86 protein-coding genes and 1 pseudogene (1 of these 87 cut by a window edge) are annotated in these 83,621 nt (G+C 68.2%); 37 read left to right on the forward strand and 50 right to left on the reverse strand.

Going from position 1 to position 83,621, the window contains the following annotated elements; genetic code table 11:
• On the reverse strand, nt 1–371 hold the 5' end (the start) of the coding sequence (locus AC3RXY_RS04835; protein ID WP_491509761.1) for a COX15/CtaA family protein. 748 nt of this gene lie to the left of the window's left edge; the window shows 371 of its 1,119 coding nt (coding positions 1–371); its start codon is at nt 369–371; the stop codon falls past the left edge of the window.
• 226 nt (nt 372–597) lie between these two features.
• Here AC3RXY_RS04835 and sufB point away from each other — a divergent pair, with 226 nt between their 5' ends.
• The 6 genes from sufB (at nt 598) to AC3RXY_RS04865 (ending at nt 5,810) form a co-directional block, all read left to right on the forward strand.
• The gene (gene sufB, locus AC3RXY_RS04840) at nt 598–2,016 is read left to right on the forward strand and encodes a Fe-S cluster assembly protein SufB (RefSeq protein WP_491509762.1); all 1,419 of its coding nucleotides are present in this window, start codon (nt 598–600) and stop codon (nt 2,014–2,016) included.
• A complete protein-coding gene (gene sufD / locus AC3RXY_RS04845) occupies nt 2,016–3,197 on the forward strand; it encodes a Fe-S cluster assembly protein SufD (protein ID WP_491509763.1) in 1,182 nt (393 codons plus the stop codon). Before sufB ends, sufD begins: the two co-directional genes overlap by 1 nt.
• On the forward strand, nt 3,194–3,529 hold the full coding sequence (locus AC3RXY_RS04850) for a non-heme iron oxygenase ferredoxin subunit (protein WP_491509764.1): 336 nt from the start codon (nt 3,194–3,196) through the stop codon (nt 3,527–3,529). The genes sufD and AC3RXY_RS04850 overlap by 4 nt, the downstream gene beginning before the upstream one ends.
• A 48-nt stretch (nt 3,530–3,577) precedes the next feature.
• Nucleotides 3,578–4,348: a Fe-S cluster assembly ATPase SufC gene (sufC, locus tag AC3RXY_RS04855; protein ID WP_491509765.1), complete on the forward strand. Its 771-nt coding sequence runs from the start codon at nt 3,578–3,580 to the stop codon at nt 4,346–4,348.
• Nucleotides 4,349–4,357: 9 nt separating this feature from the next.
• Nucleotides 4,358–4,687, forward strand: a complete 330-nt coding sequence (locus tag AC3RXY_RS04860; RefSeq protein WP_491509766.1) for a metal-sulfur cluster assembly factor — start codon at nt 4,358–4,360, stop codon at nt 4,685–4,687.
• Nucleotides 4,688–4,895: 208 nt separating this feature from the next.
• On the forward strand, nt 4,896–5,810 hold the full coding sequence (locus AC3RXY_RS04865) for a restriction endonuclease (RefSeq protein WP_491509767.1): 915 nt from the start codon (nt 4,896–4,898) through the stop codon (nt 5,808–5,810).
• 378 nt (nt 5,811–6,188) lie between these two features.
• Here AC3RXY_RS04865 and AC3RXY_RS04870 read toward each other — a convergent pair whose 3' ends face one another.
• A complete protein-coding gene (locus AC3RXY_RS04870) occupies nt 6,189–6,740 on the reverse strand; it encodes a TetR family transcriptional regulator (RefSeq protein WP_491509768.1) in 552 nt (183 codons plus the stop codon).
• Nucleotides 6,741–6,815: 75 nt separating this feature from the next.
• Here AC3RXY_RS04870 and AC3RXY_RS04875 point away from each other — a divergent pair, with 75 nt between their 5' ends.
• The 5 genes from AC3RXY_RS04875 (at nt 6,816) to AC3RXY_RS04895 (ending at nt 10,623) form a co-directional block, all read left to right on the forward strand.
• Nucleotides 6,816–7,433 (forward strand): biotin transporter BioY, encoded by a 618-nt coding sequence (locus AC3RXY_RS04875; protein ID WP_491509769.1) that lies wholly within the window; start codon nt 6,816–6,818, stop codon nt 7,431–7,433.
• Nucleotides 7,423–8,160 carry an energy-coupling factor ABC transporter ATP-binding protein gene (locus AC3RXY_RS04880; RefSeq protein WP_491509770.1) on the forward strand — a complete coding sequence of 246 codons (738 nt, stop codon included), beginning with the start codon at nt 7,423–7,425 and terminating at the stop codon, nt 8,158–8,160. The genes AC3RXY_RS04875 and AC3RXY_RS04880 overlap by 11 nt, the downstream gene beginning before the upstream one ends.
• Complete coding sequence (locus AC3RXY_RS04885; protein WP_491509771.1) at nt 8,157–8,750, forward strand: energy-coupling factor transporter transmembrane component T family protein; 594 nt, start codon at nt 8,157–8,159, stop codon at nt 8,748–8,750. Before AC3RXY_RS04880 ends, AC3RXY_RS04885 begins: the two co-directional genes overlap by 4 nt.
• 52 nt (nt 8,751–8,802) lie before the next feature.
• Nucleotides 8,803–10,110, forward strand: a complete 1,308-nt coding sequence (locus AC3RXY_RS04890) for a chymotrypsin family serine protease (RefSeq protein WP_491509772.1) — start codon at nt 8,803–8,805, stop codon at nt 10,108–10,110.
• Between the two features lie 162 nt (nt 10,111–10,272).
• Nucleotides 10,273–10,623 (forward strand): CHY zinc finger protein, encoded by a 351-nt coding sequence (locus AC3RXY_RS04895; protein WP_491509773.1) that lies wholly within the window; start codon nt 10,273–10,275, stop codon nt 10,621–10,623.
• Between the two features lie 180 nt (nt 10,624–10,803).
• Here AC3RXY_RS04895 and AC3RXY_RS04900 read toward each other — a convergent pair whose 3' ends face one another.
• On the reverse strand, nt 10,804–11,979 hold the full coding sequence (locus AC3RXY_RS04900) for an ROK family protein (RefSeq protein ID WP_491509774.1): 1,176 nt from the start codon (nt 11,977–11,979) through the stop codon (nt 10,804–10,806).
• Between the two features lie 363 nt (nt 11,980–12,342).
• Between AC3RXY_RS04900 and AC3RXY_RS04905 the strand changes: the two genes are divergently transcribed.
• The 4 genes from AC3RXY_RS04905 to AC3RXY_RS04920 are packed head-to-tail and all read left to right on the forward strand — an operon-like array spanning nt 12,343 to nt 16,865.
• Nucleotides 12,343–13,650 carry a sugar ABC transporter substrate-binding protein gene (locus AC3RXY_RS04905; RefSeq protein ID WP_491509775.1) on the forward strand — a complete coding sequence of 436 codons (1,308 nt, stop codon included), beginning with the start codon at nt 12,343–12,345 and terminating at the stop codon, nt 13,648–13,650.
• A complete protein-coding gene (locus AC3RXY_RS04910; protein ID WP_491509776.1) occupies nt 13,651–14,598 on the forward strand; it encodes a carbohydrate ABC transporter permease in 948 nt (315 codons plus the stop codon).
• Complete coding sequence (locus AC3RXY_RS04915; RefSeq protein ID WP_491509777.1) at nt 14,598–15,425, forward strand: carbohydrate ABC transporter permease; 828 nt, start codon at nt 14,598–14,600, stop codon at nt 15,423–15,425. Before AC3RXY_RS04910 ends, AC3RXY_RS04915 begins: the two co-directional genes overlap by 1 nt.
• Before the next feature lie 12 nt (nt 15,426–15,437).
• Nucleotides 15,438–16,865, forward strand: a complete 1,428-nt coding sequence (locus tag AC3RXY_RS04920) for a carboxylesterase family protein (RefSeq protein WP_491509778.1) — start codon at nt 15,438–15,440, stop codon at nt 16,863–16,865.
• 8 nt (nt 16,866–16,873) lie between these two features.
• On the opposite strand, the gene AC3RXY_RS04925 is transcribed toward AC3RXY_RS04920, so the two are convergent.
• Both AC3RXY_RS04925 and AC3RXY_RS04930 read right to left on the reverse strand, forming a co-directional pair.
• Nucleotides 16,874–17,632: an enoyl-CoA hydratase/isomerase family protein gene (locus tag AC3RXY_RS04925; RefSeq protein ID WP_491509779.1), complete on the reverse strand. Its 759-nt coding sequence runs from the start codon at nt 17,630–17,632 to the stop codon at nt 16,874–16,876.
• The gene (locus AC3RXY_RS04930) at nt 17,629–18,414 is read right to left on the reverse strand and encodes an IclR family transcriptional regulator (RefSeq protein ID WP_491509780.1); all 786 of its coding nucleotides are present in this window, start codon (nt 18,412–18,414) and stop codon (nt 17,629–17,631) included. The genes AC3RXY_RS04925 and AC3RXY_RS04930 overlap by 4 nt, the downstream gene beginning before the upstream one ends.
• An 89-nt stretch (nt 18,415–18,503) precedes the next feature.
• Here AC3RXY_RS04930 and AC3RXY_RS04935 point away from each other — a divergent pair, with 89 nt between their 5' ends.
• Together AC3RXY_RS04935 and AC3RXY_RS04940 are read left to right on the forward strand one after the other, a co-directional pair.
• The gene (locus AC3RXY_RS04935) at nt 18,504–19,928 is read left to right on the forward strand and encodes an AMP-binding protein (RefSeq protein WP_491509781.1); all 1,425 of its coding nucleotides are present in this window, start codon (nt 18,504–18,506) and stop codon (nt 19,926–19,928) included.
• Between the two features lie 153 nt (nt 19,929–20,081).
• Nucleotides 20,082–21,680, forward strand: a complete 1,599-nt coding sequence (locus tag AC3RXY_RS04940) for an ABC-F family ATP-binding cassette domain-containing protein (protein ID WP_491509782.1) — start codon at nt 20,082–20,084, stop codon at nt 21,678–21,680.
• Between the two features lie 143 nt (nt 21,681–21,823).
• Here the strand turns inward: AC3RXY_RS04940 and AC3RXY_RS04945 are convergent, their stop codons facing one another.
• From AC3RXY_RS04945 to AC3RXY_RS04960, 4 genes are read right to left on the reverse strand one after another with little or no spacing between them, the layout of a single operon-like run.
• Nucleotides 21,824–22,633, reverse strand: a complete 810-nt coding sequence (locus AC3RXY_RS04945; protein WP_491509783.1) for an SURF1 family cytochrome oxidase biogenesis protein — start codon at nt 22,631–22,633, stop codon at nt 21,824–21,826.
• Nucleotides 22,630–22,863, reverse strand: a complete 234-nt coding sequence (locus AC3RXY_RS04950; RefSeq protein WP_491509784.1) for a hypothetical protein — start codon at nt 22,861–22,863, stop codon at nt 22,630–22,632. The genes AC3RXY_RS04945 and AC3RXY_RS04950 overlap by 4 nt, the downstream gene beginning before the upstream one ends.
• Entirely contained in the window at nt 22,860–23,234 is a 375-nt protein-coding gene (locus tag AC3RXY_RS04955; RefSeq protein WP_491509785.1) for a DUF3099 domain-containing protein, read from the reverse strand. Before AC3RXY_RS04955 ends, AC3RXY_RS04950 begins: the two co-directional genes overlap by 4 nt.
• 43 nt (nt 23,235–23,277) lie before the next feature.
• Nucleotides 23,278–23,760 carry a DUF4190 domain-containing protein gene (locus AC3RXY_RS04960; RefSeq protein WP_491509786.1) on the reverse strand — a complete coding sequence of 161 codons (483 nt, stop codon included), beginning with the start codon at nt 23,758–23,760 and terminating at the stop codon, nt 23,278–23,280.
• Nucleotides 23,761–23,924: 164 nt separating this feature from the next.
• Here AC3RXY_RS04960 and AC3RXY_RS04965 point away from each other — a divergent pair, with 164 nt between their 5' ends.
• Nucleotides 23,925–24,635, forward strand: coding sequence for a beta-ketoacyl-ACP reductase (locus tag AC3RXY_RS04965; RefSeq protein ID WP_491509787.1), 711 nt, complete (start codon nt 23,925–23,927; stop codon nt 24,633–24,635).
• A 17-nt stretch (nt 24,636–24,652) separates the two neighbouring features.
• On the opposite strand, the gene serB is transcribed toward AC3RXY_RS04965, so the two are convergent.
• Nucleotides 24,653–25,291, reverse strand: a complete 639-nt coding sequence (gene serB, locus AC3RXY_RS04970; protein ID WP_491509788.1) for a phosphoserine phosphatase SerB — start codon at nt 25,289–25,291, stop codon at nt 24,653–24,655.
• A 21-nt stretch (nt 25,292–25,312) separates the two neighbouring features.
• Nucleotides 25,313–26,557: a glucose-1-phosphate adenylyltransferase gene (glgC, locus tag AC3RXY_RS04975; protein ID WP_491509789.1), complete on the reverse strand. Its 1,245-nt coding sequence runs from the start codon at nt 26,555–26,557 to the stop codon at nt 25,313–25,315.
• 47 nt (nt 26,558–26,604) lie between these two features.
• On the opposite strand from glgC, the gene glgA reads away from it, so the two are divergent.
• The 4 genes from glgA (at nt 26,605) to AC3RXY_RS04995 (ending at nt 30,185) form a co-directional block, all read left to right on the forward strand.
• Nucleotides 26,605–27,792, forward strand: a complete 1,188-nt coding sequence (gene glgA, locus AC3RXY_RS04980; protein ID WP_491509790.1) for a glycogen synthase — start codon at nt 26,605–26,607, stop codon at nt 27,790–27,792.
• Between the two features lie 17 nt (nt 27,793–27,809).
• On the forward strand, nt 27,810–28,595 hold the full coding sequence (locus AC3RXY_RS04985) for an ABC transporter ATP-binding protein (RefSeq protein ID WP_491509791.1): 786 nt from the start codon (nt 27,810–27,812) through the stop codon (nt 28,593–28,595).
• Between the two features lie 119 nt (nt 28,596–28,714).
• Nucleotides 28,715–28,966, forward strand: coding sequence for a type B 50S ribosomal protein L31 (locus tag AC3RXY_RS04990; RefSeq protein ID WP_336397889.1), 252 nt, complete (start codon nt 28,715–28,717; stop codon nt 28,964–28,966).
• A gap of 184 nt (nt 28,967–29,150) precedes the next feature.
• Nucleotides 29,151–30,185, forward strand: a complete 1,035-nt coding sequence (locus tag AC3RXY_RS04995) for a DMT family transporter (RefSeq protein ID WP_491509792.1) — start codon at nt 29,151–29,153, stop codon at nt 30,183–30,185.
• Here AC3RXY_RS04995 and AC3RXY_RS05000 read toward each other — a convergent pair.
• Nucleotides 30,118–30,450 carry a hypothetical protein gene (locus tag AC3RXY_RS05000; protein WP_491509793.1) on the reverse strand — a complete coding sequence of 111 codons (333 nt, stop codon included), beginning with the start codon at nt 30,448–30,450 and terminating at the stop codon, nt 30,118–30,120. The two genes, AC3RXY_RS04995 and AC3RXY_RS05000, sit on opposite strands and share 68 nt — an antisense overlap.
• Nucleotides 30,451–30,455: 5 nt before the next feature.
• Complete coding sequence (locus tag AC3RXY_RS05005; RefSeq protein ID WP_491509794.1) at nt 30,456–31,184, reverse strand: 3'-5' exonuclease; 729 nt, start codon at nt 31,182–31,184, stop codon at nt 30,456–30,458.
• Nucleotides 31,185–31,255: 71 nt separating this feature from the next.
• Between AC3RXY_RS05005 and AC3RXY_RS05010 the strand changes: the two genes are divergently transcribed.
• A complete protein-coding gene (locus tag AC3RXY_RS05010) occupies nt 31,256–32,164 on the forward strand; it encodes an alpha/beta fold hydrolase (RefSeq protein ID WP_491509795.1) in 909 nt (302 codons plus the stop codon).
• On the opposite strand, the gene AC3RXY_RS05015 is transcribed toward AC3RXY_RS05010, so the two are convergent.
• From AC3RXY_RS05015 to AC3RXY_RS05030, 4 genes are read right to left on the reverse strand one after another with little or no spacing between them, the layout of a single operon-like run.
• Nucleotides 32,118–32,609, reverse strand: coding sequence for an Lrp/AsnC family transcriptional regulator (locus AC3RXY_RS05015; RefSeq protein ID WP_491509853.1), 492 nt, complete (start codon nt 32,607–32,609; stop codon nt 32,118–32,120). The two genes, AC3RXY_RS05010 and AC3RXY_RS05015, sit on opposite strands and share 47 nt — an antisense overlap.
• An 8-nt stretch (nt 32,610–32,617) precedes the next feature.
• Nucleotides 32,618–33,922: an MFS transporter gene (locus AC3RXY_RS05020; protein WP_491509796.1), complete on the reverse strand. Its 1,305-nt coding sequence runs from the start codon at nt 33,920–33,922 to the stop codon at nt 32,618–32,620.
• A gap of 13 nt (nt 33,923–33,935) precedes the next feature.
• The gene (locus AC3RXY_RS05025) at nt 33,936–34,535 is read right to left on the reverse strand and encodes a histidine phosphatase family protein (protein ID WP_491509797.1); all 600 of its coding nucleotides are present in this window, start codon (nt 34,533–34,535) and stop codon (nt 33,936–33,938) included.
• Nucleotide 34,536: 1 nt separating this feature from the next.
• The gene (locus AC3RXY_RS05030) at nt 34,537–35,373 is read right to left on the reverse strand and encodes an SGNH/GDSL hydrolase family protein (RefSeq protein WP_491509798.1); all 837 of its coding nucleotides are present in this window, start codon (nt 35,371–35,373) and stop codon (nt 34,537–34,539) included.
• Nucleotides 35,374–35,510: 137 nt separating this feature from the next.
• Here AC3RXY_RS05030 and AC3RXY_RS05035 point away from each other — a divergent pair, with 137 nt between their 5' ends.
• Together AC3RXY_RS05035 and AC3RXY_RS05040 are read left to right on the forward strand one after the other, a co-directional pair.
• Nucleotides 35,511–37,262: a DEAD/DEAH box helicase gene (locus AC3RXY_RS05035; RefSeq protein WP_491509799.1), complete on the forward strand. Its 1,752-nt coding sequence runs from the start codon at nt 35,511–35,513 to the stop codon at nt 37,260–37,262.
• 87 nt (nt 37,263–37,349) lie between these two features.
• Nucleotides 37,350–38,441, forward strand: coding sequence for a VIT1/CCC1 transporter family protein (locus tag AC3RXY_RS05040; protein ID WP_491509800.1), 1,092 nt, complete (start codon nt 37,350–37,352; stop codon nt 38,439–38,441).
• Here the strand turns inward: AC3RXY_RS05040 and AC3RXY_RS05045 are convergent.
• The 4 genes from AC3RXY_RS05045 to AC3RXY_RS05060 all read right to left on the reverse strand — a co-directional run bounded on the left by AC3RXY_RS05045 (nt 38,438) and on the right by AC3RXY_RS05060 (nt 43,790).
• On the reverse strand, nt 38,438–39,478 hold the full coding sequence (locus AC3RXY_RS05045) for an NAD(P)H-dependent flavin oxidoreductase (RefSeq protein WP_491509801.1): 1,041 nt from the start codon (nt 39,476–39,478) through the stop codon (nt 38,438–38,440). The genes AC3RXY_RS05040 and AC3RXY_RS05045 overlap by 4 nt on opposite strands.
• 28 nt (nt 39,479–39,506) lie before the next feature.
• Entirely contained in the window at nt 39,507–41,111 is a 1,605-nt protein-coding gene (locus tag AC3RXY_RS05050; RefSeq protein ID WP_491509802.1) for an SPFH domain-containing protein, read from the reverse strand.
• Nucleotides 41,112–41,709: 598 nt separating this feature from the next.
• Nucleotides 41,710–43,053 (reverse strand): FtsX-like permease family protein, encoded by a 1,344-nt coding sequence (locus AC3RXY_RS05055; protein WP_491509803.1) that lies wholly within the window; start codon nt 43,051–43,053, stop codon nt 41,710–41,712.
• The gene (locus AC3RXY_RS05060; protein WP_491509804.1) at nt 43,050–43,790 is read right to left on the reverse strand and encodes an ABC transporter ATP-binding protein; all 741 of its coding nucleotides are present in this window, start codon (nt 43,788–43,790) and stop codon (nt 43,050–43,052) included. Before AC3RXY_RS05060 ends, AC3RXY_RS05055 begins: the two co-directional genes overlap by 4 nt.
• 124 nt (nt 43,791–43,914) lie before the next feature.
• Between AC3RXY_RS05060 and AC3RXY_RS05065 the strand changes: the two genes are divergently transcribed.
• The 4 genes from AC3RXY_RS05065 (at nt 43,915) to AC3RXY_RS05080 (ending at nt 47,192) form a co-directional block, all read left to right on the forward strand.
• Nucleotides 43,915–45,213, forward strand: a complete 1,299-nt coding sequence (locus AC3RXY_RS05065) for a sensor histidine kinase (protein WP_491509805.1) — start codon at nt 43,915–43,917, stop codon at nt 45,211–45,213.
• Nucleotides 45,194–45,856, forward strand: coding sequence for a response regulator transcription factor (locus AC3RXY_RS05070; RefSeq protein WP_491509806.1), 663 nt, complete (start codon nt 45,194–45,196; stop codon nt 45,854–45,856). Before AC3RXY_RS05065 ends, AC3RXY_RS05070 begins: the two co-directional genes overlap by 20 nt.
• A gap of 36 nt (nt 45,857–45,892) precedes the next feature.
• A complete protein-coding gene (locus AC3RXY_RS05075; protein WP_491509807.1) occupies nt 45,893–46,645 on the forward strand; it encodes a hypothetical protein in 753 nt (250 codons plus the stop codon).
• A gap of 169 nt (nt 46,646–46,814) precedes the next feature.
• The gene (locus AC3RXY_RS05080) at nt 46,815–47,192 is read left to right on the forward strand and encodes an immunity protein Imm33 domain-containing protein (protein WP_491509808.1); all 378 of its coding nucleotides are present in this window, start codon (nt 46,815–46,817) and stop codon (nt 47,190–47,192) included.
• 117 nt (nt 47,193–47,309) lie between these two features.
• Here AC3RXY_RS05080 and AC3RXY_RS05085 read toward each other — a convergent pair whose 3' ends face one another.
• The 3 genes from AC3RXY_RS05085 to AC3RXY_RS05095 are packed head-to-tail and all read right to left on the reverse strand — an operon-like array spanning nt 47,310 to nt 49,359.
• Nucleotides 47,310–47,936: an ankyrin repeat domain-containing protein gene (locus AC3RXY_RS05085; RefSeq protein ID WP_491509809.1), complete on the reverse strand. Its 627-nt coding sequence runs from the start codon at nt 47,934–47,936 to the stop codon at nt 47,310–47,312.
• A gap of 47 nt (nt 47,937–47,983) precedes the next feature.
• On the reverse strand, nt 47,984–48,646 hold the full coding sequence (locus AC3RXY_RS05090; RefSeq protein WP_491509810.1) for an ankyrin repeat domain-containing protein: 663 nt from the start codon (nt 48,644–48,646) through the stop codon (nt 47,984–47,986).
• Complete coding sequence (locus tag AC3RXY_RS05095) at nt 48,643–49,359, reverse strand: GH-E family nuclease (RefSeq protein WP_491509811.1); 717 nt, start codon at nt 49,357–49,359, stop codon at nt 48,643–48,645. The genes AC3RXY_RS05090 and AC3RXY_RS05095 overlap by 4 nt, the downstream gene beginning before the upstream one ends.
• A gap of 18 nt (nt 49,360–49,377) precedes the next feature.
• On the opposite strand from AC3RXY_RS05095, the gene eccCb reads away from it, so the two are divergent.
• Entirely contained in the window at nt 49,378–51,765 is a 2,388-nt protein-coding gene (gene eccCb, locus AC3RXY_RS05100; protein WP_491509812.1) for a type VII secretion protein EccCb, read from the forward strand.
• A 44-nt stretch (nt 51,766–51,809) separates the two neighbouring features.
• Here the strand turns inward: eccCb and AC3RXY_RS05105 are convergent, their stop codons facing one another.
• The 16 genes from AC3RXY_RS05105 to AC3RXY_RS05180 form a co-directional block, all read right to left on the reverse strand.
• Nucleotides 51,810–52,451: a hypothetical protein gene (locus AC3RXY_RS05105; protein ID WP_491509813.1), complete on the reverse strand. Its 642-nt coding sequence runs from the start codon at nt 52,449–52,451 to the stop codon at nt 51,810–51,812.
• Nucleotides 52,448–53,743 (reverse strand): hypothetical protein, encoded by a 1,296-nt coding sequence (locus AC3RXY_RS05110; protein ID WP_491509814.1) that lies wholly within the window; start codon nt 53,741–53,743, stop codon nt 52,448–52,450. Before AC3RXY_RS05110 ends, AC3RXY_RS05105 begins: the two co-directional genes overlap by 4 nt.
• Entirely contained in the window at nt 53,743–54,519 is a 777-nt protein-coding gene (locus AC3RXY_RS05115; protein ID WP_491509815.1) for an ATP-binding cassette domain-containing protein, read from the reverse strand. The genes AC3RXY_RS05110 and AC3RXY_RS05115 overlap by 1 nt, the downstream gene beginning before the upstream one ends.
• 198 nt (nt 54,520–54,717) lie before the next feature.
• Entirely contained in the window at nt 54,718–55,614 is an 897-nt protein-coding gene (locus AC3RXY_RS05120) for an ABC transporter permease (RefSeq protein ID WP_491509816.1), read from the reverse strand.
• Nucleotides 55,611–56,573, reverse strand: a complete 963-nt coding sequence (locus tag AC3RXY_RS05125; protein WP_491509817.1) for an ABC transporter ATP-binding protein — start codon at nt 56,571–56,573, stop codon at nt 55,611–55,613. The genes AC3RXY_RS05120 and AC3RXY_RS05125 overlap by 4 nt, the downstream gene beginning before the upstream one ends.
• Nucleotides 56,573–56,794 carry a helix-turn-helix transcriptional regulator gene (locus tag AC3RXY_RS05130; RefSeq protein WP_491509818.1) on the reverse strand — a complete coding sequence of 74 codons (222 nt, stop codon included), beginning with the start codon at nt 56,792–56,794 and terminating at the stop codon, nt 56,573–56,575. The genes AC3RXY_RS05125 and AC3RXY_RS05130 overlap by 1 nt, the downstream gene beginning before the upstream one ends.
• On the reverse strand, nt 56,791–57,207 hold the full coding sequence (locus AC3RXY_RS05135) for a hypothetical protein (protein WP_491509819.1): 417 nt from the start codon (nt 57,205–57,207) through the stop codon (nt 56,791–56,793). The genes AC3RXY_RS05130 and AC3RXY_RS05135 overlap by 4 nt, the downstream gene beginning before the upstream one ends.
• A gap of 2 nt (nt 57,208–57,209) precedes the next feature.
• Nucleotides 57,210–58,022, reverse strand: a complete 813-nt coding sequence (locus AC3RXY_RS05140; RefSeq protein ID WP_491509820.1) for an ABC transporter permease — start codon at nt 58,020–58,022, stop codon at nt 57,210–57,212.
• A 211-nt stretch (nt 58,023–58,233) separates the two neighbouring features.
• A complete protein-coding gene (locus AC3RXY_RS05145; protein ID WP_491509821.1) occupies nt 58,234–58,707 on the reverse strand; it encodes a DUF3817 domain-containing protein in 474 nt (157 codons plus the stop codon).
• A 220-nt stretch (nt 58,708–58,927) separates the two neighbouring features.
• Nucleotides 58,928–59,548, reverse strand: coding sequence for a response regulator (locus AC3RXY_RS05150; protein ID WP_491509822.1), 621 nt, complete (start codon nt 59,546–59,548; stop codon nt 58,928–58,930).
• Complete coding sequence (locus tag AC3RXY_RS05155) at nt 59,545–60,816, reverse strand: sensor histidine kinase (RefSeq protein ID WP_491509823.1); 1,272 nt, start codon at nt 60,814–60,816, stop codon at nt 59,545–59,547. Before AC3RXY_RS05155 ends, AC3RXY_RS05150 begins: the two co-directional genes overlap by 4 nt.
• Nucleotides 60,782–62,881 (reverse strand): MMPL family transporter, encoded by a 2,100-nt coding sequence (locus AC3RXY_RS05160; RefSeq protein ID WP_491509824.1) that lies wholly within the window; start codon nt 62,879–62,881, stop codon nt 60,782–60,784. The genes AC3RXY_RS05155 and AC3RXY_RS05160 overlap by 35 nt, the downstream gene beginning before the upstream one ends.
• Nucleotides 62,882–62,987: 106 nt before the next feature.
• Nucleotides 62,988–63,617, reverse strand: coding sequence for a response regulator (locus tag AC3RXY_RS05165; RefSeq protein ID WP_491509825.1), 630 nt, complete (start codon nt 63,615–63,617; stop codon nt 62,988–62,990).
• Entirely contained in the window at nt 63,614–64,807 is a 1,194-nt protein-coding gene (locus AC3RXY_RS05170; RefSeq protein WP_491509826.1) for a sensor histidine kinase, read from the reverse strand. Before AC3RXY_RS05170 ends, AC3RXY_RS05165 begins: the two co-directional genes overlap by 4 nt.
• Nucleotides 64,808–64,843: 36 nt before the next feature.
• Nucleotides 64,844–65,728: an ABC transporter permease gene (locus AC3RXY_RS05175; protein WP_491509827.1), complete on the reverse strand. Its 885-nt coding sequence runs from the start codon at nt 65,726–65,728 to the stop codon at nt 64,844–64,846.
• Nucleotides 65,728–66,588: an ABC transporter ATP-binding protein gene (locus tag AC3RXY_RS05180; protein ID WP_491509828.1), complete on the reverse strand. Its 861-nt coding sequence runs from the start codon at nt 66,586–66,588 to the stop codon at nt 65,728–65,730. Before AC3RXY_RS05180 ends, AC3RXY_RS05175 begins: the two co-directional genes overlap by 1 nt.
• A 267-nt stretch (nt 66,589–66,855) precedes the next feature.
• Here AC3RXY_RS05180 and AC3RXY_RS05185 point away from each other — a divergent pair, with 267 nt between their 5' ends.
• A complete protein-coding gene (locus tag AC3RXY_RS05185; protein ID WP_491509829.1) occupies nt 66,856–67,407 on the forward strand; it encodes a hypothetical protein in 552 nt (183 codons plus the stop codon).
• 420 nt (nt 67,408–67,827) lie between these two features.
• Here AC3RXY_RS05185 and AC3RXY_RS05190 read toward each other — a convergent pair whose 3' ends face one another.
• From AC3RXY_RS05190 to AC3RXY_RS05210, 5 genes are all read right to left on the reverse strand, one after another.
• Nucleotides 67,828–68,703, reverse strand: a complete 876-nt coding sequence (locus tag AC3RXY_RS05190) for an ABC transporter ATP-binding protein (RefSeq protein WP_491509830.1) — start codon at nt 68,701–68,703, stop codon at nt 67,828–67,830.
• A gap of 46 nt (nt 68,704–68,749) precedes the next feature.
• On the reverse strand, nt 68,750–69,850 hold the full coding sequence (locus AC3RXY_RS05195) for a FecCD family ABC transporter permease (RefSeq protein ID WP_491509831.1): 1,101 nt from the start codon (nt 69,848–69,850) through the stop codon (nt 68,750–68,752).
• Nucleotides 69,847–70,932 (reverse strand): FecCD family ABC transporter permease, encoded by a 1,086-nt coding sequence (locus AC3RXY_RS05200; protein ID WP_491509832.1) that lies wholly within the window; start codon nt 70,930–70,932, stop codon nt 69,847–69,849. The genes AC3RXY_RS05195 and AC3RXY_RS05200 overlap by 4 nt, the downstream gene beginning before the upstream one ends.
• A gap of 119 nt (nt 70,933–71,051) precedes the next feature.
• Complete coding sequence (locus tag AC3RXY_RS05205) at nt 71,052–72,056, reverse strand: ABC transporter substrate-binding protein (protein ID WP_491509833.1); 1,005 nt, start codon at nt 72,054–72,056, stop codon at nt 71,052–71,054.
• 38 nt (nt 72,057–72,094) lie between these two features.
• Nucleotides 72,095–73,930 carry an SIP domain-containing protein gene (locus AC3RXY_RS05210; protein WP_491509834.1) on the reverse strand — a complete coding sequence of 612 codons (1,836 nt, stop codon included), beginning with the start codon at nt 73,928–73,930 and terminating at the stop codon, nt 72,095–72,097.
• A gap of 211 nt (nt 73,931–74,141) precedes the next feature.
• Here AC3RXY_RS05210 and AC3RXY_RS05215 point away from each other — a divergent pair, with 211 nt between their 5' ends.
• Both AC3RXY_RS05215 and AC3RXY_RS05220 read left to right on the forward strand, forming a co-directional pair.
• Entirely contained in the window at nt 74,142–75,662 is a 1,521-nt protein-coding gene (locus tag AC3RXY_RS05215) for a helix-turn-helix domain-containing protein (RefSeq protein WP_491509835.1), read from the forward strand.
• 158 nt (nt 75,663–75,820) lie between these two features.
• Nucleotides 75,821–76,858: an AAA family ATPase gene (locus tag AC3RXY_RS05220; RefSeq protein WP_491509836.1), complete on the forward strand. Its 1,038-nt coding sequence runs from the start codon at nt 75,821–75,823 to the stop codon at nt 76,856–76,858.
• On the opposite strand, the gene AC3RXY_RS05225 is transcribed toward AC3RXY_RS05220, so the two are convergent.
• The 3 genes from AC3RXY_RS05225 to AC3RXY_RS05235 form a co-directional block, all read right to left on the reverse strand.
• Complete coding sequence (locus AC3RXY_RS05225; RefSeq protein ID WP_491509837.1) at nt 76,767–77,366, reverse strand: class I SAM-dependent methyltransferase; 600 nt, start codon at nt 77,364–77,366, stop codon at nt 76,767–76,769. The two genes, AC3RXY_RS05220 and AC3RXY_RS05225, sit on opposite strands and share 92 nt — an antisense overlap.
• Before the next feature lie 13 nt (nt 77,367–77,379).
• Complete coding sequence (locus tag AC3RXY_RS05230; protein WP_491509838.1) at nt 77,380–78,690, reverse strand: Fic family protein; 1,311 nt, start codon at nt 78,688–78,690, stop codon at nt 77,380–77,382.
• A 78-nt stretch (nt 78,691–78,768) separates the two neighbouring features.
• Nucleotides 78,769–78,897 carry a hypothetical protein gene (locus tag AC3RXY_RS05235; RefSeq protein ID WP_491509839.1) on the reverse strand — a complete coding sequence of 43 codons (129 nt, stop codon included), beginning with the start codon at nt 78,895–78,897 and terminating at the stop codon, nt 78,769–78,771.
• 141 nt (nt 78,898–79,038) lie between these two features.
• Between AC3RXY_RS05235 and AC3RXY_RS05240 the strand changes: the two genes are divergently transcribed.
• Nucleotides 79,039–79,470 (forward strand): tyrosine-type recombinase/integrase, encoded by a 432-nt coding sequence (locus tag AC3RXY_RS05240; protein WP_498224448.1) that lies wholly within the window; start codon nt 79,039–79,041, stop codon nt 79,468–79,470.
• A 378-nt stretch (nt 79,471–79,848) separates the two neighbouring features.
• Here the strand turns inward: AC3RXY_RS05240 and AC3RXY_RS05245 are convergent, their stop codons facing one another.
• A complete protein-coding gene (locus AC3RXY_RS05245) occupies nt 79,849–80,172 on the reverse strand; it encodes a hypothetical protein (RefSeq protein ID WP_491509841.1) in 324 nt (107 codons plus the stop codon).
• A 207-nt stretch (nt 80,173–80,379) separates the two neighbouring features.
• Nucleotides 80,380–81,666, reverse strand: coding sequence for an MFS transporter (locus AC3RXY_RS05250; protein ID WP_498224450.1), 1,287 nt, complete (start codon nt 81,664–81,666; stop codon nt 80,380–80,382).
• Nucleotides 81,667–81,921: 255 nt separating this feature from the next.
• Here AC3RXY_RS05250 and AC3RXY_RS05255 point away from each other — a divergent pair, with 255 nt between their 5' ends.
• The 3 genes and pseudogenes from AC3RXY_RS05255 to AC3RXY_RS05265 form a co-directional block, all read left to right on the forward strand.
• A complete protein-coding gene (locus tag AC3RXY_RS05255; RefSeq protein ID WP_491509842.1) occupies nt 81,922–82,389 on the forward strand; it encodes a helix-turn-helix domain-containing protein in 468 nt (155 codons plus the stop codon).
• Nucleotides 82,390–82,560: 171 nt separating this feature from the next.
• Nucleotides 82,561–82,764, forward strand: a pseudogene (locus AC3RXY_RS05260) (integrase core domain-containing protein); the annotation flags it as partial.
• A gap of 545 nt (nt 82,765–83,309) precedes the next feature.
• Nucleotides 83,310–83,621 (forward strand): hypothetical protein (locus tag AC3RXY_RS05265; RefSeq protein WP_491509855.1); only part of this gene is annotated, 312 nt, incomplete at its 3' end.

Here is an 83,621-nt window from a genome sequence, read left to right on the forward strand (position 1 = left end):
TACCAGGCCGCTGTGATGAAGAGGCGGCGCCCGCCGACGGCGTGCAGGACGAACAGCAGCACGACGATCGCGAGAATCCCCACCAGGCCGGTCATCATGCGGTTGCCGAACTCGATGGCCCCGTGCAGCCCCTGAACCTCGAGAACCGGTGTCAGCGACTCCGGTGTGCACAGCGGCCACTCCGTGCAGCCCAGGCCGGAGCCGGTCAGACGTACGGCGCCGCCGGTGCCGATGATGATGGTCTCGGCGATGAAGGACAGCCAGGCGAACACCCGGATCCGGCGGTCGATGCCCGTCGGCAGCCAGCCCCAGAGGGGTCGTACACCGTCCTCTCGCGCGGGGGCGGCAGACGACGGGGCGGTGGAAGTCATCGATTTTCTCCGGCTCTCTGACGGGTGGGGCGCTGCGGGCTCTGCCCCGCTCGAAACCTGTAGAATCAGAGATGCGGGACGGCGCGGCGCGCACGTCCCCAGTCTAGGCGCGGACGTCCGTGCCGATGTGAAGAGGGCCCACCAGCGGCCGTACCCCGCCCACTCGAACGGGGAACCAGCGTGCCGGGGCGGCTGACACCGTCGGACCCGATGAGGAGAGTGTGAGATGTCGGATGTGCTGATCGATCGCCCAGAGCTCGACGGACTGGGGGTGTATGAATTCGGCTGGCACGACGCCGACGCAGCCGGCGCGAGCGCCAAGCGCGGCCTCAGCGAGGCGGTGGTGCGTGACATCTCCGCCCTCAAGGCGGAGCCGGAATGGATGCTGAAGACTCGCCTCAAGGGCCTGCAGCTCTTCGGGCGCAAGCCGATGCCGACCTGGGGCGCCGACCTCAGCGAGATCGACTTCGACAACATCAAGTACTTCGTGCGGTCCACCGAGAAGCAGGCCCAGAGCTGGGAAGATCTGCCGGAGGACATTCGCAACACCTACGAGCGCCTGGGTATCCCCGAGGCCGAGCGGCAGCGCCTCGTTGCGGGCGTCGCGGCCCAGTACGAGTCGGAGGTCGTGTACCACCAGATCCGCGAGGACCTGGAGAGTCAGGGCGTGATCTTCCTCGACACCGACACGGCGCTGCGCGAGCACCCGGAGTTCTTCACGGAGTACTTCGGCACCGTCATCCCGGCGGGGGACAACAAGTTCGCCGCGCTCAACACCGCCGTGTGGTCGGGCGGCTCCTTCGTGTACGTCCCCAAGGGCGTGCACGTCGAGATCCCGCTGCAGGCCTACTTCCGGATCAACACCGAGAACATGGGCCAGTTCGAGCGGACGCTGATCATCGCGGACGAGGACAGCTACGTCCACTACATCGAGGGCTGCACGGCGCCGATCTACAAGAGCGACTCGCTGCACTCCGCGGTCGTCGAGATCATCGTGAAGAAGGGCGCCCGCGTCCGCTACACGACGATTCAGAACTGGTCGAACAACGTCTACAACCTCGTCACCAAGCGGGCGATCGCCGAAGAGGGCGCCACCATGGAGTGGGTCGACGGCAACATCGGCTCGAAGGTGACGATGAAGTATCCGTCGATCTACCTCACGGGCGAGCACGCCAAGGGCGAAACCCTGTCTGTGGCCTTCGCCGGCCCTGGGCAGCATCAGGACGCCGGCGCCAAGATGATTCACATGGCGCCCTACACGCAGTCGTCGATCGTGTCGAAGTCGATCGCGCGCGGCGGCGGCCGATCCGGTTACCGCGGCGAGGTGCGCGTCGACGCGAACGCCCATCACTCCGCCAACACCGTCCGCTGCGATGCTCTGCTGGTCGACACGATCTCGCGCTCCGACACGTATCCGGCGATCGACATCCGCGTCGACGACGTGCAGCTCGGTCACGAGGCCACGGTGTCGAAGGTCAGCGAGGAGCAGCTCTTCTACCTGCAGTCTCGCGGGCTGGAAGAGGACGAGGCGATGGCCATGATCGTGCGCGGGTTCATCGAGCCGATCGCGCGCGAGCTGCCGATGGAGTATGCGATGGAACTGAACAAGCTCATTGAAATGGGCATGGAAGGATCGGTCGGCTGATGGCGGCGACCACTGAGGCCCCCGGCACCGCCGCGGAGGCCGCTGAGAAGCACGCGCACGTCGACCCGGCTGCGGCCTTCGTTCCCGTGCAGACCCGATCTGAGCGACTGTCGTCGTTCGACCCGGCTGATTTCGGCATGCCCACCGGGCGCGAGGTCAACTGGAAGCACACTCCGATCGATCGCGTCCGCGGGCTGTTCTCCGATGACGCGGTCACCGCGCCCGCGGAGATCGACACCGCCGAGGCGGCTGCTCTCCTGGTCGCCTCCGGCGAGCGTGGCGAGTTCTTCCGCCCGGAGGATCTGCCTGCGGCCCTGGCCTGGCAGCGTTCCGGAGACCCGCTGCACGTGCGCATCCCCGCCGACCACGAGGTCGCCGAACCGGTGCGCATCGACCTGACGGGAAGCGCCGACGCCGTCAGCGCATCCCATATCGTCATCGAGGCCATGCCGCATTCCTCGGCGACGGTGCTGCTGCACCACGCCGGCGACGCCCGCTACCTCCAGAACGTGGAGATCATCGTCCGCGACGGCGCCCGGCTCACGGTGGTGAGCGTGCAGCGCTGGAACGATGACGCGGTTCATCTCGCCGCCCACCAGGCGCGGGTCGACCGCGACGCGAAGCTCACCCACTTCGTGGTGACCTTCGGCGGCGGTGTCGTGCGCGTCAACCCGTCCGTCGACCTCGCGGGGTCCGGATCGGAGGGGCGCCTTTACGGGTTGTCCTTCGCGGACGCCGGTCAGCACCTGGAGAGCCAGGTGTACCTCTACCACCACGGGCCCCACACCGTCGGCGACGTGCTCTACAAGGGTGCGCTGCAGGGCGACAAGGCGCACAGCGTCTGGATCGGTGACGTGCTGATCGGTCCCGATGCCACCGGCACGGACTCCTATGAGGCGAACCGGAACCTGGTGCTCACCGAGGGAGCCCACGCCGACTCCATCCCGAACCTGGAGATCGAGACCGGTGACATCGCCGGGGCCGGCCACGCGAGCGCGACCGGCCGCTTCGATGACGAGCAGCTGTTCTACCTGCAGGCCCGCGGCATCGCCGAGGAGGAGGCGCGGCGGCTTGTCGTGATCGGCTTCCTCAGCGAGATCGTCCAGCGCATCGGCATCCCGTCCCTGGAGGAGGAGCTGCGCGACGCCATCGAGGCCGAGCTCGCCGGGGAGGCGCAGTGACCCGACAGCGCGCCTGCGCCGTCTCCGATCTCGAGCAGGACACCGCCCTGCGGGTCGAGCTCGACGGTGTCCCGATCGCGGTGGTGATGGACGCCGCCGGAGACATCTTCGCGATCGGCGACACCTGCACCCACGGCGACATCTCCCTGGCAGACGGCTTCGTCGAGGGAGATTCGCTGGAGTGCTGGGCTCATGGCTCCGCGTTCTCCCTGCACACTGGCAAGCCGCTGAACCTGCCGGCGTTCGAGCCGGTCCCCGTCTACGTCGTCGAGATCGACGACGACGACGTCTACATCGATCCCACCGTGACGAAGGACGTCTCCGGCCTCTGAGCCGGGCGCCTCACCACACGCACACGTACTGACGAAGGAAGCCCCACCATGTCTGTCCTCGAGATCCGCGACCTGCACGTGACGGTCGAGACGGATGCCGGAACCACTCCGATCCTCAACGGCATCGACCTCACGATGCGCTCCGGCGAGACCCACGCCATCATGGGCCCCAACGGCTCCGGCAAGTCCACGCTGGCCTATACGATCGCCGGCCACCCGAAGTACACCGTCACTCAGGGGTCGATCACGCTCGACGGCGAGGATGTCCTCGAAATGAGCGTGGACGAGCGCGCCCGCGCCGGTCTCTTCCTCGCGATGCAGTATCCGGTCGAGATCCCCGGCGTCACCGTGACGAACTTCCTGCGGACCGCCAAGACCGCCATCGATGGCGAGGCGCCCGCGATCCGCGACTGGACCAAGCAGGTCAAGCAGGCCATGAAGGACCTGCGCATGGATCCGAAGTTCGCGCAGCGCAACGTCAACGAGGGTTTCTCCGGTGGTGAGAAGAAGCGTCACGAGATCCTCCAGCTCGAGCTCCTCAAGCCCGCGTTCGCGGTGCTCGACGAGACCGACTCCGGTCTCGACGTCGACGCTCTCAAGATCGTTTCCGAGGGCGTGAACCGTGCCAAGGAGTCGAGCGGGATGGGCGTTCTCCTCATCACGCACTACACCCGGATCCTGCGCTACATCCACCCCGACTTCGTGCACGTCGTCGTCGCGGGCAAGATCGTCGAAGAGGGCGGGCCCGAGCTCGCGGACCGCCTCGAGGAGGAGGGCTACGACCGCTTCCTCGACCCCTCCGCCCCGCTGCAGGCGTAGGCTGTGGCCATGTCCGCGACGCTCACCGAGGAGAAGTACGACGAGGTCCTCGAAGCCCTGAAGGACGTCATGGACCCCGAGCTGGGGATCAACGTCGTCGACCTCGGCCTGATCTACGATCTGGCCTGGGACGACGAGACAGATGCGCTCGTGATCCACATGACGCTCACGAGCGCGGGGTGTCCGCTCACCGACGTCCTCGAGGAGCAGACCGCGCAGGCGCTCGAGCCGGTGGTCGAACGTTTCCGGATCAACTGGGTCTGGATGCCGCCGTGGGGTCCGGAACGCATCACCGACGACGGGCGCGACATGATGCGCGCGCTCGGCTTCGCCATCTGACGATCGGTCGCGCTCGGTCGCCCGATGAACGGCGGCTCCTGGTCGGTGTTTCCGAGCGGGTGGCCTTTGCTCTGACGGGCGAAGCGTGATCGACACTTGCGGTGCGCGGAGATCAGCATCGTCGTGTACCAGACGGCAGCGGGTGCGTCGGAGGCGAACAGGGCTTGGGGCGCTGACCTTCCCGAATGCAACAGCGATAATGATCTCCATGTCTGAAGACTCATCGCTTGTGCCGATTTGGCCAGTCTTGGTGGTCCCCACGCTCCGGGTGCTCTCGGATGGAAGGAACTACCAGCGGCGCGAGATCTTCGACGCTGTTGCCGCGCACATCGGCATCAGCGACGACGCCCGTGCTGAGACTCTGAAGTCGGGCAGCACCCGCTTCGAGCAACGAATGGGCTGGGTTCTCAGCCATCTCGGGAAGGCGCAATGGGTCGATAAGCCCGAACGTGGCCGCTACGTCATCAACGACGCAGGCCGAAAGGCCCTGGCAGACCACCCGAGCGGATTCGACTACGCACTCGCTCGCGAGGTTTTCGCGCCCTTTTGGCCTGAGAAGGCAAAGACTTCGTCGCCGAGCAGGGAAGCGGAGACCACCGATGAGATCGCCGACCCGATCGAAGTCATCGAGGACGCGGTTGCTCGTATCGAGGCCAGCGTCGGTGAGAGTCTCCTTGACAGGCTTCGGAACAGCCACCCCGACTTTTTCGAACAGGCCGTCGTGGACCTGCTCTTGAAGATGGGGTATGGGGGAGCCGCTCAGCGTGGCAAGCGCATCGGCGGAAGCAACGATGAGGGAATCGACGGCCTCATCGATCAGGACGCCCTGGGGCTTGACCAGGTTTACATTCAGGCGAAACGGTACAAAGAGGGCAACAACGTCGGTCGCGAGCCGATCCAGGCTTTCGTCGGGGCGCTCCATGGCTTCGGAGCCTCGCGAGGCGTCTTCCTGACCACGAGCGCATTCACCTCGGGCGCCATCGCCTACGCCGAAAAGGTGCAATCACGCATCATCCTGATCGACGGCGCGAAGCTTGTCGACCTGATGATTGCCTATCGTGTCGGCGTCCAGGAGAAACAGCGGTTCAGCGCCGTGGAGGTCGACGAGGACTACTTCGAGTAGGGGATTCCTGCCCGGTCGTAGTCCCTCGTGGTCGGCTCATGCGCTCGCAGTCGTCGAGAACGCTCCACTCGATGGCGTCCGCAATAACACGAGCCAACCGTGGCAGCTCTTCCAGGCCTCTTGCTCGTTACCGCCTGCTGGCTGTCTCTGTGGCGGTGAAGCTCAGGGCCGTGACGGGGGCTCAGTCTTGTCAGCGTCGCATCGGGGTGCTGGCGTCCACCGCAGTCCGCGCCTTCTCTGTCGACGTCGCTGCCTCTCCGCGTTCGTCTCGCCGCGGGACTGTATCCGGAAGAAGGCCGCATGCAGCGGGTTGGCGCGGCCGAGGCCCGGTTCTGAGGACTCGCGCCTACTGCCGTGCGCGGTGCTGCCGGATGCCGTTCACCCGGTGCCAGCGGTGAGCCCGCGCAGGATGGCAGCGACCCCCGCGTCGAACTCGGCGGCCATGCGGTCGGCGGTCGCCGCGGCGTCTTCGTCGACGACACCGAGGGCGGCGGCCTGGATGCGCTGCTGGACGATCGTGGCGTGCCCCAGCAGGTAGTGCAGGAGCACGGTCGCGCCGGGGCCCGTGCTGCCCAGAGCCGCCGACAGACGGGCGTGCGATGCGCCGGAGCCGAGCGCGAGCGCCTGCGTGCTGATCACCACCTCCGCGCCGTCACGGTGTTGCAGGAGCGCGTCGCGGAGGACGCGCGCGACGGCGTCCGCGCTGGCGTCGCCGTCGAGAGATGCAACGGCCGGGGCGATGATGGCGTCTGCGACCGCGGCGAGCAGCGCCTGCTTGCTGGGGAAGTGCCAGTACAGCGCCGATGCCTGGATGCCCAGCGTGAGGGCGAGTCGCCGCATCGTGAGGTCGGCGAGCCCGACCGCGTCGAGGAGGTCCAGTGCGGCCTCGACGATCACGGTGCGATCGAGGCGTGGTGCGGGCGGAGGCATCTCATGACTATACTGAACGCCGTTCAATTGAACACCGTTCAGGAGGCCGTGATCCTCCGGACCCGAGGAGGACCCATGACCAGATCCGCCCCCTTCGACAGCCGTGACATCGCCCGGATCGCGGTGTTCGCCGCGATCATCGTCGTGCTCGGACTGGCTCCCGCGATTCCCGTACCCGGGCTGGTGCCGATCACCGCGCAGACGCTCGGGGTGATGCTCGCCGGTGCCGTGCTGGGGTGGCGGCGGGGCGCGCTCGCTGTCCTCGTGGTGATCGCCCTCGTGGCCGTCGGACTCCCGGTGCTCTCCGGCGGACGCGGAGGAATGGGCGTCTTCGTCGGGCCAACGGTGGGATATCTTGTGGGCTGGCTGCCCGGCGCGATCCTCGTCGGCCTCATCGCCCACGCTGGCGGGCGGCCGCTTCGCGCGTGGCGTGTTCTGCTCGGATGCCTCGTCGGTGGCGTCATCGGCATCTACGCTCTCGGCATCCCGGTGCAGTCAGCGATCACCGGGCTGCCCGTGGCTGAAACCCTTGTGACCAGCCTGCTCTTCGTGCCGGGCGATATCGTCAAGGCCGTGCTGGCGACGGTGCTGACCCTTGCCCTGCAGCGCGCCTATCCGCCGGCCTTCGCGGCGGTGCGGGAGGGCACGATCGCGAGCGTGTCTGCCGAACCGGTGCGGGCGGATGCGGGCTGACCAGGCGATGCGACGTGCGGCCGCCGGCGGCGTCGGCGTTGACGACGCCGGCATCCGCCTCGATCGCGCGGGCGTCGTCATCGAGGGGCGCCGCATTCTCGAGCCGGTGAGCCTGACGCTCGATCAGCCGACCATCGCGGTGATCGGCGCCAACGGTTCCGGAAAGTCGACCTTCGCGCGGCTGCTCAACGGCTTGGTACGGCCGACGGAGGGAAGCGTCCGGGTGCACGGTGTCGACGTCGCCCGCGATCCGCGGGCAGCTCGCGCCAGGGTGGGATTCGTGTTCACCGACCCGGACGCGCAGATCCTCATGCCGACCGTCGCGGAGGATGTGGCGCTGTCTTTTCGGGGCCGCGGCCTGTCGCGGTCCGAGGTGTCGGGACGCGTCGAAGGCTTGCTCCTCCGGCATGGACTCGGCGGGCTGGCGGACCGCGCGGCGCACACGCTCTCCGGGGGGCAGAAGCAGTTGCTCGCGCTCACCGCGGTGCTCGCCGGGGCGCCATCGCTCCTGGTCGCCGACGAGCCGACGACGCTGCTCGATCTCGTCAACGCGCGGCGGATGGGCGACCTGCTGACCGGGGGAGCGGCGGCGCAGACGCTCATCGTCACGCACGATCTCGAGCTCGCCGCACGATGCGCCATCGCGCTACGCTTCGAGCGGGGCCGCCTGGAGCACATCGGCCCGCCGGCAGAGGTCATCGATCGCTATCGGCGGGAGGCGGCGTGATATCGCTCTACCGTCCCGGAGGCAGCTTCCTGCACCGCACATCAGCGGGGTGGAAGCTCGCGGGGCTCGCCACGGTGGCCCTTGCCCTGTCGCTGACCCCGTCGGGGCCGGTGGTGCTTGTCGCCGCGGTCCTCGTCGTGGCCGCCGGCTCGGTGCTCGGCGGCATGGGTATCCGCGATGCGGCGCGCCAGCTGTGGGGGATCCGCTGGCTCGTGGTGATGCTGGCCCTTCCTCAGGTGATCTTCCTCGCGCCGCAGACCGCGCTGGTGAACACCGCGCGCGTGGTCGCAGTCGTCCTGCTGGCAGGCGTGCTCACCCTCACCACCCGCACGGACGACCTGCTCGATGTCGTGCAACGCATGCTGGCCCCTCTCCGACGTCTCGGCGTCGACCCGTGGCGCGCGGGATTCACGCTGTCGCTCGCGATCGCCCTCGTGCCATCGATCGCGGATCTGGCGCGGCGGGTACGCGAGGCCCAGCAGGCCAGGGGGGTGCGCATCGGGGTTCGCGCCATCGTGCCCTTGCTGGTGATGTCGTTGCGTCGCGCCGACGATGTCTCCGACGCGATGACCGCGCGGGGGATTGGATGACGCGGGAGCGTCGTGCATCATCTCACGCTTGTCCCATTGGGCGGCGTGCTTTATGATCAAGCCAATCGTATCTGGGGGGATAATGACGAAGATCTGCAAGTTTGCGATCGGAACTGCGCTGGCGACGTTGATAGTGGGGGTTTTGTCTCCGCTCAACATCGCTTCGGCGGCGGATGGTGCTCACGATGGCGATGATATGCCGACCGTGGATGAAGTCCTCGCGCAAACGGCAAATGATGATCTTCATGCGACGCTGAAGCGGCTAGAGGAGGCCGGGATCAATGAGCTTGATCCTCGGTTCTCCGGGCAAACGGTGATCGAAGAAGTCGATGGCGGGCTTGTCGTGCACTATGACGCGAACAGTCAGACATCGAAAGAAATAGAGTCCATCGTGGATCAGGTCGCTTCGGACGCGACCTACCCAGTGAGATCGAACGCTCTGAATACAAATCCAGGGCATCAGGCGCAGATAGCCATGCGCCTCGTCGATCCGGAGGATCCACTCGCCGCCTCGTATGGGATCACTCAGATCACGAGTGTCTTCTTCAGCCCAATCGCCGGAGAGATGACAATTCATACGGAGGATGTGGGGGCGGCGAAGCGCTGGAGCGACGGTTCGCTCATCATCGAAGGCATTCCCGTCAGCGTTGAAGGTGCCCTGTACATCACGCCGAGTTCTAATCGAGTTGACGATGACCCGAACTGGTCTGGCGCGATTAATCTACGCCCGAATGCTAACCTCACGAACAATCACAACTCGAATACGTGGTTCTGCACGCAGGGGTTCACCTGGAAGAAGTGGGGCACAGGGGAGGTCCTGGGGTCAACGGCCGAGCACTGCGCTCGCAACATGAGCAACGGCTCAGTGCAATACCCCAACTGGTACAATTTTGGGACATCAGTAGGGTCGAGATACTACTACAACGTCGCGGCGGATACCTTCTTGATCCGAAGCTCGGGCGGACCGAGCCAGTTTAATCCAAACATGTACTTTGGGGGCCCATCTACAAGCACGAGACGTGACGTCGTCTCAGATATAACGTCTAACTATATCCCGCTCCTGGTGGCTCTCAACAGTAGCTCCGGGCTAAAGACCGCTCGAAATATCGTGGACAACTATGCCGCGTGGAACTGGGGGTACGGCCCGGTGGGTCCTGCCCTTATCCAGGGTGGGACCTCAGGGCCCGTTGATTGCCCTAAGGGTGACAGTGGAAGCCCCGTAGTGCGCTCCAACACCAATGGTACGATCATTGGTGTTGGGATGCTGACAGGATACATCGGGGCAGCTGGAAACTGTTTGTATATCCCTCAAGTCCAGGCCAGCGCGAATCTTTCTGCATCAATCTATAAAGCTCCCTGAGAGATCACACCGAGGTATCTGGCGTCAGGGGGCGCAGTTGGCGGAGGGCGGTACACGTGACGAATCCGCAGAATGGTCGGAGCAGATCTGGCGGTGGGCGCGCGGAGGCGGTGCCTACGGTCGTCCGCATCGGGCCGACGCGATGACCGCACGGGGGATCGGATGACGCGGGATCAGAGCGGCGGGCGCGTCGTCGTGGGCGGACATGTCGTGCACGGCCTGGGGCTCGACGCCGAGACGCGCTGCGCGCACTACGCCGGCCCCGACGACGTGCTGTCGATCCTGTTCGCGTGCTGTCGATGCTGGTATCCGTGCCACGCCTGTCACGACGCCGTCGCCGGTCACGAGGTCGTCGTCTGGCCCGTTTCCGCGCACGCCACGGGAGCGCTTCTGTGCGGTCGCTGCGGCGGCGTGTCGACCATCGACGAGTACCTCACGGCGCCAGCGTGCGCGCGCTGTTCCGGCGCGTTCAATCCGGGATGCCGATGGCACCATGACCGGTACTTCGCATGACGCGCGGCCGCCTCCGCAACCTAACTCAGGCAGAATCGCGGCCGATGGCCCCGAAGCCGGGGTTTGCGGGGTGCCGCGCCGATTCCTCCTGAGTCAGGCTTCTGGCCCGTTTCCGCGCACGCCGCAGGAGCCGTGCGATCCATGCGATCCATGCGGATCGCACGGCGGTGCCCGCCCGGCTCAGCGGTGCGCACCCTCTGCGGCGGCGAAGCGGCTGGGGGCGAGTGCGTGGTCGAGGGCGAGAGCGCTCGCGCCCCGGAGTGCCGCTTGCGGGCCGAGGGCTGACACCGCGATGGTGAGCGACTCCGTGGCCATGGGCAGTGACCGCGCATACAGCGCCTCCCGGACCCCGGCGACGACGTGGTCGCCCTTCGCGACGAGTGTCCCGCCGAGAACGATCGATGACGGGTTCAGGATGCTGACGTAGGCCGCCAGCACCTCGCCGACCATCTGACCGGCTTGGCGGAGGGCGTGAGAGGCGATGCCGGTGCCTGCCGCTGCCTGTGCGAGGACGTCATCCATGCTCGCGACGGGCAGGCCGAGCTCAGCCAGTCGCCTCACCAGCGCCATCCCGGATGCCACCGAGGACAGGCAGCCGGTCTTGCCGCAGGAGCACACCGTCTCCGGGGCATCCGTGACGCGGATATGTCCGATGTCGCCCGCGACGCCGTGAGCGCCGCGCTGCAGCTGTCCCCCCGCGATCAGGCCGGCGCCGATGCCGGAGGAGAGTTTGACGAAGACCACGTCCTGCTCGTCGGGGCGCGCGGCGTCGCGCTCGCCCAGTGCCGAGACGTTGACGTCGTTGTCGACGAGCGCTGGCGCGTCCCATCGCTCTGCCATCCAGTCCGCGACGCTGAGCCGGCTCCAGCCGGGCATGATCTGCTCGCTGAGCGGCGTTCCGGTCTCGAAGTCCACCGGACCGGGCAGGCCCATGCCAATCGCGAGGACGTCTGCCGCGGGGCGCTGCATTTCGGCGAGGAGGCCGAGCGCGGTCTCCGAGCACCAGCTCAGAATCCGGGCGGGACCAGAGGCGATCTCTGATGCCCGCGTGGCGGAGGCCAGCGGAACTCCGAAGAGATCGGTGATCGCCACGGTGGTGTGGCGTACGCCGATGTCGCACGCGAGGATCAGCCGCGAGGCAGGCAGCAGCCGCAGCTGGGTCGACGGGCGCCCTCCGGTGGACGCGGCCGTTCCGTCGCTGCCGATGAGACCCGCAGACTGCAGTTCGTCCAGGCGTGAGACGACGGTGGACCGGGGGAGCCCGGTCATCGTCACGATCTCGCCCCGGGTGTGAGCCTTGCCGTCGCGGAACAGCTGGAACACCTCGCGCGGTCCGATGCCAGACCTCAGTGGCATGGTCCTGCTCCGATTCATCGTCGCCCCTTCCCGGCTTTCGCCGGCTCAAACAATAACATGACCCACTTATAACGAAGATTGACAAAAGTCGTCGGACTGTGCTGATAATCACTGGCCGACGAAAACGTCGGGGAGAGCCGACCGAGTGCAGTGGCGCACCGGGAAGGACGGGTCATGGCACACCAGGACGACCGCATGCGGTCGAGTGTCGGGCATTCGCAGCCGACTCGGACCTGCCTCTGCGACCGCCCGTCCTCGGGCTCCCGCCCCGCGCGGCGGGCAGCGGCCCCGGCCCATGCCGGCGGGGACGTCCCCATCGCCTCGTCGTCATGCCCCCATGACCACCACTGGAAGGAAACCGCCATGACGGAAATCTCAGCGAAGGGCCGGCAGCAGCGTCGCTGGCAGGTGCCGCTCGCGCTCTCCCTGGTCCCCTTGCTGCTCGCCGGGTGCGGGCGCGGGGATGCCGGGCCGATCAGCACGTCCGAGTCGGTCGATGAGACCCCCGCCGCCGGGGTCGTCGAGTTCTGGGCGGGCGGCGGAGAGGGAGAGCGGCTGCCCGAGTTCGTCGCGCAGTTCGAGGACGCCAACCCCGATGTCGAGGTGAAGATCACGCAGATCCCGTCGGGAGAGTTCGACGCCAAGCTCACCGCGGCGATCGCTTCCGGCAAGGTGCCCGATCTCGTGTTCCTCTATAGCCAGACCCAGGCCTCGCTCTTCGACACGGGCGGATTCGCGGCGGTGCCGGACGGCCTCGTCGACCCGGACGACTTCTTCACCTCCGCGTGGGAGGGCGCGCAGGTCGATGGCGTGTCGTACGGCCTGCCCTGGTACACCTACGCCCAGGTGTTCTATTACCGGTCGGACATCGCAGAGCAGTTCGGCGCCCCGACACCGTCGACCTGGGACGACCTGCGGCAGTTCGGCCGCACCCTCCAGGCCGCGGGGGTGGAGTTCCCGATCGCTCTGGATGTCGAGTACAACGACTACACGGCGCAGCAGTTCGCCGGCTTCGCGGCGCAGAACGGCGGTTCGCTGATCAGCGCAGACGGATCGGAGTGGACGATCAACGCGCCCGAGAACGTCGTGGCTCTGGAGTTCATCGGTTCGCTTTTCGACGAGGGCCTGGTCTCTCCGGACGGCCCTGGCTTCCTCGACACGGTTCCCAACATGGTGTCAGGCAAGAGCCCGGCGATGTTCAACGGGCCGTGGTTGCCAAGCCGCGTCGACGAGGCCGGTGGCGACGACTGGTCGCACACCCACATGGCCGTCATCCAACCGCCCGCAGGGCCGCAGGGCTCCATCGCCACGATCGGCGGCGGCAGCCTCGCCGTCCCCGAGGACGCCCAGAACGCGGACGGCGCATGGAAGCTCGCACGCTGGCTGCTCGAACCGGGCGTTCAGAGCGATTGGTACGACTACTTCGGCAACCTTCCCGCCGTCCCTGCGGCGTGGGAGCAGAACCCTGCGATCGCGGACAACCCCTCCCTCGAGCCGGTGCGCGAGGCGATCGCGACCGGCATATCCACGCCGGCGGCCCCGACGTGGGCGCAGGTCGGCAAGCTCCTCGGCGAGCAGATCGAGCGCGTCGCTCGTGGCGCGGCGACGGCTCAGGAAGCACTGGATGCCGCGCAACAGGCGGCATCGTCGATCGGCACGGGAGCACGCTAAGTGATCTCCTCCCTTCCGTCCGCGGTGGAAGCGGGCGTGCCCGCCTCCACCGCGGGGCTCCCGCAGCGCCGGCGCTATCGGCTGACAGCGCCGTGGGTTCCGTGGGTCTTCCTGTCGCCGTTCCTCATCGCCTTCCTCTGCTTCCTGGCGATTCCCGTGGTGTCGGCTCTGGCGATGAGCCTCACCGACATCAGCGCCAGAGATCTCCGTGATCCCTTCGGCGTCGACGTCGTCGGACTCGACAATTTCGCCAGGGTGCTCACGGACCCGACCTTCCTGCGGGCGCTGGGCACGTCTCTGCTCATGGTCCTCATCACCGTCCCGACGTCTATGGCCGTCGGTCTGGTGCTGGCGATGATCCTCGACTCGGGGATCCGGCGCCTGCGATCGTTCTTCCGTGGACTCATCTACGTCCCCGTGGTCACGAACATCGTCGCGGCAGCGATGATCTGGCAGTACGCGTTCACCACCGATGGCCCGGTCAACGCGCTGCTGGCGACACTCGCCCTGCCCACGCCGAACTGGCTCGGCGACGCGATGTTCGCCGTGCCCACCGTGGCGGCGCTGGGGATCTGGCGTGAGATCGGCACCTGCATGGTGCTGTTCCTCGCCGGGCTGCAGTCGATACCGGCGGAACTCCGGGAAGCCGCGGCACTGGACGGAGCAAGCGCAGGACAGCAGTTCCGGGAGGTGGTCTTCCCGCTGCTGCGGCCGACGACGCTCCTGGTGAGCGTGCTCATGATGATCCAGTTCTTCAACATGTTCGACGAGCCGTATCTCGTCACCGCAGGAGGCCCGCTCGGAGCCACCAAGACACTCGCGCTCTGGGTCTTCGAGCAGTTCGGTTTCGGCAATATCGCTGTGTCGATGGCCTCCTCGTTCATCCTGCTGGCGCTCATCGGCGGCGTCAGCTTCCTCCAGTTCCGATTGTTGAGGCCGAAGCACTGATGCGTACATCTCGTCTGCGCGAAAGCATCTTCTACGTCGTCCTGATCGTGGTCGTCCTCGTCCTCATGCTGCCCTTCGTCTGGGTACTGGGCGGGGCGTTCAAGACCCAGGCGGAGTTCCTCAGCGACCCCGGCGCCTGGCTGCCGCGCAGCTTCACGTATGTCGACAACTTCGTGTCGCTGTTCGTCGACCGGGGCTTCGCGACCTATCTGCTGAACAGCATCATCGTCGCCGGATCCACCGTGATCGCCAACATCGTCTTCGGCGCGATGGCGGGGTATGCCCTGGCGAAGTTCTCCTTCCCCGGCAAGAACGCCGTCTTCGCCCTGGTGATCGGGTCGATGATGATCCCGTACGTGGCGATCTTCGTACCGCAGTTCCTCGTGATCGTGCAGCTGAATCTCACGGACACCCTCGCCGGCATCGTCGTGCCGTTCATGGCGATGCCGCTGAGCGTCTTCATCATGCGGCAGTTCTCCTACTCGATCCCGGACGAACTGCTTGAGGCCGCCCGTGTCGACGGCGCCGGCGAGCTGCGCATCTTCGTGCGCGTCTTCCTCCCGCTGGTCGGGCCGGCACTCGCGACCGTCGCGATCCTCTCCTTCCTGTTCGCCTGGAACCTGTTCCTCTGGCCGCTCGTCGTGGCCCAGTCGCAGGGCACTTACACGGCGCCGCTCGGATTGGCGATCGCATCGCAGGGCGTCAACACGACGTTCTACGGTGTCCTGCTGGCGGGCGCCGTCGTGGTGATGCTCCCTGTTCTCATTCTTTTCATCTTTCTGCAGCGCTACTTCATTCAGGGGATCGCGACTGCGGGGCTCAAATAGGAGGAGCACGTCATGGTCTCGTCGAACACCAGGGTCGTCGTGGCGCCGTCCGGCGCATGGGCCGGGTGCGTCACAGCAGCCGGCCTGCAGTTTCGCGGCATACCCTACGCCGAGGCGCCCACCGGCGTCGGCCGCTTTCGCGCCCCGGCGCGGCGAGCTCGACACGACGGGGTGTTGCCGGCGCAGACATGGGGGAGCACCCCCCAGATCATCGCGCTGTCGAGCGACACCTTTGTCCCAGAACCCTCCGTCCCCGGCGAGGACATTCTCAATCTGAACGTGTTCACGCCGGCGGAAGCAGCGGCGGGGGACGGCCGCCCCGTCGTGGTGTGGGTGCACGGCGGGGGATTTCTCGCCGGAAGCATCGCGAGCCCGTGGTATCGCGGGGAGGGCATCGTCTCGGCCGGGGCGATCATGGTCGTGCCGAGTTACCGACTGGGTTTTGACGGCTTCGGCTTCGTGGCCGACGGCGCGGACAACCGCGGCCTGCGCGACGTCGTGTGCGCCCTCGAATGGGTTCAGGAGAACATCGCGGCGTTCGGCGGTGATCCGCAGCGCGTGACGCTGGCGGGTCAGTCCGCGGGCGGGGGGATCGCGTTGTGCCTGGCGAGCTCGCCCGCGGCCCGCGGTCTGTTCCGGGCGGTGTGGTCGATGTCCGGCACGCTTCTCGCGACCGACGTCGGGCGGGCCGAGCGGAACGCGCGCGGCCTGGCCGACGATTTCGCCGTCGAGCCCACCGCCTCATCGATGGCCGACGTCTCGCGGGAGCGGATGCAGCTGGCGATCCGGAGCCGCCGTGAGGCGCAGGACGACCGGGCCAACGGTCCGGCACCGGATTCCCGGCTCATGATGCCCGTCGTCGGCACCGACACTCTCCCCGATCCCATCGTGACGGGACTGCGTCGATCCGCGATTCCCCTGGTGGTCGGTGCGACGAGCGATGAGTTCGTCGCACCCGATGAACCGACGCTCCCGACGGGGGAGTGGGAGGCGCTGTGCGGTTCGTGGGGTGCTCCGGCCGCGGCCTACGGGCGCGGGCTCGCCTCCGATCAGTGCACGGTCGGGCGTCTCCTCACCGATGTGCTGTTCCGATCAGCGGCGTTCGCGGCGGCCGCGGCGCATGGGGCTGCCGCGCCCACCTGGCGCTACGAGGTGGGCGCCGCCTCCAGCGCGCTGCACGGCGCGGGGCACTGCGCAGACATCCCGCTCTTCCTCGGCGTGGCAGATCTGCCCGTCATCGTGGATCAGCTCGGAGAGCCGCCCGCGGAACACGCGACGATGCACGCGGACTTCCTGCGCTTCATCGCATCCGGCTCCCTGGCGCTCCCGACGTTCACCCCGGATCCCGCCGCGATGATCCGGTACGGCATTCCCTCCGGGCGCGAGACGGGCCAGGAGAGCGTCGCCGTCCTGGCCCGCCTCTGGGACCCCGACGCGTGAGGCCGTCCTCAGCGATCGAAGCGCGGCGCCTCCTTCGCGGCGAAGGCGCGCAGACCTTCCGCGAGGTCCGTGTGTGCGGTCGCCTCCAGGTCGGCGGCCGCCGCGGCCATCGCCTCGGGGCCGCGCAGGATGGCGCCGATCGCTGCGGCAGCCGACCGGATCGACACGGGCGACATCGACGCGATGCGGTGCCCGAGGGCGATCGCCGTCTGCCGGGCATCCTCGGACACCTCCGAGACGATGCCGAAGCGCAGGGCGGTCTCCGCGGCGAACGTCTCGGCGGCGTAGAGCAGGCGTGTTGCGACCGGCACGCCGACCGCCGTGATGAGGCGCTCGATCGCGGAGATCGGATAGACGATGCCCAGCTTCGCGGGCGTCAGCGCGAAGCGTGCGGTGTGATCGCACACGCGGATGTCGCACGCGATCGCCAGCTGGAGCCCGCCGCCGATGCAGGTGCCGGACACCGCCGCGATCACGGGCTTCGCCGTGCGGAGGATCGACTCCTCCAATCGCACGAGGTCGCGCTCGACGATCGCGGCGTTGTCGACGCTGATCTCGGAGATGTCCATGCCTGCGCTGAAGTGACCTGCCGCGCCGGTGAGGACGATCGCGCGGACCGTCTCGTCGTTGTCCGCGGCTTCGAGGGCGTAGCGCAGCGCCGACCGCGTGTCGGCCGAGAGCGCGTTGCGCACTCGGGGTGCGGAGATCGTGATGACAGCGACAGGGCCATCGTGGTGCACCACCACGGTCTCGGACGGTCTGTTCATGAGTGTTCTGCTCCTCCGAGGGACTTCACGAGCTCCGGCGGAGCTCCGAGTGTTTCGCTGACGGTCTGGGCGGCGCGGGCGACGAGGCGCCCCAGCACGGGGTGTCGATCCGGAGTGATGCGAGTGGACGGCCCGGAGACGGAGATCGCACCCACCGGAACGCCCTGGCGTCCGATGACGGCCTGTGCCACGGCGCTGATGCCCTCGGAGAATCCTCCGATCGTGACGGCGTATCCGCGCACGCGGGCGCGATGGACGGCGCGCCGGACGGCCTTCTCGTCGGTCTCGGTGCGGGGCGTGAACGATGCCAGGGGCGGGGCGAGAAGCCGGTCGACGTCAGACAGCGGCGCATGGGCGAGATATGCGAGTCCGGTCGCGGCGGCGTGGAACGGCACCCGCTCGCCGAGCGGCAGGAATGCGCGTAGTGCGTGCGCTGTGTCGATTCTCTCGATCAGGACCAGCGCATCCGCGGCCGGTGCGCAGAGGTGGATGGTCTCCCCGGTGTCGATCTGCAGGGCGTTGAGCGCGTCCAGGGCTGCCGCTCGCAAGCTCCTCGCCTCGCTGTCTGATGCGGACATCAGCGCGGTCACGTGGTGGGATACCACCCAGCGAGCGGGGGATTCGCTCTCCTCGACGAGCCAGTTCGCGGCCCTGAGCGTCAAGAGGCAGCGCTGGACGGTCGCCTTCGGCAGACCGGTGTCGCTGGTCAGCGCGGCGAGCGTCGCCGGCTGCATTCGCGTGACCGTCTCGAAGACGCGGAGAGCGGCCAGGGTGCTTGTCATGACCATCGCGATCCCTCCACGGTCGATCGAACTCCCGCAATTTAGCACAGTATGAACTCGCAGTCCGGAATATGAACTATGGAGACGCCATGCCCCCGACCTTCCTCGCCGCCCTGCTCGATGATGGCCGCTCGCCGACCGACGTCGTGGTGGTCCTCGACGGCGAGCCGATCTCGCGCGCGGCGTTGCGCGCGTCGGCTGCAGCCTTCGCCGCATCCCTGCCGGACGACGCCGTCGTCGCCGTCGAGGCCACCCCCACCCGAGACACGGTGGTCGCCATCGTCGGCTGTCTTCTTGCCGGGGCACCCGCTGTCCCGGTCGCCGCAGACCTCGGCCACCGGGAACGCGACCACATCCTGACCGACTCCGGCGCCTCGATCTGGGTCGGCCGTGCGGGTGTCGCGCCAGCGCTTGCCAGGAGGGACGTTCCGGGCGATGTCGACGAGGCCGCTTCCGTGGCGATCGCGGAGCCGGCCTCGACGGCACTGATCCTCTACACGTCGGGGACCACCGGCGCGCCGAAGGGGGTGCCGGTCAGCCATCGGGCGCTCACCGTCGGCATCGATGCCGTTGCGGACGCCTGGGCATGGAGCAGCACCGACGTCGTCGCGCACGGTCTGCCGCTGTTCCACACGCACGGCCTGGTGCTCGGACTCCTGGGCTCTCTGCACGTCGGGTCGCGGTTCGTGCACACCGGGAAGGCCCACCCCGGCCACTACGCGGCGGTGAGCGCCACGATGTACTTCGGGGTTCCGACCATCTGGACCCGGATCGCTGCAGATGAGCGCAGCGCACGGGCGCTTCACGGTGCTCGCCTCCTCGTCTCGGGGAGCGCCGCACTGCCGCCGGAGCTCGTCGACCGGCTGGAGGGCTTGACCGGGGCGCGCGTGATCGAGCGCTACGGGATGACCGAGACGCTGATCACGCTGAGCCAGCGTGTCGGCGATGCCGTCCGGCCCGGCTGGGTCGGACAGCCGGTCGCCGGCGTGACAACCCGGCTGCGCGAGGGGCAGAACGACGTGCCGCACGACGGCGTCTCCGTGGGGCGGCTAGAGGTCCGCGGCCCCATGCTGTTTCGCGGCTATCTCGGACAGCAGGCCGCCACGGCGGAGGCCTGGACGCCCGACGGCTGGTTCCGCACCGGAGACCTCGCCGTGATCGATGAGCGCGGCGAGCACCGCATCGTGGGGCGGGAGTCTGTGGATCTGATCAAGTCCGGGGGGTACCGCATTGGCGCCGGCGAGATCGAGGCCTCCCTCCGAGCCCTCGCGGGGGTGTCCGATGTCGCGGTCGTCGGCGTGCCGGATGACGATCTCGGACAGCGGATCGTCGCGTTCGTCGTGCCAGACGGCGCGACGGAGGTCACCGAGGCGGGCGCGATCGCGCATGTGGCCTCCGACCTGTCGTGGCACAAGCGGCCGCGGCAGGTCCGGCTGGTCTCCGAGCTGCCGCGGAACGCGATGGGGAAGGTCGTCAAGGCGCAGCTGATCCGGAACGCCGCAGGGGGTGCATAAGCGTCCGCCGGTTTCCGGAGCCTGGCGTCACCCGGGGCAGGGCACCGGGCGCCGGACGCGAGGCCCTCAGCCTGACCCGAGCAGGCCCGGGCTATACTGGGAGGCTGGCCGTTCGGCCGCATCCCCTGTACCCCGAAAGAACGGACGTTCGCTGTGCTCGCCGTGCATGACCTGGAGATCCGCGTCGGCGCACGCCTGCTGATGGAGAACGTCTCGTTCCGCGTCGCCGACGGCGACAAGATCGGCCTGGTCGGCCGCAACGGGGCGGGCAAGACGACGCTCACCAAGGTGCTCGCCGGCGACGTGCTTCCCTCCGACGGCAGGGTCGAACGCAGCGGCGAACTCGGCTACCTTCCGCAGGATCCCCGCTCCGGCGACCCGGAGATGCTGGCGCGCACCCGGATCCTCGACGCCCGCGGGCTCGGGTCGATCATGCTCGGCATCCGCGAGGCCTCTGAGCTGATGGGCTCGGACGATCCGGCCGTCGCCGAGAAGGCCATGCGCCGCTTCGGCAACCTCACGGAGCGGTTCGAAGGGCTGGGCGGCTATGCCGCCGAAGCCGAGGCTGCGTCGATCGCGCACAATCTCTCGCTTCCGGACCGCATCCTCGATCAGCCGCTCAACACGCTCTCTGGCGGTCAGCGGCGTCGCATCGAGCTGGCGCGCATCCTGTTCTCGGACGCCGCCACGATGATCCTCGACGAGCCGACCAACCACCTCGACGCGGACAGCGTCGTGTGGCTGCGCGACTTCCTGAAGGGCTACCGCGGCGGGCTCATCGTGATCAGCCACGACGTCGAGCTCGTCGGCGAGACCGTCAACCGCGTCTTCTACCTCGACGCGAACCGCCAGGTCATCGACATCTACAACATGAACTGGAAGAACTACCTGCGCCAGCGGGTGGCCGATGAGGAGCGACGCAAGAAGGAGCGCGCCAACGCGGAGAAGAAGGCCACGCAGCTGCAGCTGCAGGCGGCGCGTTTCGGTGCGAAGGCCTCGAAGGCCGCGGCAGCGCACCAGATGGTGGCGCGCGCCGAGAAGCTCCTGGCCGGTCTCGACGACGTGCGCCAGGAGGACCGCGTCGCCAAGCTCCGCTTCCCGAAGCCGGCGCCGTGCGGCAAGACGCCGCTCATGGCGTCCGGCCTGTCGAAGTCCTATGGCTCGCTGGAGATCTTCACCGATGTCGATCTCGCGATCGACCGGGGCTCGAAGGTCGTCGTGCTCGGCCTCAACGGCGCCGGCAAGACGACGCTGCTGCGGATTCTCGCGGGCGTCGACGAGCCGGACACGGGCCAGCTCGAGCCGGGGCACGGTCTGAAGGTCGGCTATTACGCTCAGGAGCACGAGAACCTCGATGTGAGCCGCTCCGTGCTCGAGAACATGATGTCCGCCGCGCCCGACATCAATGCGACCGAGGCGCGCAAGGTGCTCGGCTCGTTCCTGTTCGTCGGGGACGACGTGCTCAAGCCCGCCGGCGTGCTGTCCGGGGGCGAGAAGACCCGCCTGTCGCTGGCGACCCTGGTGGTCTCCTCGGCGAACATGCTGCTGCTCGACGAGCCGACGAACAACCTCGATCCGGCCTCGCGCGAAGAGATCCTGGGGGCTCTGGCTCATTACGAGGGCGCGGTCGTCCTCGTCTCCCACGATCCGGGAGCGGTCGCTGCGCTCAACCCGGAGCGCGTGCTGATCCTCCCCGACGGCGTCGAGGACATCTGGTCGAAGGACTACCAGGACCTCATCGAGCTCGCCTGACCCTTTTCTCCCCTCGCACATGTTCGTCCCCTCGCGCATGTGCAGCTGCCTCGGGCAGACACGCACGTTCCCTGCGAGCGAAGCGCACATGTGCGAGGGGAGGAATGCGCGGGCGGAAGACGCGTGACGGGCGTGCTCCGGGATCAGGGCATGCCGGCGTCGAGCAGGGCGTCTTCTTCGGCCGAGTCCCGGTCGCGTCGTCGCGCGCGCACCGCGTCGAGCGGCTTGCCCTCGCGCCGATTGCGGATCTCGGTGCGGATCACGTAGCCGATGAACACGAAGCCCATGATCGCGAACAGGATCCACTGCACCGCATAGGAGAGGTGCGGACCCGGGTCCTCCTCAGGCGCTGACAGCGCGTGGGGCTGGCTCGCTGCGTGCGGCGTCTCGGCCGACATGATGCCGTAGACACCGGGGATCACATCGCCGCCGACCAGTTCTTGGAGGCGGTCGATGTTGATGGTCGGGACCTGGCCTTCCGGCGCCCCGCGTCCCGACTGCGGCACGGGCTCGCCCGGACGCAGTCGCACCGTGACCTCCACCGGCCCGGATGCGGGCTCGGGGACGATGTCGGGAACCGATCCCTCGCCGGGCGGAACCCAGCCCCGGTTCACGATGAGGGTGCGGCCGTCGTCCAGCCGCAGCGGCACGAGCACCTCGAACGCACTCGTGCCGCCGTGCGGGCGGTTGCGCGCGAGCAGTGTGGCATCGATGTCGTAGGTGCCGGTCGCCGTCACGCGACGCCATTCGTCATCCGGCAGGAACGTTCCGCCGGCAGGGAGCACATCGTCGAGCGGGGCAGGCGGGGCCTCGTAGTTCTGCTCGACGAGCTTGATCTGGCGGGCACGTTCGTCGTTGCGGGAGAACTGCCAGTTCGACAGGAAGGCGCACACCACCGCGAACAGCGCGGCGACCAGGATGTATGCGGTCCACCGCATAGCCGTGGACTTCACGGGACAGAGCCCTCCTGCACATCGAGGGGCTCGGCGTGCACGGGGAAGTCCCTGGTGTGCAGGTAGTCGGTCAGGAATCCGACGTGCGCATCGCACGCGAGCCAGATCTTGCGGCGGTCCTCGGCATGGATACGCGGGTTCCGCCACACCACGCGATGTGCGGCAGGCTCGGCGCATCCGGCACGGGAGCAGGTGGGAGCGGAGAGCTCGTCACCGAAGAGCAGGCTCATGCGTCGCCGTCCCGGCCGAGCGCGCGTGGGTCTGCGGCCTTCTCCTCCTGGACAAGGATGACGCCCGGGGCTTCGTCGACCGTCTCGGGCTGCGCGACGACCGGGCCCGCGATCATCCGCTCCGGGGAAACGGGGGCGGACGTCTCGCCCGCATCCGCCACGTTCGCGATCACCACCGCGATGTACGGGAGGATCGCCGCGCCGACCGCGAACAGCCAGGTGTACCAGCCATAGGGGGTGACGAGCACCATGAGGACGAGGCACAGCGTGCGCACGACCATCGTGATCACGTAGTTGCGCACGCGTGTGCGCTCGTCGTCGCGCGGTGCACGCGGCAGCGAGGTCAGCGATGGTGCGGAGGAGCTCTTCACGATGCCCCCAGCCTACGCCGAGTGCGCCGGTCGTCGCCCCGGGCTACATGCCGGCGGCGACGAACCCGAAGACGACGATCATGAGAACGATGCCAAGGGCCAGGAGCAGCAGCATGGCGTAGCCGATGACCAGCCCGGCGATGGCCAGCCCGCGGCCCTGCTCGCCGCGATCCGCGATCTGACGCAGTGCCATGTGGCCGGTGATGACGCCCACGATGCTGCCGATGACGGGGACGAACGTCCACCCGGCGATGCTGGCGATGAGCGACACGACGGCGAGCGTGTTCGTGCGCACCACGGCGGCGTATCCGTAGGAGGGAGCTGCGTAGGGCGAACCTGCGTAGGGCGAACCCGCGTAGGGGGCTGCGCTGTAGGCGCCCGTTCCGTACGGCGCGGACGCGCTGGGCGCGCCGTCGGGCGCTCCGGCCCCCGGGTATGCGCTGGGCGGCGGAGCGTACTGCGGCTGCGGCGTTCCGTAGGGGGAGGCGGAGCCGTCGGCCGGAGGAGGAGGAACGGGGCTGCTCATGCGGAGCCTTTCGTTGGGAGCTTCCAGGCTCCCAAGACACCGCCTCGCCTGTCAAACCCCGAATGCGCCGCGCACGGGGCGCACGCGGCCTCCGTTGCCGGCGGATAGTCTGGTGCCGCCGCCGGGGCACACCCTGGCGAAACGACATCGAGGGAGAGCATCCGATGAGCACTGACCACGTCGTCCTGGTGACCGGCGGCAACCGCGGCATCGGCCGGGCCATTGCAGAGCGGTTCGTTCGCGACGGATACCGCGTGGCCGTGACGGCACGGTCGGGCGAGGGGCCGGACGGCACGCTCACCGTGCGGGCCGATGTCACCGATGCTGCCGCGCTCGACGCGGCGTACACCGAGGTCGAGGAGAAGCTCGGACCAGTGACGATCGTGGTCGCGAACGCCGGCATCACCCGCGACACACTCCTGCTGCGCATGAGCGAAGACGACTTCGACACCGTGGTGGCGACGAACCTCGGCGGGGCGTTCCGCGTGGTCAAGCGCGCGGCCAAGGGGATGCTGAAGGCGCGTTTCGGCCGCGTCATCCTGATCTCCAGCGTGGTCGGGCTGTACGGCTCCGCCGGGCAGATCAACTATTCAGCGTCGAAGAGCGCACTGGTCGGTTTCGCGCGCTCGCTGACGCGTGAGCTGGGATCCCGCGGTATCACGGCGAACGTCGTCGCTCCCGGCTTCATCGAGACCGACATGACGGCGGCCCTGCCCGAGGAGAAGCAGGCCGAGTACCGGTCGAGTATTCCCGCAGGCCGCTTCGCCTCGCCGGACGAGGTCGCCGGGGTGGTGAGCTGGCTGGCATCAGACGACGCCGCCTACATCTCCGGTGCCGTCATCCCGGTGGACGGCGGCCTCGGCATGGGGCACTGACCCGGCGCCGATCGCGCTCAGGGCAGCAGGGGGATCACCGCCCGCAGGTCGCGGGGGCCGATGACAAGGCTGGCCTGGGCGCGCACGGCGGGTTTGGCGTTGAAGGCGATGCCGAGGCCTGCGGCGGCCATCATCCGCAGGTCGTTGGCGCCGTCGCCGATGGCGATCGTGCGGGTCACGGGAACGCTCTCCTCCGCCGCCCACCGGAGCAGGTGCTCCGCTTTGGCGGCGGCGTCGATGATCGGTCCGTCGACCGCGCCGGTGAGCAGACCGCCGGCCGTGGCGAGCCGGTTCGCTGCCCAGCGATCGACGCCGAGGGATGGCGCGATCACATCGAGCACCTCGTGGAACCCGCCCGAAACGACAGCGGCGACACCGCCGCGCTCGTGGACGGCTGAGATCAGCTCCGCTGCTCCCGGGGTGGGAGTGACGCGGGCGCGTACGCGATCGAAGGCCCCGACGGCGACCCCGGTGAGCTCAGACACACGGGAGCGCAGGCTGGTCGAGAAGTCGACCTCGCCGCGCATCGCGGCCTCGGTCGCTGCGGCGACCTCGGCGCGGCGACCGGCCTCGTCGGCGATGAGTTCGATGACCTCATCGTTGAGCAGGGTGGAATCGGCGTCGAAGACGACGAGGAAGCGTGCACTCACGGGCACGAGCCTAGAGGGTCAGCGCGGTCAGCGTGTGACGTGCACTCCCTTGCCGACCACGGTCAGGCCGGTCTCGGTGACGGTGAACCCCCGGGCGAGGTCGTGCTCGCGATCCACGCCCACGGTCGCGCCGTCGCCGAGGATCACGTTCTTGTCGAGCACCGCACGGTGCACCCGCGCGCCCGCGCCGACCCGGACAGAGTCGAAGAGCACGGACTCCGTGATCGTCGAGCCGCCCTCGGCGATCGTCCAGGGGCCCACCACACTTCGCTCCAGATGGGTGCCGGAGAGCACGGACCCGTGCGACACGATCGAGTCGATCGCGTTGCCGATGCGCCCGACCGAGTCGCGGACGAATTTCGCCGGCGGTGAGTTCACCGCCTGGGAGTAGATCGGCCAGTCCATGTTGTACAGGTTGAAGATCGGCAGCGTGGAGATGAGGTCCATGTGGGCATCGAAGAACGACTCGATGGTGCCGACGTCCCGCCAGTACGACCGGTCGCGCGGCGACGATCCGGGAACCTCGTTGTGGACCATGTCGTAGAAGCCTGCTTCTCCGCGGTCGACGAAGTAGGGCACGATGTCGCCACCCATGTCGTGGCCGGACGTGGCGTTCTCGCCGTCGGCCTCGACCGCGGCGATCAGCGCGTCAGCGTCGAACACGTAGTTGCCCATCGAGGCGAGCACCTCGCCGGGGGAGTCGGGGAGCCCGACCGGGTCGGAGGGCTTCTCCACGAACCGGTCGATCCGGGTCGAGCCCTCTCCGTCGACCTCGATGATGCCGAACTGCGACGCCAGAGCGATCGGCTGCCGGATGCCGGCGACGGTGGCTTTCGCGCCGGAGGCGATGTGCGCATCGATCATCTGCTGGAAGTCCATCCGGTACACGTGGTCGGCGCCGATGACGACGACGATGTCCGGCTTCTCGTCGTTGATGAGGTTCAGGCTCTGGAAGATCGCGTCCGCCGAGCCGGAGAACCAGCGCTTGCCCAGACGCTGCTGCGCCGGGACCGAGGCCACATAGGAGTTGAGCAGCGCAGACATGCGCCAGGTCTGGGAGATGTGACGGTCCAGGCTATGCGACTTGTACTGCGTCAACACCACGATCTGTCTCAACCCGGAGTTGATCAGGTTGGAGATCGCGAAGTCGATCAGACGATACTGCCCCCCGAACGGCACAGCAGGCTTGGCCCGGTCGGCGGTCAGGGGCATGAGGCGCTTGCCCTCCCCGCCGGCGAGGATGATTCCGAAAACCTTCTGAGGCACCGACATGGCTCCACCATAGATGCCGAACACGTCGCTGTACTAGCGTTCAGAACATGCGCGTGGACATGATCAGCAGGGAGTATCCGCCGGAGATCTACGGCGGCGCCGGAGTGCACGTCGCGGAGCTCGTCCGCGCCCTGCGCGGATCGTCGCTCGACGTGCGGGTGCGCGCGTTCGGGGCGGATCGGGACGAGAGCGGCACGACCTCGTATCGCGCCCCCGCCGAGCTCCGCGAAGCGAACGCGGCGATCCAGACACTCGGCACGGATCTGCTGATGGTCTCCGATGTCGCCGGCGCGGACCTGGTGCACTCCCACACCTGGTATGCGAACTTCGCCGGACACATCGCCGGTCAGCTGCACGGCATCCCGCACGTGCTCTCCGCCCACAGCCTCGAGCCCCTGCGCCCGTGGAAGGCCGAGCAGCTCGGCGGCGGCTATGCGGTCTCCAGCGGCATCGAGAAGCTGGCCTATCAGAACGCCGCCGCCGTGATCGCGGTGAGTGCCGGTATGCGCAACGACATCCTGCGCTGCTACCCCGATGTCGACCCGGATCGGGTGCGGGTCATCCACAACGGCATCGACGTCGCCCAGTGGCAGCCGGTGCAGAACCCCGACTTCCTGCGCTCGGTCGGGATCGATCCCGACCGACCCGCTGTGGTCTTCGTCGGGCGCATCACGCGCCAGAAGGGCCTGCCATATCTGCTCAGGGCGGCGGCCGCGCTGCCGCCGGAGGTGCAGCTGATCCTGTGCGCCGGTGCGCCGGATACGCCGGAGATCATGGCAGAGGTCCAGGCGGGTGTCGCCGATCTGGCGCGCACCCGCACGGGCGTCGTCTGGATCGAGCAGATGCTGCCGCGTGCCGAGCTCTCGGCGATTCTGAGCGCCGCGACGACGTTCGTCTGTCCGTCGGTCTATGAGCCGCTGGGCATCGTCAACCTCGAGGCGATGGCGTGCGGAGCGGCCGTCGTCGGCACGGCGACCGGCGGGATCCCCGAGGTCGTCGTCGACGGCGAGACCGGACGACTGGTGCCGATCGAGCAGGTGCAGGACGGCACGGGAACGCCAGTCGATCCCGATCGCTACGTCGCCGACCTCGCCGAGACCCTCGCCGAGGTGACAGCAGACCCGGAGCGGGCCCGCGCGTACGGTGCCGCCGGCCGCGCGCGGGCCACCGAGGAGTTCAGCTGGGCCGCTATCGCCGAGCAGACCCGCGCGCTCTACGAGGAGCTGACCCCCTGACCGATTAGGCTGGCTGCATGTCTGGGGTCCTGCAGCTCACCGATGTCGTCGTGCGCCGTGACGGTCGTAATATCGTCGATCACGTCACCTGGAGCGTGGAGGGGGATGAGCGATGGGTGGTGCTCGGGCCGAACGGCGCAGGCAAGACCACGCTGCTGCAGCTGGCGGACACGCTCATGCACCCCACGTCGGGCATCGTGGAGATCCTGGGCGAGCGTCTCGGCCGGACGGATGTCTTCGAGATCCGTCCGCGCATCGGGTTCGCATCCTCGGCGATGGCTCGCCGGATCCCGCCGGAGGAAACGGTGCTGAACACCGTGCTCACCGCGGCCTACTCCGTCACCGGGCGCTGGCGCGAGACGTACGAGTCCATCGATGAGCGGCGCGCGCTCCGCGTGCTCGAGCAGTGGGGCCTGGCCCACCTGACCGATCGCGTCTTCGGCACGCTGTCCGACGGCGAGCAGAAGCGGGTGCAGATCGCCCGGGCCGTGATGACAGACCCGGAGCTGCTGCTCCTGGATGAGCCGACGGCGAGCCTCGACCTCGGTGCGCGCGAGGAGCTCCTCGCGCTGCTCTCCGGGTTCGCGCAGGCTCCGTCGACACCGGCGATGGTCATGGTCACCCACCACGTCGAGGAGATCCCGGTGGGGTTCACCCACGTCCTGTTGCTCCGCCAGGGGCGCGTCGTCAGCGCCGGCCCTCTGGCCGAGGCGCTGACGGCAGAAACCCTCAGCGAGACCTTCGGCATGCCGATCCAGCTCACGTCCGAGGGCGGCCGCTTCGCGGCGCGCGCGGTGTCGTGAGTCGCGAAGCGGCTGTCGTCTGATAAAGTTGTCTGTTGGTGCTTCCCGCGCCCACGAGACTTCTCTCCGAACGTCCGCGCCAGCGGACACCGCACAGAACTTCCGTTTGAAGGATTCCCATGAAGACTGACATCCACCCCGACTACCAGGCCGTCGTTTTCCGCGACCTCGGCTCCGGCGAGACGTTCCTGACCCGCTCGACCGTCTCGAGCGACAAGACGATCGAGCTCGACGGCGTGGAGTACCCGGTGATCGACGTCGAGATCTCCTCGGCCTCGCACCCGTTCTACACCGGCAAGCAGCGCATCATGGACTCGGCCGGCCGTGTCGAGAAGTTCAACCAGCGCTTCAAGAACTTCGGCACCAAGTAAGCCGCACCGCTTCGTCGCCCGATGGGCCCCTCCTCCTCGTGAGGCGGGGCCCATCGGCGTGTTCTGCCTTGTGATCGTGCGGGCGAAAGCGGGTGTTCCCTGACCGGGACGCCACGCGCTACAGTCGCGGGAAGCGGAGGCCCCTCCGCGCTCGACATCCTCTGAGATCTCTGAAGGAAGCCCCGTGACGCAGACGGGCCCGATCCCCGTGGTGCCTGCCCTGGCCGCTGACCTCGCTGCCCCGGCACCGCGAACTCCCCGGCCGACGAGCGTTGCGCTCGCGGTGATCTCAGCGCTCGCCTTCGCGACGAGCGGACCGCTCGTCAAGCCGCTGCTGGAGGGCGGCTGGTCGCTGTCGTCCGCTCTCGTGCTGCGGATGGGGCTGGCCGGCCTCGTCCTCGCGCCGCTGCTCGTCCGAGCCGTCGCGGCCGAGCGGTCGTTCCTGCGCCGGCACGCGCCGTCCCTGCTGGCGTTCGGGCTGATCCCGGTCCTCGGCTGCCAGCCGCTGTTCTTCAGCGCGATGCAGCGCATGCCGGTCGCGGTGGCCCTTCTCATCCAGTACCTGGCCCCGGTGCTCCTGGTGGGCTGGGTGTGGTTGCGCACCAGACGGACGCCCGCGCGCCTGGTGATCGCCGGATCCCTGGTCGCGATCTGCGGTCTCGTTCTGGTCGTCGACGTCGCCGGCGCACGGTTCGACCCGCTGGGCGCGCTCCTCGCCCTGGGCGCCGCGGTCTGCGTGTGCGTCTACTTCGTGGTCGCTGAGCGCACCGGCGACGATCTGCCGCCGCTCGCTCTGGCCGGTGGCGGGCTCATGATCGGAGCGATCGCGATGGCGCTCATCGGCCTGACCGGCCTGATCCCGTTCGCCGCCCCCGACTTGGTCGTCTCCTACGGCGGCCTCGCTGTCCCCTCATCCGTCGTGATCCTCGTGGTCGGTCTCCTCTCGACGAGCATCGGCTATGCCTTCGGGGTCATGGCCGTTCCGGGAATCGGCTCACGACTGGCCTCCTTCATCGGGCTCAGCGAGGTGCTGTTCGCCCTGGGATTCTCCTGGCTGCTGCTCGGGGAGTCGCCGGCGGGCGTGCAGTTCCCGGGCGGCGCGCTGATCCTGGTGGGCGTCGTGCTGGTGCGGCTCGATGCCGGAGCACCGCTCAGCTCGGGGAGGACGCGGCGTCCTGCTGCTCGCCGCCGGGCGGTGCGGTCGGTACCACGAGGGTGATCCGGCCGTCCGTGATCCCGGCCGGTCCGTCGCCGGGAGCGGGAGCCGGGGCGGACTGACGCTGTTGCCGGTCTCGCTCGATACCTGCCTCGTGGGCGGACGGCGACCAGACCGCGTCCAACGCGCCGCCGAGCCCACCGCCAGAACCGCGGTACTTTTCGTGCAGCGGGCGGCGTGAGAGGGTCCACGCCAGGCCGGTCACGATCATGGTGGGTCCTGCGATCACCAGAAGGATGATGACCACCCAGCCGACGATCTCGTTCATCGGTCTCAGCGCTGCGGCCAGCGACCGTCGATGCGGTCGTGCGGTTCGATGCGGCCGATGCTGATGAAGTAGTCGCTGAGGCTCTCCGCCTGTTCCCGCGCCCATCCGACCTGACGGGTGTGCAGCTCCTCGGCAGAGGAGGGCAGGTCGGCGCAGAAGCGGCGAATGACCGCCTGTGCCACGCGCCCGGCGGCCACGGCGTCTGCGCGGGCTTCATGCGCGCCGTCCAGCGGGACGTCGTAGTGCGCCGCGACGGATGCCAGGGTTCTCTTGCCGGACCGGTAACGATCGCAGGCCTTGTCGATCACGAGCGGATCGATCACCGGGGACGGCTGTTCGAGGGGCGTGAAGCCGTGTCTGCGCGCCTCGTGGCGCAGGAGCGAGAGGTCGTACGCCGCGTTATATGCCACGAGCGGAATATTCTCGGCGAGGACCTGACGGAGAGCGTCGAGGATCTCTTCGACGACGTCCCGCGCCGCTCGCCCGTTGGCCCTGGCGTGGGCTGTCGTGATGCCGTGCACGGCAGCGGCGGCTTCGGGGATCGGCACACCGGGATCGGCGAGCCAGGAGCGTTCGCGGAAGACGCCGCCGTCTGCGCCGATCATGCCGACGTAGGCGGTGACGATGCGGTCGTTCTCGATGTCGACACCGGTCGTCTCGAGGTCGAAGACCGCGATGTGCTCCGCCCAGAGGGGGAGGGCCGCCGCAAGCGTCCGTTCGTCATCGGGGATCATACGGTCAGCCTACCGATCGCGCCGGACACCAGCTGGGCGCGTACCGCCCGCCCTCGACCTAGACTCGAAAGATGCCGTCCCCCTATGCCGCCCGTCTTGCCACGATCCCGGTGCGACGTCAGGAGGCCCAGGTCGGGGGTGTGGACACCGCCTACTGGGTGTACGGGCCGGATGACGCCGCGCAGACCATCCTGGCCGTGCACGGATTCCGGGGCGACCATCACGGCCTCGAGCCGGTCGTGGCGTTCTTGCCCGGCGTGCGGGTGATCATGCCGGATCTCCCGGGCTTCGGCGAGACCCCGCCCCTGCCCGGGGGAACGCACACGCTTCGCGACTACGCGGACTGGCTGACGGAGTTCACCGCAGCCGTCGCGCCCGGTGCCGCGATCCTCGGGCACTCCTTCGGGTCGATCGTGGTGTCCGCTGCCGTCGCCGCCGGCCTCACAGCGCCCCGGATGATCCTGGTGAACCCGATCGGCGCCCCCGCTCTGGCGGGCCCCAAGGGCGTGATGACGCGACTGGCCGTGCTCTACTACGCCCTCGGCGCACGCCTGCCAGAGCGGCTGGGGACAGCGCTGCTGCGCAGTCGGGTGATCGTGCGCGTCATGAGCGTCACCATGTGCAAGACGCGTGATCCAGATGTTCGACGCTTCGTGCACGCCCAGCACGATGCCTACTTCTCCTCCTTCGCCGACCGGCGGATGCTGCACGACGCATTCGTCGCGAGCGTGTCACACGATGTGCGGGAGTTCGCACCCCGCATCGCCGCACCGACCCTTCTGGTTGCCGCCCAGCTCGATGACATCACCCCGATCGCCGCGGAACGTGCTCTCTGCGGCCTGTTCCCCGATGCCCGGCTGGTCGAGATCGCCGGAGTGGGGCATCTGATCCACTACGAGGCTCCGGCGGAGGCGGCAGCCGCCATCCGGGGCTTCATCGGGGGTCCGGCATCCGCCTCTCCCGGCGAGCGAGGTCGATGAGCCCGGAGACGCGGTAGGGGATCGCCTCCCGCGCGATCAGGGCGGTCTCCGTGCGCTCCACCCCGTCGATCGCCAGGATCTTCGCCTCGGTGTCGAACAGGTGGCGAGCGTCGCGGCACGCCACGCGTGCGATCAGGTCGACGCGTCCGCCCATCCTGTCGACCTGCACGATCTCCGGCACCTGAGCCATCCCCGCGAGCACGGTCGACAGCTCGGACTGCCGGATGGCGATGCTGACGAGGGCCTGCAGCGGGAATCCGAGCGCCGCGGGGGAGACGGTGCGCTCATAGGAGCCGAACACGCCGCGCCGTTCCAGCCGGACGAGCCGTGCCTGGACGGTGTTGCGAGAAAGCCGCAGCCGAGTGGCGAGTGCGACGACGGTCGCCCGCGGATCGGCGGAGAGCAGCTCGACGAGGGCGAGGTCGGTGGGGTCGAGGTCGTCCATCATCGCCCTCAATCCAATCCCATCGAGCGGCGGGTGAGGCGACGCTCCCGGACGATGAAGAAGCTGCCGACGAGCCAGAGAGGCACCAGGACGAGGAACGCGAGCCGGAACGCGTCAAGGGTGTAGGTGCTCGCAGCCCCCGCGCCCTGCAGGTCCAGCGCGAGGCCGATGAGGAAGATGGCGATGAGGCTCGCCACGAACCCGCCGGCGTTGACGATTCCGGTGGCGGTGCTCAGCCGATGCTCCGGGTTGAAGGTGCGCGCGTGGTCGAACGCGATCATCGACGCGGGACCGCCCGTGCCCATCGCCGCTGCCAGCAGCACGAGCACGGCGATCGGTGCGGGACCGGGCCAGGCGATCACGATGAGCCAGGCGATCATCTGGAAGGCGATGGAGGGCAGCACCAGCAGGTGGGACCGCCGAGTCGGATGCCTGCTCGACAGGGCGCCGACCACCGGCCCCGCCGCGATGCCGAACAGGATGTAGACCGTCGTGATGAGCGATGCCGAGGCGGGCGAGAGCCCCTCGCCGGCGGTCAGGAAGGGCATGCCCCAGAGCATGATGAAGGCGGTCCCGGCGAAAGGGGTGGTGAAGTGGGACCAGAATCCGAGCCGTGTTCCCGGGTGGGACCAGGCCTCGTGCAAGGACATCCGCAGGTCGGCCGACGATCGCACGACGCGGATCGCGCCGGTGTCGGTGTCCACGGAGACATCGGCCGCGACCTGGGGCGGGTGGTTGCGGATCACCGCGAAGATCAGGATCGCGAACAGCAGGCACAGCGAGGCCATCCCGCCGAAAAGCACCGTCCAGCTGGTGGCGTGCAGGATCGCGGCCATCGGCATCAGGGCGAGCAGCTGGCCGCCCTGTCCCACCAGACCGGTGAGCTGGATCATCAGCGGGACCCGTTGGGCGGGGAACCACGTCGACACCACCCGGATCACACCGGGGAAGATGGCAGCGTCGCCCGTGCCGAGGATCATCCGTGCCACGATGGCGACCCCGACGTTGGGCGCGAACGCCATCATCAGCTGGCCGACGCCGATGAGGATCATGCCGACCGTCATGACAGGGCGGGCACCGTGACGGTCGAGGAGGATACCCGCGGGGATCTGCATCCCGGCGTACATCGTCAGCTGCAGCACGGCGAACAGCGACAGCGTCGACGCGTCAGCATGGAAGAGATGCGCGGCGTCCACGCCGACGGCGGAGAGCGATGTGCGGTTGGTCACCGAGTAGACGTACGCGGCGACGCCGACAACCCAGATCGTCCAGATCCGCCAGGTCGGTGCGGGAGCCGTGGTCATGGCTTCCATTATCCGCCCGGGCTCAGACCTCGTTGAGCGCGTCGTCCTCGAGCAGCAGCAGGCAGTCGCGTTCCGCGACGAAGCGATGCACCGATCCGTTGGGCAGCAGGCGCCCGGGCCGGGGGAGTGCGCCCCCCGAGCTGTGCACCATCAGCGCATGGATCACGCCGCCGTGGGCGACGACGACCACCGAGGGCATGCGCGGCGCTGTCAGGGTCCGCGCGCGGCGCGTCACCGTGTCGATGGCCGCGACCACCCTGGTCCTGACTTCGTCCAGCGTCTCGCCGCCGGGCACCGGCTCGGCCCAGCCGCCGTAGCGGGCGGTGTAGTCGGCGGCGAGCATTCCCTCCGCCTCGCCGTAGTTGCGCTCGTGCAGGTCGGCGGCGAGCTCGATGTGCGGCACGCTCAGCTGGGCAGCGATGATCTGCGCGGTTTCGACGGCGCGCACCAGGGGGCTGCTCACCACGAGGTCGACGCTCCCGGCCTCCGCGCGCAGCTCGTGCGCGGCGCGGAGCGCGTCGGCACGTCCTGTCTCGTTGAGGGGAACGTCGGTCATGCCCTGAATGCGTCTCTGTCTGTTCCACTCGGTCTGGCCGTGGCGGACGACGAAGAGGCGTGTCATCTCAGCTGTCCTCCGACGGGGACGGCGTGAGGACGGGCCCCGGCTGGGGCCGCTTGGGCTCGAGTCCGTCGCCGGAGGACTGATGACGGAGACGGCGCAGCACCCACGGCACGAGATGCTCACGCGCCCAGACCAGGTCGTCCGCGCGTGCGGCGCGCCAGGGGCGATCCGGCACCGGGTCCGGCTCGAAGGACTGCAGGTCGTTCGGTACGTTCAGCGCGCGCAACACCATCCGGGCGACCTCATGGTGTCCGAGGGCGTTCATGTGGAGCCGGTCATCAGCGAAGAAGCGCTGATCCTGCACGGTCTTCAGAGCCCACTGATCCGCGACGATGCAGTCGTGACGATCCGCGATGCCGCGCACATTCTCGTTGTAGATCGCGACCTTCCCGCGGAACGGGCGGAACACCGGCGTGAAATCGGTGTCGATCCCGGTGAACAGGATGATCGCGGCGCCGGTGCGCGACAGCCGCACCACGGCGTCCTCGAGCTCCTCGGCGATCGCATCGGGATCGGTGCCGGGACGGATGACGTCGTTGCCGCCCGCGCACAGCGAGATCAGGTCAGGGCGGAGCGCGATGGCCGGCTCGATCTGCTCGTCGCAGATCTGCCCGATGAGCTTTCCGCGCACGGCCAGGTTGGCATAGGCGAAGTCTTCGCTCTGGGCGGCGAGCGCTTCGGCCACACGGTCGGCCCAGCCCCGATGTCCGCCCGGTGCGCCAGGGTCCGGGTCTCCGATGCCCTCGGTGAACGAGTCGCCCAGGGCGACGAAACGATGCCAGGGGTGCGGGCCATCGTTGTCGGGGGCGGGCAGGCGGGAGTCTCTGTGGTCGTCCATCACAGCCGTTCTTCTCCTGTTCCCGTGCGGGCCTCCGCGTCGAGGTCGGAATAGCCCGAGTGGCGCGCCGCTGGCGCACCGACCCGTCGAGCCTATCTCGGAGTCACGTCGGAGGGGTCGTCTATCGTGGAACAGCCATGCTCTCTCCGTCCTATCCTCAGCGCGCCCCGTGGGGCACCGCTGACAAGCTCCGCGCGTGGCAGCGAGAGGCCCTCGACGAGTACTTCTCCGCGAACAAGCGCGATTTCCTCGTCGCGGCGACCCCCGGTGCCGGCAAGACCACGTTTGCTCTGACACTCGCGGTCGAGCTGCTGCGCACTCAGGAGATCAACCGCATCGTCGTCGTTGCTCCCACCGAGCACCTGAAGACGCAGTGGGCCGACGCCGCCTCCCGTGTGCATGTGCGCCTCGATCCGCGCTTCCGCAATTCCCACACGGCGCCCTCCCGTCAGTTCCACGGTGTGGTGGTGACCTATGCACAGGTGGCGGCGAAGCCCTGGCTGCATCGCGAGCTCACCTCGTCCGCGCGCACCCTGGTGATTCTCGATGAGGTGCACCACGGCGGCGACGCGCTCAGCTGGGGAGACGCGATCCGGGACGCCTACACGCCGGCGCATCGCAGGCTTCTGCTGTCCGGAACACCGTTTCGCAGCGACACTGCTCCCATCCCGTTCGTGGAGTACGGACTCGACCAGCAGGGATCGCGGGTCTCCCAGACCGACTACCGCTATGGCTATGACCGGGCACTCGCCGACGGCGTGGTGCGTCCGGTGCTCTTCCACGTCTACACCGGCCAGATGCGGTGGCGGACGAGCGCGGGCGACGAGATGGAGGCCCAGCTCGATCAGGACAACACCGCCGACGTCACATCGCAGGCCTGGCGCACCGCGCTCGACCCAGCCGGGGACTGGATGCCGGCGGTGCTGTCGGCCGCAGACCGCCGGCTGAGCGAGATCCGGCACCATGTGCCGGATGCGGGCGGCCTGGTCATCGCCACCGACCAGACCGTCGCTCGGGCGTACGCTGAGCTGCTCCGCGGCATCACAGGACGACGGCCGGTGCTCGTGCTCTCGGATGAGTCGGAGGCCTCGGAGCGCATCGACCGGTTCTCCGCGTCGGACGAGCGGTGGATGGTCGCCGTGCGGATGGTCTCCGAGGGCGTCGACGTGCCCCGGCTCGCGGTGGGGGTGTACGCCACCTCGTCGTCGACACCGTTGTTCTTCGCGCAGGCGATCGGCCGATTCGTGCGTGCCCGCCGTCGGGGGGAGGCGGCAAGTGTCTTCCTTCCGCACGTACCGGTCCTGCTCGGGCTGGCCAGCGAGATGGAGCGCCAGCGCGACCACGTTCTGGATCGGCCAGACCGTGAGTCCGACGGGCTCGATGACGGGCTTCTGGAGAGCGCCAACAAGGAGGAGGACGCCTCAGACGCGCTCACCGATGAGTTCAGCTATCAGGCGATCTCGTCCTTGGCGCACTTCGACAAGGTCGTCTTCGAGGGCAAGGAGTTCGGCGAGCTCGCTGCGCCTGGCACGCTCGAGGAGGAGGAGTTCATCGGTCTCCCGGGCCTGCTTGAGCCGGAGCACGTGCACGAGCTGCTCATGCAGCGCCAGGCACGGCAGACCAAGCATCGCAAGGACCGCGAGGCGCAGGAGGCGCAGAACCCCGCGACCGCGACCGTGACGCTGCCGGAACCGCTGCATCGCACACTGCGTGAGCAGCGTCAGCTGCTCAACAGCCTGGTGGGGTTGTACGCCCGCCGCACCGGGGATCCGCATGGCGCCGTGCACGCGGAGCTGCGGCGGGTGTGCGGGGGACCGGCCGTGGCGCAGGCGACGGTCGCTCAGCTGCAGTCCCGGATCGATCTGCTCCGGCGGCGCATGCGGTCCTGAGGGCCGGGGTGCTTCGGAGCGCCGAAACCCTGGCAGGGGTGCGATCAGCCGCGGCGCTAGCGTTGACGCGTTCCCGAGGAGGCCCTTATGACCATGCCCGTCGAGCCCACCGCCGCACCGACCGCCGCCGACCGTCGGCGCTGGGCGCGCTACCTCGTCGAGGAGCGCGCCGAGGCCGATGTCTACCGTCGTCTGGCCGCGCGACGCACCGGTCAGGAACAGGCGATCCTCCTCGAACTCGCGGCGGCCGAGGGTCGCCATGAGGCCCACTGGCTCGGTCTGCTCGGTGGCGAGCCGGACCGGCTGCCCCGGCCGGGCCTGCGCACCCGGATGCTGGGCTGGATGGCGAGCCGGTTCGGTTTCGTCTTCGTCCTCGTCCTCGCCCAGAACGCCGAGGCACGCTCGCCGTACGACGACGAGGTCTTCGCGACACCGGCGATGCGCGCCGACGAGAAGGTGCACCACGAGGTCGTGCGCGGTCTGGCCGCGCAGGGGCGCCGGCAGCTCGCCGGCTCCTTCCGGGCAGCGGTTTTCGGTGCCAACGACGGGCTCGTGAGCAACCTGGCCCTGGTCATGGGTATCGGGGCGACCGGTGTCAGCGGCGGTTTCGTGCTGTTCAGCGGCATCGCCGGTCTCCTCGCCGGAGCGCTGTCGATGGGCGCGGGCGAGTATGTTTCCGTGCGTTCGCAGCGCGAGCTCCTCGAGGCCACGCAGCTGGACGAGGCTCCGGATGCCGCAGGCGATCTCGACATCGACGAGAACGAGCTGGCCCTGATCTACCGTTCCCGCGGCGAGGGCGAGGATGCGTCGCTCGCGAAGGCCAGACGGGTGGTCACCGCCGCAAAGGCGGGCTTCCGTGCCGAGCACCGTCCCGTGCTGGAGGGCGACGAGCACGAGGTGGTCGGCAACGCCTGGCCCGCCGCGATCTCGAGCTTCTTCCTCTTCGCATCCGGTGCGATCATCCCGGTGCTGCCCTGGATCTTCGGGATGTCGGGTACCGCGGCCGTCGTCGTGGCCCTGGTGCTCGTCGGCGTCGCGCTGTTCGGTACCGGCGCGACCGTCGGCGTGCTGTCCGGGGCCCCGGCGGTGCGGCGGGGGCTGCGACAGCTGGGCATCGGCTTCGGCGCCGCGGCCATCACCTATGCGCTCGGGCTCCTGTTCGGCGTGTCCGTCGGCTAGGGTTCCGGGTCGAGGCCGGCGGACAGCCATCGGATGGCCTCGGCGACCGGGCCCGTCGGCGCGTTCCGCCACCCCGCGCCCGCCCAGAGGTGCACACGCTCCGCATCGCCTGCGGCTGCGGCGGCCCGCCGGAGCGGCCGCGTGAGGTGGTGCAGCTCCGGATAGCCGGCGGGTGCCTCGGCATGCCGGTCGGTGAAGCCGGTGCGCAACGCCCGCGCCGGCCTCCCGGTGAATGCCCGTGTGATGACCGTTTCGGTGCGCGCCGGGTCGGCCAGCGCCGCACGGTGCACGGGCGAGGTGCCGGCCTCGTCTGTGCGCAGCAGGAGGGTGCCGACGGCGACAGCATCGGCGCCGGCTGCCATCAGCGTTCGAACCGCGGCGGGGCCGTCCACACCGCCCGCAGCGAGGACGGGGTGCGAGGTGAGCGTTCGGATGCCCCGGACGAGGTCGGGGGTCGAGCGGGCCGTGGGGAGTGCAGCAGGGTCGTGAACCGCGCTGTGTCCGCCGGCCGCGGCCCCCTGAACCACCAGGCCGTCGACGCCGAGTGCCTCGGCGCGTCGTGCTTCGTCGACGGAGGTGACCGTCGCCAGCACCCGGGTTCCGCTGTCCTGCAGGAGGGCGATATCGGCGTGCGACGGCAGGCCGAAGGTGAGGGAGACGACCGGTACGGGATCGGCGGCCAGCATCCGGATCTTCTCGTTCCAGGCATCGTCATCGGACACCGGCACAGGATCGAGGACGACACCGTGAACGTCGGCGTCGGCTCGCAGCTCCTCCGCGTAGGCACGGAATGCGTCCGGGTCGACGGGCGCAGACGACGGGACGAAGAGGTTGACGCCGAAGGGCAGGCCGGCCGCCCGGAGGTCCTGGACGTCGGCGGCGAGGGCGGCGGCATCGAGATAGCCGCCCGGGAGAAAGGCGAAGCCCCCGGCCCGCCCCACCGCGGCCGCGAGCGCGCGCGTGGTGGGGCCACCGGCCATGGGCGCCGCGACGATGCGGCCGCGCCACGCGTCGCCGGGGGCGAACGACGTGTTCATCGTCGCCCCCGCACGCCGTGGCGTCGCATCAGCTGTCGTCGCCGTCCGCAGCGGTCACGCCGGCTTCGGAACGGCCGGATGCGGTGGGCGTTGGAGCCGCGGGCACGGCGGCACCATCGGCGACGCCGGCACCGAACCCCCGTCCGATGGCCTGGCCCTGGATGATCGCAGCGATATCGAGACCGGTCGCTGCGCTGACGCTGTCGAACACCGAGCGCATCGCCTTGGCGTTGTCGCCGCCGACGACGCTGGAAGCACCGTCCTCGCCGGAGCCGCCGATGATCGAGACGTTGCCGATCGCGGCATAGCCCTTGGCGAACTCGCCCATGATCGAGGGGAGCACTTCGAGGACGCGTTGCGACAGGAATGCCTCCTGGTTCGAGGCGATGGCCTTGGCCTCTGCCTCGACGGCCGCAGCGCGTGCCTCGCCCTCGGCCTGGATCGCCTCGGCCTCCGCGCTGGCCCGCAGCCGGCGCGCGTCGGACTCCGCGTCGGCGAGCGCACGGAGAGCGTTGGCCTCACCGGCGGCCTTCGACTCCGCTGCCGCCGCCTCACCGGCAGCGCGGGCGCGGTCGGCCTGCGCCTGCTGCTCCGCGATCCGGGTGCGCGCCTCGGCCTGCTTGACCTGCTCGATGGCCGCGGCCTCCGCAGCGCGTTCGCGTGTGTACAGATCGGCCTGAGCGCGGGTCTCCGCCTCATACCGCTGGGCGTCCGCCACGCGCTTGACGTCTGCATCGAGCTGAGCCTGCTTGTTCTCCGCCTGCTGCTGGAGCACGGCCTGCTCGGCCTGCGCACGGGCGAGCTGCTCCGCCTGCTCCGCTTCCGCGCGTGCCCGGCCGACTCCGGCCGCGGCGTTGGCCGTGTTGGTGTCCAGAGCGGTCTGCTCGACGAGGTTGGCCTCGTTGTTGGCGATCATGCGCTGGTTGATCGCGCGGTCGGCGTTGGTCTCCGAGATCTCCGCCGCCTGGCGCTTCGCCTGGATCTCCGGTGCGCCGAGCGACTGGATGTATCCGACGCGGTCGGTGATGCCCTTGATCTGGAAGGAGTCGAGGATGAGGCCCTGCTCGGCCAGCTCCTGGGAGACCTCCGCGGCGATCTGGTCGGAGAACTTCTTGCGCTCCCGCATGAGCTCGACAACCGACAGGGTCGCCACGATGCCGCGCAGCGCGCCCTCCAGCTGTTCGGTCGTGAACTGCTCGATCGCCTTGTCCTGTGACGCGAAACGCTCCGCGGCGCGACGAACGTACAGCGGATCGGAGCCGATCTTCACGATCGCGACGCCGTCGACGTTCAGCGTGACGTTGTCCAGCGACTGGGCCTCGGCGTTGAGCGAGACCTGACGAGAACGCAGCGAGATGATCTCGTGCCGCTGGGTGATCGGATTGACGAGAGCCTTGCCGTTGACGATCACCGTCACCGGAGACTCCTCCACCCGCGGGCTGATGGAGCCGTCCGCTGCAGCGACCGAGCGTTGCACCTTCTGTTTGCGGCCGGAGATGACGAGCGCCTCGTCGGCGCGGGCGACCTTGACCCAGCTCCGGGCGAGCAGCAGTCCGACGAGGACGATGACGATGACGGCGACGACGGCGATGCCGACGAGGACCAGGATGCCGGCGAGTCCAGCGAGCTCCATAAGGGGAACCTTCCTGTTGGTTTCTCTCTACCCTGCCAGACGGCTGCACGCAGGGGGAGGGTTTCGGGGCGGTCCGGCGTCGCCTCGCGAGATGATCTCCTCTGCCACCCCGACGTGCGGGCGGCATTGTCGGGTGACGGCGACCGACGAGGTGCGGGGGAGGATGTTCCTATGCCGACAACGTTCTCTCTGGTGACGGAGTCTGATGCCTCCATCGCGGAGCTCTGTGACGCCTCCCTCGATATCGACCTCCACGTGGCATCGATGTCGTCGTCGCGCGAGCAGGCGATCGCTGGTGTCACGCGCGGCCGCATCGGACTCGGCGAGAACGTCACCTGGCGCGCGCGTCACTTCGGAATCATGTTCACCATGACCTCCACGATCAGCGCGCTGGAGCGGCCGAGACGGTTCGTCGACGAACAGGTGCGCGGGCCGTTCCGGGTCTTCCGACATGAGCACGTCTTTCGTGAGCGACCCGGCGGGGGTGCGGTCATGGTGGACACGCTCACGGTCGGCTCACCCGTGTTCGGCGCGCTCGCTGAGCCGCCCGGCGCGAACACCGGCTTGATCCCGTCACCGCGCGGTGGCGGGGCGGACCTCACTCGACCGCCAGCGCGCGGGGGACCGGCTGCCGAAGCGCAGCGAGCGTCGGGACCACCGTCGCGACGAGGAGCAGCACCAGTCCGCCCGCGCCCAGGAGCCCGATCGTGTCCATCGCGATCACCGGTGCGGGCAGATCGAGCTTCGCGGCCATGACCACGCCCCCGATGAGGGTGGCAGCGACGCCGAGGATCGTGGCGGTGAGAGCGTAGATGACGGCCTCCCACACAGCCAGGAGCACCACGGCACCCGGGGTGGAGCCGGCGGCGCGGAGCAGCCCGAACTCCCGTTCGCGTTCCTGGCTGGACATGTACACGGTCGCTGCTGCGGCGACGCCGGAGACGAGCAGCGGACCGCCGAGCAGGATCACAACGCCCTCGGGGGCGATCGCGAAGGTGTCGCTGCTTCCTGTGCGCATGGCTGTGGCCGCCGCGAGCGTGGCACCCGTCGTGTAGAGCCCGGCGGCGATCGCGATCGCGACCATCAGAGGTCCGATCGCCGCCGTCGAGCGCCCCAGCCGGTAGGCCGCCGAGTGCCGGGCCAGGAACCAGGTCGCCGCGGCTCGCCGGGGCACGAGTGCCGTCCACGCACGCAGGACGAGGGGATAGATCAGCGGCCCGGCGGCGGCGAGCACCGCGGCGATCAGGGGGATCAGCAGCATGGCCGGGCCGGCGAACGCAGAGATGGACGCATTGCCGTCCAGCGCAGCGGCGACGGAGATCGTGACGGCGAGTGCGATGAGGACGGCTGCGGCACGTCCCCATCCGATGCCGGTTGCTCTCGGCGCCGGGTCGCGCAGCGCTTCGATCGGGCGCGTCCGACCCGCGCTCCGGGCCGCCCGCAGCCCGCCGAGCAGCATCGCCGTCGCGACGCACGCCACCACGGTCGCGATGCTCGCTGGCCCCAGATGCAGGGCGATGCCGTGCAGATCACTCCAGTCACGGAAGGTCCATCGGAACAGTGGCGAGAACACCGGGATGGCGAGCAGGCTCCCCAGGAGGCCGCCGAGAGCGGCGACCACGGCGAGCTGGGCGAGCACGATCGCCGTGACGCGTCCTGGTCGGATGCCGACCAGCTGCCAGAGGGCGTAGCTCCGCCGCTGCACGGTGACGGTGAGGTCTGCGATCGAGCTGAGGACGACGAGTGCCGCGATCGCGGTGAACACGATCACCGCGGAACTCGCGCTCTCGAGGGCATCGGAGATCCGGCCGCCGTGCCGGACGCCGGTCTCGATGAGCCCCGCCGTGATGCCGCCGACGAACCCCGCGGCCGAGGCGACGAGGAATGAGCCGGCCCAGACGCGGCCCCGCATCGCGATCTCGGCGACGATCAGTCCGATCATGCTGCGGTTCCTGCCAGCGTCACCGCGGCGAGCACGTCGCTGGGGGTGGGACCGTGCAGCACGGAGTGGATGGCTCCGTCGCGCATCACGAGCACCCGGTCGGCGCGAGACGCCGCCTCGAGGTCGTGGGTGACCACGACGACGGCCTGGCCGCGGTCGGCGGCGGCGCGCAGGAGCCCCAGCACCTCCGCGCCGGTCGCGGTGTCGAGCGAACCGGTCGGCTCGTCGGCGAAGACGATGTCTGGTCGCATCGCGAGGACGCGGCCGACCGCTACCCGCTGCTGCTGGCCGCCGGAGAGCTGTCCTGGCCGATGCCTGCCCCGATCGGCGAGACCCACCTCGGCCAGAGCGTGGTCGATGTCGGTGCCGGACACCCGGCGACGCGCCAGGCGAGCGGGAAGCGCGATGTTCTCCCGGGCGCTGAGCGACGGGATCAGATTGAACGACTGGAAGACGAACCCCACGTGGCTCCTGCGGAGAGCCGCGAGCCGGCCGCGGCCCAGCTCCGCGATCGGGCGTCCCACCAGATGCACGTCGCCCTGGTCGGCCGGTTCGAGCCCGGAAAGGCAGTACAGCAACGTCGACTTGCCGGAACCGGACGGCCCGACGACGGCGACCATCTCTCCCGGACGGATCTCCAGGGACACATCGCGGAGCACGGTGAGGGGGTCCTCTCCCCGGGTCGCCGCAGGATAGGTCTTCCACAGTCCGCTGGCGGTGATGATCGGATCGGTCATCCCCCCATTCCACGGGCTCGCGCGCTGCCCGCCCACCCGGTCAGCTCCCCGCTTCTGGTAGAGCCAGGTCTACTGTTCCGCGCGGGCGGGCCGCGCAGCCACGCCTCGTCTCTAGGGTGGAGGCATGGCAGCGGAGAGCATCGGGCGGGCGCTTTCGCTGCCCCCGTGGCACTTCCTCCTGAGCCGGTGGCCGTGGGCCGCCGGCGGCTATCTGCTGGTCAGCGCGCTCCTCTTTCTGGCGCTGCTTCCGGTCAGCATTCTGACGCTGCTGATTCTGCCGTTGTGGGGGCTGGTGATCGGGGCCGTCGAGCGGCGACGCGGGCGGATGCTCGGCTTGCCCCCGCAGAAGTCCGGCCACGTGCCGCTGCGCCGCGATCAGCGGCATCTCTGGTTGTCGGTGCGCCTGAGCGAGGGGGCGACGTGGCGTGAGGTCGCGGCGCTGCTCGTGGATCTGCTGCTGGGCGTCACCGCGCTGATCGTGGTGGCCTTCGAGCTGGTGTGGGTGGCCGTGCAGATCGCCCTCATCGATGCCGCTGTGCGCGGCCCGTCGGCACTGCACCTCTTCAACGACGTCCGCCTGACCGTCGACGCCGGGGACATCTGGCTGATGGCTGTCGTCGCGGCCGCTGCGCTGGTGGTCTTCGCCTATGTCAATGCGCTCCTCGCCCTGGGGCAGGCATCCCTCCTGAGCGTGCTGTGCGGCCCCCGTCCGGAAGAGCTCGCACGCAACGTCGAACGTCTGATGCAGTCGCGCGCTGCTCTGGTCGCGGCCTTCGAGGTCGAGCGGCGCCGGATCGAGCGGGATCTTCACGACGGTGCCCAGCAGGAGATGGTGACGCTCGCCGCGCGCCTGGGCATGGTGAGCCTCGAAGTGGACGAGCTGACGACACAGGGAGCGGGCACCGACGCCGTGCGCCGTGCTCTTGATGCGGCGCAGGGGCAGGCGGAGCGGGCGATGGAGACCCTGCGCGACACCGTCCGGGGCATCCATCCGGCGGTGCTCGCCGATCACGGTCTGGGTGCCGCGCTCGACGAGCTCGCCCATCGCGCTCCCGTGCCGATGACCCTCGATATCGGCGGCCTCCGCCGCGCCCCGGCGGAGGTCGAGGCGGCGGGATACTTCTTCGTGACAGAGGCGGTCAGCAACGCCGCGAAGCACGCCGACGCATCCCGGATGACCGTGTCCGCGCGGACGGATCCCGGCGTGCTCGTCGTGCGGGTGTCCGACGATGGTCGCGGCGGCGCGCAGGAGAGCGGCGGCACGGGCCTGCGCGGTCTCCGGGAGCGCGCGGAGACCCTGGAGGGCGAGCTGCGGGTGCAGAGCCCGGCGGGCGGCCCGACGATACTGGAGATGACCCTGCCGACCGACGGGTCGCACCGGACAGAGCGGAGGAACCCGGCGCGTGCGCATCCTGCTCGCTGAAGACGGCGCGCTCCTGCGGGAGGCGCTGATCGCACTCCTGGAACGACTGGGTCACGATGTGGTGGCCACGGCGAGCTCGGCGCCCGAGCTGATCTCCGCCTTCACGGCGCTCACCGCCACGGGGGAGCACCCCGATCTTGTGATCACCGATGTGCGCATGCCGCCAGACGGCACCGACGATGGGCTGCGCGCCGCGCTGCGGATTCGTCATGATCACCCGCGGCAGCCGCTCATCGTGCTGTCCCAGTACATCGCAGACACCTACGCGCGGGAGCTTCTGACACTGCCGGAGGGCGCCATCGGCTATCTCTTGAAGGATCGGGTGAACCGTGTGCGCGACTTCGACGCCGCGCTGCGCACGGTGGCATCCGGCGGAACCGTGATCGACCCGGACGTCGTGCAGCATCTTCTCGGTGCCGTGGGGCCCGGCCCGTTGGATCGACTCACCGCACGCGAGCACGAGGTGCTCGCGCTGATGGCGGACGGGCAGTCCAACGCAGAGATCGCGGCGTCGTTGTTCCTCACCGACGCCGCGGTGAGCAAGCACATCGGCAGCATCTTCCGCGGTCTGGGACTGAGCCCTGTCGAGGAGAACCGCCGCGTGAAAGCCGTCCTTGCCTATCTGCAGAGTGTGCGGAACTGACCCGCGGGCGTGCGCGTCCGATGAGAGGATGCGAAGGTGGCAGAGCAGCAGGCGAACAGACCATGGGATGAGAGCGCGTATCGCGCGCTCTTCGACGCCCTCCGTGCGGGACTCGACGATGAGGCGCTCAGCGCCAGGACAGGCCGGTCGGTCTCCGCGCTGACCACGGTGGCCCGGGGACTGCTGGCGACGCTGTCGACGCTCGATCCGGACGCCGAGCTGCCCGGCACGGGTCTGGACGGGCTGCGCATCCTGGTGCGGGATGAATCGGAGCAGGACTGGGTCCCTCTCGCGCGGGAGGCGCATCGTCGGGACGGGCGCGTCTTCTGGGGTGCAGACGAAGACGCCGCGCTGTCGGCGGCCTGGACGGAACGCTCAGCGACGATCACCGCGCTGGGTGACCGGTTCGGAACGAGCGAGGCGGGTGTCCTCGGACGTCTGGTGCTGCTCGGGCTGGCCCGCGATCGCGACGACGCGGTCGACCGGCTCGGGGCGGACCCCGGTTCTCTGCTCGATGTGCGGCGTCGGCTCGCCGACGGGCAGGCCGTGGAGCAGTGGATCGCGGCGGTCACCGATGGGCACGGTGTCGTTCTGCACATCTCGCTGCATGCCTCGGAGACGGATGCTCTGGCCGCAGCCGGGAGGGAGGCGAAGCGCGCCGCCCAGCGCACCGAGGATGCCCCGATACGCTGGAGCATCGCTGCTCGGGTGATGGGGTGGCGGGGTGACGGCGTCGTGCGCAGCGGTGTCACCGGAGAGCCCGCCGGCGGGGATATCGACCGCGCCTGAGCGGGTGTGATCGCGACCCGCGCGGAAAACGCGCGGTGCCGCGAGCGAGCAGCCCTCGGATATGGACGCGCAATTTAATGCTTCTGCATAAACCCTGATGGATCGGTGTTTCTGTCTATGGATGTAGGCTATGGGCAAATGTTCATCAACGGAGGGGGAATTTCCTATCATGAACAATTACATTGAATTCATTCCGAAGGCCGGAGCGTGCCTCGTGTCGCGTCAGGTGATGGATCGCACAGCTCCCGTCCGATGGATGACGCGTCGGAAGCCGCGTCGGAAGCTGCAGGCGCCGAAGGACAACGGGTGGCAGATACTCAGCATCGCCGACACCCCGGAGTACCTGGCGACACCCGGCAATCTGGTGGTCACCGACTACAACGCCGTGTGCGCCGTCGAGCCGGCGCTCATCGGGATCTGGGACTTCCCGGTCGGTTCCGAGCTCATGCTCTACGTCGACGGCAAGGGAACGCACATCCTCGATCTCGCCACGAACCGTGAGGTGACGTCAGAGCACTTCTACGTGCCTCCGCAGCACCGCGCTTGATCGGTGTGTGCCCGGCGCTCGCGGGTGCCGGGCACACATCCCGGTCCGATGCGGTGCATCGATGCCGCCGGCCGCGGCGCGCAGAACGTCAACGTCGCGACGTCCGCGGCGCATCCGTCAGCGGGGTGTGCCACCCCGCATCGTCCGGGGCGGGGTGTCGGTTTTCCTGACCTGGGCGAGGATGGTGTCGGGGTCGTGGCCCTGGGAGAGCAGGTGCTTTCTGATCATGCTTTCCAGGGGGCTGTCGGGCACGCCACGTTTTTGCGGGTAGGAGGAATCGGTGTAGAGCAGGCTGGCGGCGAAGGATTCGCCGGTGCGCGTGGAGCGGGAGACGAGGTCGAGTTCCGGGCGGGAGAAGAAGATGTCGTAGAAGTACCGCTCCTGCTCGTAGCGCGGGTCCTTGCATTCCAGGAGATATTCCAGTGGCCTGCCGTGTTTAGGGATGGAGCGGTTGATGTCGGCGCCGGCGTCGAGCAGTCGCTGCATCAGCTCAGCGTCACGGACGGGGTCGAATTTCGCGTGATTGGTCAGATTGTGGATGACGGTGCTGTACCTGTTCAGATCAGCTGTCGGGTCGGCACCACGGTCCAGCAGCCACGACGTGATCTGGTACCGGGCGTCCGGGTCGTTGTTCGCCGTCGCCCCGAACAACGGGGTCTTACCGAAGCCATCGCGCTGATCGAGGTCGATATCCCGACCCTCCAGATAGTCCAGGAACTCCTCGAAAGACCGGTACTGCGCCATGTACGCGGGACCCGGATCACCCATCCCGGGCTTCGGCTTCCACACCATCATCGGTTCCGGGGCGGTGGGGTGTCGGTTTTCCTGACCTGGGCGAGGATGGTGTCGGGGTCGTGGCCCTGGGAGCGCAGGTGCTTTCTGATCATGCTCTCCAGGGGGCTGGTCGGTACTCCCTGTCGCTGTTTTCGGGAGGAGTCGGTGTAGAGCAGGCTGGCGGCGAAGGATTCGCCGGTGCGCGTGGAGCGGGCGACGAGGTCGAGTTCGGGACGGGAGAAGAAGATGTCGTAGAAGTACCGGTCCTGCTCGTAGCGCGGATCCTTGCATTCCAGGAGGAAGTCCAGCGGCCTGCCGTATTTGGGGATGGAGCGGTTGATGTCGGCGCCGGCGTCGAGCAGTCGCTGCATCAGCTCAGCGTCACGGACGGGGTCGAATTTCGCGTGGCCGATCAGATTGTGGAGGACGGTGCTGCCCTTGTCCACACCCGCTCGGGGGTCGGCACCACGGTCCAGCAGCCATGACGTGATCTGGTACCGGGCGTCCGGGTCGTTGTTCGCCGTCGCCCCACGCAGCGGTGTCAAACCGAAGTGATCGCTCTGATCGAGGTCGATATCCCGGCCCTCCAGATAGTCCAGGAACTCCTCGAAAGACCGGTGCTGCGCCATATACGCGGGCCCCGGATCACCCATCCCGGGCTTCGGCTTCCACACCATCATTCATACTCCTCGATCTCCGGAGCAGCGCGGCCTTCATCCGCATGCGACCGGTTGCGTAACGGGTCTTCGACCCGGTAGTTGCCGGAGTCGTTGAACCGACGCTTGAACTCGTCCAGGTCGATATCGTGTCTCAGATAGCTTTGCAGGAGCTTCGAGTACTCCTTCTGGCTCTCGTGTCCCATGTCCCAGATCTGGTTCCGGCTGGGGAGAGGGTTGGGATCGTTTAGGAAGCGGTCCTGGAACTCCGCCTCGTCGATCCTCCCGGCGCGGTAGTCCTCCAGGAGGCTGCGATAGGTGGTGTTCTCCTCCCACCGCACCTCCACCCGGTGCCCGTTGATGTCATCGACTTCGATCTCCGCATCATGTCCTCTGTCGATGATCTGGGTCTTGACGGCGTTCCACCACGCCTCGCGCACGGTGGCGTCGTCCAGGGGTGGGCGGTGGTTGGCGTAGGGGAGGCGGTCGCCGTTGGCGTCGTATCCGAACGGGGGCCGCGCCTCGGGATCGTGCTTCAGCGCGTGCTGGTACTCGTGCCATGCCGCCGCCGATACCCGCGGAGGGAGGTAGCCGGGATCACGCCGGCCCAGGCCGGGATTCTCCGCAACCCACTCGGCCCTGACCGGGTCCCACTTCATGTACCACTCCCGACGGCCCTCCGGCCCGCCGCGGAGCGGCTCGCCGGTGCGGTGGTCCACCGCCTGGCCGTTTCCCATCCGCCAGAAGACCTCGCCATGATCCTGGTGGACTTCAAGGGCGGCGCCGCCTTCACCCCGTTCCAGACGCTGCCGCACATCGCCGGGCTCATCGACAACCTCGCCGACGACCCGCAACTGATCGAACGCGCGCGGGCCTCCATCGAGGGCGAGATCATCCGGCGCCAGCGCCTGCTCAAAGACTCCGGGTCCTACGCCTCCATCAGTGACTACCGCGCGGCGCGCGAGAGGAGCCCGGAGCTTCCGGCCCTGCCGCACCTGTTCCTGGTCATCGACGAGTTCGGCGAACTGCTCGCCGCCGAGCCGGACTTCATCGACCTGCTCCTCCAGATCGGCCGGATCGGCCGAGCACTCGGGATCCACCTCCTGCTCGCAAGCCAGCGCGTCGAAGGCGGCCGGCTCCGCGGCCTCGACACCTACCTGTCGTACCGGATCGGGCTGCGCACCTTCTCCGAGCAAGAGTCTGCGGTGATCCTGGAGACCCCCGACGCGTTCCACCTCCCGCCGATCCCCGGCTGCGGATATCTCAAGGTCGACACCACCGTCTACCAGCGGTTCACAGCGGGCTACGTATCCGGGCCCCTCCCCGATGCGGCTGCGCGCGACCTGATATCCGACGACGAGAAGTGGGGCGTTTTCGTGCTCCCGCGCTACAACACCATCGAGCAGAGCAGCATGGGGCCGAGCGCGGAGCCACCCGGACTCCGACCCGCCCAGCAGGAGCCCTCGATCATCGAGGAGGTCGTCTCCCGGCTCCGGATCGGTGCGAAACCCACGGCTCCGGTCTGGCTGCCGCCGCTGCCAGACCGATTCCCGCTCTTCCAGGTGGTCGACGCCCCCGAGCGGGCGCCGCTGCAAGTGCCGGTCGGCCTGATCGACGAGCCCGCTCGTCAGGCGCAGTCGCCGTGGACGCTGGACCTCACCCGTGCCGGTGGGCATTTCGCGGTGATCGGCGCGCCGCAGTCCGGCCGCAGCACGTTCCTGCGTAGCTTCGCAGCGGGCGTCGCGAGCACCCACACGCCCCGCCAGATCACCATGTACGGACTCGACCTCACCGGGGCCGGCCTCGCCAGACTCGAAGAGTTCCCTCATGTGGGGGGTATCGCCACCCGTGCGGGACGCGAACAGCAGATACGTGTGCTGGAGGAGCTGCAGGGCATGATCTCGGCGCGCGAACGCCTGTTCCGCGACGAGCGGATCGAATCCCTGGCACAGTTCCGCAACAGGCACGCCGAGGGTGAGCTGCCGGAGGTGGTGTCGCCCGACGTGGTGCTCCTCGTCGACGGTTACGGGCTCGTCCGGACGGACTTCGATGACCTCGTCGACCCTCTCGCCGACCTGCTCACACGCGGGGGCTCCTTCGGAATTCATCTCGTGCTCGCCCTGACCCGCTGGAACGACCTCACCATGCGGCTCCAACCGCTGGTCGGGAACCGAATCGAGCTGCAGTTGAACGACCCGACGGAATCCACCGTGAAACGCAAGCTCGCCGAGACCATCCGTGCCGACCAACCTGGCCGTGCGCTCACCGATGGTGCTTTGTTCGCTCAGGTCGCGCTCCCCGCCATCGACGATGTCGACGACGACCGGGTCGGTGCTGCGCTCACCGAACTCGCCCGGCAGATCTCCGCGGCCTGGAACGGACCAGCGGCGTCTCCGATCCGCCTGCTCCCGGAGAACCTGGATCCCGACACGATGCCCGATGAGTTCGACGAACCCGACGCGCTCCCCATCGGCCTGCGGCAGGACACGATGGAACCGGCGTTCCTGGACCTCGCGGGCACCGACCAGCATGTGCTGGTGCTCGGCGACGCCGGGAGCGGCAAGACCACCCTGCTGCGGCAGATCGTTCATGCTCTTCTTCGGCGACATTCCGAGGAGGAGCTGGTGATCGCGCTGATGGACCCGCGCGGCTCACTCGGTGCCTGCGTGCCGGACGACTACCTGGGCGGTCACGCGGGCAACGTCATCAAGGCACGACAGCTTGCCGGAGCCCTCGCGGCGGAACTCGACAGGAGACAGAACGAGGGCGCCAGCACGGCGCTGAGGATCGTGCTCCTGATCGACGACTACGACATCCTCGCCACGGGCGGGAACAACCCCATCGCGCCGCTGATCCCGTATCTCCCCTCGGCGCGCGAGCTGAGATTCACCGTCATCCTCACCCGTCCCGTCGCCGGTGCAGCGCGGGCGCTGTACGAGAGCACCATCCAGACCCTCAAGGACACCGGCGGAACGGGGATCGTCCTCGCCGGTGAGCGTTCCGAAGGTCCGCTCTGGCCCGGCGTGCACGCGAGTGCTGCCATCCCGGGCCGGGCCAAACTCGTCAGGCGCGGCCAGCGACCGCGCCTCATCCAGATCGCGAATCGGACGCAGCCTCCGGGTATGCCCGGCGGTGGGGGATAGGGCCAGGGCAGCCCGGCCCGGAGGCGTCCGGCGCGCCAGGAGCGCTACAGCGAGCGGGAAAGATGTTGAGGCGACCTTCCTCGCCGTGCGCGCGGACGGGAGTGGTGCAGCGAACCCCCTGCCGCGGTGATCACGCCGGCGGCGGTCAGCGCCACGCAGACGCACCAGCCGGAGAGGCGTGCGTCCACGCTGAAGCCCAGGATGGTGCTCACCGGCACCGGCAAGGTCTGCGGATCGAAGACCACCGGGAAGAACACCAACGCTGTGGGGACGACCCCGGCGACCGCCCGGTTCATCAGGTGCGCGGAGACCATCGCTGCTCCCGCCGCGCCGAGTGCGGTGCGCACGGGCGCGAATGTGTCCAGCGTCCCCTGCGGCCCGATCACGAGCGAGGTGACTCCGGCGCTGACGGTGATCGCCGCCAGTACCGCGACGGCGACAGCCAGACGCGGCCGCCAGAGCGGGCGTGCCGATAATCGATCAACGGCGGCCAGTTCCGAGGACATCGGGTAGGCCGCCAGGAACCCGATAGCGAACTGCGCGATGACGGCGAGCGGGATCGCAGAGACAGACTCAGCGTGGCTGATCACGAGAGCGGGGTGGCCCCACCAGATGAGTGATGCCTCGTAGAGCACGATGACCAGAACCACCCACCCCACGCGTCTGGAGCGGAAGAAGAGACTCATGGGATCGGAAAGTCCGCCCGTTCCCAGGTGCAGCTCGTGAGGTTGTGCGCGTTGGCGGACACCCAGGCGGCGCCCTCCGGGATGCTCATGCGGTTGAGGGCGTCGAGCGCGCTCTGCATGTCCGGGTCTGCGACGGCGACCGTGGGCGGGAACGCCTCGGCACCCTGGAACCAGGTGCGCACGACGAGGGTGCCGGGAAGCCACCAGTCGCCGCTGCCCGGATGGCCTCCGGCGGAGCATATGGCGACGTCGTTGAACGCCGATTCAACGGACGATGCGGCGATCGCGCCGGAGTTCGGGTTCAGATCGAGCCGGTGAAACGAGCCGATCGGCGATATCGGATCGTAACGCGGGTCCAGATCCTGGGTGAGATCGCTGAACGCGAGGGGGGAGTCGGCGGTGAGGGCTGCGATACGGCCCCAGGTGCTTGCGAGCTCTTCGGCGACAGGCTCATAGAGGTCGATGACGATGAGTTCCACGCGCTCAGACGGATCTCGGACGACAAGCTGCTCCGGATCGTCGGTGAGAACCGCGTTCGCGCTGTGCGCCTGGAAAAGCGCGGTGCCCGTGACGCCGCACGGGACGGCGACGAGGATGAGGAGCGCGGTCGCGACCCAGGAGCCGCGCCCGATGATGAGCAGCACCAGAACAGTAAGGAGCATGTATGCCGTCAGGAGCAGCAGTGCGGAGCTGTAGAAGAGCGCGCTGGGGACGTAAGGATCGTTGTCGGTAAAGCGGTAGAGGGGATTCAACGCCAGCAGTGCGGTGCTCCCCGTGCCGAAGGTGTTGGCTGCGTACAGCGCCAGCGGGACAGCGACGGCGATCGGGACCGCGATCCAGCGGGGGATGAGCACGCTCACGAGGTGTCCCACCAGGACGAAGAGCACGGGCAGAAGCACTCCGTAGACCAGGCTCGGCACGACGGGAGTCCCGGTCATCCCGATGACAACGCCGCGGACGAGGAGCACCACCGTCATTGCGAGAGAGCCCACGACGACCCAGCACACGTCAGCGGCGATCTGCGGGAGCCGGATGGCTGCAACAGGGAGACGGGCGGTCTGCTCGAGCAGAGTCAGCCGATATCGTCGGACGCGTAGCCCGTTCCACGCTGCCACACCGCAGACGACGGGCGCAACGAATGATTGGCCCGCGAAAGTGACCACGACGAGGTTCGTCCAACTGGCGAGGTCGGGGTAGGACGACGCGGCGGCAAAGATCGTCGCGACCGTGTAGACCAGAGGCGCGGCTATCGCGAACGATGATGCCCGCACCTCTCGGCTGAAGATGCTCATTACTCTTCTGCTTCCGCGATGACGCCGATGTAGCCCCTCTCCAGGGGCGTGTCTCCCGGAAGATCGGGACCCCCGCGCGCTTCGAGATCGCGCACTGACCCATCGAACCGCACGCGACCCGAGTCGAGCACGATAATACGGTCAGCAAGAACACGCACGTCCTCGACGAGATGCGAGCTCAGCAGGATCGCTCTGCCCGGTGAGAGATCGCGAATGAGCGTTCGGAATCGTACGCGCTGTTCCGGGTCGAGTCCGGACGTGGGTTCGTCCAGCACCAGCAGGCCGGGGCGGTGCACCACCGCCTGGGCGATGCCGGCACGGCGGCGCATCCCGCCGGAGAGCTTGCCCATCCGGGTGTGTGCCTGTTCGGAGAGGTCGACGAGATCGACGGCGGTGCGGACCAGATCGGCGCACGCAGACGTGCGCACGCCCTTGAGCCACGCGCCGTAGGCGACGAACTCCGACACGGTGAAGCCGGGAACGAAGCCGAGATCCTGCGGAAGGTAACCGAGATCGCCCATGGCCTCGGAACGCTCGGTGCGCATGCTGAGATCACGGCCGAAGAGCCTGACCGACCCTGCGAGGGGCGGCGTCACCCCGACCAGAGCGTTCATCAGGGTCGACTTTCCTGCGCCGTTCCTGCCCACGATCGCGGTGATTCCGCCCGCAATCGTGAGGCTGATGTCGGAGACCTGCGGGGAAGGCGCCCTGCCGTAGCGAACCGAGACGCCGGCGGCCTCGACCGCCGGCGTCTGCCGCGTGAGATCAATCGGCAACGATGATCCTCTCCCGCGAATGCCGACGAGAATGGGCGGAGACGCGCGTTCCCCTCTGTGTTTTCACGGGCTTTTGAATCGACTTTCCTGCTCCACGACCGGCGTACTCCAGAAGTCTATGCGCGCAGGGCTCTTCGGTCGGCGAAAATAACACGTCGGGGACAAGAAAATAATGACGGAACCGGGCCGGAAAGTTCGTCAGCGTGCCCCCGACGTGAATGACGATCCCCTCCGCCGCCACGAGATGAATGGGCGCCGCGCGTTTGCGGGACGAGGGGCGCACAGACCGGAGCGGGCGAGGTCATCGCGTGCGGGCTTCCAGCGAAAGCTCCGGATGGCGAGTGCGAACAGCACCAGAGCCGATGTGAGGAGGACCAGAAGCGTCACCGCGAGCGGGACCGGGGGCGCGATGCGGCCGTTCATCTCCGCCGCGATGCCCTGGGCGAGGAGAGTCACGGGCGAGCAGGAAAGAACGGTCGCCACGGCGCCGGGCAGCAGCGTCAACGGCAGCACGGTGCCAGAGGTCGCGATGAGCGCAATGGTGAGGACATAGGCAAGGCTCATCGTGCGATCCGGATCGCCGGCTCGCGCACCGATGAGGTAGCCGACGCTCAGAAAGAACAGGAGGCCCGCGAGCAGCAGGCTCGCGACGCGGGCGAGCGCGCCGGGGGAGGAGATCGCGAACAGCATCGCGAGGACCACGAGCAGCACGATCTGCGCGAGCCCGAGGGCCAGGCGCACCGGCGCATGTGCGATGAGGCACCGGCGGCGGCTCACCGGCGTCGTACCGAGCTGACCCAGCACCCCCTCGGCGCGGTACCGCGCGAGAGGCACCGCCGTGCTGATGAGGGCGAGGCTGGCGAACCCGACGATAGCGATCAGCGGAAGTGTGGTGGCGAAGACCCCGGACCCCGCCGCGAGCGCGTCTCCGTGTGGCACACCGATCACGACGTCGAGGGCCACCAGGCCGAGGCACATTCCGCCGAACGTCATCAGCATGACCGCCAGGCCCCGCCGGTCGCGCAGAGCTTCGCGAGCGTGCGCCAGGATGAGCCGCCGCATCTGGGTCCTCGCGACGACGGGTGCGGTCCTCACGGCAGATCCTCTGAAGATCCGGACCACTCTGCGCCCGCATCGCCCGGCAGAGAGAGGAAGACATCCTCGAGGGATGCCGTTTCCACGCGGATGCCCGTCGCCCGGATCTCGCGCCGGAACGTCAGACGCCGCAGCAGCGCATCCGGATCTGTCGTCTCTACGGTGACGAGCAGACCGCCCGGGGCGGAGGCGATCTCCGCTGCGTCGGCGCGCGTGACAGCGCGGATCGTTGCGGGATCCGTCGGGGCCGGAACGGAGAAGCGCACGCGCGAGACACCGCCGTGCGCCGCGATGAGCTGGTCGGGCGTTCCCGACGCGACGATCCGGCCGGACACCATGATCGCCAGCCGGTCGCAGAGCTCCATCGCCTCGTCCATATGATGCGTGGTGAGCAGCACCGTCGCGCCCTCGTCACGCAGGCGACGGACCACGGCGCGCAGCTCTCGCCGGGCGGCGGGATCCAGTCCCGCCGCAGGCTCGTCGAGCACCACGATCGTCGGGCGGCCGATCACGGCGATGCCGATCAAGAGCCGCCTGGCCTGGCCGCCGGAGAGCTTGCCGACCCGGACGTCTCGTGAGGGCGTGAGACCGAGGGCGCCGATGACATCCGCCGTTTTCCGGGGGTGATCGTAGAACGAGGCGAACAGCTCCAGAGTCTCTGCGACGGTGAGGGTCGGGAACAGCGCCGCCGCCTGTGGCTGAACGGACAGCACCCGGGTGAGCTCGCGCCGTCGTGTCGATGGATCAAGACCGAGCACGCGCACCACCCCGCGGGTCGGGGAACGCGCTCCGGTGATCATGTCGACGGTGGTCGTCTTGCCCGCGCCGTTGGGGCCGAGGAGTCCGAAGATCTCACCGCGCTCCACGCGGAGATCGACGCCGGTGACGACGGTGCGATCCCCGTACGTCTTGACGAGACCCTCCGCGCGGACGGCAGGCTGGTCGAGAGCCGTCATCATCAGCGCCCCCCTCTCGGTGGGGTGTCATCATCCGACGGGAAGAAGATGTTCTCGACGGGAAGCTCGAACGCGGCGGAGATCCGGAACGCGAGTGTCAAGGACGGGGTGTAACGGCCCTTTTCGAGGGCGAGCACGGTCTGACGCGATACGCCGAGGAGCTCAGCGAGCTGCACCTGTGAGCGTCCCTGTTCGAGCCGCAGCTCACGAATCCGATTCCTCATCGCCCCGCCCTGGTGGTGTTCACGGGCAGGGCGATGCCCCATCCGGTCATCCCCGCGACAAAGATGATCCACTCGCTGCCCGCGATGTCGAACCCCCCGCCGTGGAGCACCGCGATCACGAGCGTGACGAAGATCGTCACCGCAAACCCGAAGGCGAAGCTGCGCATCATCACCGCCCGCTGCATCTCGTCGACTCGGCGCACATGCCGCCAGAGCGCCGTGATCGCCCAGAGCAGGGGGAGGACCGGCAGGAGCGTTCGAACCAGGAGCGCCCACGTACCAGGATCGGCCTGCCACCAGCGGGGGAGAAGGAGGAACAGGGTGAGAAACAGCGCGACACCCACCCCGAACTCGCCGACATAGCGCCAGCCGGCGGCCCGTTCGTCGGGGGTCATTCCGGATTCGTCTGTCATGATCACGCCACCACTTTCTGTGTCGCACGGAGCCCCGACGTCGGGCGGGGCACAGGTAGGACCTCGTGATCCCAGAGGAAACGGTGTGCAGCCAGGAGGCTGGCCACGATCGTGACGGCGAGCATCAGCAGCCACAGGTACGGCACGGGCAGGAACGGATCCGCACCGGTGAGATCTGCCGCGAGAGCCGCCGCGAACCACGTCGAAGGGACGGCGTTCGTGATGAGCGCCGTGAACCCCGGCAGAATGCCGGGCGGCAGGAGTGCTCCGGACAACCCGAACAGGCCGATCACGAGGACGGTGGTGCCGTGATGCGCTGCTTCTGCGCTGCGTGCGCGGCTGGCGGCCAGCATCGCGCACGCCAGGAGCATCGCCGTTCCCACCACGATCGTCGTCACGAGTCGGACACCGTCACTGTCGCCACCGATGTAGCCGGCCACGTGCGCGAAGACGACGACGACACTGGACTCCAGGGCGATGATCGCCAGGCGCGGAGGAACCTGGGCGGCGAGGAACGTGGCACGCCCCAGCGGTGTCGTGCCGAGCAGCCGGAGGAGTCCGCGCTCCCGCATCGACACCAGCGGCACCGTCAGAGCCATGAACGCGACCCCGGCGATGCCCGTCATGAGGATCGCGGGAAGCGCCACGCGGAGCGGACTTGTTGCGGAGTCCTCGCCCAGCACGAAGGAGAGCACCGCAAAGACCACGAACAGCCACGCGAAGAGGAAAAGCGGTGCGAACCCGGTCAGCCGATTTCGGAGCATATCCTTCGCGCTCATGACAGCGAGAAGCCGAAATGCGTGTCCTCCGCGCATCGTCCCGCTCCGTCCGACGTAAAGCAACCTTTACAGTGACGGTAGTCAGCCGGTGCTGAACATGTCAAGTAACCTTGTCATTGCGGGCCGGTCCTGAGAGGGGAGGTGCCGCGCGGGGCTCGACATCTGCGGTGCGCGTCACACCCCGTCGGTTCGCTGCCCGGGCGTCGGCGAGGGGATCGAGACCGCGGGCGAACATCCTCGCGCCGTGTCACCCGCGCGGCACAGGCGGCCCGAGCCACAGCAGTGTCAGGAACAGCGCCGTGACGACCACGACGAGCAGTCCGATCGAAAGCGCAGCGTGCCGCAGGACCCACGCCTGCGCATGCTCGACGGCGCCCCGAGGCGCTTCCCCGCCGGGCGCGAGTCGCCATGCTCCGCTCAGCAGCCCCCGGCGGGCGATGGCGGCCTCGAAAGGCACCGTGGCGAAGGGCACGATCGCCAGCAACAAGCCGGTCAGCCCGACGGAGAGACGCCAGCGCTGGTTCACCCACACGAAGATCGTCGTGGCGGCGTAGCAGAGGAAGACGAACCCGTGCAGCCCTCCGACGATCGGCACCAGGTCGGCGATATCGAGGCCGCGGAGAACAAGGGCGGTGAGGAGTGCGGCCCAGGTGATCATCTCGGCGGTCGCAGAGATCCGGAACAGTGTGTGCGGCAGGGCGAATCGGGGGTGGGGTCTCACGGGTTGAGCATGGTAGGTCACGGCGGGAAGACCTTTCTGATGGGAGGGCGTCGGGGATGTTCGGTGAGCTGATGCGCTCTGGGGCGGGAGGGGAACGGCCGCGGGGCACTCGCTGTGCCGAGGGTGCCGCGCTGGACGAGCCGCCGGAGTTTTCGTGCTCGGACCGGGTACGCCGTCCACCCGGCGAACAGCGCGCACCGGGACGAGCGCTCGGCGGGGTTCAGATCAGACCGGTCTCCTGAGCCACATGGATCGCCCGCGCGCGACCGTCGACCCCCAGCTTGGTGAAGATGTGCACGAGGTGACTCTTGACCGTCGCCTCCGTGACGAAGAGTGCACGGGCGATCTCTCGGTTCGTCCCGCCCGTACGGAGCAGACGAAGCACCTCGATCTCTCGATCGGTGAGCTTCGGCAGCGGGCGGCGCATGCCCTGGAACACCCGGAGCGCGAGGTCGGAGTTCAGGACTGTATCTCCCGCGGCGGCGCGATGAACACCGTCGACGATGGTGCCCGGGTCGACCTCCTTGAGGAGATAGCCGGCGGCGCCCGCCTCGATGGCTCTGATGATCTCGGCATCGCGATCGAAGGTGGTGAGGATCAGCACAGCAGGCGCTGGGTCGAGGGCGCGGAGCGCTGCGGTCGTCGCGATGCCATCGATACCGTCGCCGAGGCGCAGGTCGCACAGCACCACGTCCGGGCAGAGGTGGGCGACGAGGACGATAGCTTCCTCACCTGTGGCGGCTTCGCCGACGACCCGCAGCGTGTCCGCCGCTTCGAGGACGGCACGCAGACCGCTGCGAACGATCGGATGGTCGTCGACCAGGAGGACGGTGGTGGTCATGGCTTTCCCTCCGTCACGGAGCTGCGGGCCGCGGTCTGATGGATCGGGAGGCTGATGGAAACGGCAGTTCCCTCACCGGGCGCGCTCTCGATGTCAAGCCCCCCGCCGAGCTCACGGAGCCGGGCGCGCATGAATCGCAGGCCGAAGCTGGAGCCGGCATCGGCGCGCTGCTCCCAGGTCTGCACCTCGAAGCCGACGCCGTCGTCGATGATGTCGAGGCGGACGGATTCGTCGTCATCGATGAGAGTCATCACGACCTGGGTGGCGTCGGCGTGGAGACGGACATTGGCCAGTGCGGACTGCGCGGCGCGCAGCAACGTGACCTCGACAGCGGTCGGCAGAATCGGGAGAGAGCCATCCGAATGCAGCCGGGTAGCGAGCCCCGTCCCTGCACGGAGGTGATCGAGAACCCGCTGCAGCGCGTCGGTCAACGCATCGTCCTCCAGCTCTGCCGGAACCAGGGCAGCGACGATCCGGCGGACATCGGTCAGGCTGTCGCCGGCAAGGGCTTCCACCTGAGCCAGCGTGCGCACGGCATCGTCATCCGCGGTGCGCGCTGCGCCGGCGTGCGCGAGGAGGCGGATCGAAGAGAGCGCCTGGGCGATCGTGTCATGAATATCGCGGGAGATGCGAGTACGTTCGGCGATCGCCCCGGAATGACGCTGCGTGCGGGCCAGCTCGTCCTGCAGGGCGGTCATCTCCGCCTGCGCGCGCGTCAGCGACGCGACGAGGCGTTCGCGCTCGTCGGCATCTCGCAGGAGCCGGAGGTATCCCCGCGAGATGCTGACGGCGAACACTGCTCCGATGAACGGCCCGAACACCGCAGCGCTGTTGGTGGCACCGTGGTGAATGATCGGGGCGACGATCGCGATGGCGAGCACGACGACGGACAGCAGCAGTCCCCATCGCAGTGGAAGAAGGTGCCCGGCGAGGAGCCACAGCAGGAACCCGACCCAGACGAACTCTGGCGAGAGGGCGACGGTCGCGATCCACAGCACCGTGAAACCGAGCAGCCACCATACCGGGGCGCTGCGCGACCCTGTTCTCGACGTGAGGAGTGCGCCAGCCACATGCCAGGCCAGGATCGCGGCACCCGACACGACCGCTACCGGCCACGCCACGTCATCGCCGATCGCGCGGATGACGCCGATCGCGGTCAGCCCGAACGCCATGAGATGCTGGCCGATCTCCATCGCCCGCACGGTCGCCCCGGCACGCACCGACGGGAGCGGGTCAGTTCCCATGAACGGTGCACGAACGAGACTCATGATTCGATCCTCCCTCGTTCGCCGCGAGCTTTCCTGGCCACCAGATGCGATCGCCGGCGAGGGCGAAGATCGCGGGCACGATGACCGTTCGCACGACGAGCGTATCGACCAGGACCCCGACGCCGACGATGAGACCGAGTTGGCCGAGGGTGACGAGCGGAAGCACTCCGAGAGCAGCGAACACGGCGGCGAGCACGATTCCCGCACTCGTGATGACGCCGCCGGTGCGCGTGACAGCCTCGATCATGCCGTTGCGTGTGCCCCGCCCGGCGGCCTCGACCCTGGCTCGGTGCGCCAGGAAGATCGTGTAGTCGATGCCGAGCGCGACGAGGAAGAGAAAGGCGAGGATCGGGACCTGCAGGTCGAGCGCCGGCTGAGCGAACAGCACGCGACTCAACCATGCTCCTCCTCCGATCGCAGCGATAGCGCTGGCCAGATTCACCACAAGCAGGAACACGGGGGCGACCAGCGAACGCAGCAGGAACAACAGGACGAGGAAGCTCACCGCGAGGATGAGTGGCGCGATCAGCAGGAGGTCCTGCGCGTTGCCGGCGCGGGCGTCCCGTTCGGTGGCCACAGCCCCGCCCACCAGCGCGTCCGCGCTCTCGATCGCGTGCACGGCGTCTCGCAGGTCATCGATCTGAGCGAGGCTTTCTTCTGAGCCCGGCGCGTACCGGCTGATCACCATGATCTGGGTCAGCGAGCCGTCTGGATCCTGCCGGACGGCCTGGGCACGCTCGACGCCGTCGACGGCACGCGCGGCCGAGATGACGTCACTCGTCGCATCGCCGCCCGCCAGAATCCAGATCGGCTGGGCCTCCCCGGGTGGAAAGTGCATCGACAGCGTCTGCAATCCGGTCGAGGACTCCGACGTGGTCCGGAACTTCTCGATCTGGTCGAGGCCGACGGACGTGCCGATCAGCCCGGTGGTCATGACGACGAGCAGCGCCATGCCTGCTGCCAGACTCGCGGCGGGTCGCCGGGACACCCGGGAAGCGATGGCACGCCACGCGGGTCCCTGCGCGTGATTGTTCTCGGGCCGCGGGATGAACGGCCAGAACACGCGGCGCCCGCACACGGCGAGCAGAGGCGGGAGGACGAAGAGCACCGCGGCCATCGCGATGAGCAGCCCCACCGCGGCCGGAACGCCGAGGCCACGGGTGAGGGGGATCGTGGCGAGCAGCAGTGTGAGAAGCGCAAGCACCACCGTCAGGTTCGACGCCAGAATCGCCGGAACCGTTGTGCGCCATGCGGTGCGGAGCGCGGCCCGGTCATCTGCGGTGCGCTGCAACTCCTCCCGGTACCGCGACACCAGCAGCAGCGCGTAGTTCGTGCCGGCGCCGAACACCAGCACGCTCACGATGCCGGCATCGAACTCCAGACCCCACCACGAGCCGACCGCCGCTGTGGCCCGCCCCGCGAGGCCATCCGCGAGCACGACCACCACGAGAGGCAGCAACCAGAGCACCGGGGAGCGATAGGTGACGATCAGAAGGACGGCCACGACCAGGATCGTCACGGCGAGCAGGGTGAGGTCAGCGCCGTCGAACGCCGCGGCGATATCGGCGCCGAATGCCGGTCCGCCGGTGACCTCCACGACGAGTCCCGAGGGCACATGTGCGTCGAGCTCCGCACGAAGCTCGCGAATCACTTCGGCAGTCGCGGTGTTGTCCGCGCCCACCGTGATCGGCGCCACCAGCAGCGCGGCTTGCCCATCGGTGCTCACGACCGGAACCGAGGGCGCCGTCGCTGTCCGTGTCTCGAGCAGGGGGATCAGCATATGCATCCCGTCGACGTCTGACGCCGAAAGCACCGATCCGTCGGCACGCGTGACAACGACGAGCACCTGTTGCTGATCGGCATCCGGGAAGGCAGCCAAGAGCTCGCTTACCCGCGCCGCCTCCGAAGCCGCGGGGGCCTGGCCGGAACGGGCCGGCGCCTCCGTCCCGCGAAGGAACCCGAACAGAACCGTCATCAAGAGGGCCGCGATCGTCAGCACGATCCAGGCGCCGCGGCGCGAGGTCAGGCAGTCGGCGAGTCGCGCACGAAGGGGAGAGGATGCCATGTCTCCACCCCACCGGAGACCGCCGGCGCGGGCATCGCGGAAACGGAGGACGTGAAGATCAACCGGACGATGGATGCCATTCGGGCGCAACGGCAGGGATCCGGTCTCAGATCAGGCCGCGTTCGAGAGCGAGGGTAGCGGCGCGCGTGCGATCGGTCACGTCGAGCTTGCCGAAGATGCTGAGCAGATGCGTTTTCACCGTGGACTCGGCGATACCGAGGTCGGCGGCGATCTGCTTGTTCGCTCGGCCCTGCGCCACCATGCGCAGCACATCGGTCTCCCGCGGGCTCAGCGGAGTGCTCCGTGCGGGAAGGCGGGTGTGCTCGACGAGCCTGCTGGCCACCTTGGGGGAAAGCGCCGACTGACCGGATGCCACGGAACGGATGCCCGCGACGATCTCCTCCCGCGGCGCGGCCTTCAACAGATAACCGGCCGCACCCGCTTCGATCGCAGCGATGATCTGGTCGTCTGACTCGTACGTGGTGAGGATGAGCACGCGCGGTGCGGGCGCTCCCGCCTCTCCGCCCGTGATGCGAGCCGTCGCGGCGACCCCGTCGACCCCCGGCATCCGCAGGTCCATGAGCACGACGTCCGGCCGGGTCGCAGCGGCCTGGCGCACCGCGTCCGCCCCGTCGGCGGCTTGTGCGACGATCTCGAACCCTGGCTCATCGCCGAGAAGCCCGGCCAGCCCGGCGCGCACCACCGGATGGTCATCGGCGATCAGCACGCGGATCACGGCGCCCTCTCCGATACGACCGCACCCGGCAGGCGCACCCGCAGCAGGACACCCCGCCCGCGCGCGGCCTCCAGATCGAGCACGCCGCCCGCGAGGGAGACCCGCTCGCGCATCCCGTCGATCCCGAACCCGGCGCGCGGAACGGTCGCGTCGAATCCCTGCCCGTCGTCATGGATCTCCACACGCACGCCACCGTCGGCGTCGGCAGTGACCCGCACCCGCACACAGCGAGCCTGCGCATGCTTGCGCACATTGGCGAGCGCCTCCTGCACGCAACGGAGCACGACCACCTGCGTCTCCCGGTCCATGCGCTGCAGATCGCCGGTCGTGTGCAGATCGACGACCAGGCCGCTCTCGATCCGGAACCGCTCGGCCAGGCGCTCGAGCGCTGCCTCGAGCACGGGCTCGGCCGGAACCGCGGCGGAGCGTGCGACCAGGTGACGGGTCTCCGCGAGCGCATCGCGCGCGACCTGTTCCACGGTGGTGATCGTGGCGAACGCGGGACTGCGCCGGTCGGTCTGCTGCCCGGCGCGCTCAGCGAGCAGGACGAGACCGGCGAGGGTCTGCGCGAGGGTATCGTGAAGCTCCCGCGCGATCCTCTCCCGCTCGGCGACCGCTCCTCGTTCGCGTTCCAGAGCGGTGAGCCGCTCGTGGGCGGCAGAGAGCTCGCCCACGAGACGGGCCAACTCCTGGCCGTGCTCCACGATGCGCACGATCCACAGACCGAGCGCGAGCGCAAACCCCAGCGAGAGCGTGGCGATCACGGCGGCATACGCCCACCCGCTCGGGGAGAAGCCGTTGTACGCGGCATCGCCGATCAGCACGCTCAGCGCGATGGCGCAGCAGAACGCGATGGCCTCGCGCCGGTGCGCGGACAGCACCCAGATGAGCGGGTAGATCACGGCCTGCAGGGTCGCGGCGAAGGGGGAGAGGACGATACCGACCAGCAGGAGGACGGCGGTCAGCAGGACGAACCCGGCCCGCCGCCAGCGCGGCAGATCGGCCGGGGGCTGGGGCAGAACCGGCCGGGCGAACACCAGGTAGGCCGCGATGAACGCGAGAAGCACGCCGCCGAACATCAGCGCCCGCGGATCGGCGACGTCGTCGAAGCCTCGCAGCGCGACGACGGGCACGACGACGGCAGCGCATACGGCGGCCACAGCAAGGTCCCACCACCGCGTTCGTCCCATCCCCACCATCCTCTCCGCGCCCACCGACATCGTGCTCTAGGCTACGGAACCCACGCGGGAGCGGATGCGCGAAGCAGCCAACGCCGAGCAGACCACCGCGAGCAGGGCGAGCACTCCGGCGGCGACGGCAACCGTGATCGGCCAGCCGTTCACCTCGAGTGCGATGCCATAGAAGGCGCGCAGCTCATCGGCCGCCGGGCCGTCACCGGCCGCCGCGATGAGCGGCTGCGCCGTGAACTCGCGCCTCATCAGCATCGCGGCCTGCGCGAACGGCAGGGCGCTGACGGCCTGGCGGACCGCATCGGGAAACAGGCCGACCGCGATGTAGGCGCCGGCGACGAAACCCGAGACCGTTCCCACGATGGTCGAGAGCGCGGAGAACTCCCCGGAGGTACGCAGGAAGGAAGCGACCAGCGCCCAGAGCGATGCGAAACCCGCGGCCGACAGCACGATCCACCCGACCGTTCGGGCGATCTCCGCGCCGCTCAGGACAACACCCGTCGTGGCCCAGAGATACCCCAGCGCCGCCAGCAGCAGGACGATGGTCATCGACACGCCGATCACGAACGCGGCGATCAGGTATCCCAGGACGAGCTGACCGCGCCGGATCGGGGCGACCAGGAAGTCCCGGAACCGTCCGGAGCTGGCATCCGCCACGAACGTCGCCCAGGCGGCCAGAGGCGTGGTCATAGTCGAGAGCGCGATGACACCGGCGAACATCCAGGCGTCGATGAACCCGCGCAGCTGTGCGTCCGATGCCTCGGGGAGGGCGGCCCGAAGGGAGAGGAGCTGGACGTTACCGAGAAACAGCGCATAGAGCAGGAAGACGATCAGCGCCCCGAGAAGGGAGAAGAACACCGCGAGCGGATCACGGAAGTACAGCAGCAGGTTTCGTCGTGCCAGTGTCAGGATGATGCCCATCAGGCGGCGTCCTCTCCGTGACGGCCCGTCAGAGCGAGGAACACGTCGTCCATCCGGCCGTGCCGGAACTCGAAATCCCAGACCCGGTCGCCCAGCTCGGTGAGGATGCGCCGAGCCTCCTCCGCGTCTCGCACGCTGCGATACTCGGTGCCGGTCTCCGTCGTCAGCGTGAGGATGCTGGGGCTGTGGCGCGCCCGCAGTTCCGCGGGGCTGCCCGAGGCGATCACCCGCCCGCGCTCGATCAGGCACACCCGATCTGCTTCCTCGGTCTCCTCCATGTAATGGGTGGTGAGGAAGACGGTCAAACCGGTGCGGGTTTGCATTCCGCGGACGGTGTCCCAGATCGTCCTTCTGCTCGCCGGATCCAGCCCTGCCGTCGGTTCATCCAGAAACAGCACCGCCGGGTCGTGAAGCAGGGCCCTGGCGATGTCGGCCCGGCGGCGCTGACCGCCGGAGAGCCTGCCGTACCGGCGATCCACGACGTCGCCGAGATCGACCAGGTCGATGAGCTCGGCGACCCTGGCCCGGATTCGTGCGCCGGTGGACAGGTAGGGGCGCGCCCGAACGACAAGGTTCTCCCGCACCGTCAAAAGAGGGTCGAGGAGGGATTCCTGAAACACCACGCCGATGGCGCGGCGAACCGCGTCACCGTTCCGGGCGACATCGTGCCCCGCCACCTCGATCGTCCCCGCGTCGAAGGGCAACACGGTCGTCAGGCAGCCGATCGTCGTGGACTTCCCTGCACCATTCACCCCGAGGAACGCGAAGCTCGTGCCCGGCTCCACCTCGAATGACACATCATCGACCGCGACAGCATCGCGGTACCGTTTCGTCAGGCCCCGTACGGAGATTCCCTTCATACCCCTCAGTCTTTCGGACGGGCTTGCGACGCCCCAGCCATTGGACGGCTGACCCGCATCCCCCATTCGGTGGATACTCCGTCGTCGCCCGGTGCGGGACTCGCTGGGGTGAGGCCGCGACGGGGGCCGTATGAACTCGCCGTGTGGAGGGCAGCACGCTGCCGTGTCGCGGGGGAGCGAAACGCAGACCGAGCGATCACGCACGATCGCGCGAAGGGGGCATCCGCCCGACCTCGGTAGGCTCGGTCACGAGCGACGGGGGGACCGATGGTGTTCAAACGCTGGCTCCTGTGGACCGGTGTGCTGCTGGCGGTTGTGGCGGGAAGCTCCGGATGCGCGACGGTGCCCGAAGCTCCGGCTGCCGTCGGCGAGAACTATCCGGGGACGTGCCTGCCGGATGAGCTCTCGTGGCCCACGGATTTCCTGGAGTCCTTGCCCGGGGAATCTGACGCCGTCGGCGGGACCATCGTCGGTCTCCGGCTCGAATACGTTGACTCACGATGGGTGTGGCGGCTGCGGAGTGCGGACACGCGGTATGACGTGTTCGGCGAGCGGAAGAACGATCCGAGTTTCGGCCGGGAATCGATCGTCGACTCCCGGACCCTCAAAACGCTCGCCTCGCGGGAGGTGGAGCTCACGGATGCGGAGCAACAAACCTCCGGAACCGGAATCCTCGACGCCGCACAACGCTCCGGGGAAGAGTGGCCGAGCCCGCTGATCATCGAGATGACCCGCACCCTGGTGGGCGGCGAACCGCTGTGGCGCGTCACGACGTGCGACACGGAGTCCGACGAGCACACGGTTCAGACCGTCCCATGAGGTCGTCGACGAGCGCGCCGGTCGCGTTCGCGACGGCGTTGATCAGATCTTCGAGATCGATTGCTTGCGTCGGAGGAAGAGTAAGGTCAGCTTGAACCCCACGATAGGGCGGCCCAGGGTGGTCGCCCCTCATCTCACCCATGACGACGAAACAGCCCCTCACCGGGATCATGAAATCTCTGGGTGAGAGGCTGTTCTCGTTCTGTGCGCGAGGGGGACGTGAACCGTACTCGACCCCCTCGCGCCGCGAGACCACAGGGAGCGCTCTCCCGCGTATCGTCAACGATCGACGGCATGTCGCCTGTGGATAGCTTCACCGCGATACCCCGAACCACAGGTTGCGTAGCACTTTTGCTCGCACTTATCAGAGGTTGCCATGTATGGGTGAACGTGTTCACCCGTTCGCAGGGTGTGCGGGTCTCATGCCTCCGCGCCCGGCGCATGTGGCGCCCTTCCGGCCGTGCTTCTTCCTCCGCGATCCCGGCCCAGCGGCACCACGGACGGCGTACCCGCCACCGGGTCAGGCACGACGACGCACTTGAGCCCGAAGACCTCCTGCACCAGCTCCGCGGTCACGATCTCCGCGGGCGCGCCCTCCGCAACCACCTGCCCATCGCGCATCGCGATCAGGTGGGTAGCGTACCGGGCAGCGTGGTTCAGATCGTGCAGGACCGCCACGAGAGTGCGTCCGGCGCTGTTGAGGTCGGTGAAGAGTTCGAGGAGATCGATCTGATGGGTGATGTCAAGGAAGGTAGTCGGCTCATCCAACAGCAGTATCCCGGTCTCCTGCGCAAGGGCCATCGCGACCCAGACGCGTTGGCGTTGTCCGCCGGAGAGCTCGTCGACGAGACGGCCCGACAGCGCGGTGACGTTCGTGGCTTCCATCGCCCGTGCCACGGCGCGCTCATCGGCATGGGTCCATTGACGGATCAACCTCTGATAAGGATACCGTCCCCGCGAGACCAGATCGGCGACGGTGATTCCGTCGGGAGCGACGGAGGTTTGCGGCATCAGCCCGATCCGCCGAGCGACCTCCTTCGCCTTCAACGAGTGGATATCGATGCCATCGAGAATCACCTCACCCGCAACGGGTTTGAGCAGGCGGGACAGACCGCGCAGAAGGGTGGACTTCCCGCAGGCGTTCGGCCCGACGATCACCGTGAACGACTCATCGGGTATCTGCACGGACAGGTTTCCGCTGATGATTCGCGTGTCGTATCCGATTGACGCGCCTTCTGCCCGCAACCGTGCCGTCGGCGCACTCACCGGACTGCGGGTGTGGTCGGTGATGCGCATCGGTGGGGTCCTTCCCGAGGAATGCGGAGGCGAGGAGAGCGTGGCATCAGGCACGGCGGCGGATCTCCCGGATGATCAGCCACACCAGGTAGCCACCGCCGAGGACGACGGTGACGACGCCAACGGGCAGGGTGACGGGGAGCAGGTGCTGGGCGATGACATCGGCCCCCGCCAGCAGGATCGCCCCCGTCACCGCGGCGGGAGCGAGGGTAACGCCAGGGGTGCGGGCGATACGGCGGGCGATCTGCGGGGCGGCGAGGGCGATAAACGCGATCGGACCGGCCGCGGCGGTCACCACGGCGACGAGGGCGACACCGATCGCCATGACCGCCAACCGCGTCGACTCCGCCCGGGTTCCGGTGGCTTTCGCGGCGTCGTCCCCAAGCTCCAGCTGCCGCAGCCCCCGTGCCAACGGTGCGAGCCCGGCCAGCAGGAGCAGGACGATGAGAGACCCGGAAAGAGCCTGTTCCCAACCGGTCCCGTTCAGCGAACCGGCGCCCCAGGCTGCCGCGCTCATGGCGACCTCGAGGTCGGCGGTAAGCATGAGCCAGGTGTTGAACGATGCCAGCATCGCGGACACGGCGATCCCGACGATGATGAGCCGGAAACCCTGCACTCCACGCCGCCACGCCAGAAGATACACCAGCAGCGCCGTGCCCAGACCGCCCGTGACCGCACCGGCCGCGAGCTGGAGGTAGGAGCCGCCGACCAGGATGATCACGATCAGCGCACCGGTGTATGAGCCGGCGGAGAACCCGATGATATCCGGGGAGGCGAGGGGATTGCGGGTGAGTGACTGGAAGACCGCACCCGAGGTGCCCAGCGCAGCGCCGAACACGACCGCGGCGATCGCTCGTGGAGCGCGCCACTCCATCACGACCGTCCGGGCGAAGCCTGCCTGGGGATCGTTGACCAGTGCCTGCCAGATCTGAGCCAGGCTCAGCGGATACGTCCCCAGGGTCAGCGCCCACACGGTCACCACAACGGTCAGCAGGGCCACGGTTGTGCAAACGAGCAGTGATCGGAGTTGCCAGCGCACCGCGAATCCTGTGCGGCGTACGACCACGGTCCGATGTCCGAAGTCCACTCGCACAGCGGCGCGCGGGGCCGAGGCCTGGGACTCGCCGGCGGATTCCACCGAGGTCATAGTCCGCTCGCTTTCTTCCGGCGCACGAGCAGGATCAGCACGGGGGCGCCCACGAATGCGGTGACGATACCGACGGGGAACTCGCCGGGGCGGATGACGATGCGCCCGAGAATGTCGGCTGCGATCACAAGCGCGGGAGCCAGCAGGAAGGTGTAGGCGAGAATCCATCGTTGATCGGGGCCGACGATCCATCGGGCGATGTGCGGCACCATCAGTCCGACGAACCCGATCGGCCCCGCGATCGCGGTCGCACCGCCGGCGAGCAACGTCACGGCGACGATCACGAGGATACGAGTGCGAGTGATGTTCGCTCCCAACGACCGCGCCAGATCATCACCCAATGCAATCGCGTTCAGCGACGGCACCACGATCGCGGCGAGGATGGCGCCGAGGATGAGAAACGGCAGTACTGGCAGGAGAACATCCCACCCACGACCGACAATGCTCCCGGCATTCCAGTTGCGCATCTGATCGAAGGCACGCGGGTCGATCAGCACCATCGCGGTGATGATGCCCGACAGCACCGCCCCGATCGCGACACCCGCGAGGGTGAGTTGCACAGGATCAGCTCCGCCGCGACCCGCCGAACCGATCACATACACCGCGACTGTCATCACAAGGGCTCCGCCGAACGCCCACCACACGTAGCCGCTGATCGAAGACACCCCGAACGCCGCCACGCCAAGAGCGACGAAGAATGCCGCGCCCGCATTCACTCCGAGGATGCCGGGGTCAGCAAGCGGGTTTCGAGTGAGCGCTTGGATCAAGGCGCCGGCGACACCGAGCGCAATGCCGACGCAGAGGCCGATGACGGTTCGAGGGACCCGCATATCCCAGATGACGTAGGCATCCCCCGTACCGGCGTTGCGCAGCAGTGACTCGACCACCACCCCGAGGGGGATGTCCTTCGAACCCACCCCGATGCTCAGGAGGAGAAGGAGGAAGAGGAGCACGACAGCCGTCAGGAAGCCGAGGGTCCGACGCGCACCGGATGCCTGTGAGGGCACTGCCGACGATGTGGCTGAGCTCGGTGTGGTCTCCCCGTTCACGGTGAGATGTGACGCCCGGGCGGATGTGGTCATGGATTGCCCTTACTCGAAAACGGCCCCGGGGCGTCACAGCGCTGATGCTGTCGGCGCGCTGACACCCCGGTCGCAACCCTCACGGCCAGGATGCCAGGCGTGGAAGCGTGAGCCGGTACTCACTGCCCGCTGGAGTTCAGGGGAGAGCCCTCCAGCAGCGGCACCACGTGCGCCAGCAGCCAGGACATGCTTGCCGGTCCGGCAGCCAGCCCGGCGTCGATCACGGCTCGCTCGTCGAAGAACTGCGCTCCGTTTCTCACCGACGGCAGCTCCGCGAATCGTGGATCGGCTTCCAGGGCGGCTTGTCCGGCCTCATCGGCCTGGACGATCGCAACCTCGCCGGAGAGCTGATCGAGGTTTTCCCACGAGAGGTTCACCGCTTGGTCGCCGGGGCCGGGTTGGCTTTCGGCATGGACAAGCCCGAGGTCCTCTACCCAGCCGTAGGCCGGTGGCAGCCGAAGACCGTCACCGGTGCTCCAGGCAATGTTGAAGGTCGCGCCTTGCAGACCAGTCAGCTGGTCTCGGGCGGCCCTGAACTCGTCATCGATCTGCGAGATCGCCTGTGCAGCGCCCTCGGTATCGCCGAGCAGGACACCCAGGTCGGTCAGGTTGTCCGTCCAGTCCCGATCCGATGCGAAGATCGTCACGTAGGTGGGTGCAATGCGGGAGAGCTGGTCGAGCTGCTGCTGCGCAATGTAGTACGGAGTTCCGATGATCAGGTCAGGCTGGTGTACAGCGATGGCCTCGGGGTCAGCCTTGTACTCCGCCGTGATGAGCGCGGGATCGAAGCCACTGATATCGATGTCCGCGAGCCACGGGGATCGCTGGAGGAGCGTATCCTCGTCCTGTTCGCCTGAACCGGCGAATGCGACAGGACTCTCCCCGAGCGCCGCCAGCATGTCGACGAAGTCCGCGCCGATCACGACGATGCGCTCTGGCTTCTTCTCCAGCGTGATCTCGCCGTAGGTGGTGTTCACGGTGACCGGATAGCCCCCGGCATCCGCCGGGGAAGCAGGCGTCTCGTCGGGCGTCTCGCCGCTGCCGCACGCTGTCAACAGGAGACTGGCGCTGACGAGTCCGGCGATCAAGCCGCCGAACCGTCGGGGGAGTGTCGACACTGTCATGGATGTTTCCTTTCGTCGGAGGGGTCGAGACCGCTGTCTCAGCCCTGTTCGTCGCGTGTGAGCTGGTAGAGGCGTGAGCCCCAGCCGACCGGGTGCGTCGCAGCGACAGTCAACTCAGCTCGATGGATCACGGCGGTCAGGTCGGCCTTGGTGCGCAATCCCGTGCCGTCGCGGGTGAGCGCGAGGAGGTCGCGCTCGGCCGCGTGCTCGGTGAGGGTCTGATCCTCGTACAGCTCCTCGAACAGAAGCAGTCGCCCGGATTGCGCGAGGCCCGTCGATGCGCGGCGCAGGGCGTGCGCGGCGTCGGCGTCCGCGTGCTCGGCGAGCGCTGCGACGATGAGCACGGCGTCGGCGGCCGGCGATGGCTCGAAGATCGACTGCTCGACGATGTCGACCCGCGTACGCTGGCTGTTGTCCCGGATCGAAGCGGTCAGATCGCGTCGTAGCCAGTCCGCCTGCGCGGGGAGGGCGCAGATCGTGACGTGCTGGCTCGGGCGAGCCGCGACGATCTCCCTGGCCAGGGCACCTGCTCCGGCTGAATGGACGACGACATGCGCGACACCGTCCAGGGCGGAGGACCGTGCGATCGCCGCGGCGAGCAGGTCCGCCTCTTCCGTCGTCTCCTCGAGGTAGACGTCCTCGAACCATTGCTCCGCTCGCAGAGCAGCGAAGCTCTGCCCGGCGATGGAGGCGTAGGAGGCCTTCCCGGTAAGTACGGACTCGGCCAGGCCGTGGATGCCGATCTCTCCGCGCGCCTGCGCACTGTCGGGGTGCAGCGCCCTGCTCCAGTGCTCGTCGATCAGGTTCTCGCCGACCTCGGTGAGCCGGTACTCGCCGGCCGAGACCTCGCCCAGCAGCTCGATCGCATGCAAGTACCGCAGCAGCTTGCCCAGCGCTCGTTCGTCGCTGCCGGTCTCCCGTGCGAGTGCGGCGGTTGTACCGACGCCACGCGCGATGAGCTCGCCCAGTCCGAGCTGCGTGGCGACGCGAATCGCGATGGGCGGGACGATCTCGGTCAGGTCATGGAAGAGGTCGGCCGCATCCGTGTTCTGATCGGGATCCGGCAACGTACTGTCGTCGGCGAGCGTGACGACCGTCCTGCGCTTCCAGTAGCCGGTGAAGTCGATCTCCGTCTTGGGCAGATGACGCTCTCCCACCAGGTGACGGCGCAGGTCGCGCACGGTGGCTTGCTCTCCGGCGATCCACGCGAACGGCCGTCCCTCGGGCCATCGGCTCGACGTGACAGCGTCCTGCAGGAGGGTCGTCGTCCCCGGCTCGGCCCCGTCGCGCGAGAGCCAGGTGATCTCCACGCCGGAGGGCTGTCGAAGCTCTTGCCGATGTGTGTCCTCCGCGATCTCGATGAAGACACGCGCGACGGCGCTGTCAGGGATCTCGTCCAGGAGCCGTGCGATGGCGGGGAGGGCGGTCTCGTCGCCGGCCACGAGCAGCCAATCGGCGTCCGGCAGCGAATGTGACATAAGAGGGCCGAAGAAGTGGATCCGGTCGCCCGGTGTGGCGCGCGCGGCCCAGGTCGCGGCGATCCCGGTGCCGTGCATCACGACATCGACGTCCATCTCGCGCGTCGCGGGGTTCCACCGCCGTACCGTGTAGGGCCTGCTCAGCACCCGCCCGCCCTCCGGAGCGCGGATGCTCCCCTCGATCTGTACCGGCAGGATCGGCTCCGAGTCACCGGGATGAGGGAAGACGAGTCTGAGCTCGTCGTCGAAGCCATCGCTGCGGAAGTCGGGTTGCGCAAGACCGTTGCCGGACGTAAACGACCCCAGCTGAGGTCCGCCCAGCGTGATGCGACGCATTCCGGGGGTGAGATCGTACGCGCGAACCACCTGCACTTCGCGCAGGCTGATGGGGTGCATCGTGGCCCCACGAGAGGTCTGCGGCATAACGGGTGAAGGTCTTCTCTGGTCGAGGTTGGTCGAGGTGCACGTGCGTGAAAAACACACCCTTTGGAGATTAGGTGAGCCTTCCCTCATGCAGGGCGCGTAAACTCTCATGTGTTTATCACTTTCGCAATCCGCGAGGACGCTTATCGACGCCGTCACCCCGCCCGCCATCCCCGCGTGTCGCATGAGCGAGCCGCCGCAGCCGTATGATCACCTCCTGCTGTGGACGCATACCGGCACGTCGAACGTCCGTACGCCCGACGGGCAGGACCATCGCATCGACGCGGGAACGGGAATCTGGCTTCCTGCCGAGGCCGAGTACGAGATCCGGACCGAACCGGGTGCTGTCGTCTTCCCGACATGGGTTCCCGTGCATGCCATCCCCGGGGCACCGACGGACATCGGACGATTCGCGGTCGAGGACGCCTGGCGCGCCTGGCTGATCGCGCACTTCGCTCATGCCTATACGACCTATGACCAGGTGTCGCCCGCAGAGCTGGGAAACGTGCTCAGCGCGTCCGGTCCGCGTCATCCGCGAATCCACGGCGATTCGCCCAAGGCGGGAGAATATCCGCCGATCCCGGAGAGCGTCGCCGCAGGAAGGGTCGCGCGCGAGTTGCGGCGGAATCCAGCCCTCGATCACACCGTGGAGCAGTGGGCCGTGTGGGCCTCGTCGAGCGCCAACACCGTGCGACGCGGTTTCCTGCGCGATACCGAGATGACCTTCGCGCAATGGCGAAGCTCCTGCCGGCTCGCGGCAGCATCTGAATTCCTCGCCGCCGGATACGACGTCGGCCACGTGGCCTCACGTGCAGGATTCGCGAGCCGGAGCGGCTTCACCCGCGCTTTCCGTGAGCGGTACGGTCTCACGCCCCGCGACTACGCCGCCGCGTGCGTTGCTCAGCCTGGTGCGGGTCTCACACGCCGCGTTCAGGCAGACCGCGACACCGCGGCTCTGAGCCACCTCCTCGACGATGAGCCGCCGCCGCTCACGGTGCCCGCCGGTCAGAACCGAGCCCGGGTCGCCCCATACAACGTGCTGACGTGGATGTACCGCGGTCGCGGATGGGCACGAGTCGGAGACGCGCGTTTTGAACGGGCAAAAGGCGACACTCTCTGGCTACCGGCAGGCATCGAACGCGAGACCGGACTACCCGAAAACTCACTCTCTCTGCCCATCGGCGTCCTCAGCGAGAAAGACGCCCAGATCTCCGAACCGCTCCGAGCGCAGTTCCCGTCGACCTGGGAGACATACCTCCTTTACTGTGCCGTTACGGCGAACACGCCGCTCCGCCCCGAGAACTACGATCCCCGACACATCCTCCGCGTTTTCGACACTCAACTCGCCGTTGCCCGCTCCCGCACCGTCCCCATGCCCACGAACGCGCGAGCCCGGGAAGCAGCGACCAACTTCCTCCGTCGAATCGCAACGAGCACCGAGGGCACGACTTCCGCGCTCCCCGATGACATCGACAACGCCTTCCGCGCTGAGACCGGGATGACATTCGCGCGTTGGCGCCACGCCGCCCGCATGCGCATCGCCCGCCAGCTCCTCGCGAGCGACGTCAAACCCAGCGCCGTCGCCGGCCAGGTCGGCTACACGCAAGTGTCAAACTTCAGCCGGGCGTTCACTCGCTTTCACAACATGACTCCGCGCGACTACCAAGAACAGGAATTAGAAGTCCCTGAGAGGTCGTGCCGATAAACGTGTGACAGCGTGGCGGCGCGAGCACGAGGCTTGCTCACCACGGTGATGTGAAGAACTCCTGCATCGAGACGACCCATCCTCCCCGACGTTCCGTCATCGATCATTGAACCGATCCGGCATCCTCCCGTGCGGGCGATCCGCACCGGCATACTCATATGCAACTCGGTACAAGGGTGTGGGCTGCCGGGAAGTGGCGCGCATTGGACACACGCACGATGTTCAAAGAGCAGGGCGCGATCCGCGCCCTGGGCATGGCGGTGATCGCCGCGCATCCGCAGCTTGCCGACGTACTGGAGCGGCACGGTCTCACCCTCGATCCCGTGACGGGGGAGGAGCACACGACCCGGATCATGACAGAGCACGGGCTACGCGCCACACCCGATCAGATACGTGACTTCATCACCGTCGCTACGCGGCTCGCGTTGGAGGACTGCTTCTCAATCCTCCCGCCCGACACACCCCACCTGGAGCATGTGGCGCATGTGACAAGCGTGCGCGTCATGCACGCTGACGCCCACCTCCGCGACTTCCTCACCGCCCAGGTGCCCGATCGGGAGCCGAAGCCCCCCGATGTGCAACGCCTTGCAGAAACGGCGGTACTCGACGCCGGACAGTCCGAAGCGGCGGCATCGGTTGCCTCGGCTGATCCATTGGTGATTGTGGAAGGAGCAGCGGACAGCGGGAGAACGACCATGCTGCGCACCGCCATCGATGTTGCAGCACAGCACGGCAGACCATCGCGGATGGTCGCACCGACATTGCGCGCCGCGCCGGTCGCGCACGATGAACTCGGCGTGCCCGCGACGAGTGTTGCGGCGCTCGTCCACGCGCACGAGTGGCGGTGGGACCAGGACGGAGTATGGACGCGCCTCGCGCCGGGAGGCACTGACCCGGAACGGGCCGCACCTATCGCGGCCCGACAGAGAGCGCGCAGCTCATCCGCGTCCGTGTCGCCCAGGAGCAAGCGGTGCGTGAAGCCGCTGAGCGCGCTCTGGCCGAACGGAGGGCGCGCGCCGCGCAGCTCGAGGTCAACCATCGCACGCGCGGCCACGGCCGACCCCGCCCAGTCGAGGACTCGGGCTGTCGCCAGGCTTGTGTCGTCTAGTCGGGCTTCGTCCAGGTCAACGTGTAGCGGTACCAGAATCGGCGGCGGACCCGTCTGCCTGGCAGTACCGTCCGGGAGAGACGTCTGATCTCGGCGAGCGATTCCGAGGGGCGTGCGACGGTCATGCCGGGATAGCCCGATTCGCCGCGGAGCTTGCTCAGCAATCGGATGGGGAGCACCTGTACCCCGGACACGATCCAGTCCCAGGCTGTCTTGTTTGCCGACAAGCCGACGATGCACAGACGGCCACCCGGCTTGAGTTTCGCTTTCATCTGTTCGAGAGCGGCAACCAGGGGCATGTGATGGAGCGTGGCGACGCAGGTGATGAGGTCGAAGCTTCGCCCATCCAGTTCCCGTGCGGTCAGCAATGAGCCGAGGACGACCTGAGCGTTCGGCGTCTCGGCTAAGCGTCCTTGCGCTTGGCTGATGGCCTGTGGATCAGGGTCCAGGCCGATCACCCTCGTGGCTTTGGTTGCGAGCTTCTCCACCAGGAGGCCGTCTCCGCAGCCGACGTCGAGCACATCCTCGCCCGATGGCGGCACGGAGTCCAGGAGCTCTGCATGGTAGGCGGTGTTGTGGTTCCAGTAATCGGCCATCGGTCCCGTCGTCCTACAGGCCGGGCGCGTCGCGTCGCGTGGTGGACGTCTGGCGTCGTGCGCCGAACTGGCTCACGTCGGGCAGCGCGGGCCCGAGTCGCGGCTTACGCCCCTGAGTGTCCCTCCCGCCGACGCGGTTGCTGCGCTCGGTGAGCGCGACGAGCGCGAGGTGGCGGTCGGCAGTCCAGCACACCAGGCGGCCACGCTGATCCTTCGTGCGTCCAAGAATGCCCGCCTCGGCCAGCTCGGTCAGTGCCCGGTGGGCTGCGGCTGGTGAGACAGCGAGGCGGGTGCTGACGGATTCGGCGGTGATGACCGGATCGGAGGCGAGCGTGTCGAGGATGCGCAGCACGACGGCATCCCGCCGCGGCGCGGCGGGGTTCAGACCCCGGTCACGACGGAAGGCGACGAGCCGGTCGGACACGTCCCGGTCGAGCGCGGCGATGTCCTCCGCGAGCTTCACCGCATTCCCGGCTGCCTTCTCCGCGGCCTGCGCGAAGCCGATCACCCATTCATCGAGCGCGGGCGGATCGGCGCGGTAGTCGGTGAGGCCCGCAATGTAGGCGTCGGTGTCTCCGGCGAAGACGGTGCTGATCGGGATGAGCGCGTTCCGCAGTGCGTCGGCACGGCGCAGAACGGTGTGGATGAGGGCGCGTCCGGTACGGCCGTTGCCGTCGATGAACGGGTGGATCGTCTCGAACTGCGCGTGCGCGATCGCCGCGCGCACCACCGGGTTTCCGCTCGTGACGGTGACGAACCGCGCGAGGTCCGCCACGAGTCGGGGTACCTCTGTCTCCGGCGGCGGGACGAATGCGGCTCGTAGTGGCGACCAGCCGGGCCCGCCGACCCAGTTCTGCTCCTGTCGCAGCCCACGCTCCAATCGGGGTTCGATGACGTGCTGGAGGTCCACGATGTCGGAGGTCTCGATGGTGCGTGTATGGTCGGCCAGCTGAGCGATAGCTGACTCGGTCGCGCGTACGTTCGCCACGACGTCCAGTGCCTGACGCGGTCCCTGGTTCAGCAACTCGGCGATCGCGAGGCGTTTGGGCGTGACCCGGTTGCCTTCGATCCATGAGGACGAGATGGACTCCGAACGGATCAGGAGGTGATTCAGGTAGCGGCCCCGCGCTCCGATCCGCTCATCCGCGCGGGCAAGGACAGCCAGTGCGTCCTCCGCCGCGCCCTGCGCCTCGGCGCCCAGCGTCGGAAGGCGCTCGCCCAGTTCGTCGGGCACATAGGCGAGGTAGCGGCCGGGCGCGCGATCCTTGCGGCTCAGACCGCTCGCGTCCTCGGGATGCCACAGGCGCTCGACGTACGCACCCATCACAGCCTCCCTTCCGTCGTCACTATTTCTACTTTAGATGTACTAGCCGAGAAATAGCAGCGGTCGAGCCAAGGTTAGTCAGTCGGCCGTCGTGTCGTCGGCGAACGAGCTCAGGAACTTCTCGCGCGGGATCACGACGCGACGGCCGAGCTCGACGGAGGGATGGTGCCATCCGTGCGTTGCCGCGCGCGAGGATGGTGCATTCAACGGTGGAAGCTCGCGCTTACGTCGTCACGTACCGCGCTGCATGTTCTCACCATGGAAACAGGGCGGGTGAGGGGCAACCCTCCGGGAATCATGAACACGCACGTCGCCGCGAATCTCCGCGCCGCACGGCAAGCGAGCGGGATGGACTTGCACACCATGTCCGACGCGCTCGGCATCGACATCGACATCGACATCGCGACACGGAAAGTGCTCGCCTCCTACAAGGTCGCCCGCGCGGAACTGTCGTTCGAGCTGGCACGGGCCGACGCCTACATCTTCGGTGACGACGACGGAAGGCCCCGCTCACCCGACGCGATGACGAGCCGCTGGGATCGCCGCCTCAAGTGGGCCGCGGGGGTCAAGAAGTTCGAGCACCTGCCCCGCGTCACCCTCAAAGGACTCCGACACACGCACGCGACGATCCTCATGGAACTCGGCGTGCCGCCCAAGGTCGTGCAGGAACGCCTCGACCACTCCACCATCACCACAACCATGAACATCTACAGCCACGTCACCCCGACGATGCAGAAGAACGCCGTCGACCAGTTCGCCAGCCGCCTCGCCGGAGCCTGAACCCCGCGATGGGGCGAACGAAGGCGCTTGCCCCATATTTCGCCCCATAGCAACCAAACAGCCCCTCACCCGGATCATAAAAGCCCTGGTGAGGGGCTGGTTTCGTTCTGTTCGCGAGGGGGGACTTGAACTGACCTCGACCCCCTCGCGCCGTGAATCTTGACCGATCGTTCTGCCGCATAAAATCAACGATCTGCGGCATGTGACCTGTGGATAACTCCACCGCGATACCCCGACCTATACGTTGCTTAGCACTTTCGCTAGCACTTTCTGCCGCTCCCCGAAGCATCCGGGCCAGATGCGCGGGAGTCGACTGCAATCCTGCGAACCGACCTACTGTCCTCGGCGGGAATCGACGGCCTGCTATCAGGTCACGTCCTAACCGAAGAGAAAAGGCCGCAGGTACAGAGTCGCGATGTATCCCACGCAGCCGACGATCACGACGAGCACTGCCCCTGCCGCCGCACCCCACCAGCGCCAGCGCCGCCCCAGGAGCAGAGCTGTGGTGACTGCCCCCGCCACAAGGAGACTCCAGATGATGGCGGGCAGTAGGCGCGCGTCACCGGCGCATCCCGCCGACGGTGGCAGGATCGCGGCGCACACCCCGCTTGGCGGCGAGAGCGGCAGGGCGATGCCCCACATTGGGACCACGGCGAACACAGCGATGGCGAGTGCGGCGAGCCACGCAGGCAGCCTCGTCACGTTGTGCTCTTTTTCGTTCGCGGTCGTAGGAACCACTCAGAGATGTCCGCGGTCCAACCGTCAGTCGGCGGGTTCGGATACGGAGATGTCCGCCTTCCCGACGCGCTCGGTGGGAGGACTCAAGTTCCGGTCAGGTCCGAGCCTGGTGTAAGCGGCGCCGACAGCATCGCCCTGCAGCGACTCTCGTGCTTTCTCTTCTGCCCTCGATCAGGTCACGGCATCCTCGTGTCGCGCTTTTCGCAGTGGGGAGAACACGATGACGAGTGCGGCGACGAGGAAGATGCCGGCTCCGATGCCGATCGTCAGGTGGTAGCCGAGGAGCGTCATGAGCAGGCCGGTCAGCAGCGCGCCAAAGAAGAACACGATGCGGTTGATAGTGCGGATCGTGGAGTTCATGCGTCCCTGGATTCCGTCGGGGGCGACCGACTGGCGATAGGAGATGTCGTTGGTGTCTTCGATGCCCATGGCCAGGCAGTAAAGCAACTGCGCACCCGCGACCACCGTCAGCACCACTCCGACGCCGCTGTCGGAAGTGAGTGGCGCCAGCGCGAGGACGAGCCAGGGGAGCACGACCAAGACCCGACCGAGCAGAATGGCTCGCCCGGCGCCGAGCCGGGAACCGATACGAGGCGCGATCATCGCTCCAATGAAGCCGCCGACCCCTCCGCCCGCAAGAGCAACGCCGTACGCCCATGATGGTAAAGCGAGCTCACGCAGAACGAAGACCGCGAAGACGGTCGTGACGATGCTGTTGCCGAGGAACCAGACGTGCAACGAGAGCGCGAGAGGCCGGAGAGTCTGATGCTGATACGTGTACCGCATACCCTGGGCGATATCGTGCCCAATGTGACGACCCGCCGGGCGCGATTCCGGCTTCGGTTCGACGACCTTTATTCGCGACTGCAGAATTGCGGCGATCGCGTTGATGATCGCGTCGAATGCGAACAGGAGCGGTGCGCCGATCAGGTTGAGTAACAGGCCTCCAAGTGCGGGGCCCGCTGTTTCCGCGACGGTCTGACTCTGACCGAGCCGCGCATTCGCGGACACGAGCGATGGTCGCGGAACGATGCGTGGCAGCAGCGGTTGCGCCGCGGAATCCGCGAACAGCGTGAGCACCCCCAGCACGAGGATTACCGCCGCCAGAGACCAGAAACTGAGCGCGTTCACGAGCAGCAGCACAGCGATCGTCGCCAGCGTCACAACGCGTCCGATGGTGGTCAGCACCAGCGCACGTTGGCGACGCCAGCGGTCCATCAATGCGCCGACGATCAACCCGAGGAAGAGATACGGCAAGACACCAAGCGCACTCAGGATGCTGATCTGCATCGGGGTTGCATTCGCGACCGTGACGATGAGCACCTGGAACGCGACCCCTGCGATCGCGCCGCCGAAAGCGCGGATGGTCGTCGCGCTCCAGAAGTACGCGAACGCCGGGTGCCGAAGAATGTCTCGCGATCGCATCGCGACCTGGCCATCGGCACCTTCGGGTTCCACACTTTGAGACTATCGGGGCTCCGAAGCTCGGTGATTCTGGTCTCCCTGGTCGACGAAGTCCCCGCCTCCGCACCCCATCGAAGCAGCGACGGACGCAACCGAAATGTCGGTATGGACACATGGTGGACATTTCACTTGTTATCTCGCGGGACATCGGTGACAGTTCTGCCTCAGCACATCGGTGACGCTTCGAGGGGTGTTGGTGGTGACACTTGTCGGGTTCGTCGGCCGGGTGGCGGCCTTTCGGCTTGATGGATGCCGTCGAATGAGCCTGTTGATGCCCGTGTCCGTCTCGCTATCAGCCAGCGGCCCGAGGCCGCGCCGCGTGGCTCGGTGACCTCGTTCTGCGTCGAGCACGGTCTGTCGCGCAGGACGTTCTACAAGGTCCTGGCTCGTGCCCGCTCGGAGGGGCAAGCCGCGGTGCTGGAGCCGCGGTCTCGCCGCCCGAAGGTGTGGCCGTCGCGGATTGGTGAGGACGTGAAGCGGCAGGCGCTCGGCGTGCGTGCGGCGCTGGAGTCGTCGGGTCTGGACCACGGGCCGATCAGCGTGCACCACAAGACGACCGCGATGGGCCTGCCAGCCCCGTCGGTGGCGTCGCTGGCACGGATCTTCCGTGAGAAGGGCGTGGCTCGATGGGAGTCGAAGAAGAAGCCGCGGGCCGCGTATCGGCGGTTCGTGTGTCCGGCGCCGAACGCGTGCTGGCAGCTCGATGCGACCGAGTAGGTCCTGATCGGGGGCCGCACCTGCGTGATCTTCCAGCTTGAAGACGACCACTCCCGCCTCGCGGTCGCCTCCCACGTCGCCGACGGCGAGACCAGTCAAGGCGCTCTCGCTGTCATAGCGAAGGGGGGCGCCGCCCGCGGGGCGCCGCAGCGGCTGCTCAGCGACAACGGGATGACGTTGGACCCGTCACGTCGAGGCTGGGAGGGCCAGCTCGTCACCTATGTGACCTCGCTGGGCGTGGAAGCGATCACGGGCAAGCCGGGCCAGCCCACCACGCAGGGCAAGAACGAGCGCTTCCACCAGACCCTGTTCCGGTGGCTCGACAAACAGCCCCTCGCCGAGACGATCGAACAACTACAAGAGCAGGTCGACCGGTTCGACATCATCTACAACACCGAACGCCCCCACCAGGGCCTGCCCGGCCGGATCACCCCGCACGCCGCATGGGACGCCACCCCGGTCGCCGAGCCGCCGCGCCCCAAGCCCGCACCCGTCGACCCCGTGATCCCCGCACCGGAGCCCCTGACCAACGCTCCTGCCCCGGCCACGCGCTCGACGGTCATCCCGCCCACGGGCACCGGCGAGTACGTACGGAAAGTGCGCAGCAGCGGCGTCGTCACGATCCGCGAGGTCGCCCACCAGATCGGCCACGGCCACGCCTGCGAACACGTGCACGCCATCATCGACGCCGGCACGGTCAGCTTCTTCGACACCCGCACCGGAGAACTCCTCATCCACCACTCGCTGCCCCAGCCCGGCATCCGCTACGTCGGCAGCGGAAAGCCCCGCCACCCCCACCCGAAGACCGAACCGTCACCGATGTCTCGAGACATGAACCGTCACCGAAGTTCTGAGACATCACAGGGCTCAAGCTCGCGGCGTCCACGATCTCCGGGTACAAGAAGATCATCCGCAACCACATCCGCCCCCGACTCGGCACGATCCGGCTCGACAAGCTCACCGCCACCCGTATCACCCGCCACTACCGCGACCTCGAAGACCACGGCCGCAACGACGAGTACCGCAAAGGACAGCCGCTCTCGGCAAACAGCGTCCACGAGGTGCACGTCGTACTCGGGGCGATCCTCGACGCTGCGATAGACGACGGGCACCTGACCGTGAACCCGGCGAAGAAGAAGCGCACCGTCAAGCCATCGAAGTCCAGCGAGGTACGGGCGCAGAAACCTGAAATCGCGACCTGGACGGCCGAGCAGTTGCAGACCTTCCTCACA

Source organism: Microbacterium longlingense (genome assembly GCF_058349825.2).

What these genes read in the sequence shown, in the direction of transcription:
- sufB (WP_491509762.1), top strand. Translation starts at nt 598, where the DNA reads ATGTCGGATGTGCTGATCGATCGCCCAGAGCTCGACGGACTGGGGGTG.
- sufD (WP_491509763.1), top strand. Translation starts at nt 2,016, where the DNA reads ATGGCGGCGACCACTGAGGCCCCCGGCACCGCCGCGGAGGCCGCTGAG.
- sufC (WP_491509765.1), top strand. Translation starts at nt 3,578, where the DNA reads ATGTCTGTCCTCGAGATCCGCGACCTGCACGTGACGGTCGAGACGGAT.
- AC3RXY_RS04860 (WP_491509766.1), top strand. Translation starts at nt 4,358, where the DNA reads ATGTCCGCGACGCTCACCGAGGAGAAGTACGACGAGGTCCTCGAAGCC.
- AC3RXY_RS04865 (WP_491509767.1), top strand. Translation starts at nt 4,896, where the DNA reads ATGTCTGAAGACTCATCGCTTGTGCCGATTTGGCCAGTCTTGGTGGTC.
- AC3RXY_RS04870 (WP_491509768.1), bottom strand. Translation starts at nt 6,740, where the DNA reads ATGCCTCCGCCCGCACCACGCCTCGATCGCACCGTGATCGTCGAGGCC.
- AC3RXY_RS04875 (WP_491509769.1), top strand. Translation starts at nt 6,816, where the DNA reads ATGACCAGATCCGCCCCCTTCGACAGCCGTGACATCGCCCGGATCGCG.
- AC3RXY_RS04880 (WP_491509770.1), top strand. Translation starts at nt 7,423, where the DNA reads ATGCGGGCTGACCAGGCGATGCGACGTGCGGCCGCCGGCGGCGTCGGC.
- AC3RXY_RS04890 (WP_491509772.1), top strand. Translation starts at nt 8,803, where the DNA reads ATGATCAAGCCAATCGTATCTGGGGGGATAATGACGAAGATCTGCAAG.
- AC3RXY_RS04895 (WP_491509773.1), top strand. Translation starts at nt 10,273, where the DNA reads ATGACGCGGGATCAGAGCGGCGGGCGCGTCGTCGTGGGCGGACATGTC.
- AC3RXY_RS04900 (WP_491509774.1), bottom strand. Translation starts at nt 11,979, where the DNA reads ATGCCACTGAGGTCTGGCATCGGACCGCGCGAGGTGTTCCAGCTGTTC.
- AC3RXY_RS04905 (WP_491509775.1), top strand. Translation starts at nt 12,343, where the DNA reads ATGACGGAAATCTCAGCGAAGGGCCGGCAGCAGCGTCGCTGGCAGGTG.
- AC3RXY_RS04915 (WP_491509777.1), top strand. Translation starts at nt 14,598, where the DNA reads ATGCGTACATCTCGTCTGCGCGAAAGCATCTTCTACGTCGTCCTGATC.
- AC3RXY_RS04920 (WP_491509778.1), top strand. Translation starts at nt 15,438, where the DNA reads ATGGTCTCGTCGAACACCAGGGTCGTCGTGGCGCCGTCCGGCGCATGG.
- AC3RXY_RS04925 (WP_491509779.1), bottom strand. Translation starts at nt 17,632, where the DNA reads ATGAACAGACCGTCCGAGACCGTGGTGGTGCACCACGATGGCCCTGTC.
- AC3RXY_RS04930 (WP_491509780.1), bottom strand. Translation starts at nt 18,414, where the DNA reads ATGACAAGCACCCTGGCCGCTCTCCGCGTCTTCGAGACGGTCACGCGA.
- AC3RXY_RS04935 (WP_491509781.1), top strand. Translation starts at nt 18,504, where the DNA reads ATGCCCCCGACCTTCCTCGCCGCCCTGCTCGATGATGGCCGCTCGCCG.
- AC3RXY_RS04950 (WP_491509784.1), bottom strand. Translation starts at nt 22,863, where the DNA reads ATGAGCCTGCTCTTCGGTGACGAGCTCTCCGCTCCCACCTGCTCCCGT.
- AC3RXY_RS04960 (WP_491509786.1), bottom strand. Translation starts at nt 23,760, where the DNA reads ATGAGCAGCCCCGTTCCTCCTCCTCCGGCCGACGGCTCCGCCTCCCCC.
- AC3RXY_RS04965 (WP_491509787.1), top strand. Translation starts at nt 23,925, where the DNA reads ATGAGCACTGACCACGTCGTCCTGGTGACCGGCGGCAACCGCGGCATC.
- glgC (WP_491509789.1), bottom strand. Translation starts at nt 26,557, where the DNA reads ATGTCGGTGCCTCAGAAGGTTTTCGGAATCATCCTCGCCGGCGGGGAG.
- glgA (WP_491509790.1), top strand. Translation starts at nt 26,605, where the DNA reads ATGCGCGTGGACATGATCAGCAGGGAGTATCCGCCGGAGATCTACGGC.
- AC3RXY_RS04985 (WP_491509791.1), top strand. Translation starts at nt 27,810, where the DNA reads ATGTCTGGGGTCCTGCAGCTCACCGATGTCGTCGTGCGCCGTGACGGT.
- AC3RXY_RS04990 (WP_336397889.1), top strand. Translation starts at nt 28,715, where the DNA reads ATGAAGACTGACATCCACCCCGACTACCAGGCCGTCGTTTTCCGCGAC.
- AC3RXY_RS05000 (WP_491509793.1), bottom strand. Translation starts at nt 30,450, where the DNA reads ATGAACGAGATCGTCGGCTGGGTGGTCATCATCCTTCTGGTGATCGCA.
- AC3RXY_RS05005 (WP_491509794.1), bottom strand. Translation starts at nt 31,184, where the DNA reads ATGATCCCCGATGACGAACGGACGCTTGCGGCGGCCCTCCCCCTCTGG.
- AC3RXY_RS05010 (WP_491509795.1), top strand. Translation starts at nt 31,256, where the DNA reads ATGCCGTCCCCCTATGCCGCCCGTCTTGCCACGATCCCGGTGCGACGT.
- AC3RXY_RS05015 (WP_491509853.1), bottom strand. Translation starts at nt 32,609, where the DNA reads ATGGACGACCTCGACCCCACCGACCTCGCCCTCGTCGAGCTGCTCTCC.
- AC3RXY_RS05020 (WP_491509796.1), bottom strand. Translation starts at nt 33,922, where the DNA reads ATGGAAGCCATGACCACGGCTCCCGCACCGACCTGGCGGATCTGGACG.
- AC3RXY_RS05025 (WP_491509797.1), bottom strand. Translation starts at nt 34,535, where the DNA reads ATGACACGCCTCTTCGTCGTCCGCCACGGCCAGACCGAGTGGAACAGA.
- AC3RXY_RS05030 (WP_491509798.1), bottom strand. Translation starts at nt 35,373, where the DNA reads ATGGACGACCACAGAGACTCCCGCCTGCCCGCCCCCGACAACGATGGC.
- AC3RXY_RS05035 (WP_491509799.1), top strand. Translation starts at nt 35,511, where the DNA reads ATGCTCTCTCCGTCCTATCCTCAGCGCGCCCCGTGGGGCACCGCTGAC.
- AC3RXY_RS05040 (WP_491509800.1), top strand. Translation starts at nt 37,350, where the DNA reads ATGACCATGCCCGTCGAGCCCACCGCCGCACCGACCGCCGCCGACCGT.
- AC3RXY_RS05045 (WP_491509801.1), bottom strand. Translation starts at nt 39,478, where the DNA reads ATGAACACGTCGTTCGCCCCCGGCGACGCGTGGCGCGGCCGCATCGTC.
- AC3RXY_RS05050 (WP_491509802.1), bottom strand. Translation starts at nt 41,111, where the DNA reads ATGGAGCTCGCTGGACTCGCCGGCATCCTGGTCCTCGTCGGCATCGCC.
- AC3RXY_RS05055 (WP_491509803.1), bottom strand. Translation starts at nt 43,053, where the DNA reads ATGATCGGACTGATCGTCGCCGAGATCGCGATGCGGGGCCGCGTCTGG.
- AC3RXY_RS05060 (WP_491509804.1), bottom strand. Translation starts at nt 43,790, where the DNA reads ATGACCGATCCGATCATCACCGCCAGCGGACTGTGGAAGACCTATCCT.
- AC3RXY_RS05065 (WP_491509805.1), top strand. Translation starts at nt 43,915, where the DNA reads ATGGCAGCGGAGAGCATCGGGCGGGCGCTTTCGCTGCCCCCGTGGCAC.
- AC3RXY_RS05080 (WP_491509808.1), top strand. Translation starts at nt 46,815, where the DNA reads ATGAACAATTACATTGAATTCATTCCGAAGGCCGGAGCGTGCCTCGTG.
- AC3RXY_RS05085 (WP_491509809.1), bottom strand. Translation starts at nt 47,936, where the DNA reads ATGGCGCAGTACCGGTCTTTCGAGGAGTTCCTGGACTATCTGGAGGGT.
- AC3RXY_RS05090 (WP_491509810.1), bottom strand. Translation starts at nt 48,646, where the DNA reads ATGATGGTGTGGAAGCCGAAGCCCGGGATGGGTGATCCGGGGCCCGCG.
- AC3RXY_RS05095 (WP_491509811.1), bottom strand. Translation starts at nt 49,359, where the DNA reads ATGGGAAACGGCCAGGCGGTGGACCACCGCACCGGCGAGCCGCTCCGC.
- eccCb (WP_491509812.1), top strand. Translation starts at nt 49,378, where the DNA reads ATGATCCTGGTGGACTTCAAGGGCGGCGCCGCCTTCACCCCGTTCCAG.
- AC3RXY_RS05105 (WP_491509813.1), bottom strand. Translation starts at nt 52,451, where the DNA reads ATGAGTCTCTTCTTCCGCTCCAGACGCGTGGGGTGGGTGGTTCTGGTC.
- AC3RXY_RS05110 (WP_491509814.1), bottom strand. Translation starts at nt 53,743, where the DNA reads ATGAGCATCTTCAGCCGAGAGGTGCGGGCATCATCGTTCGCGATAGCC.
- AC3RXY_RS05125 (WP_491509817.1), bottom strand. Translation starts at nt 56,573, where the DNA reads ATGATGACGGCTCTCGACCAGCCTGCCGTCCGCGCGGAGGGTCTCGTC.
- AC3RXY_RS05130 (WP_491509818.1), bottom strand. Translation starts at nt 56,794, where the DNA reads ATGAGGAATCGGATTCGTGAGCTGCGGCTCGAACAGGGACGCTCACAG.
- AC3RXY_RS05135 (WP_491509819.1), bottom strand. Translation starts at nt 57,207, where the DNA reads ATGACAGACGAATCCGGAATGACCCCCGACGAACGGGCCGCCGGCTGG.
- AC3RXY_RS05140 (WP_491509820.1), bottom strand. Translation starts at nt 58,022, where the DNA reads ATGCGCGGAGGACACGCATTTCGGCTTCTCGCTGTCATGAGCGCGAAG.
- AC3RXY_RS05150 (WP_491509822.1), bottom strand. Translation starts at nt 59,548, where the DNA reads ATGACCACCACCGTCCTCCTGGTCGACGACCATCCGATCGTTCGCAGC.
- AC3RXY_RS05155 (WP_491509823.1), bottom strand. Translation starts at nt 60,816, where the DNA reads ATGAGTCTCGTTCGTGCACCGTTCATGGGAACTGACCCGCTCCCGTCG.
- AC3RXY_RS05160 (WP_491509824.1), bottom strand. Translation starts at nt 62,881, where the DNA reads ATGGCATCCTCTCCCCTTCGTGCGCGACTCGCCGACTGCCTGACCTCG.
- AC3RXY_RS05170 (WP_491509826.1), bottom strand. Translation starts at nt 64,807, where the DNA reads ATGGGACGAACGCGGTGGTGGGACCTTGCTGTGGCCGCCGTATGCGCT.
- AC3RXY_RS05175 (WP_491509827.1), bottom strand. Translation starts at nt 65,728, where the DNA reads ATGGGCATCATCCTGACACTGGCACGACGAAACCTGCTGCTGTACTTC.
- AC3RXY_RS05180 (WP_491509828.1), bottom strand. Translation starts at nt 66,588, where the DNA reads ATGAAGGGAATCTCCGTACGGGGCCTGACGAAACGGTACCGCGATGCT.
- AC3RXY_RS05185 (WP_491509829.1), top strand. Translation starts at nt 66,856, where the DNA reads ATGGTGTTCAAACGCTGGCTCCTGTGGACCGGTGTGCTGCTGGCGGTT.
- AC3RXY_RS05190 (WP_491509830.1), bottom strand. Translation starts at nt 68,703, where the DNA reads ATGCGCATCACCGACCACACCCGCAGTCCGGTGAGTGCGCCGACGGCA.
- AC3RXY_RS05195 (WP_491509831.1), bottom strand. Translation starts at nt 69,850, where the DNA reads ATGACCTCGGTGGAATCCGCCGGCGAGTCCCAGGCCTCGGCCCCGCGC.
- AC3RXY_RS05200 (WP_491509832.1), bottom strand. Translation starts at nt 70,932, where the DNA reads ATGACCACATCCGCCCGGGCGTCACATCTCACCGTGAACGGGGAGACC.
- AC3RXY_RS05205 (WP_491509833.1), bottom strand. Translation starts at nt 72,056, where the DNA reads ATGACAGTGTCGACACTCCCCCGACGGTTCGGCGGCTTGATCGCCGGA.
- AC3RXY_RS05210 (WP_491509834.1), bottom strand. Translation starts at nt 73,930, where the DNA reads ATGCACCCCATCAGCCTGCGCGAAGTGCAGGTGGTTCGCGCGTACGAT.
- AC3RXY_RS05215 (WP_491509835.1), top strand. Translation starts at nt 74,142, where the DNA reads ATGAGCGAGCCGCCGCAGCCGTATGATCACCTCCTGCTGTGGACGCAT.
- AC3RXY_RS05220 (WP_491509836.1), top strand. Translation starts at nt 75,821, where the DNA reads ATGCAACTCGGTACAAGGGTGTGGGCTGCCGGGAAGTGGCGCGCATTG.
- AC3RXY_RS05225 (WP_491509837.1), bottom strand. Translation starts at nt 77,366, where the DNA reads ATGGCCGATTACTGGAACCACAACACCGCCTACCATGCAGAGCTCCTG.
- AC3RXY_RS05230 (WP_491509838.1), bottom strand. Translation starts at nt 78,690, where the DNA reads ATGGGTGCGTACGTCGAGCGCCTGTGGCATCCCGAGGACGCGAGCGGT.
- AC3RXY_RS05240 (WP_498224448.1), top strand. Translation starts at nt 79,039, where the DNA reads ATGGACTTGCACACCATGTCCGACGCGCTCGGCATCGACATCGACATC.
- AC3RXY_RS05255 (WP_491509842.1), top strand. Translation starts at nt 81,922, where the DNA reads ATGCCGTCGAATGAGCCTGTTGATGCCCGTGTCCGTCTCGCTATCAGC.